78 protein-coding genes and 5 tRNA genes (1 of these 83 cut by a window edge) are annotated in these 89,422 nt (G+C 61.0%); 13 read left to right on the top strand and 70 right to left on the bottom strand.

Annotation, left to right across the window (positions count from 1 at the left end; genetic code table 11):
* On the top strand, positions 1 to 791 hold a 791-nt coding region (locus AC1ATL_RS03070), incomplete at its 5' end, for an IS3 family transposase (protein ID WP_476568324.1).
* Positions 792 to 1,152: 361 nt separating this feature from the next.
* Here AC1ATL_RS03070 and AC1ATL_RS03065 read toward each other — a convergent pair.
* The 11 genes from AC1ATL_RS03065 to AC1ATL_RS03015 all read right to left on the bottom strand — a co-directional run bounded on the left by AC1ATL_RS03065 (position 1,153) and on the right by AC1ATL_RS03015 (position 12,529).
* On the bottom strand, positions 1,153 to 2,463 hold the full coding sequence (locus AC1ATL_RS03065) for an O-acetylhomoserine aminocarboxypropyltransferase/cysteine synthase family protein (protein WP_476568322.1): 1,311 nt from the start codon (positions 2,461 to 2,463) through the stop codon (positions 1,153 to 1,155).
* Between the two features lie 66 nt (positions 2,464 to 2,529).
* Entirely contained in the window at positions 2,530 to 3,765 is a 1,236-nt protein-coding gene (locus AC1ATL_RS03060) for a trans-sulfuration enzyme family protein (protein ID WP_476568320.1), read from the bottom strand.
* Between the two features lie 316 nt (positions 3,766 to 4,081).
* Positions 4,082 to 5,257, bottom strand: a complete 1,176-nt coding sequence (locus tag AC1ATL_RS03055; RefSeq protein ID WP_476568318.1) for a pyridoxal phosphate-dependent aminotransferase — start codon at positions 5,255 to 5,257, stop codon at positions 4,082 to 4,084.
* 110 nt (positions 5,258 to 5,367) lie between these two features.
* On the bottom strand, positions 5,368 to 6,027 hold the full coding sequence (locus tag AC1ATL_RS03050; RefSeq protein WP_432624293.1) for a methionine ABC transporter permease: 660 nt from the start codon (positions 6,025 to 6,027) through the stop codon (positions 5,368 to 5,370).
* A 1-nt stretch (position 6,028) separates the two neighbouring features.
* Positions 6,029 to 7,099, bottom strand: coding sequence for a methionine ABC transporter ATP-binding protein (locus AC1ATL_RS03045; RefSeq protein ID WP_476568316.1), 1,071 nt, complete (start codon positions 7,097 to 7,099; stop codon positions 6,029 to 6,031).
* A 97-nt stretch (positions 7,100 to 7,196) separates the two neighbouring features.
* Positions 7,197 to 8,072 carry a MetQ/NlpA family ABC transporter substrate-binding protein gene (locus AC1ATL_RS03040; RefSeq protein ID WP_476568314.1) on the bottom strand — a complete coding sequence of 292 codons (876 nt, stop codon included), beginning with the start codon at positions 8,070 to 8,072 and terminating at the stop codon, positions 7,197 to 7,199.
* Between the two features lie 67 nt (positions 8,073 to 8,139).
* Positions 8,140 to 9,144 carry a ketopantoate reductase family protein gene (locus AC1ATL_RS03035; protein ID WP_476568312.1) on the bottom strand — a complete coding sequence of 335 codons (1,005 nt, stop codon included), beginning with the start codon at positions 9,142 to 9,144 and terminating at the stop codon, positions 8,140 to 8,142.
* Between the two features lie 258 nt (positions 9,145 to 9,402).
* Positions 9,403 to 10,311 (bottom strand): cysteine ABC transporter substrate-binding protein, encoded by a 909-nt coding sequence (locus AC1ATL_RS03030; RefSeq protein ID WP_476568310.1) that lies wholly within the window; start codon positions 10,309 to 10,311, stop codon positions 9,403 to 9,405.
* 44 nt (positions 10,312 to 10,355) lie between these two features.
* The gene (locus tag AC1ATL_RS03025) at positions 10,356 to 11,219 is read right to left on the bottom strand and encodes an amino acid ABC transporter ATP-binding protein (protein WP_476568308.1); all 864 of its coding nucleotides are present in this window, start codon (positions 11,217 to 11,219) and stop codon (positions 10,356 to 10,358) included.
* On the bottom strand, positions 11,212 to 11,886 hold the full coding sequence (locus tag AC1ATL_RS03020; RefSeq protein ID WP_432624288.1) for an amino acid ABC transporter permease: 675 nt from the start codon (positions 11,884 to 11,886) through the stop codon (positions 11,212 to 11,214). Before AC1ATL_RS03020 ends, AC1ATL_RS03025 begins: the two co-directional genes overlap by 8 nt.
* Positions 11,873 to 12,529: an amino acid ABC transporter permease gene (locus AC1ATL_RS03015; protein WP_476568369.1), complete on the bottom strand. Its 657-nt coding sequence runs from the start codon at positions 12,527 to 12,529 to the stop codon at positions 11,873 to 11,875. Before AC1ATL_RS03015 ends, AC1ATL_RS03020 begins: the two co-directional genes overlap by 14 nt.
* 264 nt (positions 12,530 to 12,793) lie before the next feature.
* Between AC1ATL_RS03015 and AC1ATL_RS03010 the strand changes: the two genes are divergently transcribed.
* The 4 genes from AC1ATL_RS03010 to AC1ATL_RS02995 all read left to right on the top strand — a co-directional run bounded on the left by AC1ATL_RS03010 (position 12,794) and on the right by AC1ATL_RS02995 (position 13,766).
* Positions 12,794 to 13,381: a GNAT family N-acetyltransferase gene (locus AC1ATL_RS03010; RefSeq protein WP_476568306.1), complete on the top strand. Its 588-nt coding sequence runs from the start codon at positions 12,794 to 12,796 to the stop codon at positions 13,379 to 13,381.
* Between the two features lie 86 nt (positions 13,382 to 13,467).
* A tRNA-Val gene (locus AC1ATL_RS03005) sits at positions 13,468 to 13,539 on the top strand.
* Positions 13,540 to 13,584: 45 nt separating this feature from the next.
* Positions 13,585 to 13,657, top strand: a tRNA-Val gene (locus AC1ATL_RS03000).
* A gap of 33 nt (positions 13,658 to 13,690) precedes the next feature.
* A tRNA-Gly gene (locus AC1ATL_RS02995) sits at positions 13,691 to 13,766 on the top strand.
* Positions 13,767 to 13,966: 200 nt separating this feature from the next.
* Here the strand turns inward: AC1ATL_RS02995 and AC1ATL_RS02990 are convergent.
* The 6 genes from AC1ATL_RS02990 to alr all read right to left on the bottom strand — a co-directional run bounded on the left by AC1ATL_RS02990 (position 13,967) and on the right by alr (position 22,579).
* Positions 13,967 to 15,961 (bottom strand): GTP-binding protein, encoded by a 1,995-nt coding sequence (locus AC1ATL_RS02990; RefSeq protein ID WP_476568304.1) that lies wholly within the window; start codon positions 15,959 to 15,961, stop codon positions 13,967 to 13,969.
* 73 nt (positions 15,962 to 16,034) lie between these two features.
* Positions 16,035 to 16,111 (bottom strand) — tRNA-Arg (locus AC1ATL_RS02985).
* Between the two features lie 167 nt (positions 16,112 to 16,278).
* Positions 16,279 to 17,472, bottom strand: coding sequence for an SLC13 family permease (locus tag AC1ATL_RS02980; protein WP_476568302.1), 1,194 nt, complete (start codon positions 17,470 to 17,472; stop codon positions 16,279 to 16,281).
* Positions 17,473 to 17,800: 328 nt separating this feature from the next.
* Positions 17,801 to 19,888, bottom strand: coding sequence for a DNA primase (gene dnaG, locus AC1ATL_RS02975; RefSeq protein ID WP_476568300.1), 2,088 nt, complete (start codon positions 19,886 to 19,888; stop codon positions 17,801 to 17,803).
* 28 nt (positions 19,889 to 19,916) lie between these two features.
* Positions 19,917 to 21,176, bottom strand: coding sequence for a deoxyguanosinetriphosphate triphosphohydrolase (locus AC1ATL_RS02970; RefSeq protein WP_476568298.1), 1,260 nt, complete (start codon positions 21,174 to 21,176; stop codon positions 19,917 to 19,919).
* Positions 21,177 to 21,220: 44 nt separating this feature from the next.
* Positions 21,221 to 22,579 (bottom strand): alanine racemase, encoded by a 1,359-nt coding sequence (gene alr, locus AC1ATL_RS02965; protein ID WP_476568296.1) that lies wholly within the window; start codon positions 22,577 to 22,579, stop codon positions 21,221 to 21,223.
* Between the two features lie 232 nt (positions 22,580 to 22,811).
* Between alr and AC1ATL_RS02960 the strand changes: the two genes are divergently transcribed.
* A complete protein-coding gene (locus AC1ATL_RS02960; protein WP_476568294.1) occupies positions 22,812 to 24,239 on the top strand; it encodes an amino acid permease in 1,428 nt (475 codons plus the stop codon).
* A 138-nt stretch (positions 24,240 to 24,377) separates the two neighbouring features.
* Here the strand turns inward: AC1ATL_RS02960 and AC1ATL_RS02955 are convergent, their stop codons facing one another.
* The 10 genes from AC1ATL_RS02955 to AC1ATL_RS02910 all read right to left on the bottom strand — a co-directional run bounded on the left by AC1ATL_RS02955 (position 24,378) and on the right by AC1ATL_RS02910 (position 35,505).
* Entirely contained in the window at positions 24,378 to 24,914 is a 537-nt protein-coding gene (locus AC1ATL_RS02955) for a GNAT family N-acetyltransferase (RefSeq protein WP_476568292.1), read from the bottom strand.
* Between the two features lie 119 nt (positions 24,915 to 25,033).
* Complete coding sequence (locus tag AC1ATL_RS02950; protein WP_217063398.1) at positions 25,034 to 25,519, bottom strand: S-ribosylhomocysteine lyase; 486 nt, start codon at positions 25,517 to 25,519, stop codon at positions 25,034 to 25,036.
* A 106-nt stretch (positions 25,520 to 25,625) separates the two neighbouring features.
* A complete protein-coding gene (gene recQ, locus AC1ATL_RS02945; protein ID WP_476568289.1) occupies positions 25,626 to 27,578 on the bottom strand; it encodes a DNA helicase RecQ in 1,953 nt (650 codons plus the stop codon).
* Between the two features lie 130 nt (positions 27,579 to 27,708).
* Positions 27,709 to 28,890 carry a cystathionine gamma-synthase gene (locus AC1ATL_RS02940; RefSeq protein ID WP_476568287.1) on the bottom strand — a complete coding sequence of 394 codons (1,182 nt, stop codon included), beginning with the start codon at positions 28,888 to 28,890 and terminating at the stop codon, positions 27,709 to 27,711.
* Between the two features lie 79 nt (positions 28,891 to 28,969).
* Positions 28,970 to 29,980, bottom strand: a complete 1,011-nt coding sequence (locus tag AC1ATL_RS02935) for a pyridoxal-phosphate dependent enzyme (RefSeq protein WP_476568285.1) — start codon at positions 29,978 to 29,980, stop codon at positions 28,970 to 28,972.
* Between the two features lie 448 nt (positions 29,981 to 30,428).
* Positions 30,429 to 31,202, bottom strand: coding sequence for an ATP-binding cassette domain-containing protein (locus AC1ATL_RS02930; RefSeq protein WP_476568283.1), 774 nt, complete (start codon positions 31,200 to 31,202; stop codon positions 30,429 to 30,431).
* Positions 31,203 to 31,204: 2 nt separating this feature from the next.
* On the bottom strand, positions 31,205 to 31,990 hold the full coding sequence (locus tag AC1ATL_RS02925) for an ABC transporter ATP-binding protein (RefSeq protein ID WP_476568281.1): 786 nt from the start codon (positions 31,988 to 31,990) through the stop codon (positions 31,205 to 31,207).
* Complete coding sequence (locus tag AC1ATL_RS02920; protein ID WP_476568279.1) at positions 31,987 to 32,844, bottom strand: ABC transporter permease; 858 nt, start codon at positions 32,842 to 32,844, stop codon at positions 31,987 to 31,989. Before AC1ATL_RS02920 ends, AC1ATL_RS02925 begins: the two co-directional genes overlap by 4 nt.
* Entirely contained in the window at positions 32,841 to 33,821 is a 981-nt protein-coding gene (locus AC1ATL_RS02915) for an ABC transporter permease (protein WP_476568277.1), read from the bottom strand. Before AC1ATL_RS02915 ends, AC1ATL_RS02920 begins: the two co-directional genes overlap by 4 nt.
* A gap of 46 nt (positions 33,822 to 33,867) precedes the next feature.
* Positions 33,868 to 35,505, bottom strand: coding sequence for an ABC transporter substrate-binding protein (locus AC1ATL_RS02910; protein ID WP_476568275.1), 1,638 nt, complete (start codon positions 35,503 to 35,505; stop codon positions 33,868 to 33,870).
* A 179-nt stretch (positions 35,506 to 35,684) separates the two neighbouring features.
* Between AC1ATL_RS02910 and coaBC the strand changes: the two genes are divergently transcribed.
* Together coaBC and AC1ATL_RS02900 are read left to right on the top strand one after the other, a co-directional pair.
* Entirely contained in the window at positions 35,685 to 36,956 is a 1,272-nt protein-coding gene (coaBC, locus tag AC1ATL_RS02905; protein WP_476568273.1) for a bifunctional phosphopantothenoylcysteine decarboxylase/phosphopantothenate--cysteine ligase CoaBC, read from the top strand.
* A gap of 58 nt (positions 36,957 to 37,014) precedes the next feature.
* A complete protein-coding gene (locus AC1ATL_RS02900; RefSeq protein WP_432623754.1) occupies positions 37,015 to 37,785 on the top strand; it encodes a type III pantothenate kinase in 771 nt (256 codons plus the stop codon).
* Positions 37,786 to 37,816: 31 nt separating this feature from the next.
* On the opposite strand, the gene AC1ATL_RS02895 is transcribed toward AC1ATL_RS02900, so the two are convergent.
* From AC1ATL_RS02895 to AC1ATL_RS02845, 11 genes are all read right to left on the bottom strand, one after another.
* Complete coding sequence (locus AC1ATL_RS02895; RefSeq protein ID WP_476568367.1) at positions 37,817 to 39,184, bottom strand: ABC transporter substrate-binding protein; 1,368 nt, start codon at positions 39,182 to 39,184, stop codon at positions 37,817 to 37,819.
* A gap of 241 nt (positions 39,185 to 39,425) precedes the next feature.
* Complete coding sequence (gene sstT / locus AC1ATL_RS02890) at positions 39,426 to 40,718, bottom strand: serine/threonine transporter SstT (RefSeq protein WP_476568271.1); 1,293 nt, start codon at positions 40,716 to 40,718, stop codon at positions 39,426 to 39,428.
* A gap of 129 nt (positions 40,719 to 40,847) precedes the next feature.
* Positions 40,848 to 43,310 carry a putative bifunctional diguanylate cyclase/phosphodiesterase gene (locus AC1ATL_RS02885; RefSeq protein WP_476568269.1) on the bottom strand — a complete coding sequence of 821 codons (2,463 nt, stop codon included), beginning with the start codon at positions 43,308 to 43,310 and terminating at the stop codon, positions 40,848 to 40,850.
* Between the two features lie 67 nt (positions 43,311 to 43,377).
* On the bottom strand, positions 43,378 to 44,115 hold the full coding sequence (locus AC1ATL_RS02880) for a pseudouridine synthase (protein ID WP_476568267.1): 738 nt from the start codon (positions 44,113 to 44,115) through the stop codon (positions 43,378 to 43,380).
* Positions 44,116 to 44,170: 55 nt separating this feature from the next.
* Entirely contained in the window at positions 44,171 to 46,063 is a 1,893-nt protein-coding gene (gene glmS, locus AC1ATL_RS02875) for a glutamine--fructose-6-phosphate transaminase (isomerizing) (protein WP_476568265.1), read from the bottom strand.
* 92 nt (positions 46,064 to 46,155) lie between these two features.
* On the bottom strand, positions 46,156 to 46,839 hold the full coding sequence (locus AC1ATL_RS02870; protein ID WP_476568263.1) for a hypothetical protein: 684 nt from the start codon (positions 46,837 to 46,839) through the stop codon (positions 46,156 to 46,158).
* 72 nt (positions 46,840 to 46,911) lie between these two features.
* A complete protein-coding gene (locus AC1ATL_RS02865) occupies positions 46,912 to 47,445 on the bottom strand; it encodes a hypothetical protein (RefSeq protein ID WP_476568261.1) in 534 nt (177 codons plus the stop codon).
* 10 nt (positions 47,446 to 47,455) lie between these two features.
* Entirely contained in the window at positions 47,456 to 47,752 is a 297-nt protein-coding gene (locus tag AC1ATL_RS02860) for a hypothetical protein (protein ID WP_055054579.1), read from the bottom strand.
* A gap of 119 nt (positions 47,753 to 47,871) precedes the next feature.
* A complete protein-coding gene (locus AC1ATL_RS02855; RefSeq protein WP_003808457.1) occupies positions 47,872 to 49,050 on the bottom strand; it encodes a hypothetical protein in 1,179 nt (392 codons plus the stop codon).
* Positions 49,047 to 49,745, bottom strand: coding sequence for an ATP-binding cassette domain-containing protein (locus tag AC1ATL_RS02850; RefSeq protein WP_003808456.1), 699 nt, complete (start codon positions 49,743 to 49,745; stop codon positions 49,047 to 49,049). Before AC1ATL_RS02850 ends, AC1ATL_RS02855 begins: the two co-directional genes overlap by 4 nt.
* Positions 49,742 to 50,890: a hypothetical protein gene (locus AC1ATL_RS02845; protein ID WP_368094132.1), complete on the bottom strand. Its 1,149-nt coding sequence runs from the start codon at positions 50,888 to 50,890 to the stop codon at positions 49,742 to 49,744. Before AC1ATL_RS02845 ends, AC1ATL_RS02850 begins: the two co-directional genes overlap by 4 nt.
* Positions 50,891 to 51,240: 350 nt before the next feature.
* Between AC1ATL_RS02845 and AC1ATL_RS02840 the strand changes: the two genes are divergently transcribed.
* Both AC1ATL_RS02840 and AC1ATL_RS02835 read left to right on the top strand, forming a co-directional pair.
* Entirely contained in the window at positions 51,241 to 51,942 is a 702-nt protein-coding gene (locus tag AC1ATL_RS02840) for a response regulator transcription factor (RefSeq protein ID WP_476568257.1), read from the top strand.
* A gap of 11 nt (positions 51,943 to 51,953) precedes the next feature.
* On the top strand, positions 51,954 to 53,231 hold the full coding sequence (locus AC1ATL_RS02835) for a sensor histidine kinase (RefSeq protein ID WP_476568255.1): 1,278 nt from the start codon (positions 51,954 to 51,956) through the stop codon (positions 53,229 to 53,231).
* A gap of 318 nt (positions 53,232 to 53,549) precedes the next feature.
* Here AC1ATL_RS02835 and AC1ATL_RS02830 read toward each other — a convergent pair whose 3' ends face one another.
* The 15 genes from AC1ATL_RS02830 to map all read right to left on the bottom strand — a co-directional run bounded on the left by AC1ATL_RS02830 (position 53,550) and on the right by map (position 68,279).
* Positions 53,550 to 54,344, bottom strand: a complete 795-nt coding sequence (locus AC1ATL_RS02830; RefSeq protein WP_432623772.1) for an amino acid ABC transporter ATP-binding protein — start codon at positions 54,342 to 54,344, stop codon at positions 53,550 to 53,552.
* 11 nt (positions 54,345 to 54,355) lie between these two features.
* Positions 54,356 to 55,339, bottom strand: coding sequence for an amino acid ABC transporter permease (locus AC1ATL_RS02825; protein ID WP_432623774.1), 984 nt, complete (start codon positions 55,337 to 55,339; stop codon positions 54,356 to 54,358).
* Positions 55,340 to 55,373: 34 nt separating this feature from the next.
* On the bottom strand, positions 55,374 to 56,303 hold the full coding sequence (locus tag AC1ATL_RS02820) for an ABC transporter substrate-binding protein (protein ID WP_476568252.1): 930 nt from the start codon (positions 56,301 to 56,303) through the stop codon (positions 55,374 to 55,376).
* A gap of 181 nt (positions 56,304 to 56,484) precedes the next feature.
* On the bottom strand, positions 56,485 to 57,420 hold the full coding sequence (locus tag AC1ATL_RS02815) for an ABC transporter substrate-binding protein (protein ID WP_476568250.1): 936 nt from the start codon (positions 57,418 to 57,420) through the stop codon (positions 56,485 to 56,487).
* A 115-nt stretch (positions 57,421 to 57,535) separates the two neighbouring features.
* Positions 57,536 to 58,480: an ABC transporter substrate-binding protein gene (locus AC1ATL_RS02810; RefSeq protein WP_476568248.1), complete on the bottom strand. Its 945-nt coding sequence runs from the start codon at positions 58,478 to 58,480 to the stop codon at positions 57,536 to 57,538.
* A 125-nt stretch (positions 58,481 to 58,605) separates the two neighbouring features.
* Positions 58,606 to 59,085, bottom strand: a complete 480-nt coding sequence (gene smpB / locus AC1ATL_RS02805) for an SsrA-binding protein SmpB (protein ID WP_432623782.1) — start codon at positions 59,083 to 59,085, stop codon at positions 58,606 to 58,608.
* Positions 59,086 to 59,239: 154 nt separating this feature from the next.
* Positions 59,240 to 60,673, bottom strand: a complete 1,434-nt coding sequence (locus AC1ATL_RS02800; RefSeq protein WP_432623784.1) for a CHAP domain-containing protein — start codon at positions 60,671 to 60,673, stop codon at positions 59,240 to 59,242.
* Positions 60,674 to 60,752: 79 nt separating this feature from the next.
* Positions 60,753 to 61,676 (bottom strand): permease-like cell division protein FtsX, encoded by a 924-nt coding sequence (ftsX, locus tag AC1ATL_RS02795; RefSeq protein ID WP_476568245.1) that lies wholly within the window; start codon positions 61,674 to 61,676, stop codon positions 60,753 to 60,755.
* The gene (ftsE, locus tag AC1ATL_RS02790) at positions 61,676 to 62,893 is read right to left on the bottom strand and encodes a cell division ATP-binding protein FtsE (protein ID WP_476568243.1); all 1,218 of its coding nucleotides are present in this window, start codon (positions 62,891 to 62,893) and stop codon (positions 61,676 to 61,678) included. Before ftsE ends, ftsX begins: the two co-directional genes overlap by 1 nt.
* Before the next feature lie 23 nt (positions 62,894 to 62,916).
* Positions 62,917 to 64,047: a peptide chain release factor 2 gene (gene prfB, locus AC1ATL_RS02785; protein ID WP_026646290.1), complete on the bottom strand. Its 1,131-nt coding sequence runs from the start codon at positions 64,045 to 64,047 to the stop codon at positions 62,917 to 62,919.
* A 186-nt stretch (positions 64,048 to 64,233) separates the two neighbouring features.
* Complete coding sequence (locus tag AC1ATL_RS02780; protein WP_432623791.1) at positions 64,234 to 64,365, bottom strand: hypothetical protein; 132 nt, start codon at positions 64,363 to 64,365, stop codon at positions 64,234 to 64,236.
* A gap of 55 nt (positions 64,366 to 64,420) precedes the next feature.
* On the bottom strand, positions 64,421 to 64,900 hold the full coding sequence (gene rlmH / locus AC1ATL_RS02775) for a 23S rRNA (pseudouridine(1915)-N(3))-methyltransferase RlmH (protein ID WP_432623793.1): 480 nt from the start codon (positions 64,898 to 64,900) through the stop codon (positions 64,421 to 64,423).
* The gene (gene dapD, locus AC1ATL_RS02770; RefSeq protein WP_476568240.1) at positions 64,897 to 65,889 is read right to left on the bottom strand and encodes a 2,3,4,5-tetrahydropyridine-2,6-dicarboxylate N-succinyltransferase; all 993 of its coding nucleotides are present in this window, start codon (positions 65,887 to 65,889) and stop codon (positions 64,897 to 64,899) included. Before dapD ends, rlmH begins: the two co-directional genes overlap by 4 nt.
* 144 nt (positions 65,890 to 66,033) lie before the next feature.
* Positions 66,034 to 67,326, bottom strand: coding sequence for a citrate synthase (locus tag AC1ATL_RS02765; protein ID WP_476568238.1), 1,293 nt, complete (start codon positions 67,324 to 67,326; stop codon positions 66,034 to 66,036).
* Positions 67,327 to 67,505: 179 nt separating this feature from the next.
* Positions 67,506 to 68,279: a type I methionyl aminopeptidase gene (gene map, locus AC1ATL_RS02760; RefSeq protein ID WP_026646286.1), complete on the bottom strand. Its 774-nt coding sequence runs from the start codon at positions 68,277 to 68,279 to the stop codon at positions 67,506 to 67,508.
* A 118-nt stretch (positions 68,280 to 68,397) separates the two neighbouring features.
* Here map and AC1ATL_RS02755 point away from each other — a divergent pair, with 118 nt between their 5' ends.
* The gene (locus tag AC1ATL_RS02755) at positions 68,398 to 70,488 is read left to right on the top strand and encodes a M13 family metallopeptidase (RefSeq protein WP_476568236.1); all 2,091 of its coding nucleotides are present in this window, start codon (positions 68,398 to 68,400) and stop codon (positions 70,486 to 70,488) included.
* 35 nt (positions 70,489 to 70,523) lie between these two features.
* Here AC1ATL_RS02755 and AC1ATL_RS02750 read toward each other — a convergent pair whose 3' ends face one another.
* Both AC1ATL_RS02750 and AC1ATL_RS02745 read right to left on the bottom strand, forming a co-directional pair.
* Entirely contained in the window at positions 70,524 to 71,099 is a 576-nt protein-coding gene (locus AC1ATL_RS02750) for a single-stranded DNA-binding protein (protein WP_476568234.1), read from the bottom strand.
* 385 nt (positions 71,100 to 71,484) lie between these two features.
* The gene (locus AC1ATL_RS02745) at positions 71,485 to 73,320 is read right to left on the bottom strand and encodes a proline--tRNA ligase (protein WP_476568232.1); all 1,836 of its coding nucleotides are present in this window, start codon (positions 73,318 to 73,320) and stop codon (positions 71,485 to 71,487) included.
* A gap of 198 nt (positions 73,321 to 73,518) precedes the next feature.
* On the opposite strand from AC1ATL_RS02745, the gene AC1ATL_RS02740 reads away from it, so the two are divergent.
* Positions 73,519 to 73,905, top strand: coding sequence for a hypothetical protein (locus AC1ATL_RS02740; RefSeq protein WP_476568230.1), 387 nt, complete (start codon positions 73,519 to 73,521; stop codon positions 73,903 to 73,905).
* Between the two features lie 80 nt (positions 73,906 to 73,985).
* Here the strand turns inward: AC1ATL_RS02740 and AC1ATL_RS02735 are convergent, their stop codons facing one another.
* The 15 genes from AC1ATL_RS02735 to AC1ATL_RS02665 form a co-directional block, all read right to left on the bottom strand.
* Positions 73,986 to 75,401 (bottom strand): PIF1 family DEAD/DEAH box helicase, encoded by a 1,416-nt coding sequence (locus tag AC1ATL_RS02735; protein ID WP_476568228.1) that lies wholly within the window; start codon positions 75,399 to 75,401, stop codon positions 73,986 to 73,988.
* 57 nt (positions 75,402 to 75,458) lie between these two features.
* Complete coding sequence (locus AC1ATL_RS02730; protein WP_476568226.1) at positions 75,459 to 76,355, bottom strand: Cof-type HAD-IIB family hydrolase; 897 nt, start codon at positions 76,353 to 76,355, stop codon at positions 75,459 to 75,461.
* 55 nt (positions 76,356 to 76,410) lie between these two features.
* Entirely contained in the window at positions 76,411 to 77,064 is a 654-nt protein-coding gene (orn, locus tag AC1ATL_RS02725; RefSeq protein WP_476568224.1) for an oligoribonuclease, read from the bottom strand.
* A gap of 178 nt (positions 77,065 to 77,242) precedes the next feature.
* Entirely contained in the window at positions 77,243 to 78,787 is a 1,545-nt protein-coding gene (gene guaB / locus AC1ATL_RS02720; RefSeq protein ID WP_288267708.1) for an IMP dehydrogenase, read from the bottom strand.
* Between the two features lie 137 nt (positions 78,788 to 78,924).
* Positions 78,925 to 80,103, bottom strand: a complete 1,179-nt coding sequence (locus AC1ATL_RS02715) for an MraY family glycosyltransferase (protein ID WP_476568222.1) — start codon at positions 80,101 to 80,103, stop codon at positions 78,925 to 78,927.
* Positions 80,100 to 80,762, bottom strand: a complete 663-nt coding sequence (locus AC1ATL_RS02710) for an L-threonylcarbamoyladenylate synthase (RefSeq protein ID WP_476568220.1) — start codon at positions 80,760 to 80,762, stop codon at positions 80,100 to 80,102. The genes AC1ATL_RS02715 and AC1ATL_RS02710 overlap by 4 nt, the downstream gene beginning before the upstream one ends.
* Before the next feature lie 176 nt (positions 80,763 to 80,938).
* Positions 80,939 to 81,643, bottom strand: coding sequence for an ABC transporter ATP-binding protein (locus AC1ATL_RS02705; protein ID WP_026646275.1), 705 nt, complete (start codon positions 81,641 to 81,643; stop codon positions 80,939 to 80,941).
* Positions 81,643 to 82,440 carry an ABC transporter ATP-binding protein gene (locus AC1ATL_RS02700; RefSeq protein ID WP_476568217.1) on the bottom strand — a complete coding sequence of 266 codons (798 nt, stop codon included), beginning with the start codon at positions 82,438 to 82,440 and terminating at the stop codon, positions 81,643 to 81,645. The genes AC1ATL_RS02705 and AC1ATL_RS02700 overlap by 1 nt, the downstream gene beginning before the upstream one ends.
* A complete protein-coding gene (locus AC1ATL_RS02695) occupies positions 82,437 to 83,555 on the bottom strand; it encodes a branched-chain amino acid ABC transporter permease (RefSeq protein WP_476568215.1) in 1,119 nt (372 codons plus the stop codon). The genes AC1ATL_RS02700 and AC1ATL_RS02695 overlap by 4 nt, the downstream gene beginning before the upstream one ends.
* 4 nt (positions 83,556 to 83,559) lie before the next feature.
* Positions 83,560 to 84,486, bottom strand: coding sequence for a branched-chain amino acid ABC transporter permease (locus AC1ATL_RS02690; protein WP_026646272.1), 927 nt, complete (start codon positions 84,484 to 84,486; stop codon positions 83,560 to 83,562).
* Between the two features lie 176 nt (positions 84,487 to 84,662).
* Positions 84,663 to 85,859 carry an ABC transporter substrate-binding protein gene (locus AC1ATL_RS02685; RefSeq protein ID WP_476568213.1) on the bottom strand — a complete coding sequence of 399 codons (1,197 nt, stop codon included), beginning with the start codon at positions 85,857 to 85,859 and terminating at the stop codon, positions 84,663 to 84,665.
* Between the two features lie 245 nt (positions 85,860 to 86,104).
* A complete protein-coding gene (prmC, locus tag AC1ATL_RS02680; RefSeq protein WP_085345831.1) occupies positions 86,105 to 87,025 on the bottom strand; it encodes a peptide chain release factor N(5)-glutamine methyltransferase in 921 nt (306 codons plus the stop codon).
* 9 nt (positions 87,026 to 87,034) lie between these two features.
* Positions 87,035 to 88,123: a peptide chain release factor 1 gene (gene prfA, locus AC1ATL_RS02675; RefSeq protein ID WP_476568210.1), complete on the bottom strand. Its 1,089-nt coding sequence runs from the start codon at positions 88,121 to 88,123 to the stop codon at positions 87,035 to 87,037.
* A 170-nt stretch (positions 88,124 to 88,293) separates the two neighbouring features.
* Entirely contained in the window at positions 88,294 to 88,506 is a 213-nt protein-coding gene (gene rpmE / locus AC1ATL_RS02670) for a 50S ribosomal protein L31 (RefSeq protein WP_476568208.1), read from the bottom strand.
* Positions 88,507 to 88,764: 258 nt separating this feature from the next.
* Positions 88,765 to 88,838 (bottom strand) — tRNA-Ile (locus tag AC1ATL_RS02665).
* A gap of 182 nt (positions 88,839 to 89,020) precedes the next feature.
* Between AC1ATL_RS02665 and AC1ATL_RS02660 the strand changes: the two genes are divergently transcribed.
* Positions 89,021 to 89,422, top strand: the beginning of a protein-coding gene (locus AC1ATL_RS02660; RefSeq protein WP_476568206.1) for a glycoside hydrolase family 94 protein. It continues 2,100 nt past the right edge of the window; 402 of the gene's 2,502 nt are visible here — the first part of the coding sequence; its start codon is at positions 89,021 to 89,023; its stop codon lies off the right edge, out of view.

Here is an 89,422-nt window from a genome sequence, read left to right as displayed (position 1 = left end):
TCGCGCGCAGCACCTACCATTACCAGCTCAACGCCATGAAACGTCCCGACAAGGATGCTTCCCTCCTGGAGCTCGTGCGCGAGGCGTTCGAGAACAGCGAGCGGCGCTACGGGTACAAGCGGATCCACCTGGAGCTGAAGGGCATGGGCGTCAGGGTGTCGGCGAAACGGATCATGAGGCTCATGACCGGAAACGGCCTGGTGCCCCTGTTCAAGAGCGCGAAGCGGTACAGCTCGTACAAGGGCGAGCTGACCAAGGCCCCGGCGAACCTGGTGGACAGGGATTTCCACGCCGAGCGGCCGAACATGCTGTGGGTCACGGATCTCACGGAGTTCTCGATCCCCGCGGGCAAGGCGTACCTGTCGCCCGTGATCGACTGCTACGACGGGCTTCCGGTCGCGTGGACGATCGGAACGAGCCCGAACGCGGCGTTGGCCAACGGCATGCTCGCCGACGCGTGCTCCACGCTCAAGGACGGCGAGAAGCCAATCATCCATTCCGACCGTGGATGCCACTACCGGTGGCCGGAATGGATCCGCATCTGCAAGGAACACGATCTGACGCGTTCGATGAGCGCGAAGGGATGCAGTCCGGACAACGCGGCCGCGGAGGGGTTCTTCGGCCGTCTCAAGCAGGAGTTCTTCCACAAGCGCAGCTTCGCCGGCGTCTCGATGGACGGGTTCATCAACATGCTGGACGAGTACATGGTCTGGTATCGGGACAGGCGGATCAAGACGGAGTTCGGCATGAGCATCATGGACCGTCGACGCGAGCTCGGTCTTGTGGCATGATTGGTGGTGATGGAATCAATGACGAGTCCAACAAAACGGCACCAGCCCCCATTTTAAAACCTATTGTTTATAGCTACATATTTTTCTTCGATTAAACACATGACGCATGCCCGAAGGCATTCGATTAATTGAAAACAAAATCATTTGTAGATTCAACATAAAAATCCCTTTCTTTACATGGCGCCATCTTATTTCTGTTGATATTTCACAGAATAAAGTAAGAATCAACACGACACGGCATGGTACTTATCAGACATAAGCGCACGTCTTTATAACAAGTATTTATACATACACGAAAAAGAAATAGGGCGCATGATTATGCGCCCTATTCACAAAATTAAATATCGTTTTATAACTATTTTTAATAAGCCCCTGCTATCGCCTGGTCGAGGTCGGAGATGAGGTCGTCCACGTTTTCGAGGCCGATGGACAGGCGGATGAGATTGTCGCCGACGCCGGCCGCGTCGTAATAGTCGGCAGGCACCTCACGATGCGTCACCTTCGTCGGATTGACGATCAATGAACGCGAATCGCCGATGTTCGGCACATAGGAGAACACCTTCGTCGAATCCAGAATGCGTTCCACGTTGCGTTCGTCACCCTCCACCGTGAACGACAGGATGGTGCCCACGCCTTCCGGAAGGTACTTGCGCGCCAGATCGGAGGTCGGCTGCCCGTCCAGGGACGCGTAGTTGACCGACGTGACATGCGGCAGATTCTTCAGATGCTCTGCGATGGTCAGCGCCGACGCCACCTCCTGTCTTTCACGCACGGCAAGCGTCTCCAATCCAATCAACTGCAGATATGCGTTGAACGGGCTCTGCACCGCGCCGAACGTGCGCAGGTACTTGATGCGGATGCGCTTGATGAACGCCTGATCACCGAAACGGCTGACGAAGCTTTCCCACTTGCCGGCACGCTGGTCGCTGATGACCAGTTCCTCGCCCGTCAGCCCCGGGAACTTGCCGTTGCTCCAGTCGAACCGTCCGGCATCCACGACCACGCCGCCGAGCGCGTTGCCATGTCCGGTGATGCCTTTGGTGGTCGAATGCACCACGATGTCGGCGCCGAATTCGATGGGACGCAGCAGGTACGGCGTCGGCACGGTGTTGTCGACGATCAATGGGATGCCGTGCCGGTGCGCCAAGCTCGCAAGCCCCTCGATGTCGGCGACGGCGGTGCTGGGATTCGCCACGGATTCGACGTATATCGCCTTCGTGTCGTCGGCGATCGCCGCTTCAACGGCGGCCAAATCGTTGATGTCGCTGACGAAATCGCCCTGGATGCCGAATTTCGGCAGAAAATCGCCAAGCGCGTCCACGGAAGCGCCATACAGGTTCACTGGGGCGATGATCCGTCCGCCGCCTTCGCCAACGCACATCAGCGCATAAGTGACCGCGGCCATGCCGGACGACAATGCGACCGCGCCGACGCCGCCCTCCAATGCGGCAAGCCGCCGTTCCAACGCATCGACGGTGGGATTCGCCACACGGGAGTATTCGAATCCGTCCAGCCGGCCGCCGGCCAGCGCGTCGCCACGCTGTGCGTTCTCCAAATCGAAGGCCGCCGATGCGTAGATCGGCACGCTCACCGCGTCGGCGTTCGCCTGACGATCGTATCCGGCGTGAATGGCCTTGGTCTCGAAACAGCCGTCCTCCGTTGCCGTGGTCATAGTATGTCCGCTCCTTGAACGTTATTGGGCGCGAAAGCGCGTTGGGAATCCGATGATCCGTAAAAATCAGGCGTATACGTGCTGCGCGAGCGCGAATAGGTCCTCGCCGGCGTGACGCTTGAGATAGTTCTCGTATGCGATGTCGAACGCCTGTCCCAGATCCTCGATGAGGTCCTGCTTGTCTTCGATGCCGACGGCGAGACGCACCAGCTCATCGGTGATGCCGACCTTCAGACGTTCCTCACGAGGCAGCTCGAAATGCGTCATGCGGCACGGCAGTTCGGCAAGGGATTCGACGGCGCCGAGGGATACGGCCAGACGGAAGATGTGCAGGTTGTTGAGCACGTCGCCCGGGTCGACGCCCGGCACCACTTCGAAGCTCAGCACGGCGCCACCGCCCTTGAGCCCGTTGGAAGCGAGCTCGTATTCATGTCCCGGCAGTCCCGGATAGTGCACGGACTTGACCAGCGGATGCAGCAGCAGATAGCTGGAGATCGCGCGGGCGTTCTCCTGCTGGCGGTCCATGCGCAGCGCAAGCGTCTGGATGCCACGGCGCACCGAATCGCATTCGTTCGGCGCGAGCACGCCGCCCAGACGGTTCTGTGCGAAGTAGACCCGCTTGCCCAGCTCGTCGTCCTTGACCACCACAAGTCCGGCGTTGACTTCGGAATGGCCCGCCAGATACTTGGTGGCGGAATGGATGACGATGTCGGCGCCCTGATCGAGCGGACGCTGCAGATACGGGGTGACGAACGTGTTGTCGACGATGGAGATCGCGCCGTATCGGTGGGCGATTTCGGAGATCCTCGTCACGCTGTTGACTTGCAGCAACGGATTGGTAAGCACTTCGAAATACACGGCCTTGGCCGGACAGCCATGCGCGTTCCCCTTGACGGAACGTCCGGAGACCACGTCATCAAGCGCCTCGTAATCGGCCGTGTCCACTTCATCGACGATGACGCCCCAACGTTCGAAGTATTCGTGGAACAGCGAATAGGTGCCGCCATAGATGTTCTTGCCGACGACGATGCGGTCGCCTGGTTGGAAAATCGACAGAACCGCGTGGATGGCCGCGAGTCCGGAACCGAAGGCGAAACCGCGGGTGCCGTGCTCGAGCTGCGCGATCTGCTTCTCCAGGAACTCACGGGTCGGATTGCCGCTGCGCGCATAGTCCCAACGGGGCATGGTCTCGACCGATTCGAAAGCATAGGTGGACGAGTTGTAGATCGGCGGATTCACGGCTCCGGTATTGTTGTCGTTGACCGGCAGTCCGTGGACGAGCTGAGTATTGAATCTGGTCATGGTGCGCACCCCCTCGGGTTGTGGTTCGTTGCCGCGTGCCGTTCACGCGATCGCCGGTTCCCTACTTAACCGCATTCCGCGCACCGACGCGCGCCACGCCTTATCGACGTTGCTTATGGAACGCACGAATCGCCATAGCGTTTAGTTATGGAAGGTTATCAATCGGCGGAAAATCGAGGAAACAGCGGAAATGAAGCATGGAATCGCAAGACGACGAGGTCACAAATGAAAATGCCGCTCCCCGCAAGAGGACGCATATCACTCCCCTTGCGGAAAACGGCATTCCTGAAACGGCATTCCCGGAAAATCGCACACCTTACAGCGCGGCGGCCACACGCCTTACGGCTTCGCGCAGCTTGTCCTCGGATTTGAGCAGGCTGAACCGCACGTAATCCACGCCGACCTTGCCGAAGCAAGTGCCGGGCAAAGCCGCCACGGACGCCCGTTCCAGCAGCAGGTCCGCGAATTGCTCACCCGTCGTCCCCTCCGGCGCATGCACCCATGCGTAGATGCCGCCGTCCGAATCGAACACGTCCAGTCCGGCGTCGCGCAGTCCTCCGGCCACGATCTTACGGCGAACGGCATAGCGTTCCGCCAGTTCACGCACGCAGCTCTGGTCGGATTCCAACGCGGCGGTGCCGGCGTCCTGCACATTGCCTGTGATCATGGAGCCCATCTGGTAGTGGTACTGCTTCACATGGCTCACAATATCGTCGTTGCCGGCGATGAATCCGGCACGCCAGCCGGCCATCGCATACATCTTCGACAGTGAGCACACCTCCACAGTCACATCGAATGCGCCGGGAAGCGACAGAATGCTGATCTGCTGGTCATGCACGCCAAGTCCGGCGTAGGCGAAGTCCTGCACGATGGCGAAATGGTGTTCGTGCGCAAGCTCGATGGCGCGTTCCAGGAATTCGCGCGGTGCCTGCGCGCCCGTCGGATTGTTCGGATAGTTGAGCACCAGCACCTTCACGCGCTCCCAAGTGTCCGCGGGAACCGCGTCCAAGTCAGGCAGGAAGCCGCGTTCCGGCAACGACGGCAGCAGAATCTCCTCCGCCCGGCTCATCACCGTCATGCAATGGTAGGAGGGATAGTACGGGTCCGCATAGGCCACGGCATCGCCCGGCGAGACGAGCACGGCGAACAACGCCGCCAAGCCGTCGACGGCGCCTTCCACGGCGAACAGCTGCGTCTTCCAATCCAGATCGACGCCGTACGTGTCGCGATACCAATGCTCGGCCGCCTGGAGGAAACTCGGTTTGCCGTCGAACGGCGAATAGCGCGCGTTCGCGGGGTCATCGACGGCACGCTTGGCCACGTCGCGGATGAAGTCCGCCGGGAACGCGTCGGGATTGCCTTTCGCCAGGTCGATCACGTCGGCGCCGCCTGCCACCGCGGCCGCCACCTTACGATCCATTTCGGCGAACACGTTCGGCGGAATCGATTGCGCGATGGTGGTGAACGCGACCGGAGAGACATATGAAGTCATGGGAAATACCTGCCTTATGCAAGAAAGACGCGCGCGATGGCCGACTTAGGGGAACAGTTTCGGCCCCACGCGCGCCGTCGGTTTACGTTATGACAGCGACGCCGGACGAATCAGTGCGTCACCTTGCGTGCGATGAAATCGCCGATCCATTGGATGATCTGCACGATGACGATGAGGATGATCACGATCGCCACCAGCACGCCGGTCTCATACCGGTTGTAGCCGTACTGGATGGCCATGTCGCCGATACCGCCGGCGCCGATGGTGCCGACCATCGCGGAATATCCGATCATCGAGATGATGGTGAGCACCACGCCGCGGATGAAGGATGGCAGCGCCTGCGGGAAAATCGCCTCGAAGATGATCTGTCTGGTCGTGGCGCCGGTGGAGATGGCCGCTTCGAGCAGACCGGAATCGACTTCGGAGAACGCGCTCTCCGCGATTCTGGCGAAGAACGGGACGGCGGCGATCGACAGGGATATCACACCGCCCGTCGGCGTGTACGGGTCGCCGAGCAGCAGCTGGGCTACCGGGATGAGCACGACCATGAGGATCAGGAACGGCAGTGAGCGGATGGCGTTAACAATGAAGCCGACGATGACGTTGACCGCGCGATTCGGCGTGAACAGGCGGTTTTCGGTCAAATACAGCAGCAACGCCACCAATGTGCCGAGCACCACGCCGATGATGGCGGAGACCACCACCATGTAGGCCGTGTCGAGCAGAGCCTTGCCAAGGTTCTGTTGAAGGATTTCAAGGGTTTCGTTCATGTCACGCCTCCTTGTTTTCGACGGATTCGGACGATTCGACGGCCGCCGCCAGTTTTGCACGATCCAGCTCGCGGTAGCTGAACACGTGCGTCCGCAGCTCGTTCAGCGCCTGCGGCAGACGTTCCTTCGCGCCGGAGACCAGCACGATGAGAATGCCGATGGCCTGCGAGCCGAAATATTCGACGTTCGCGTGGAGCACGTCGATACTCACGCCGTAGTCCTGCGCCACGCGGCTGATGAGCGGCTCCAAGGCGGCGTCGCCCTTGTATCGCAGTTCCACGATGGTGCCCGACGGCAGCGAGGGAACAAGCTGGGGCGGCACCTGGATGCCGAGGTAGCGTTCCACCAGCGCCTTGGTGGTGGGGTGCTTCGGCGCGCTGAACACGTCGAAGGTGTTGCCCTGTTCCACGACCACGCCGTTTTCCATGACGGCCACGCGGTCGAAGATCTGCTTGGCCACGTCCAGCTGGTGCGTGATGAACACGATGGTGATGCCCAGCTCCCGGTTGATGCGCTGCAGCAGGGCCAGAATGCCTTCCGTGGTTTCAAGGTCCAACGCGCTGGTGGCCTCGTCACACAGCAGAATCTCCGGCTTGTTGGCGAGCGCGCGTGCGATGGACACGCGCTGCTTCTGGCCTCCGGACAGGCTGGACGGATAGCTGTCGATCTTGTTCTCCAGTCCGACGAGCTTCAGCAGCTCGCGGATCCGGTCGGCCCATTGTGCCTTCGGATATCCACCCGCCTTCAACGCGAATTCGATGTTCTTGCCGACGGTGACGTTGGTGATCAGGTTGAATCCCTGGAAGATGAAGCCGATCTTCTTGCGCAGCTCGCGTAGCGCGACGCCTTTCAGACTGGTGATGTCGGCACCGTCGACGAACACTTTGCCGCCGGTCGGACGCTCCAGAAGGTTGATGGTGCGCACCAATGTCGATTTGCCGGCTCCGGAGAAGCCGACGATGCCGAAAATCTCGCCTTTTCCCACGCTGAGGCTCACATGCTTCACCGCTTCGACGGTGCGCTTGCCCTCATGGAAGGTTACCGATACGTCGTCCAGCTCGATGACGCTCATATTTCCTCGTTTCGTTTAGGTCGTTGTCCAAATCGAAGGCCCGCATGCGGCCTATACGGCTCATGCAGGCCCGATGTATGACACCGTGGGGCGTCGGTCACCAAGTCTTCGGCTTGCCGAAGTCCTTGAACTCGCTCTTGGCGATGGCGTCCTTGAACTTCTGGCTGGTCAGCAGCTTCTTGGCCGCCTTGGCGAAATCGGAATCGACGTCCTGGGTGCGGACCACGAACACCTCGATCACGCCGTCATCCTGCTTTTCCAGGGCGAGCGCGGAGCTCGGATCGAGCTTGGCGGCCCAGGAGTAGTTGCCCGGCACGAGAGCCACGTCGACGGTGTCCAAGGAGCGGGCCAGCTGGGCCGCGTCGATCGTCTTGATCTTGAGGTTCTTCGGGTTGGACGCGATGTCGTTGACCGTGGCCTTGGTGGCGTCGACCTCGCCCTTGAGCTTCACCAAACCCTGCTGCTGGAGCACGCCGAGCGAACGCGCCAGGTTGGAGCCGTCGTTCGCGATGGAGACGGTGGAGCCGTCCTTGATGTCCTTGATGGACTTGTACTTCTTGGAGTAGATGCCCAGGCCCAGGGTCGGGGTCTGTCCGATGGAGGTCAGGTCGAGGTGGTTGTCGGCGGTGAACTTCTTCAGATAGTTGCCATGCTGGAACAGGTTCGCCTGGATGGAGCCGGAGGCGAGGGCCTTGTTGGGCTGGACGTAGTCGTTGAACACCTTGGTCTTCACGTCGAAGCCATCGTCCTTCAGCAGCGGCGCGATGACCTTTTCGACCATGTCTCCGTAAGGTCCGGGGCACACGCCGACGGTGATCTCAGTGGTCTTGCCCTTCGTGGTGTTCAGGCTTTCCTTGGATGCGGAATCGTTGTTGGATCCGCAAGCGGCCACGGAGACGAGCGTGGTGGCGGCGAGCACGGCCGCGAGGACGCGTTTGATGCCGTTCGGCTTCTTGAGGATGGCGATGGTCATGGTTGTTTTCCTTCTCTTGTTGTGCTGTGTTTCGTTTTAAGTTTTTTGTTTTCCGGTTCCCGTACGGTCACTCGCCCGCGTCGGCCTTAGCCTGCGCGACGATGTCGGGATGGTGGATGGCGAAGGCATGTTCGGCCAGGTGCACTTCGCGCGTCAGGAACTCATGCAGCTTACACACGTAGCCGTGTTCGCGGCCGATTCTGGCGATGTATCCGTTGATGTAGTCGACTTCCGTGGGCCGTCCCTTGGTCAGGTCCTGGTACATGGACGGGTAGTGCAGCGGATGCGCCACGCCTGCGGTGTGCAGGATGGTCTCCACTTCGCTTTCTCGGGTGCCGAGCAGTTTGAACCCTGCCGCCTCGGCCGCGCCGTAAGCTTCGTCCACCAGCTGCTCGGTGAGCCAGCGCGCGTCGGGATGCGCGTGGAATTCGCCGAATCGGATCTGGTACATCGTGCACAGCGTGTTGAGCACGGAGTTGAACACAATCTTGGCCATGCACATGCCGATGAAGTTGTCCACGATGGTGGGGTTCAGGGTGGCCGCGGTGAAATCGTCGAACAGTTCCTGTTCGGAAGCCTTCACCTCGTCGGTCGGCTCGTCCGCGTAGGCGCACAGGTTCATGGCCTTGGCGTGCGCGCCACCGGTGAAGTTGAAATCGCCGGGACCGTACACATAGGCGCCGATCAACGCGGTGCCGCCGTAGATGTGATCCTTGGGGAAGTATTCGTTGAGTTTTTCGAAGTGCCCGTAGCCGTTCATCGCGGAGAACACAACCTGCTTGTCGTTGAACAGGTGGGCGCAGCGCTTGAGCACGCCGTCGAGCTGCATCTGCTTCACGAACACGATCCACGCGTCCGGCCGGCCGGTGTATTCCTCCGGATAGTAGATGTCGATCGGTACGAGATGGCGGTCCTCGCCGTCTTGTGAGACGTAGGCGCCGCCCTGCTCGCGGATCTTCTCGACGTTCGGTTTCCAGGTATCGATGAAATCGACGTCCTTGTGGGCGAACTCCTGCAGCAGCACGCCATACTGGATGCCCATTCCGCCGGCACCGATCACCGCATACTTCATAACAGTGCTTCCTTCTCCCTTGTGTTCCGCTTACTTCTTTCAAGCGATAATCACAAGATATCGGGAAAAATATCTTTCCACGTCGGCGTGGCTATATGCTCTTCTTATGAAAGGCACAAATCGCGATAATTCTTTTCTATATACGGTTATCACGACATGAAAAAGCCTTCCGTGGAGCAAACCACGGAAGGCTTTGGAAAGAGAATCCGACGGACGTCAACGAGCGGACGTGCCGTCGGATCGCCGGTCAGTCGGCGGTCAGAGCTTGCCGCCCTCGACCACGATGTCATCGGGATCGACGTCGTTGCCGTACACCGGTTCCAAGGTCTTCTCGTAATCCTTGTGGAAGAAGTTCTCCTTGCCGAGCTTGTCGATCTCGTCGTTGATCCAGTTGAGCAGCTCCTTGTTGCCCTTCTGCACGGCGGGGGCGATGGTGTCCTCGTCACCGAGCTTGGTGATGCCCACCTTGAAGCCCTTGTTGGACTTGGCCCAGGCCAGCACCTCAGTGTTGTCGGTGGAGAAGGCGTCGCCGCGGCCGTCGAGCAGCGCGTTGTAAGCGTCGGCGTACTGGTCGTACTTCTGCAGCTTCACGTCGGGCTGGTTCTTCTCGAAGTAGCTTTCGGCGGTGGTGCCCTTGGCGATGATCAGGGTCTTGCCCTTGAGCTGGCTCACGTCGGTGATCTCGGCGTTCTCCGGGGAGACGACACCGAGCGAGACCTTCATGTACGGCTTGGCGAAGTCGACCTTCTCCTTGCGCTCATCGGTCACGGTGAAGTTGGCTAGGGTGATGTCCACCTTGTTGGAGGTGAGCACGTCCACGCGGGCGGCCGGATCGACGGAGGTGTACTTGACCTTCACGCCCAGATCCTTGGCGAGGCGCTCGGCGAAGACGATGTCGTAGCCGGCGTTCTTGCCGCTCTTGTCGATGTAGCCGAACGGGGCCTTGTCGGAGAACACCGCCACCTTGAGCTCACCGGATTTCTTGATTTCGTCGAGGGTGCGCGCGGTCACCTTGGACGAGCTGTTGCCGGAAGCTCCGGAAGCTGAGGCGTCCTCGCTCGGCGTGGCGGCGGACGGGCCGCAGGCAGCCATGGAGGCGGCCATGATCAACGCGGCCGATGCGGCCACGATGCCCTTGATTGTCCTATTGATGATTGATGCGGTCATGGTTTCTCCTCTCTTCGGTGGATGACTGCATTCAAGATTTGCGTTTATCCGGCCAGTCCGTCGGATTTGGCGGAATCGGCCGTTCCGGCCGCCACGGATGGGCCACGATGCCGGTCGAATTCGAAGGTGCTCAGGAACCGCTTGGCACGGTCGGTCTTCGGATTGGAGAAGAACGCCTCGGCGTCGTCGGACTGCTCCACGATGCCGCCATCCTCCAACATGATCACCTGGTCGGCGATGGCCCGTGCGAACTGCATCTCATGGGTGACGATGAGCATGGTCTGGCCGGAGTCGGCGAGTTCCAGCATCACGTCGAGCACCTCGCGCACCATTTCCGGATCGAGAGCGGCGGTGACCTCGTCGAACAGCAGCACCTCCGGATGCAGGATCAGCGCACGGCAGATGGCCACGCGCTGGCGCTGGCCGCCGGACAGCTCATGCGGCCAGGAATCCTTGCGGTCGGCGAGTCCGACGCGTTCCAACAAGGCGATGGCCTCCTTCTCGACTTCCACCTTGTCCCGCTTCTGCACCAGCGTCGGCGCGAGCGTGATGTTGCCGAGCACGGTTCTGTTGGGGAACAGGTCATAGCTCTGGAACACCATGCCGACGCGCGTGCGCAACTCGCTGCTTCGCTTGCTACGTCCGGCCGATTCCGTTCCGGGCTTGCCGGTTTCGATGACCTCGCCGTTCAGCGCGATGGTGCCGCCCTGGATCGGCTCAAGCCCTGCGATGGTGCGCAGCAGGGTCGATTTGCCGGAGCCGGACGGTCCGACGATGACGAACACCTTGCCGTGGGGCACGTCGAAGGAGATGTCGTCAAGCACCGGCTTGTCCGCATTGGCGTATTTTTTGACCAGATGCCTGATCTCAAGACTCGTCCGCGCGGCCTGCTCAGTCCGCTCAGTCATGCTTCCACCTCTTTTCCAACCTGCGGGCCACGATGGACAGCGGCCAGCACACGATGAAGTACATGAAGAAAATAGCCCCGTAGATCCACAGGGTACCCGTCGGATATTGGAATCGATTCGCGTCGATGATCTGCTGGCCCACCTTGATGACCTCCACCACGCCAAGCAGCGCGGCCAGCGACGTAGTCTTCACGATACGCGTGGCGAGGTTCACCGAAGCCGGCAGAAGCCTGCGCAGCGCCTGCGGCAGAATCACTTTCGTGAACGTCTGCCAGCCGCTCAATCCCAAGACATACGACGATTCGTACTGCGCCTTCGGAATCGATTCGAGCGCGCCACGCACCAGATCACCCAATTCGGCGCCGCCCCACAACACGAAGACGAAGACGCACGCGCCGGTCGCATCCATATTCCAGTTCCATGCCTGCGCGAAACCGTAGAACGCGATGAACAGCAGCGCCAGCTGCGGCATGATGCGGATGAAGTCCAGATAGATCCTGGTCAACAGCCGAACGACGGGATTCCTCATCGTCATCAGCCAGCCGACGACCAGGCCGACGGGCACGGAAAGCGCCACGGACACGCCGGCGATCCACACCGTGACCCACAGTCCCTGCAACAGGCGCGGAATCACGCCCGGCTCGAGCAGAATCTCAGCGCCGCTCATAGTCGAACCTCCGTTCCAGCCAGGTGCCGAACAGCGAGATCGGCAGCAGAATCACCAAATACGCGACGATCAGCAGGAACAGCGACTCGTAGGTGTCGTAATACATGCCGATCAGGTCCTTGGCCATGTACATCACATCGGCGAGCGCGATGGCGGACACCACGGACGATTCCTTGATGAGGAAGATCACGTTGGCCACGATGCCCGGAATGGACGTACTGATGGCCTGTGGAATCACCACACGGCTCAGCGTCTGCCATTTGCTCAGTCCCAGCACATACGCGGATTCGCGCTGCACCTCGGGAATGGTCTCAAGGCCGCCACGCATCGCCTCGGCCATGTAAGAGCCGCCGAGGAAGCCGAGACCGACGATGGCGCACGTTTCGGAGGACCATGCGAGGCCCAGTTTCGGCAGACCGAAATACAGGAAATACAGCTGCACCAACAACGGCGTGTTACGGCTCAGCTCGATGTAGACGCGTGCGATCTGCCGCAAAACGGGAATGCGCGCGATCTCGATGCCGGCGCAGACCAAGCCGACCGCAATCGCCAGAATGATGCCGAAAACCGAAATGAACAGCGTCATTTCGGCACCGCCGACGAAAAACGGCGCGTAGTGCGAGACGAACGTCCAATCGAACACGCGCGCCTCCCCCTCTCTCCTCAACGGTCCTTTTCGTATTTGTTCGTATTTGTTTCGAAGAACGAGGCCCATGGTAGCGCCTTATCCGATACCAACAGGCCGCGTCCGCTATCGATTTTTCATATAGGCTTCCATAAGGTAGTCATGGAACCGAAGTCCCACGAGCCTTCCATGATGCCCCTACAGTATGGCATAACGACGGATTGCGCCTTCAGCTCATATCGGAATGTGAAGATTGGGTATACCTTGCGAGAAAGTATGCACATGCTCATTCGACATGCAACGATGGAGGATTTGGACGCGATCGAGGCCGTGGAGGCCGCATGCTTCCCACCCGCGGAGGCCGCGAGCAACGAGAGCCTCACCGCACGCGTAGCCACATATCCGGATCATTTCTGGCTTTTGATCAACACCGATGACGACGACACCCCATTCCCCGCGAACGTTGCGGACGGCACTTTGGTTGGCTTCGTCGATGGCATGGCCACGAACGAGCCGGATCTGGCCGATGGCATGTACGACAACGCCGACATGCATGACGAGCATGGCGATTGGCAGATGATCTTCGGCGTGGATGTGGCCCCCGTCTACCAGCACCGCGGATGCGCCAGCCACCTGCTGCGCCAAGTGATTCTCGACGCCGCGAAGGCCGGGCGAAAAGGTCTGGTGCTCACCTGCAAGGAACGTCTGGTCGGTTTTTACGCGCGTTTGGGATTCGTGGATGAAGGCCTGTCCGATTCGACGCATGGCAATGTGGTCTGGCACCAGATGCGGCTTGCGCTGGCACATGACGGCGAGGCCGATCACGACGCGAAGACCTTGGAGTTTCCGCAGGTGGAGCCCGCCGTCTGACGAGCGACGGGTGAATTCCTCGAAGCACCGCGACACGCCGACGATTTGCATTCCGCCGAAAATCCACGTAAGTTAGCACTCGCTTCGGGCGGTTGGCGCAGAGGTAGCGCACTTCCCTGACACGGAAGGGGTCACAAGTTCGAATCTTGTATCGCCCACGCGAAGCGGATGACAAAGCCGGGAAACCGGCGGAGACATCCCACGGGTGATTGGCGCAGCGGCTAGCGCACTTCCTTCACACGGAAGGGGTCATAGGTTCGATTCCTATATCACCCACTGGTTTCCTGCTTCTCACGGCAGGAATCCTTTGCGGACATAGCTTAGTTGGTAAAGCGCAACCTTGCCAAGGTTGAGACCGCGGGTCCGAGTCCCGTTGTCCGCTCCATCCTGAACCCCACCACTACGGTGGGGTTTTCGTTTATCCGGCGATGCCAGCCTTCATCGTCTTCATTTTCATCGCCTTCATCGCCGTTGAGTTGGTCCGACGGCGGCCCTGCCATCCGTCACCAAACCAACCATGTCATCAAAACCATGTCAACGGATTCGGCAAAACGCCACCCGGCACATTCCCATGCTTCCGTACGGTCACTGCTTCCCCATGCCGCTCCACGCGTAGTCCAGGTGCATGAATTCCGGCACCTTGTACCATTTGACCGGATATCCGGCCCCGTGCGCGCAGAAGACCGAATCGGGCGTGTTCTCCAAATCGGATTCCGGATCGTAGGCCGTACTCCCGATCACCTCGTCGGCGTTGTGGCAGGGCCGGTAGCCGGCGAACACGCAACTCAGGTGGCCGCGTCCATGCGTGTACGCGTTCACGTCCATCGCATAATCGCGCATCTCGCTCACCGGCGCGACGCCGTCCAGCACCATGTATTCGCCGTCTCCGACGGGCGGGTCGAACGTGCCGGACATGCGCTGGATGTCGGCCATCGCGTGCCCGACCATGTCCTGCGGCACTTCCAGACGGAAGCCGTACCATGGTTCAAGCAGACGGCAATCGCCCTTCCTCTTCGCCTCCATCAGGCCCTGGCGTATCGCGCGGTAGGTGGCCTGGCGGAAATCGCCGCCTTCCGTATGCTTCAGATGCGCGCGGCCCGTCAGCAAGGTGATCCTCATATCCGTGATCGGCGATCCGGTGAGCACGCCCAGATGCTCGCGTTCCTTGAAATGCTGCATGATGAGGCGTTGCCAGTTACGGTCGAGCACGTCCTCGCTGCATACGGTCGCATATTCCATGCCGGAGCCCTGCGGCAGCGGCTCCAGCAGCACGTGCGCCTCCGCATAGTGGCGCAACGGTTCGAAATGGCCGACGCCTTCGACCGGTGCGGCGATCGTCTCCTTGTACAGGATGCCGCCGGGACCGAACGTGACGTCCAAACCGAAACGGTCGTGCATGATCTGCTGGATAATCTCCAGCTGCACGGCGCCCATCAACTGCAGATGCACCTCCTCGAGGCGCGGCTGCCAGACGACATGCAGGAGCGGATCCTCATCCTCCAATTCGCGCAGGGCGACGAGGCATTTGTGGATATCGCACTCCCCCGGTTCCAACGTGTACGTAAGCACCGGCTGCAGCACCGGACTGCCGGCGTCCCGCTCCTTGCCGAGGCCCTCCCCGGGAAATGTCCGCGTAGGCCCCGTCACAGCGCATATGGCGCCCGCTGGAACCGTGTCGACCGTGGTGGATTTCGCACCGGAGTAGACACGCACCTGGTCGGCCTTTTCATGCCACCGTCCGTCGTCGTCGGTTGCCGATGCCGTGGAATCGCCGGCGGAACCCGCCGTGCCGCTCAGCATCATCTTGGCCTTCAGCTCGCCGCCGGTCACCTTGAGCCAAGTCAGACGGTTGCCTTGCGCGTCGTGCGAAACCTTGTATACGCGCGCGCCGAAATCGCCGGCATACCGCGGTTCCTGTGTGAAACGTTCGAAGCCGGCGATGAACCCTTCGATGCCGTCCATTTTCAATGCGGAGCCGAAATAGCATGGGAACAGCCTACGATCGGCGATCATGGCGCGGATGGTCTCATCCGGCACGGTTCCGGTGCCGAGATACGCGTCCATGGCGGTCTCATCCTGCATGGCGATGTCCTCCATATGGGCATCGGGATCGGTGAAATCGATGCAGCCGTCGGAGAAACGCTTCCCGAGTTGGGCAAGCAATTGTGATTTGTCGGCGCCGGGCGCGTCCATTTTGTTGACGAAGACGAATGTGGGCACCTGATACCGGCCAAGCAGCCGCCACAGCGTTTCGGTATGGCCTTGGATGCCGTCCGCGCCGGAAATGACGAGGATGGCATAGTCGAGCACGGCGAGCGTACGTTCCGTTTCGGCGGAGAAGTCGACGTGGCCGGGAGTGTCGAGCAGGGTGATGGTGAGGTCGGGCGTGGCGATGACCGCCGGTTCGGCGAAGATGGTGATGCCGCGCTGCCGTTCCATGGCATCCGTGTCGAGGAAGGCGTCACCATGGTCGACACGACCGAGTCTGCGCACCTGGCCCGTGCTGTAGAGCAGGGCCTCCGACAACGTGGTCTTGCCCGCGTCCACATGCGCCAGAATGCCCGCGACGATTCGCTTCATGGTCTCCCCTATCTTGCCGACCGATGGACAGGAAAGCCCTCGTGCCATGCGAACATGGTACGAGGGCTTGAGATGGTGACCCCGGCCGGGCTCGAACCGGCGACCTTGAGATTAGAAGTCACATGCTCTATCCAGCTGAGCTACAGGGCCAAACCAGATTAAGTATAGTCAGTTCATGCATGGTTGCCAACTCGACACGGCATCCATTCCACCAAACCGACGCTTACAACCCTCTCACAGTCGGTTTCGCGGCATCCATTCCACCAAACCGACGGTGAGAGGGCGCTAGGCGTCGGTTTGGCCGAAAGGACTGGGCTTTATTCGATGATCCAGCTCAGGCCGACGAGCACGATGAGGAACAGGACGTTCACCGCGGTGTAGACGGCCAGATAGCGGCCTTTCTTGTCCGGATACGCGCGCGTCACGTTCTTATAGCCGATCAACGATGCCATGGATGCGATCAGCGTGCCCAGACCGCCAAGATTGGTGCCGATGATCAGTTCGCGCCACTGGTCACAGAAGCCGGACAGCAGCAGCGTGGTCGGCACGTTGGAGATGAACTGGCTGGACACCACGGAGACCTCCAGCGGATGCGCCCCGACCAGGGAAGCGGCCAATTCGTAGAATTCCGGCACGCGCTTCATGTTGCCGATGAAGATGAAGAACATGCAGAACGTGAGTGGCAGACCCCAGTCGACGTTGCGGAACACGCGGCGGTCGCACAGCAGGAACGCCACGAACACGATGACGCACATCACCCACAGCGGAATGAAATCGTTCACGGCCAACAAGCAGACCACGAACAGCGCAAGGTACACGATGGTGCGCCAGCCGCCGTAGCCGGCGCCATAGCCGGTCACGCGAATCTCATCGGGCTGCGGCTGGTCGGAATGCGGGGCGAGCACGTTCTGCTCGATGCCGGAGCCGTCGATCGCGGAGAATTCGGAAACCGGTTTGCCGCCGAACACGACGCATGTGATGATCACCAGCAGCACCGCGGCCGCGAAGGAATACGGCGCCATGATGCCGATCATCTCCGTGGCCGGCATGCCTGTCAGCGCCTTCAGATACAGGTTGTGCGCGTTGCCGATCGGGGTGAGCATGCTGCCGACGTTCGCGGCGACCGTCATCAGCGTGCCGACCAGCACCGCATGCTCCTCCATATGCGCCATCGTGAGCACGGCAATCGCGAACGGCACGAACGTGACCAGAGCCACATCATTGGTGATGAGCATGCCGGAGAAGAACGGCAGCGCGATCAACGTGAGCACCAGACCACGCGCGGTCTTGACATGATGCAGCAACCGCGAACCGATGATGCGGAACACGCCGATACGCTGGAATCCGCATACCACCAGCATCAGGCAGACCAGCTGCGAAATGGTGCTGGCGTGAATGTAACCGGCGTACTCCTTATCCGGCGGCACGATGAAACATGAAATCAGTGCAAGTATTGTAGCGACTACGAGAATGGTCTCGTTCTTCAGGACCTTGACGACCAATCGCCGCATGCATTCCTCCGTCAATCCCGTTTGCAATCGCCTTGCACACCTTGCAAATCCAAGCGATTTTCATGCAAACGCCTAGACCACTTTACCCAAAAGTGCGCCTAGCACAGGTCCTCGGCGTGCTGCTTTTCCGACCATTCCAACGATTTTCAGCCGCTCTTGCTTACTGCCGCATGCCATTGCAAACCGGCAAAATTCATTTTGGACGGTGAAAATCTTCACAATTCCCTTTTTCGGTCATGAAGGATTCATCCAAAATTCGCCGTCCGTTCGCAACGAATTCACCGGCAGCACAGATCTTTTCCGCCCTATATCGCCCTATCTCAAACATTCAGGCCACGTTATTACCGAAGACGCGAGACTGCAGATCCTTGCGCAGCATTTCCAGTTTGGTGATCTGACCGAGCAGCTCGATCTTCTCGGCGCCGTCCGGCAGTTGCGCCATACGACGTTGCGACGCGCCGATCTTGCGCATGATGCCGGTGTCGAGCAATCGTACGATCAGCTCGGAGGCGTAGCGACGTTCGTCATCCGTTGGCCTGCGCAGTTGCGCGGACTGTTCCTGTGATTCGTTTGTGTCACGGCTGGCATCCGCCTCGCTCGGAGGCAATGGCAACGGCATGACGGCCAGTTCGTTGATGACGGATTCGAGCATCGGACCGCCCGCCTTCGTCAGATTGTGCATCCACAGTCCCTGCGGCACGTCCGGCGCCGGCAATCCGCCCGCCGCGGCGACCGCTTGGAACAACGTGCGGAACACCGGCGTCATGAAACTCGACAGGGTCAGGCTGGCGAACATCGTCGGATCGACGGCCAACGGCACTTGGATCAACGTGGCCATGAACTGCTGCTCACAGATGAACACGGCGTCGTCGATGCGATAGTAGGTCTGCTCGACCGCGTCGCGATGCTCCAAGGCCTTGCGCGCGGCGGGATTCGCATACGGGTTCGCGCCACGGTCCGCGTACGAAGGTTCCGCCGATTGCCTCGTGTTGCCGGGGAAACGACGTTTCGACGCGTACGCGTCCTCGTCGCGCACGTTGAGCTTGCGTCGTTGGAACGACACCTCCCGCTGCATGATGTCCAAGTCAACGCCGATACGACGCACCGCCTTGCGGGAGTAAAGGTCAAGCAGCGAACGGTCGCGAATCTGCGCGATCAACGGAGCGACGGCCTTGACCGCGCCCATCTGCCCGGTCGCGTACGTGGTGTCGAAACGGTCGATCGCGGAATCGATCACGAAATCGTACAACGGGCGCGCGTTGGCGATCAGCGCGCGCACCGCCTCGTTGCCACGCTTGATGCGCAGATCGCAGGGATCGAGATTGTCCTCGGCAACCGCGACGAAGGCCTGCGTGGAGAACGCCGCATCCAAGCCGAACGCATGAATCGCGGCCTTCTGACCGGCAGCGTCGCCATCGAATGTGAACACGACGCGCGAGCTCAGCGCCTGCCCATCCACCTTCAACGGACCGACCAGCTGCACGGCGCCCAACGAATCGTCCGCAATCAAACGGCGGATAATCTTCGCGTGCTCCGCGCCGAACGCCGTGCCGCACGTGGCGACCGCCGTGTCGATGCCGGCCAGATGCATGGCCATCACATCGGTATAGCCTTCGACGATCACCGCCTGACGCTTCTTCACGATCGCCGATTTGGCCAAATCGATGCCGTACAGCACTTGGGTCTTGCGATACAGCTGCGTGTCGGGCGTGTTGATGTATTTCGCGTTGATCGCGTCGTCCTCATACAGTTTGCGCGCGCCGAAACCAAGCGTGCGTCCGGTGGAGTCGCGTATCGGCCATGTCACACGGCCGCGGAAATAATCGTAGACACCATGCTGGCCCCGCCGCGCGAGACCGGCGTCAAGCATCTCCTGCTGCGTGAATCCTTTGCCCGCAAGGTACCGGATGAGGTTGTCCCACCCCTGGGGCGCATATCCGCAACCGAAACGTTGGCAGTCGGCCTGGCTGAAATTGCGCCCATCCAGCAGTTTGCGGGCGGCGAGCGCCTCCTTGGTCATCAACTGGGAAACGAAGAACTCCTGAGCCGCCTCATTGGCCTCGAGCAGGCGCGCGCGCTTTGATCCGGTGTGCGCGGGGGTGTTGTCGGCCTTGTCGTAGTGCAGCTCGATATGGTATTTGTCGGCGAGCAGCTCCACCGCATCTCGGAAATCGATGTTCTCCTGATGTTCGACATAGCCGAACACGTCGCCACCAAGTCCGCAGCCGAAGCAATGCCACACGCCGAGCGCGGGGCGCACGGAGAAACTCGGCGTCTTCTCGTCATGGAAGGGACACAGTCCCACGTACGTGCCGGTTCCGGAGGGCTTGAGCGTGACGGACGCGGATACGATATCGTACAGGTCGGCGGCGACGCGGACCTTTTCTATGTCTTCCTTCTTGATCATTCCCGGCATACGCTCCAGCCTACCAGCCCATTCGGCCTCAGCACAGCAGGGAATGAAGCGTCATCGCGGAGGCGTCGGTCAGACTGGACACCTGGTCGATGGCCACGCGCAGCCGCGCGCCATCGTCCGCGGCCCGACGCCAATCATCGAGGAACACGTTCTCCAATGCGGCGGACGGTCTGGGATTGTCCTTCATGAACATGTCAACCAGATCCTTGACGATACGGCGTTCCTCGACGTGCATCGGATTGAGTTCGCCGGGCGCCATGACGAAATGCACGGCGATGCCTTTGAGCGCCACGATCTCATAGCCCGTCTCTTCGGGAATCACCAGATCGCCATGGTAACGGGTCAGCGGATCAGTGCCATATGTGTCCCTCGTGGCATATTCCACGGAACCGGCGAACCGGCCGATCAAATCGCTGGTCATGTTCTTCATTCGCGCGAGCGCGCGCCGCGAGCCGTCGAAACCGTCGGGGAACGTGCCACGTCGGCGCATACGAGCGAACGCGTCCACCAGCTTGCCACCATCCCATTGCGGCCCGTACCATGCGCGCGCGTCCTCCGCTATCGCATCGATTGCCGCGTCGTCGCGCAGTGCGCCCGGATCGAGCGCGCCGGTGGCGATGGCGTCCTCCACGTCGTGCACGCTGTAGGCGATGTCATCGGCAAGGTCCATGACCTGGCATTCGACAGGTTGGCGTGTAGGGTCGGGCGTGCCGCGTTTGAGCCAGTCGAACACATCAGTATCGTCCGGATAGACGCAGAATTTGGTTCCTCGCTCCCCTTTTGGATGCGCGGCGGCCTCGTCGAGCGTCCATGGATATTTGACGGCCGCGTCGAGTGCGGCACGGGTCAGGTTCACACCTGCGGAACGACCGTCGGGGAACATGACCTTCGGCTCGAGTCGTGTGAGCAGCCGCAGGGTCTGCGCGTTGCCTTCGAAACCGCCGATGTCTTGGGCGATTTCGGCGAGCGCGCGTTCCCCGTTATGCCCGAACGGCGGATGTCCGAGATCGTGCGCGAGGCAGGCGCAGTCGACCACGTCAGGGTCGCAGCCGAGCGAAGAGCCGATCTGCCGTCCGATCTGCGCGACTTCCAGCGTGTGTGTGAGCCGGGTACGGGCGAAATCGTCCGTTCCCGCGACCAGGATCTGCGTTTTCGCGCCGAGCCTGCGCAACGCGGATGAGTGGATGAGCCGGGCGCGGTCACGTTGGAAGGCGGTACGCGAGCTTGATTTGGGTGATTCGGGCGCCCAACGTTCCTCGTCGGACGCGCAGTATCCCTCGCTCGTCATGGCGTACCGCCTTTCGGTCGCTCCGGCGATTCCCGCGCGGATTGCTACAGAATGCTCGTCGGGTTGAGTTTGGCAAGATCCTCGGCCGGCAGCACTTCCGCGGCATGCTCGTACAGGCGCGGGATGCGGTTGCGCAGGCAGGTGAAGATCTCATAGCTGATGGTGTCGGCGGCGCGGCCCCAATCGTCGGCGGTCGGCTCGGCGTAGTCCTCGCCGCGGCCGGGGCCGAACAGTTCCACTGTGTCTCCCTCGTGGACGCCGAGCGCTTCGGCGGAACCGTGCAGGTCGAGCATGAACTGGTCCATGCACACACGGCCGGACACACGGTACAGCCGTGGTCCTTCCGCGGTCATCACTCGCACCGGCCCTCCGGGCTTGACCACATGCTTGGCGCCTTCCATGTCGAAGCCGGAGGCGGAACGATGGATGCCATCGGCGTAGCCGAGCGGGACGATCGCGGTGGAGGTGTCGGTGGGCGTCAGATAGGTGCGGCCATAGGAGATGCCGTGCCCGGCCTCCACGGCCTTGACCGTGCCCAACTGGGCCTGCAGGGTCATGGACGGTTTCAGATCGTATGTGGATGGGGTGCCCATGGCCGGGTCCGCCTCGTATCCGTACAGGCCGATGCCAGGACGGGTCAGTTCGAAATGGATCTCCGGACGGGACAGCGTCGCCGCGGTGTTGGCGAGGTGACGGACCTCCGGTGCGATGCCGGCGGCCTCCATGCGCCTGGTGAAGTCCTTGAAACATTCGACCTGCCGGTCCGTGGCGGCCACGAATTCCGGCACGTCGGGAGCGTCCGCCACGGCAAGGTGGCTCCACTGTCCGACGATGTGCAGCACGCCCTCCTTGGCGAGCGGCACCAGTTTGGCGAGCGCTGTGTCGAACGATGCCGGTGTGAAGCCGTTGCGGCCGAAGCCGGAATCGACCTTCACGTGCACGCGCGCCGTCTTGCCGAGCCTGCGTGCGGCCGCCGCGACGCCGTCGATGCCGGCGAGCGAGCCGACGGAGATGTCGATGTCATTGGCGATCAGCTCGTCGAACGGCACTTCGGCGCCGCTGTATACCCATGTCAGGATATGGCAGCGGTCCGGACCGATGCCGGCCTTGCGCAGCAACAGCGCCTCATGCGATTGCGCGGTGCCGAGCCACGTGGCTCCGCCGGCCAGCGCGGCGAGTGCCGCCGGAATCAGGCCGTGGCCGTACGCGTCCGCCTTGACGACGCCCATGACGGCGGTGCCGGAATGCGGCCCGCCCACGACGTCGACCAGATGCCGCATATTGTCGCGCAGTGTGGCGAGGTCGACGATGGCCTGCGCCGGATACTGCCGACGGGCGGCCTGATAATTCGCTTTGCCTTGTTCGGATGAGAAATCCCATTCACGTGTTGCGCTCAAAGTCATGGCTCCTATTGTCGCGCCGCTATGTGACAGGAATGGAACATCCGGAGCGCATGGTGAGACGATTCACGATGTTTTCACGTCTTTTGTCCGGTCTCGGTTTTTACACTTTCCATGCATAAGGCGTGTCGTGCAACGGCAACCTTTCTGATTTCTGGCGTTGAGGCGTGCCAGAGTCCCGGAAATCCGTCCGGTCCAGCCCATTTTTCAAACAATCATAGGGAATCTGACGACCATGGATCTATTTCGCAAGAAGTCGGTGGACCAGCTTGTCTCCGAATCGACTCCACTGAAGCGAACACTGAAAACCTTCGATCTGACCATGTTGGGCATCGGCGCCATCATCGGCACCGGCATCTTCGTGCTCACCGGCAAGGGCGCGCTCACCGCGGGACCCGCATTGTGCGTGTCCTTCCTGCTGGCCGCCGTCTGCTGCGGCTTCGCGGGATTGTGCTACGCGGAGTTCGCCGCGATGGCCCCGGTGTCCGGTTCCGCCTATTCGTACGCGTATCTGGCGTTCGGCGAGCTGATCGCCTTCGTAATCGGCTGGGATCTGATCTTGGAATACGCGTTGCAGGCGGCCACCGTCTCGGCCGGCTGGTCGGGCTATTTCAACAAGCTGCTGGAAGGCTTCGGACTGCATCTGCCGGTTGAGTTGACCGCCGCATACGGCACCACGCCTGGCGTGACCACCTATTTCAATCTGCCGGGCTTCGTGATCGTGCTCGTCATCACATGGGTGCTGTCCATCGGCATCAACCAGACAAAGAAGACCAACGACATCATGGTGATGATCAAGCTGGCCATCATCGTGCTGTTCATCGTGTGCACCGTCTGGTACATCAACCCCGCCAACTGGAAACCGTTCTCCCCGTACGGCATCTACACGTTCCAGCCGGGCTCGACGCAACCGTACGGCATCGTGCCGGCCGCGTCAATCGTGTTCTTCAGCTTCATCGGCTTCGACGCCGTGTCCTCCTCCGCCGAGGAGACCATCAATCCGAACAAGACGCTGCCGCGCGGCATTCTGATCTCGCTGGCCGTGTCCACCGTGCTGTACATCGTCATGACGCTCATCATGACCGGCGTGGTGCCGTACAGGGAGTTCGCGAAGTTCATCGACGCCCCGGTCGCCGGCGTGATCATGGAGACCGGCCTGAACTGGCTGGCGTTCATCGTGAACCTCGGCGCGCTGATCGGCATGACCACCGTCATGCTGGTGCAACTGTACGGCCAGTCGCGCATCTGCTACGCCATGAGCCGCGACGGCCTGTTCCCGAAGTTCTTCGGCGATGTGCATCCGAAGTACCGCACGCCGTTCAAGGGAACGTGGTTCTTCGGCATCCTGACGGCGATCGCCGGCGGCTTCATCAACATCAACGTGCTGTTCGAGCTGGTGAACATCGGTACGCTGTCCGCGTTCATCATCGTGTCGGCCGGCATCCTGTGGATGCGCAAGACCCAGCCGGACGCCCATCGCGGATTCCGCGCGCCGGGAGTGCCGTTCACGCCGATCTGCGCGATCGTGTTCTGCCTGATTCTGATCCTCGGCCTCAATTGGGAGACCTGGGTGCGTTTCGCCGTATGGTTCGCGCTTGGCCTGGTGGTGTATTTCACGTACAGCCGCAAGCATTCGAAGCTCAACGAGCCCGGCCTGTTCTGACCTCGCCCCATCGAAACAATGGAGGCTGTCTCCCGCATACCCGCGGAGGACGGCCTCCATTCATACCATCACATGTTCATCCCACGTGTTTATCCATCACGCCATTCGAATCAGCGAGGACCGGAAGGCATGATCATCTCACCACTCGTGGCGCTGGTAGGCGATTCTCGTGGTGTCGGTGGGCCTGTCCAGCAGCTGGATCAGTCCGCAACGCGCGAATCCGTTCGATTCGAGCACATGCTGCATGGCCTTGTTGTTCGGATGGGTGTCGGCACGCACATTGCCGTAATGCTCGATGCACCAGTTGATGCAGTCCTTGGCCGCGCCCTTGACGAGTCCGGACGATGCGATGCGATGGATGGTCACATACGAGTCGTCGTCCAGCCACGCCCCGTCGATGTGCGCGTAGGTCGGATCGTCCCCCGTGCATAGGGCGAACTGGGCGAGGATGCGTTCCCTGCCGTCCACCTCGTCGACCAGCAGTATGGTGCGGCGCTGGCGGATGTCATCGCGCACCACTTCCTCACGCGGAAACGTGTTCCCCCACTGAGTGGGATTTCCGTTGGCCGCCATGAGTTCACGCGCATGCTGGTAGATTTTCAGCATGGCGGGCAGGTCCTCCATGGTGGCGCGACGGAACCGACGTTCGGAAGTGGTTTCGTTCAACCCGTTCACCTCAATTCGACTGTATGCCTCTCTCAGGCATTCCAGCCGTCAAAGCTACCACGTCCACCGCACAGCGGCGCGTGTTTCACGCAGTATGTTTCACGCAACATATTTCACGCAATGCGTTTTCACACAACGCGGCGTTCGAACGGATCGGAGCTGATACCCTTGGCAAGGATGTCCTTCGCCCACTCCTTGGCGGTGAACAGACTGTGGTCGCGATAATTGCCGCAGCTTTCAATCGTCGTCGCGGGCACATCGTCCCACGTTGCCTTGTACGCGATGAATTCCAACGATTCCTTCAGCGCCTTCGCCACATCCTCCGTGGAATGCTCGCCCCACGTCAGCAGATGGAATCCGGTGCGGCAGCCGAACGGGGAGCAGTCGATGTATCCGGGGATACGCTCGCGCAGCAGCACCGCGATGGTGTGTTCGATGGTGTGCAGGCCTCCAGTCGGAATGGCGTTCTCATTCGGCTGCACCAGACGCAGGTCATAATTCGAGATCACGTCGCCGTGGGGGCCGGTCTCCTTGTCGATGTAACGCACATACGGCGCCTTCACCTTGGTATGGTCCAGCTGGAAGCTTTCCACAACCGGCTTGTCTTCTGCCATGTTTATGTCCTTTCTTTGGCTTTCATTGGCTTTCGTCCATGTTCCACTGTCCACGTTTCGGCCGTATCAGTCAACCGCCACGCCATACGTGTCGGCTATGACGCGCTCAATCATCGCCGCCGGTGGCCGCGCGGATCACATCCATGAACCGTTCGCCGTACTGTTCGAGCTTACGCTCGCCCACGCCATCGACTTCCAGGAATTCCTCATCGGTGCCCGGTTTGAGCCGCGCCATGCCGCGCAGCGCCTTATCGGAGAACACAATGTACGGAGGCTTGCCAAGCTCTCGGGCGATGTCCAGACGCAACGCGCGCAATCGCTGGAACAACGCCTCGTCCTCATCGTCCGGCACGTACGATCCGACGGCTGCCGGAGTGGCGGAAACCCGTTGCTTCGCCGCGGCCGACCGCTTGACCCGCTTGATCTCGTAATGAAATTCCGGCGCGACCGTCTCCGCGGCACGAGGTCCGAAGCGGACAATCGGCATGCGCCCCTCGGTGATCGTCAGGAATCCGTCGGTGGCCATCTGGCTCAGCACGTCGCGAACGCGTGCCTCCGGCACCTCGTCGAGCACACCGAACGACGGTAGGCTTTCGGGATTGAGATAGCCCAGATCCTGGGCTCTTGATCCGCGCAGCACCTTGACGATCTTGCCGCTGCCGACGCGCTGGTTCACATCGTGCACGCAACGGCTGATGGCACGTGCCACATCGGTGACGTCGATCGTTTCGAACGCATGCCCGCAATTGGCGCAACCTCCCACGCAAGTGCCGTCGTCTTTCGAGACGGCTCCCGCGTTTTCGCCGAAATACCTGGTCATGTACGCGTGCAGGCAGTCCGTGGTGCGGCAATAGCCGACCATGGCGTCAAGCAGACGTCGTTTCGAGGCGCGCACGGCCTCCTGCTCCTCGGGCGTCAGCCGATCGTTCTCGTAATCCATGTCGAGCAGACGACGACGCGTGACGACGTCCGATTCGTTCCACAGCAACGTGCAGCGGCTCGGCTCGCCGTCTCGTCCGGCGCGGCCCGCCTCCTGGTAGTACGCTTCGATGGATTCGGGCATGTTGTGGTGGATGACGAAGCGCACGTTGGACTTGTCGATGCCCATGCCAAACGCGTTGGTGGCCACGACGACGGGCACGCGGTCGGTGACGAAATCGCGTTGCGCCTGCTCGCGTGTTTCGGCGCTCATGCCGCCGTGGTAGGCGACGGCGACGGTGCCGCCTGGGACGTTCCCTCCTTCAGCGGCGGCCCGCCGTTCACGAACGGCGATGTTGATCGATTCGGCGAGCGCCTCCGTCTCCTTGCGCGTCGCGCAGTATACGATGCCGGATTCGTCCGGATGGGCCGCGATGTATGACGCCACCCAGGATGCCTTGTCCTTGCGCGGCATGTTGATAACGTCGAAATAGAGGTTCGGCCGATCGAATCCGGTGACGGTTATGGCCGGATCGGCAAGACCGAGAATCGATACGATGTCGCGCCGCACACGTTCGGTGGCGGTCGCCGTGAACGCCGCGACGGTCGGCCTGTTGGGAAGATGGGCGATGAATTCGCCGATGCCGAGGTACGAGGAACGGAAGTCCTGTCCCCATTGGGAGACGCAATGCGCCTCATCGACGGCGACGAGGGAGATTCGCACACGGTTGGCGAAGTTGCGGAAGCGGTCGGTTTCCAAGCGTTCCGGGGCTATGTACAGCAGTTTGATCTGGCCGGACGCCGTCTGTGCGAACACCGTGTCCTGTTCGTCCGGCGTCTGCGTGGTGTTGATGAACGCGGCCGGAAGACCCACATCGTTCAGGGCGTCGACCTGGTCCCTCATAAGCGAGATCAGTGGCGAGATGACGACGGTCACGCCCGGCAGCATCGCGGCCGGAATCTGGTAGCAGATGGATTTGCCGGCGCCGGTAGGCATGACGCCAAGTACGTCGCGTCCGGAGAGGATGGCCGAAACGATGCCGGATTGTCCGGGACGGAACGAATCGTAGCCGAAATAGCGTTTCAGCGCATCCAGCGCATGTGGGTCAACAGGTTCGACGGATTGAACAGCTTGCGTCATGCCTCCCAAGTGTAGCAATGCCGGAATGCGGCGATAAGGTTTCGCTGATGTCACGCGACGCCGACGAAGACGGGGCGGCCGGCATGGGTATTCCCCGTGCCGGCCGCCCCGCGATTTTCCAACGGGTGGATCAGATCTGACGGAACGCCTGCTCCAGGTCGGCGATGAGGTCGTCCGCATCCTCCAGACCGACGGACAGACGAATCAGGTTGGCGGGAACCTCAAGCGTGGTGCCGGCCACAGAGGCATGGGTCATGGCGCCCGGATGCTCGATCAGGGATTCCACGCCGCCCAGGGATTCCGCCAAGGTGAACACCTCGGTGGCGCCGGCGAACTTCTTGGCCGCTTCGAAGCCGGCGGCGATCTGGATGGAGATCATGCCGCCGAAGCCGCCGTGCATCTGACGTGCCGCGATCTCGTGGCCCGGATGAGATTCGAGGCCCGGGTACCACACGCGCTCCACTTCGGGGCGGGTTTCCAGCCACTGCGCGATCTTCAGCGCGTTGCGGCTGTGCTGCTTGACGCGCAGGTCGAGGGTCTTGAGTCCGCGGATGTCCAGCCAGGAGTCGAACGGCGAAGGCACGGCACCGGCCGCGTTCTGCAGGAAGGCCACGGCGTCGCGGGTCTCCTTGTCATTCAGGACCACCGCGCCGCCGACCACGTCGGAATGGCCGCCGATGTACTTGGTGGTGGAGTAGACCACCACGTCGGCGCCGTCATCCAGCGGATGCTGCAATACCGGCGATGCGAAGGTGTTGTCCACCACGACCTTGGTGCCGTGCGCGTGGGCAACTGCGGAGGTGGCGGCGATGTCGGTGATGTTGAGCAGCGGATTGGACGGGGTCTCGACCCAGATGTAGCGGTACTGCTTCTTCGCGAGTGCGGCGGACACGGCGGCCGTGTCGGTGATGTCGACCACGTCGAGGCCGATGCCCCACGGCACGAACACTTTGGAGAGCAAGCGGTAGGTGCCTCCGTACACGTCGTTGCCGAGCAGGATGTTGTCGCCGGGCTTCAAGGTGGAGCGCAGCAGCACGTCGATGGCGGCGAGGCCCGAGGAGAAGCTCAGCGCGTATTTCGCGTCTTCCACGCTGGCGAGCTGCTCGTCGAAGGAATTGCGGGTCGGGTTGATGGAACGGCTGTAGTCGTAGCCGTGACGCAGTCCGCCGACGCCGTCCTGCTTGAAGGTGGAGGTCATGTAGATCGGCGTGACCACGGCTCCGGTGGTCGGATCGGGTTCCTGGCCTGCGTGGATGGCGCGGGTGGCGCGGGCGGAGGCGTTGAGGGCTTCGGTGTTGGTCGAGATGGTCATGATGGGAACTCCTTGGAAATAGCGAATGGTTTGGGTTGTTCGGATGATGGGCATTGGATTATGGGTTGTCGGATGATGTCTACAGATACTGTTCGGCAAGGCTCGGCTTGGTGGTACGTTCCACGACGTCGGCGAACCCGTTGGCGCGCATCCAATCGTCGTTGAAGATCTTCTCCATGTAGCCACGGCCGGAATCCGGCAACAGCACCACGACAAGCTGATCCTCGTCGAGATCGTGCTCGCGGGCGTATTTGATGGCCGAGACCACAGCCATGCCGGAGGAGCCGCCTACGAGCAGGCCCTCCTCATTGGCGAGGCGGCGGGTCATTTCGAAGGCTTCGGCGTCCGTGACCTGCACGATCTCGTCGGGCAGGTCACGATCGAAGGCCTTCGGATAGAAGTCCTCGCCGACGCCTTCGATCTTGTACTGGTGTACGTCGTTCGGATCAGAGTAGATGGAGCCTTCCGGATCGGCTCCGATGACCTGCACCGCGCCGTCGGAGACGTCCTTCAGATAATGTCCGGTGCCGGAAATGGTGCCGCCGGTGCCGATGCCGGCCACGAAATGCGTGACCTTGTGGTCGGTGGCCTCCCAGATCTCCGGACCGGTGGTGCGGTAGTGGCTTTCCGGACCGTTCGGATTGTCGTACTGGTTGGGACGGTAACCGCCGGGAATCGCCTTGGCGAGGCGGTCTGCGACCTGATAGTAGGAGCGCGGATCGTCCGGACCTGCGTCGGTGGGGGTCACGACCACTTCGGCGCCGTACGCGCGCAGGACGGCGCGCTTGGCTTCGGAGACCTTGTCCGGCAGGGTGAAGATGGTGCGGTAGCCGCGCTGCAGGGCCACGAGGGCGAGTCCCACGCCGGTGTTGCCGGAGGTCGGTTCCACGATCACGCCGCCCGGCTTCAGCTCGCCGCTTTTCTCGGCGGCGTCGATGATGCGTTCGGCGATGCGGTCCTTGGACGAGCCGCCCGGATTGAGGTATTCGACCTTCACCGCGATGGTGGCCTTGATGCCGTCGGTCACGTGGTTGAGTTTGACGAGCGGGGTGTTGCCGATGAGTTCGGAGAGGGAGTTGTGAATGGTCATGGCGTTTCCTTTGCGCGACGTTTGCTTCGTGGAATTTTCGATTGGTTTTCGATTTCTTGTTTTCGAGAAGCTCGCGTCCGTCGCGTGCAATTGCTGAAACGGGACCTGCGTATCGGAATGTATGTCCATTCGTCATCGCATATGCCGGCTTCATCCGACATGCCGTTTTGAATGGTGTTTTGGCGATTCGCATACGGACTGCCTCAATCGCAGCCGTGCTATGAAAAGTCCTATCTCAAGTTATGCGTCGATGAACCGCGCGCCCCTCGGGGCGGGTGGTCAGCGACAACAACAACATGAGAAATTGAACATGGCTCACACCATAGCACACCCATTGACACCGGCGTGTCGACCGCGTTCGCATGATGGACATGTCATGGTCCGCGCAAGATCGGAAACGGCCGGCGTCATCGTATGGCCGACGCACATATGCCGCCCATCCACACGGCTACATCGTGGCGGCCTGCAGCAGTCGCTTCGTGTATTCGTCGCACGGGTGCGCCAGTATCCGATCGGTCGGACCGGATTCGACCGCATGTCCGTCGTGCAGGACCAGTATGCGGTCCGCGAGGTGCTGCACCACGCCCAGATCGTGGGACACCATGATGATCGCCATGTCGGGTTCAGCCTTGCGGATGGCTTTGAAGGATTCGAGGATTCTGACCCTTGCGGCCACGTCGATGGCGCTCATCGGCTCATCGGCGAGCAGCACCTTGGGCCGGTCCACGATGGCGCGGGCGATCGCCGCGCGCTGCGCCTGCCCGCCGGACAGGTCGATGGGAAAACGACCGGCGAACGTTTCCGGTTCGAGGCTCACCATGGCCAACGCTTCGGCCACACGATCCGCGATACGCTCCTGCGACCAATCCGGATGACGCAAACGAAGAGGCTCGCCCACGGAACGGCCGACGCGCCACCTCGGATCCAGCGAATCGTACGGATTCTGGAACACCAGTCCGGATTGCGCGCGCAGATCATGCGCCACTTCGCCGTGAAGCTGCTTCCCGCAATATTCGACGATGCCACCATCGGCACGCTCAAGTCCCAACAGCACGCGGGTCAGCGTGGTTTTGCCCGACCCGGATCCGCCGATCACCGCGAGGCACTCCCCCGCACGCAACCGCACATCCACATCGAACAGCACCTGACGACGATGCCGTCCCGTGCCATACCATTTGGCCAGGTCCCGGCCTTCCAGCATCGTCCGTTCGTCATCGCCCATGATCAGGCTCCTTCGTTTCCGGCGTGCAACGACAAGGCGCGCGCCGCCTCCACCAGCCGTCGGCCCTCATCGGTCCTGGGTTCCGTCAGCACGTCCGCGGTCGCGCCGGATTCGGCGATCCGGCCACGGTCCAGCACATAGCAACGCGTTGTGGCATGGCTCAGAACGGCGAAATCGTGGGTGATGAACAGCATGGAGGCATTCGCATCATCCACCAAGGATATGAGCAGGTCCACAATCTGCCGTTGCGTGATCGAATCCAAAGCGGTGGTCGGCTCATCCGCGATGATCAGCCTCGGAGACGTGACCAGCGCCGTGGCGATGCCGACGCGCTGCCGCTGCCCACCCGACAGTTCATGCGGATATTTGCACAGCACATCCTCGCCCAAGCCGACCTTTTCCAGCATGCGTGTGACGCGTTCCAATCGTTCGGCGAGCGTCAGATCGTAATGCAGGTACAGCGGAAGCCCGACCTGCTGTGCCACCGTCATCACCGGATTCAACGCCGCGGATGGATCCTGGAACACCATGCCCACGTATCGTCCACGCAGGTCGGCGATCACACTGTCGGACGCGCCCACGATCTGCTTGCCGCCCAATTCCACGCTGCCTTCCACACGTGCGGTGGAGGGGAGCAATCCCATCATCGCTTTGGCGATCATCGACTTGCCGGAACCGGATGAGCCGACCAGGCCGACGCGTTCGCCGTCGGCGATGTCGAGGTCGACGCCGTGGACGATCGGCTTGCCGTTGATGACGATGTTCAGGTCACGGATGGAAACGCTCATGAGATCTCCCTCAACGCGGGGTTGGCCAACGGGTCGAGCGCGTCGCGCAGTGCGTCACCGAACAGGTTCAGCGCGATCACGACCAGCGTCACCACCAGTCCGGGCCACAGAACGGCCGTCGGATGGATACTGATGAATCGGACGGAGGTGGACAGCGAATGCCCCCAGCTGGGAACGCCGGCTCCGACGCCCACGCCAAGGTAGGTGAGTCCCGCTTCGGCCAGCATCGAGGTGCCGGCGCTCATGGACAGCTGCACGCACAACACCGGCAATGTGTTCGGCACGATGTGCGAGAAGAACACGCGGATGGGGCTTGCCCCCGACCACAATGCCGATTCGACGTATGCGGAACGCGCGGCGAGCATGGCGGAAGGGCGTAGGATGCGGGCCAGGTTCAGCCCGTACGCGCAGCCGCAGGCGGCCACGACCACCGCGGCGGACGCGCCGAACGGCACAGTGAGGATCAATGCGATCAGCACCGTCGGAATGGAGATCAGCGCGTCGACCACGACCACCGACGTGGACGCGAGTGCGCCGGAACGTGACACCATCGCCGCCACCAGCGCAAGTCCGATCGCGGCGGCGACGATGACGGCGAGCAGTGCGATCAGAAGATTCGTGCGGGAGCCGGCCATCAGCCAGCTCAGCACGTCGGCTCCGGTGCCGTCGGTGCCCAGCGGATGCGCCGCGGACGGCGAGGCCCACACGTTGAAGCCGTCGGTGTCGAGCAGCGGATACGGCGTCCAGACAAGGGATATGGCTGCAGTCAGAAGCCACAGTCCGATGACGATCAGCGAGTATTTGCCTCCCGCCTTGGACCAGATGGACGATATGACGATTTTCGCCGAATTCATGCGATTGCCTTTCCCGAGGCCGCGCCGGTGGTTTTCAATCGTGGATCCAGCGCGCGGTGCGCCACGTCGACCACGAGTCCCAGCAGCAGGAAGAACGCGGCGAGCAGGAACAGTTCGCTTTGCACCGCGATGAGGTCGCGGTTGCCGACATCGGTGACCAGCATGGCACCAAGACCCGGCAGGGCGAACAGGTTCTCCACCACCATCACGCCGGTGATCATCTGCGCGAAGGTCAGACCGATCACGGACACCAGTTGCGGGGTGGCCAGACGCAGGGCCACGCGCAGCACCGCCTGCGTGCGGGTCATGCCGCAGGCCATGGCCATGTCCACCGCCTGCGAGGAGGCCATATCCCCCACCGCCGCGCGCGTGTAGCGCATGATGGATGCTCCGGCCGTGATGCCGGTGGTGAGCGCGGGCAACGTCAGCGAGGCGAGCGCGCGTAGCGGCGACGACCAACCGTCATCCGGGAAGCCCTGCGCGGGAAGCAATCCCAGCAGGCCCGATCCACGGGAGAACAGCAGTATCAGCAGCAAACCGCCCCACAACGCGGGGATGGCGCCGGCCACGATCGCGATGCCATGAAGCAGGCCGCGCAGACGGGGATTGCGCGCCAGCACGGCGGCGCAGCCGAGCGGAAGCCCTATCGCGAGCGCGATCAGAAGGCTCAGCACGATCAGCGGAAAAGTCACGGACATGCGCGTCACGACCTGCCCCGCCACCGATCTGCCGCCGACCGCGGACACGCCGAGATCGCCATGCAGCAGACCCAGCATCCAATCGCCGTATTGCGCGACAAGCGGCTTGTCCAACCCGAGTTCGGCGCGCAGCGACGCGATGCGTTCGGGGGTCGCGTTGGTGCCGGCGATCACCGCGGCCACGTCCCCCGGAAGCACGCGAAGCATCACGAACACCAACGCGGACAGGCCCATCAGGGCCGCCACGAACAGCATCAGCCGTTTCCCTACGAATCGCATGATCGTCCACGCAACCTTTACTTGAACTTGCCTGACCCGCTTGGTCCTACTTGGTCTCGGAGATCTGCCACAGCGGTAGCACCGTCTGGCTCAGCTTGCTTGGGAAGCCTTGCACGTGCCTGTTGCAGGCCACCGTCACGCGGTAGCCGAACAGCCAGTCCGCCGGCGAATCCTCGCTGACGGCTTTGGCCGCCTGCTTGAGGTAATCGGCGCTTTGCTTCCCGTCGGTGGCTTTGAGCGCCTTGGAGTACAGTTCCTGCGCCTGCTTGCCGTCGTAGTGGAAGTAGTAGTCCGGTGTGGTCCACTTGTAGAAGTCGTGGCTTTCGGCGTGGTCCACCAGCGAGAGCTCATAGTCGCCGTTGGTATGCACATCCTGCAGCCAGGTGGAGAATTCCACGTAGTCGATCTTCAGGTCGATGCCGATTTTGGCGAGCTGGCTTTTGAGCTGGTCGCCAAGCTCGGTGCCGTACGTGTTGGCGTAGGTGAGGGTGAGCTTCAGCGGATTGTCGGTGGAGTATCCGGCTGCGCTCATGAGTTGCTTGGCCTTGTCCACGTTGTACGGATACAGGCCGGTCAGGTCCTCGTAGCCCGGGTCTACGGACGGAATCGGGCCTCCGAGCGCGTAATCGACGTTTCCGCGGGAGGCGATGATCTCCTTGTGGTTGATGCCGTAGCGGATGGCCTGGCGGACGCGCTTGTCCTTGAGCTTGCTGTTCGCACAGTTGAACGCGAGCACGAATTTGTCGCTTCCGTCGGCCGCGGACACCCGATACGTATTCGTATCAAGCGATTTGGCGAGTGTGGCGTTCACCGGGGAGAGTACGTCGACGTCGCCGCTTTTGAGCGCGTTGGCGGCCGCGTTGTCATCGTTGATGAATTTGAGCACCACATGTTCGGTGGCCGGCTTGTGCGCCGACCCCCAGTATTTCGCATTGGCCTTGAGCACCATCTTGCTGGCCGGGTCGAAGGACTCCACGGTGTACGGGCCGGAACCGACCGCCTCGGTCTTCGCGTCGTATTTGGCGTTTCTGTCGAACACCAGTCCCGGACGCCCGGTCAGATACCACAGGAAGTTGGAGTCGGGGGCGGAAAGCGTGAGTCTGACGGTATCGGAATCCACGGCTTCGGCCTTGTCGAGGCTTTCCACCTGGTTGGCGTTGTAGTACTGCTTCTCCTTAAGCTGGTTGATGGACCATGCCACGTCGTCGGCGTCGAGCTTGTCGCCATTGGAGAAGCGCACGTTCTTGTTGAGGTGGAACGTGTAGGTTTTTCCGTCCTTGGAGATGTCCCAGGATTTCGCGATGCCCGGACGCACGTTGTTATCGGAGTCGCGGGACAACAGGCCTTCATATACGTTGCCGATCAGCACCTGTTCGATGGCGGAGCCGGATTGGTGGCGGATGTCAAGGCTGGCTGGCGCGAGTTTGAGACCTATGGAGATGGTATCGGCTTTCGACCCATCGGCACCGTCCGCACCGGTTTTTCCACGCGATACCGCAATGGCCACGATGATGGCGATGACGGCGATGACCGCCACGAGCACGTAAACCCATTTCCTCGGACCTGTCGGTTTCGGCGTTTTGGCGCGCGCATTCAGCGTGGCGTCGGTGCTGGCCGCGTCGTTTTGTCCGTTCTTCCGTTCGGTTGCGTCGGCTTCGCCGTACGCACCTGAAGATGCTGACATGATTGCTCCTATATTCCGTTATGCTTGTTCGGCTGACCGCCCGTAGGGTCGATCGCCGATGTCCGATTCTACCGTCCGCCATGCCCGTGGCGTTCCGCGCGGGGCATGACCATGGTTATATACTGAACGCGGAGCCGGTGCCATGCGGACGACCGGCATGATCGACAAGGCGGTTTTTCATGGCGCATATTCTTCTGGGGGTCACCGGCAGCATCGCCGCATTCAAGGCCTGTCACCTGGCTTCCGATTGGAGCAAGCAGGGTCATGAGGTGCGCGTGGTGATGACCGCCGCGGCGCAGGAGTTCGTCACTCCCCTGACGTTCAGCTCACTGACGCACACGCCGACGCGCACGTCCATGTTCGCCGGCGGACTTGATTCCGGCGATGTTGCCGACATTCCGACGAGTCCTCTGCGGATTGGCCATATCGCCGACGCGAAGTGGGCGGACATCGTGGTCGTCGCGCCGGCGAGCGCCGACATCATCGCGAAAATCGCCTGCGGCATCGCCGACGACCAGCTCACCAGCACCGTGCTCGCCTACGACGAGGGACCGAAGATTCTGTGCCCCGCCATGAACGTGCATATGTATGCGAACGCGGCGACGCAACGCAACATCGCGACCTGCAAGGAACTTGGCTGGACCGTCGTCGAGCCGGAAAGCGGCATGCTGGCCTGCGGCGACGCCGGCAAAGGGCGTATGGAGGAGCCGGCCGGCATCGAAGCGGCCGCGGACGAGCTGCTGCTCGCGAATCGTCCGGATGAGGAGCTGCCGCTCAAGGGGCTCAACGTGCTGGTCACCGCGGGTCCCACGCAGGAGCCGCTTGACCCGGTGCGTTTCCTGACCAACCATTCCACCGGCAAGATGGGGTATGCGCTGGCCGAAACGGCGCGCGACCTGGGAGCGCGGGTGACGCTCGTGTCCGGGCCCGTGGCGCTTGAAAAACCGTACGGCGTGGACACAATCGCCGTCGCCACCGCACGGGACATGTTCGACGCGGTGCGAGGCCGGTTCGACAAGGCTGACATCACCGTCATGGCCGCTGCGGTGGGCGATTTCCGCCCGGTCGAACAAGCTGCGGACAAAATCAAGAAGAACGGACGGACGAGCATCGAACTCGAGCTCACGTCGAATCCGGATATCCTGGCATGGGCGGGCGAGCACAAACATGCCGGCCAGATTCTGTGCGGCTTCGCCATGGAGACGCGCGACCTTGAAGCGAACGCCGCGAAGAAGCTCGCCGCCAAGCATTGCGACATGCTGGTGGCCAACAATCTACGTACCCCCGGTGCCGGCTTCGCGGCCGATACGAACGTGGTGACGGTGCTGACGCCCGGCACGGACGCGGAATCGCCCGTTATCGAGCATTGGGACAAGATGGGCAAGGACTCGCTGGCACAACGTCTGCTCGGCCGGCTTGCCGCCATGCGTGCCGAAGACGGACGCCGATGATCGTCCGAAAAAATAACAATCGATGGAACATACGCGAAACGCGAAGGAGAAACGCAGCATGCTTCTGATGGCCGTGGACATCGGCAACACCAATGTCGTGATCGGATTCCTTGATGGGGACCGCATCGCGGGAACGTACCGCATCACCACCAAGGCGAACCACACCTCCGACGAATACGGGCTGATGATCACGCAGTTCCTGGGATTGAGCGGCTACGGACCACACGACGTCGATGACGTGATCATCTCGTCCGTGGTGCCGAAGGTCATGCATTCGTTCCGCGCGAGCATTGTGAAGTTCCTCGGCATCGATCCGATGATCGTGGGACCGGGGGTCAAAACAGGGCTCAATATCCGCATGGACAATCCGCAGAGCATGGGCGCGGACTGTATCGCCGACTGCGCCGGCGCGTACTACGAATACGGCGGGCCCATTCTGGTCGCCGATTTCGGTACAGCCACCACGTTCAACTACGTCACCGGGGACGCGGCTGTGATTTCGGGACTGATCACCACCGGCATCCGCACCGCGGCGGCCGCGTTGTGGGAGGGAACTGCGCAGCTACCGGAAGTGGAGATCACCCGTCCGAAGTCGATTCTCGCCAAATCGACGAAACCTGCCATGCAGGCGGGCCTGTATTACAACTTCCTCGGCGGCATCGAACGGACGATCGCGCAGTTCCATCAGGAGATCGACGAGGACTTCCGTGTGGTGGCGACGGGCGGCTTGAGCCGCGTGTTTGCCAATGACACGGACATGATCGACATCTACGACCCTGATCTGATCTTCAAAGGCATGCGGCACATCTACGAACGCAACGTCCGCTAGATTCGACGAACGTCATCCACTAACATCGCCGTTACTGGATGACGAAGCCCTGATTGGCCCCATACTCCTCCAGGTCCTTCTGCCATCGTGAGATGCCGCCTTTGAGCTTGATACGGTCGGACGATTCCGTGTTCTTCAGCGCGTCTCCGATGCTGGAGGTGTCGGACACCTGCCCACCGGCTGCGATGATGTCGAGCCTGTCCTGCTCCTTGCGCAGCATGCTCGACCACTTGTAGGCCTTCCCCACCGTGGAGCGGAAATCGCCTCGCGCATACACTTCAAACGGCAGATACTGGTATCCGGTCGACACGTTCTCCGCGGCACGAGAAAGCACGCGGTTGTATTCCTGGCCGCCGAAATACGGTATTTCGATGCCACGGTCGTCGGTCACCGTGGTCCTGCTGAGGAATTTCGGATCGGACAGCGTGTCGTTGTCGGCGGGGAAAGCGCCGCCGTCCACACGGGTTTTGATGCCTTTGGCGTTGTGGCATGCGTATTCGATGAAGCGGTACGACGCCTCGGGCTTGCGGGAGCGTTGCAGCACGGCGAGTGCCGAGCCGCCGTTCTCCGACGTGACGGCCTTGCCGTCGGGCGTCGGCATCTGGGACACACGCCACAGGCCGGCGGCGCCAGGGATATCGGACATGAGCAACGACGGCAGCCAAGCACCCGAGAACAGCGAGGCGACCTTGCCCTGTCCCACGGCCGACTTCCAAGAATCCGACCATGTGGCGAGGTTCGTCGCCACCAGCCCCTCGTCGATCATCTTCTGCCAGAATTCGGTGAATTCGCGGGTGCCTTCATCCTCGGTGAGTTTGATCGTCACGTTCTTGCCGTCGTTGGACGTGGAGAACGGGCGGCCTCCGGCGAGCCAGATCATCGTGTCGTAGAAACTCGCATCTCCCGAATCGGCGGTGATGTATACACCGATCTTCTTGAGTTTCTTCGCCGCCTCATAGTATTCGTCCCACGTGCGGATCTTGGACGCGTCCACGCCGACCTGTTCGAACACGCTGTCGTTATAGAAGAACGCCATCGGACCGGAGTCCATGGGCAATCCGTACACGCGGCCGTTCAACTGCACCGAGGACCATGTGCCGGGCGTGTAGAAATCCGAATATCCCGCCGTCTTGCCGGTGATGGCCACCAACTGGCTGCTGACCGCGTATTGGCGCAGCGCGTAGTATTCAAGCTGCACCACATCGGGGATGCCATAGCCGTCCTGGATGGCGTTGTTGAGTTTGTCGTAGCCGCTGGTGTTCTTCCAGATGACACGAATGTCGGGATTCGCCTTTTCGAAGCCGGCTATGACCTGCTTCATACTCGGCTCCCACGACCATACGGTGATGGTCGTGCGTGTGTCCTCGTCGGCTCCGCATGCGGCCGCACCCATCGTCATGACGCAGGCGCAGCAGATGGCGACAAGCCGCCTCACCAATTTCAGTCCCACGCCCGCGATCCTCCGTATCCTTTTTCCATTGCGATCGATACCAACTCCAGATTATACGGAAAGTCTGCGTACAGTCTCCGGCAAACAACCGCTTCTATAGGAAACGGACACGAAACGATGCTGTTCCGCGTCCGTTTTTCCATACACGATCGTCCGTCATGCCGATGGCATGCAGGACCGATGAGCCGAATCAGGCTTCAATACCGAGCTTGGCACGTTCCTTCTTGGAATACATGAAGGCCGGCAGCTGACGACCCCGCTTAATCCAGGAATGATATTCGGCGGTGGCCGCGAACTCCACGTCGGAGGCGGAGTTCAGGCAGGTCTCCACGGAATCCTGGACGACGCCGATGATGAAGCCGACGCCCACCACCTGCATGGCGATGTCGTTGTTGATGCCGAACAGCGAGCAGGCCATCGGAATGAGCAGCAGCGAACCACCCGCCACGCCGGAGGCACCGCACGCGCCGAGCGCGGAGACCACGGACAGCAGGATGGCGGCCGGCAGACTGATCTGGATGCCGAGCGTGTTGGCCGCGGCCATGGCCATGACGGTGATGGTGATGGCTGCACCGTTCATGTTGATGGTGGCGCCCAGCGGGATGGACACGGAATACATATCCTTATCCAGGCCGAGCTTCTCGCACAGCTGCATGTTCACAGGGATGTTGGCGGCCGACGAACGGGTGAAGAATGCGGTCAGGCCGGATTCCTTGAAGCAACGGTAGACCAGCGGATACGGGTTGCGGCGCAGGAACAGGAAGATGACCAGCGGTCCGAACACAAGCGCCATGAGCAGCATGGTGCCGACGAGCAGGAGCAGCAGGCTGCCGTACTTGGTGAAGGTCGAAAGGCCGTTGTCAGCCACATTGGTGAACACCAGGCCCATGATGCCGAACGGGGCGAGGTTGATGACCCAGCGGATCACTTGGGAGACGCTGTCGGCCACGTTGGCCATGAACGCCTTGGAGCTTTCGGTGGCGATGGACTTCATGGCCAGACCGAACAAGCAGGCCCACATCAGGATGCAGATGTAGTTGCCGTCGATGATGGCCTGAATCGGGTTGGCCACGATGTTGGTCAGCATGGTCTGGATCACTTCGGAAAGCCCCTTGGGCACCACATCGGCCTTGGCGGCCTTGCCCAGGGACAGGGTCTGCGGGAAGGCGCGGGATGTCAGCACGGCCACGACCGCGGACAGGAACGTGGTGAACAGGTACAGGAACAGCACAGTGCCGAAGCGACGGTCAAGCCTGGAGCTGCCCTGCGCGAGGGCGCTGGCCACCAGCACGAACACCAGAATCGGGGCCACGGCCTTCAATGCGGACACGAACAGGGTGCCGAATTCTCCGATCCAGCTGGCAGAAGGCCAGACCAGTGCGAAAACCGTTCCGATGATCAGACCGAGGATGATACGCAGGATCAAACCCGTGCCGTTGTATTTGTTGACCGCCTTCTTGATCAGCGACGTTATGCCTTTCATTGTCCTTCTCTCTGCAAGGGGCTCGTAATCAAGCCCTTGGTCTCTCGAACACGCATATCGTAGCGGGTGCGTGTTTCGAACCCGCTAATCAGTCCATATCGGCATAACTCGTACGTGCTCCCCCGCGGTTCAGGCGGCCTTGTACGCTATCCGCAGGAACGAATCAGTGAAGCGATCCACGGGAACGGGCCTGCTGTACAGATACCCCTGCACCTGATCCGCCCCTATGGCGCGGACGAAATCCAACTGGCTTCTGTCCTCGACGCCTTCGACGACCACCGTGACGTTCATGCGATGGGCCGAGTCCACCAGATCCTTCAGCACGGTTTCACGGCGGTCCCTGACCCTGCCTTCCAAGCCGAGCACCAGCTCGCGAGCGATCTTCAATCGGTCTATCTCGTTCGACGAGAAGGCATACAGATCGGAATATTCCGTGCCGAAATCGTCGAGCGCGATGGTGAAACCCTCCGCGCGCAACTTGGAAATGGCTTTGTTCTCCTTCTCGAGGTCGGCGATGGGCATGGTCTCAAGAATCTCGAATGCGATATCGCCATGATCCACGCCGTACCCATCGATGATGGACACCGCCTGTTCCACGAAATCGTCATGCTCGAAATCAGCCCGGGAGAAATTCACCGAAATCTGCGGGAAACGCAGCCCCTCATTCTTCCATCCGACTATCGCCTGGCATACCAAGGAAAGCATATGCTCGTCGAGCATCATGCACAGGCCGCTACGTTCCAAATCGGGAACGAACGTACCCGGACTGACCACGGTGCCGTCGGACCGAATCCAACGGGTCAACGCCTCGGCGCCGGAAAGCCGACCGGTTCGCACGTCGCACTTGGGCTGGATATACAGTTTGAATTCATCATGTTCGATCGCCGAACAGAGCAGATGAGTGTCGAAACGTTCATGGTCCGTGTTCTTCGTGGAACCATTCTGGTACACGTCCATATGTTGCCGACCTTTTTCATTCATGGCGGGAAGCGTCATTTCGGAATTATCCGATGTGTACATACCTTTTCCGGAGGGACCTGACACCAATAGTTCGTCATAAACATGGTAGCAGTCCTTGCCGATATTCTTCGCCGCGTACAGAGCCTTGTCCGCACGCTCGTACAACTGCATGTACGTGGCTTTCGGGAAGGAGCGCGCGACACCCACACTGATGGACAGGTCCTGCCGCTGCTTATAGCTCATCAGACATGAGCGGGAATTCGCCATGAGCCGTTCGAGTTTGGCATGGAGCTCGCCGTCGGTCAGATCGCCCTCGCAGAACACGATGAACTCGTCCCCGCCCATGCGCGTGACCACGTCCGAGGAACGGAACGAGGAATGAAGCACACTGGCGAAGGACTTCAGCACTTGGTCTCCCCGTGCGTGCCCCAGCTCATCGTTCACCCGTTTGAAGTTGTCCATGTCCATGATCATGAACACGCCTTCGCCGCCGTCGGACAGATACTCGCTGATGGCCTGGCGGGCGGCGCGGATGTTGAGCAGACCGGTCAGGGTGTCCGTGTCCGCCAGCTTGTGCAGATCGGCCATGCGTTTGACCATGGCCTCCCTTGCCACGATCTCCTCGTTCACGTTCTTGATGGTGCCGAAGTACATGCCGGAGCTGTGCATGCGTTGGAACCGCACATATTGGCCGTTCTCAAGGCGGATGACCCGCTCGTCGATGTCATGGCTGAGCGCCGAGCAGATGAACGACCGGAGCCTGTCCGATGGATGCTTTCCGGATTCGCAGTAGATGTCGAGCTTGTCCATGTCCGGGATAAGCGTCCGCAGGTTCTTGGAATACAGGATCACATCCGTGGAGGGGATGTACTGGTAGAACGCGAAATCCGCCCCGGAAATGCTGTCCAGCAGATCGAATCGGGTCTTTTCCTCCCGATAGAAGGTTTTCAGTTCGTTCAGACAGTCGAAGATCTGCTGCACTTCCTCTGTCTGGGCCTGCCTGTGATGAACCGTCGTGTCGCCGTTGAGATAGGCGTTGATGTCGCGCTCGACCACCACCAGATCGTTCAGCACGAGCTGTTCGGATGCCCGTCGGACCGCCCATTCTAGGAGGCAGAGCACGAATATGATGATCACGAGGTTCGCCACGACGCTTCCCAGCGAATTCATCAGCAGTTTATGGATCGGTACCAGAACCACCACCATATATCCGGATGAGCGTTTGACGGACGCCAACACCGGCTTGCCATGCATCAGCGTGAGCCTCGCCTTGCCTAGATGTTTCCTCGCCCATTGCAGGCGCGCCGCATCGTCATGGGTATCGTCGCTCACATCCCCGTTCGATGCCAGGACCTTCCCAGTGGAGGCATCAAGCACCTGCCCTCTCCACCCGGGGTTGGCGGCGAGTTCCGGAAAGGACCTCCCCATGTCCGTTCCAAGCACACGAATCGCGTTGGTCGCATACTGTTCGGTCGCGTCCACAGCCCAATTCATCGAGAAACCAACGGTGATGGCTGTGGCCGCCACACACATCAACGCCCCGAAAAGGTATGAAACACGCCTGTATCGGGCAACGAAAGCCTGTTCCAGCGTCTTACGGGACCGTCCGCCCGCGCGCACTGAGTCACCCATGGTCACCGCTTCCCTTCCATAGCCTGGATCGCGGCGCCACGCGTCGCGCCTTAGCAACATCACACCATCATACGGCCCCATGCGTCCTGACGCCCAAGGGCACTTGGGAGACGAAGTGCCGCCGCACGCCGCTTATCGGATCGACGAATTCCAACGACCTGGCGACCAGTTCCAGCGGCCGGGAGAAGTCATCGTACGCCCGTTGCACCACGTCGGGGTAGAAATCATCGCCGAGAATCGGCAGGCCAAGCGAATCCATATGGACGCGAAGCTGATGCGTCTTGCCGGTTTTCGGATGCAACGTGTAGTTCACGAACGGTTTTCCATCGATGCGCCGCACGTCGTTCCCGCGCTCGATCAGCGTCTCCGCGTTCGGCGTATCGGCGCTTTCGTACGCCTGCAATCGGCCGCGGTCCTTGTTGATGCGCGACCTGCGCACCATCGGAAACGGTCGATGCCGGTCGATCAGTTCGACTGTTCCGTAGCGGGGACGCTGCGGCGGTGCGAGTGGTGCCAAGCATTCGTAGGTCTTGACCGTCCTGTGATTCTGGAAGAGCATCTGGTATGCACCCCGCACGGCCGGATCGCGCACGAACACGACGATGCCCGCGGTCGGACGGTCCAGCCGGTGCGCGGGCACGATGTCCGGCTCGCCGCATCGTTCGCGCAGACGGATCAGCGCCGTTTCCCGATACCACATGCCACGTGGGGTCGTGGCCAGGAAATGCGGCTTGTCGATGACAAGGATGTGCTCATCCTCATACAGGATCTCGTATTCGAAGGGAATATGAGGCTCCTCGGTCACGTATCTGTGCCTGCGCCCGGCATTCGATCCGTTTCTCGGCCCCTTGCCCAGTCCGTTATTCAACGGTGACTGACTTGGCAAGATTGCGCGGCTTGTCCACGTCGTAGTTCTTGAGCTTGGCCATGTCCATGGCGAACAGCTGCAGTGGTACCACGTCCACCAGCGGGCTCATCAGCGTCGGGCAGGCGGGACGCCAGAACACCACGTCGGCGTAACGCTCCACATCCGGATCGTTCTCCTCGGCCACGGCGATGATGTAGGCGCCACGGGCCTTGACCTCCTCGATGCCGGAGATGACCTTGGCGTGCAGCACATTGCGTCCGCGCGCCGGCGGCACGATGAACACGACCGGCTCGCCCTCATCGACCAACGCGATCGGACCATGCTTGAGCTCTCCCGCTGCGAAGCCCTCGGTGAAGGTGTAGGCAATCTCCTTGAGCTTCAGCGCACCTTCCATGGCGACCGGATACCCCACATGACGTCCGAGGAACAGGAAGGACTTCGCGTCCACCATCTGCTTGGCGGCCTCCTGCACGGTCTTGGTCTGGGTGTCGAGAACCCACTGGATCTTGCGAGGCATGTCCTTCAGGGAGTCCAGGGTCTGGGCGATCTCATCCCTGTACATGGCGCCTTTGACCTGCGCCAGATACAGACCGAGCACGTAGGCGGCGGTGATCTGCGCCACGAACGCCTTGGTGGACGCGACCGCCACTTCCGGACCGGCATGGGTGTAGAGCACCGCGTCGGATTCACGCGGAATGGATGCGCCCTGCGTGTTGCAGATGGCCAACACCTTGGACCCCTGTTCACGCGCGTGGCGCAACGCCATCAGCGTGTCCATGGTCTCGCCGGACTGCGAAATGGCCACCACCAACGTTCGGGGGGTGAGGATCGGGTCACGGTAGCGGAATTCGTGGGCGAGTTCCACTTCTACCGGAATGCGCACCCAATGCTCGATGGCGTATTTGGCCACCATGCCCGCGTACGCGGCCGTGCCGCAGGCGATGACGATGATCTTGTCGATGGCTTTGAAATCATGCTCGTCGATGCGCACCTCATCGAGGTTGATGTTGCCGTTCTCGTCGAGACGCCCCAGCAGAGTGCGCTGCACGGCAGCCGGATCTTCATGGATCTCCTTGTCCATGAAGGAGTCCCAACCGCCCTTTTCAGCGGCGGACGCATCCCAGTCCACGGTGTAGGTCTTCGGATCGGGCACGATGTTGCCCATGAAGTCGGAGACGACGACCTTGTCTGCGGACACCATCACGGCCTGGTCCTGGTCGATTTCCATGGCGCGCTTGGTGTAGGCCACGAACGCGGCCACGTCGGAGCCGAGGAAGTTCTCGCCTTCGCCAAGACCGACCACCAGCGGCGAATCGTGACGGGCGCCGACCACGATGTCCGGCTGGCGCACATCGGTGGCGAGGATGGTGAACGCGCCTTCCAGCATGCGTGCGAGACGGCGGACGGCCTTGAACAGGTCAGGCTTGCCGGTCTCTTCGATGATCTTGTCGCTGATCTTGCCCAGCAGCTTCGCCGCGACCTCCGTATCGGTTTCGGAAACGAAATGGTAGCCTTCCGTCTGCAGGTCGAGACGCAGCTGGGACGCGTTTTCGATGATGCCGTTGTGGATGATGGCGACCTTGCCGTCACGCGACGTGTGCGGATGCGCGTTGGTGTCGTTCGGCACGCCGTTCGTAGCCCAACGCGTATGGCCGATGCCCACGGTGGCGTCCGGCATCGGATCACGTTCGATGTCCTGCACCAGGTTGGCCAGACGTCCGGCCTTCTTGCGGACGGCCACACGCTCCATGCCAGGCGCCGTCAGCGCCACGCCGGCCGAATCATATCCGCGGTATTCCAATCGCTGAAGCCCTTGGAGACACACCTCCAAAGGCTTGCCGCACGCGGTCCGAACATTTCCTGCATATCCTACGATTCCACACATAGCTCACCAGTGTATCGGACGGATATGTCACCTGCTCACGGCAAAAACCACTTTCACACAACCCGCCAGCGGGAGAACGGTGGTGCAAGACTTCAGGCTTCTGTTTGGCACGCAATGTACTGTTTCGCCTTTGCAGCATCGTACCCGGGTACTGATTCATCGAAATACTTGCCGAATACGTCCTTGTCCTTGTTCTCGTCGCTGACGATCGCCTTGTAGTCATCCACCGTCATGGATTGTTCGGCGAGTCCGTATTGCTTCAGGCACTTGAGCAACGGCACCACGGGATCCTCGTTGTTGGGGTTGCTACTCATGTCGCCGCGCAGCATATTCATATCCGTGAAATCATTGTCCGCATCGCATTGCTTGACAATGGCATCACCGTCGGCCTCGCTCATTCCCGACGGATACGAGGTTGACATGCCGCCTTGTGAATCGACGGTGACTTCGACATTTTGCTGTTGCGCACAATCGCTGAAATGCTGGCTGAGTTCAAGGAACTCCTGGTCGGTGATCTTGCTGTCCTTGAGTATCTTCTTAGTCAAGGATTGGTGTGCGTTATCGTAGGTGCGTTTGATTTGCTGCGCGTATGGCCCGGTAAACACCGTGCCATCCTGGGCCGTGGCGCTGCTTGATGCGCCGGTAGCGGTACCGGCAGATGAATCGATATGCGTCGCTCCCCCACAACCGGACAGCAACATCAGGCAGCATGCCGCCACGCACACGAAGGTCGTCACACCGGTGTGACGATGCCGCGCGATATTCGAAGTTCCCATGTACTCTTCTCCTTGCGAATCCTTGTCTCTTCCATTCAGCCGGCCCGCGGCAGTAGGTGCGTGCCACGCTAGTTACGACACACACCCACTACCGACGCCGGGGTGCCAGTTCGACAGATGGGTGTCATCTGGGTGCTCATGCCGGTACACATACTGCGACAGGTCACTGAGCTTGTACCCGTCGTAGCGTTCCATGCATTCCTTTGCGACCCTGTTGTCCTTCTGCGCGTTCGCCCCCGTGTACGGGACCGGTGTCAGCGCACCGTCGGTCAGATAGAAGGTAGGGAAATCATCTTCGCTTTGAGCCTGTGCGCAGATACAATCCATGACTTTACTTTCCAACGCTGCGATGTCCTTCTCGCTGATTTTGCCGTCTTTGATGAGGTTGCGGGCGAAACCAGTCTGAAGATTGTCGTACGTGTCCGCGAACCTGCGGGCGTAGGCGCCCGTGAACTCAGTCCCGTCCTCGGCTTTCGCGGTGGTTTGCGACGGGCTCGGAACCGCGTCCTGACGTTCCGTACCGCACGCGACGCATGCCAGACATGCAACAATGATGCCGAAAATCGACACTATGCAGCGAACACGGACGACAATATCAGTCAGCATCGGTTGCCAATCACTTGTACACACGCCAATTCGCCGTGTAGAACTTCAGCGGTTGCCCGTGCGCGTTTGCGTATGACTTTTGATATGTTGGAGCCCACTTGCCGTAAGCTTTCTTCAGTGTTCCATCGTTTAATGAGTACGTCAGCACATGCTGCGAATACACCCCCTGTGCTGTAGCCATGGAATATGTCCAGTACACTACCCCGCGATTCCATACATCTTTTGCGTTCGCAGTACCTGCAAGCCCGGTAGCGAGCAACAACGACGCGGTAACCGCCGCCAATGCCGTTTTAGCCTTTTTCTTCATTGTGGATACTCTCTTGTATCTAGGTGACGCCCCGTTGACGTCATGCTCGCATTGTTTCGTGCTTCAGCAGACAATGCAAATCCTTGTCGTTAAAATTGCTACAAGGCCCAGCTTGTTGGTTATCGGTTCTTGAAATACCGGAACAAGTCACGTTCACGGGTGATCAGCATCGCCATCGAGGCTCCGGCCAGTACGCCGACGAGTGCTGCCGCCGGAATCCGGGAGAGAATGCCGACAAGCGTCGTAGACGAGATGATGATGCCTGTTTCCATATGTGTCAGCGCCCACACGATCAACGGTGCCGTCACGATTATCGCCGAACAGCACCACATCAATGTTTCAAGCAGCATTTGCAGCCAGAGCGCGATTTTCGGCTCCCCGCAATGCATGGCTGACGCCAGTTCGAGCCGCCGGGCACGCACCGCGGCATATCCTGCGAACAACGCGGAGACGAACATCACAACGGGAGCGAGCGCGCTTTGCCTCTCCCGGAATGTCTTGACGGCATCGAGCTGCGTGCCTTGTGTGCTGTTGAGCTGGCTGATCGTAGGTTGCTGCGAGGCGTCCGATGACCACGAGGATACCGTGGATTGGAGCAATGACTGCATGGCGTCAGGCACCGGCCAGGCTTTGACCAGGCATTGGTCGAAATCGTCCGCAGCTGCGGGAACTTGGCTAAGCGCCACATAGTCGTAGCTGGTTGATCTGCCGTCATCCGGGTATTGGAACACCCCGGCGACGCGCACCCTGCCGCCAGCACGCAATGCGAGCCGGTTCCCCGCCCGAGCGTGCACAGACCGCGCGGCTTGCGAAGACAACCAGATGCCGTCGTAGTCCCGTGCAGTCAACGTCGCCCCACTGGACCGTGTCGAGGAGGCGAAGACGCCAAGCGCCCCCGTGGTGGCATCGAGCGAGGGGATGCCCGCAGATGGCAGGACGGCGGATGTGACCTTGTCGTTCCTCGACCGTAACGCGCCGGATGCGAGCACCCCGTCCACACTGGACAACCGTTCGCATGCTTCACCGCTAATCCTGCCTTTGAACTCGATGACGTACGTCGACGCGCCCGATGCGATATACCGGTCAACCTGCTGCGCTATTGACCGAATGCTGAACAGGTCGGCAGCAGACAACCCGCCGACCAACGCGGCGAGAATCAACATAAGCATGAACGCATGCGAGGTTCCGGACACGATATCCCGCCATGCTTCGTCCACGACACCACGCAGACGCATACGCCCTGTCTCAGCCGTATCCCGGTCAATGGCAGGCGCAACGGTATCTTGTTCCCGGCTCACTGGTAGTCCCTCAAATCGATGATGTCCGTGCACGCGTCGCGGGTGCGCGGATCATGTGTGGCGACCACGACAATCGCCCCTGATATCGACAACCCGTGCAAGGTTCGGTTCACGCTCGCCGCAGTCGCCAAATCAAGTTGTGCTGTCGGCTCATCCACAAGAAGCAGTCCCGCGTGGGAGGCGACCGCGCGCGCAAGCATCAGCCGCTGAGCTTCGCCACCGGACAGGTCACGGAACTGTTTGGCGGCAAGATGGTCAAGCCCGAACACGCGTAACAGTGACAAAGCGTGCTCTTCGGCTTCGTTCCTGCGGTCCCCGCGAGAAATATAGGGCAGTGCCACATGGTCGATGACTTTCCTACGCGCTACTCCATGAGGATTCTGCAATACCCAGCACACCCGACCGCATGAGACGCGTATGACCTTGCCCTGCGCTGGCTGCTGCCAGCCTGCGACAATGGACAATAGCGTGGATTTGCCCGAACCAGAAGGACCAACCAACGCATAGACGCGCCGGGGATACAGCGTCATGGTGATATGTCTGAACAGCCAGTCGTCCCCGTCGAAACTGTGCCCGACATCGTCAAGCTGGACATGGGCAGACCGCTCATCACAGGAATCGTCCTGAACCGTACTGGTTCCCGCCAATCCTGCAACCGCGGGTCGTATGGACTCGAGCTGGTCTTGCACGCTCATCGGCACGCCTTGCCCGTGCTGGCGGGAACATTGACGGAAGTCAAGGATGCGCCGGATTCCACGCTGACCATCGATTTGCCAAGCTGGGAGGCGACCACATGGACGGCGACCGGCTTGCCGCGCGAAACCACGCATGCCGAATCCGCAGAGACGTCATACATCGCCGCCGGCGGCACCGAGACCACGTTCAGCGTTTTGGCGAGCTTCCAGCGGTACGTAACGTTGATGGTGTTCGAAGCAGTGTCTTGTCCCGTGTCGCTCTGAGATCCTGCGGTATCGGAGGCCTGCCCGGAGGCTGACGGCTGTTGAGCGGCACGGTATTCGTTGCTCGCACCGATGGCGGAGAGCAGGGAGGCGTCGGTGCTGTCCGCTGTCCGATCGGTGATGGTGAACGTCGCTCCATTGACTTCCATGACCCGATCACCTCGCAACATCGAGGAGTCATTGCGCCGGAACGTCGCACGAACCGGTTGGCTGGTAGTCGTCAGCACATCGGCTCCCTGCTCGACATGCCCGCCATATCGGGCCTGGCACTCCTTGACAGTCACCTTCTGTTGGGGCAACCATGCAAACAACGACGTATCGATGCTCCACTGGCGCTCCTGCGTGGCGCTCTGCGTCCCAGCGTGTGCGGCAAGTGCATTGAAGGCTTTCACTGTATCCCACGTCATCACGTCCGAATCCGGGGCCGTATATCCGAGCCGTCTGAGCTCCGCATTGAGCGCCGCGATATCGCCGCCCTTCATGCCACTGGTCATCGTCCGATACGGTGGTGTCCTCAGATACAGCGCGAGTTGGGGTTGTCCGTCAACGGCAATGAACGCGGAGCCTGATTCGATGCTGCTCCCGGACGCGCACTGTCTCAACTCCGTAACTACTCCCCCAACCGGAGCGGCTACAGAACCGGATTCGCTGCGTTCCACCGTGACGGTGACGGAACGCTCGTCATCATATGGTTCCGATTGCACGACGAGCGTGCCCGCGCGCGTAGTCGACTCGAACGCGGCAGGTTCGGGCTCACGGGTGAGCAGGAATCCGCCGCACACGCCGGCCGCCAGCATGACGAGCGCGAGCAGCACGGCCACGGAGACTGACACCGTGTTGCGGCCAGCGTTCCGGTTTCCACCGGTTTTTTGGTGATGCATCCGCATTCTGTGCTCCTTCGTGCAGAATCGAAACGTTGTCATTATCGGCGGGGAGGAATCCGCAGTCAAATCCTTGTCGTGCAAATACCTACACGGTCGCGATACTGGCACTCACGACAAACATGGCTTTGCGGTACGATTACCCGTTTTTCGTTGATTTTCCGCCGATACGGCACCTCATCTCCCAAGCAAATCATGATTGCGCATCTCACATTTTGGCGCTTTTTTGGAATATCCTACGGAATGGTTTCCGTGAAACCCATCGTTTGACGCCAATCCGGCGGCGCCGACACAGAGCTATGCTGGTGTATGAATACCGTATTCGAACAAGCACAGAGCCAGGCACCATCATGAGCCAACAGCAGACACCATCCGCGACCGGCAGCGACCAGACGACGGGCACCGTGCAGGTCGTGCTCGTCGACAACGACATCCTGGCGCTGAAGATGCTGCGCGAGATCATGTCCGCGTGGCCGCGCGTCGCCATCACCTGGACCGAACATAACAGCTCGGACGCCTTCGACCACTACCGACAATGCGAATCCGGCATCCGCGATCTGCCGGACCTGTTCATCACCGACATCTCGATGCACGGCCTGTCGGGCGTCGATATGAGCCGAGCCATCCGCTACACCAACGGCACGATGCCGATACTCGGCATCACTTCATACGAGCCGACCCAGTTCTACCATGATGCCGCCGACGCCGGCATGCAGGCGGTTATCGGCAAGAACGAGCTGTCGGCCCTCAAAAGCATCATCATGGAGGTCGCGGACACCGGCGCTCTCGCCGTCCGACCGCCCTTCGAGGTACCGGGGCGGGCGCATCTGCGCATCCGGCAGGAAGGCCTGCCGTACATCCTCTCGCTGAGTCAGCAGGAAAAGCAGGTGCTCACCATGTGTTCGCACGGATATAGCAACGCCGATATCGCGCAGGTGCTCGACGTTAGCCCGTCGACCATCAACACCTACATCACACGCGCGTCGCGCAAGATGGGCGTGGCCAGCAAACGGGAGGCAGTGGCGTTATGGACGAAAACCATCGGACTGTAGGCGGCTCGCCAATGGCGAACATCAAGACCATGATCGCGCCCCGGGCCACGCAGCGGCTGCATCACCATAAGATGCATATCGCCCTATGCCTGGTGGCCACGATACTCATGGCCGCAGTACTGACGTTCCTTCCCGCAACGACACCCACACAGTGGATCATCTGCATCATCGCCTGCTGCTGCCCGCTGGGCATCGCCTTCGCACCGGTACCGATGTCCGTCATCTCATTCGCCGTGGTACTGCTACTGATGTTCACCCCCGGGATATCGCTATCGGATGCCGGCTCCATCATTCACATGCTCACACCGCTGGCCATAGGCACGCTCGCGTATTCGACACCCACCCAATGGTCGATCTGGGGTCTTGTCACTTCGATCGTCACCTTGCTGCTGGCTTTCGACCCCCGCGAAGCGCTCTCGCAGGGGGACGCGCTCTCCTTCTTCGTGCTGCTCGCCTCGTACATCGTCACGTATGCGATGTGCGCGTCCATCCGCACCATCGCCATCGACGATCGGCAACGGCACCGCGACGCCGAGCTGGAGCTGTTGCAAACACAGCAGGCACATCAGCGGGAAGTCACCAGATTCGCGCAAATGACCCATGACGCGGTCACGGCAAGCCTGTCGAGTATATTCCTGCTCGCGCAACAGCATATTGACACGTTGGACACGGCCGGCAAGACGGCGGATGCGTCAGACGAGGATTGGCGGACCGTCCGGCAGCTCAGCGAGAGCGCCCTTGCCAGTATCCGCTCGGTCATCAGGACCATGAACGCCTCGGACGAACGCCCTGAGGATCATCTGGATGGCGCTTTACACAACCTTCCGCTACCGCAGCGCATCGGCATCGCGATCGAGCAGGGGCAGCATCTGCTGGCCCCGCACCATATGCATGTCGATGTGCATACGTCAGGGCAGATATCATCTCCCGCCTGCACACGGTCAGGCGACGAGGCGGTGACCCTCATCGGGGAGATCTTCACGAATCTGCTGCGGCACGCGTCCCCTGACAGCGCGCCCATGCTCACCATCAGCTACGATGACGACAACATGTCGCTCATGCAGACGAACGCGCTGACGCACAAGAACACGCGCAGACACGGCACAGGCCGGCAATCGCCTGAAGCCTCGCAAGGCCCGGCCGCGAGCGGTGACGCCCTGCCGCGATCACAGAGCGGACTGCTCCTCCACCGTGGCGTCATCGAGTCGCTGGGCGGCGAACTGCGCTTCAACAGCGAGGACGAGACGTGGACGCTCTACGCGCGTATCCCCCTGCACCCCAACGTCTAACCCCAAAGCCTAGGCACAGTAGGCTGCTCGGGCACAGCAAGGCCGCTGCGCCCGAGCGTCGTTCAAAATGCTCCTGTCAGGCGACGCACCATGGAAGCCACTTGGGGCATGTCCCCAACAAGACGCTGATACTTGCGGGAGCCGGCGTCGCAAGCGCATCATCATACCGGGCACCGGTGATTCCCGTGGACAGCCCGCAGACACCGACGGCGATGGCAAGGCACATCGCCAATGCCGCACGACTGTCATGGTTGCGGATTGCAACCCCACGAACGATTCGCATCATCAACACCACCTGTTCGTTCATCTTGACACGTGTCACAGCACGTGCTGCAGGAAGTCCTTGAAGCGCGGCTCGCTCGGATGATCGATGATCTCCGGTCCGCCCTGTTCCACGACCACGCCACCGTCCATGAAGACGATCTGGTCCGCCACCTCACGTGCGAAACCGATCTCATGGGTGACGACCACCATGGTCATACCCTCCTTGGCAAGGTCGAGCATGACGTTGAGCACCTCGCCCACCAACTCCGGATCAAGCGCGGATGTCGGCTCGTCAAACAGCATGATCTCCGGCTTCATGGCAAGCGCTCGGGCGATGGCCACACGCTGCTGCTGACCGCCGGAAAGCTGCGACGGATAGTAGTCGAGCCGCTCCCCCATACCGACGCGGTTCAGCTCCTCGACCGCGATTTTGCGGGCTTCCTTCTTATCCATGTGCTTGACATGGACCGGAGCCTCCATGACGTTCTCGAGCGCCGTCATATGCGGAAACAGGTTGAAACGCTGGAACACCATGCCCAGCTTGGACCGCTGCGCGGCAACTTCCTTGTCGTTGAGGGTCTGCAGCACACGCTCTCCGCCCTTGTCGACGTACTTGTAGCCGATCATCTCGCCGTCGACGTCGATCTCTCCGCCGGTCAGGGTCTCTAGCTGGTTGATCAGACGCAGGAACGTGGATTTTCCGGAGCCGGAGGGTCCGAGGATAACGGTGACGGTTCCGGGCATGACGGTCATGTCGATGCCTTTGAGCACATGCAGGTCGCCGAAGGCTTTGTGCACCTGGACCGCTTTGACCGCGGGGACGATTTCGTTGGTTGTGGTTTCGCTCATGATCTTTCCCCTCACGCGGTCATTCCCGCGAACGTGGCTTCGTTCTGCTTGTCGACATCGTCCTTGTGTTCGCCGGAGGTCTTGCCCGGCAGTGGAGTCCGCTTGCCGCGGGATCCGGCGGGACGGGCGTCGAAGCCCTTGCCGAAGTGCTTCTCAAGCTTCGACTGGATGACCATCAGGATGGAGGTGATCACCAGATACCAGATGCAGGCCACGATCAGCAGCGGAATCGGCTTGTACAGACGGGTCGCGATCGCCGTGGTGGCGAACTGCAGTTCCAGCGTGAACGGCACCGCATTGACCAGCGACGTGGTCTTGAGCATGCCGATGAACTCATTGCCGGTCGGAGGGATGATGATGCGCATGGCCTGGGGCAGCACGATACGGCGCATGATCAGGGTGCGCTTCATGCCCAAGGCCTTGGCGGCCTCCGTCTGGCCCGGATCGACGGCTTCGAGTCCCGCTCGCACGATTTCCGCCAGATAGGCGGCCTCGTTCAGCGCCAAGCCCAGCCAGGCCGCGTTGAACGCCGTGATGACCGACTGGGAATCGATGCTCCAGAATTCGATCGACGTGAACGGGATGCCAATGCCAATGCGCGGCACCAGCACGGCGAACAGGCCCCAGAACACCAGCTGCGTGTACACAGGGGTTCCGCGGAAGAACCAGATGTAGAACCAGCTCACGCCTCGCAGCACCGGATTGATGGACTTGCGCATCACCGCCAGAAGCACTGCCAGAACGATGGCGATGGCCATCGAGATGACGGTCAGGAGCAGCGTGTACTTGATGCCTTCCAGCACGTTCTCGTTGAACAGGTACTTCCAGACCAGGTTCCATTCGAAACGCGGGTTGGTGATCAGCGCCTGCACCAGCATCGCGGCGAAAAGCGCGACGATGACGGCCGCCACGATTGGTCCCGTGCGCCTGACAGGCAGGGCTTTGATGCGATTGGGGATATCGAGGCCGTCGCCATCGATGTTGTTTTTCGCCATAATGCTGTCTTCCTTATATTTACTGTCGATTGTGTCAGTCGAGCTTGGTCGGATTGATCTCGGCCTTGTCGAGCGCGCCGGACTCGACGCCCCAGTGCTTGAGGATCTTCATATAGGTGCCGTCGTCCATGAGCTTCTGCACGGCCTTCTGCACCGCCTCCTCGAGCTGCGTGTCACCCTTCTTGAGAGCGATGCCCTGCTTGGCCACGCCTTCGACCTCGCCCAATGCCTCAAGCTGGCCATCGGTCTGGGAGATCGCGTAGCCGGCGACCGGGGAATCGGCGTAGAACACGTCCGCCTTGCCGGTCGCCACCGCGGTGGCCGCTTCCGCCTGACGCTTGTAGGACATCACCTCGGCCTTGTTGTCGGCCTTGCATCCCTTGGCGATCTTGTTGGCCTCGTCCTCCTGGACGGTGCCGGTCTGCACCGCGATCTTGGCGCCGCACATGTCGGACGTGTCGAGCTTCTTCGGATTGCCCTTCTGCACGGCCCACGTGGAGCCTGCACGGTAGTAGCTCACGAAATCGACGGACTGCATGCGCTCCTCGGTGATGGTCATGGCGGTGATGCCCATGTCGTACTTGGAGCCAATGGACGGGATGATCGTGTCGAACATGGAGGAGACGATCTTCGGCTTCAGGCCCAGCGTCTGGGCGATGGCCTTGGTCATATCCACATCGTAGCCAACCGGCGTCTTGCCGTCCTCGGCGTAGAATTCGGCCGGAGCGTAGGACAGTTCCATGCCGGCGGACAGCTCGCCATCCTTGACGGTCTTCGCCGACGCCGCCAGCTTGGCCAGCGCGTCATCCTTCTTGATGGTGCTCACATCGTAGCCGACGGTGGTGTTGGCCGTCTTCGTATCCTTTTTGGTGTCACCGGCGTCCGTGGTGCCGCATGCTGCGACGGAGAACATCATGGCCGCGCTCAACGCGAGCGCCGCGACGGACTTGAATTTCAACGACATGTCGTATTCCTTTTCCTTAGCTCTTCTCATCCACTGAACAATAGTCGTCCATAGTCCAACAAATGTCCAGTATTCCAAAGGCTCACGATAAAACCGCAATGATACGCCGACGTTAATCGGCAAAAACGTGGGGCACCGGCCGTACGCCGATGCCCCACATCCGTCAAAGCCGATGGGCCGTTCAGCCCAAATCCTTCGGATTGATCTCAGCCTTGTCCACAGCGCCGGACTCGACGCCCCAGTGCTTGAGGATCTTCATGTAGGTGCCGTCATCCATGAGCTTCTGCATGGCCGCCTGCACCGCCTTGGCCGTTGCCGAATCGCCCTTCTCGATGGCCACGGCCTCCTTGGTCACGCCGACGTCCTCGCCAAGGGCCTCAAGCTCGTCGCCCGTCTGGGAGATCGCGTAACCGGCGACCGGGGAATCGGCGTAGAACACGTCCGCCTTGCCGGTCGCGACGTTGGTGGTCACATCGGTCTGCAGCTTGTTCGACAGGACCTGGATTCCGGGTTTGCCGTCGGCCTTGCACTGCTTGACGGCCTTGTTGACCTCTTCCTCCTGCGTGGTGCCGGTCTGCACCGCGATTTTGAGGCCGCACGGGTCGGAGGTGTCCACCTTGTTCGGGTTGCCCTTCTTGACCACCCAAGTGGAGCCCGCCTTGAACATGCTGACGAAATCGACGGCCTTCATACGATCAGGGGTGATGGTGAACGACGAGACGCCGATATCGTACTTCGTGCCGATCGACGGGATGATCGAATCGAAATTCGATGTCTCGGGTTCGGCCTTGAGACCGAAGATGTTCGCGAGCGCCTTGACGATGTCCACGTCGAAGCCGACCGGCGTCTTACCGTCCTCCGCCAGGAATTCGGCCGGCGCGTACGACGTGTCCATGCCGACCGTGAGCTTGCCGTCCTTGGTGACGGAGGACGGCAGCATCTTGGCGATTTCCTCATCCTTCTTCACACCGGACACGTCGTATCCGGCGACGGATGACGAATCCGTCTTGCCGTCGTTCGCGGAATCCGTCTTGTCGGAGGTTCCGCAGGCGCCCATCGTCACGACCATCGCCGCGCTCAGTGCGAGCGCCGCCCAACCTTTCATGTTCCTCGTCATGGCAAGTCCTCTCTTCAACCCAGCCAAAACAACCAGCCAAACTGGCCACGCCAGATAACCTAAGAGCGAAATGCTACGAACGTATTAACAAACGACGGTTTTCAAGAAAAGAAGGTCACTCGTTGTCGCCGGGGGTGTTAATCTCCGGCTTGTCGATGGCGCCGTCCTCGACACCCCAATACTTGAGGATCTTCATATAGGTGCCGTCGTCGATGAGCTTCTGCAGAGCCTTCTGCAGGGCCTCGTCCATCTGCTTGTCGCCCTTCTTGACGACGATGCCTTCCGGAGCGATGCCTTCAGCCTTGCCGAGCATCTCGAGCTCGCCGTCGGTCTGGGAGATCGCATAGCCGGCGACCGGGGAATCGGCGTAGAACACGTCCGCCTTGCCGGTAGCGACATTGGTGGTCACATCGGTCTGCAACTTGCTGGAAATGACGTCAAGCGCCGGCTTGCCATCGGCCTTGCACTGCTTGGCCATCTTGTTGGCCGCGGTCTCCTGCATGGTGGCGGTCTGCACGGCCACCTTCTTGCCGCACAGATTGGAAGTGTCCACCTTCTGCGGATTGCCCTTCTTCACGGCCCAGGCGGAGCCGGCGTCGAAGTGGCTGACAAAATCGACGGCCTCAAGGCGTTCCTTGGTGACGGTGAACGATGAAATGCCGATATCGTACTTGGAGCCGACGGATGGGATGATCGAATCGAAATTCGCCGTCTCCGGATCCGCCTCAAGACCGAAGACGCCCGCCAGAGCCTTGGCGATGTCCACATCGAAGCCGACCGGCGTCTTGCCGTCGGACGCCAGGAACTCGGCCGGAGCGTACGACGTGTCCATGCCGATCGTCAACTTGCCGTCCTTGGACACGTAATCCGGCACGAGCTTGGCGATTGCGTCGTCCTTCTTCACGCCGGAGACGTCATATCCGGTCATTTCGCTGGATTTCGCGCCGGATTGCGACGAAGTGCCGTCCGCGTCGCTGGTTCCGCACGCCGCGCCGGTGACGAGCATGGCCGCTCCCAGCATGAATGCGACGGCCGATTTCAAGGTTTTCTCTGCCTGCATGTTCTCTTCTCCTATGGATTCTTCAGTGCGTATGACCGAACTCGTATCCTAGCCTAAAGAGGGCATGTTACAAAAAATTTCTTGTATCGGCGTTCTTTCAGCATGTGAAATCGGAAATTTTCCGATTAACGCACTTGCTTGTTGGCATATCGCATGGCACGCAACGCCTCACGCTTGTCCTGCTCCTCACGCAGCGACTGTCTCTTGTCGAATTCCTTCTTGCCACGGGCCAACGCGATCTCCACCTTCACACGACCATCCTTGAAGTAGAGGCTCAGCGGAATGATGGTGAATCCCTTGGCCTGGCTCTGCCGGGCCAGTTTGTCGATCTGCGCGGCATGCAACAGCAGCTTGCGCTTGCGCTTTGGAGCATGGTTATTCCACGTGCCATTCAGATATTCGGGGATATTCGCCCCCTCAAGCCACATCTCCCCACGACGGTCGATGGTGATGAACGACTCGGCCAACGACGCCCGTCCCTCACGAAGCGATTTCACTTCGGTACCGGTCAGCACGAGACCGGCCTCATATTTGTCCTCGATGGCATAGTCGTGACGCGCCTTCCTATTCTGCGCGATCGGCTTGGTTCCCTGTTCCTTTGCCATATCGGACCTCCTTTCCGGTTCCGCGGTTCACTATGCCTCACTGTATGAACCGTATACGAATGTCTGCAACGCGGCTTTCCCGACAATATCATGAAGGCGCGCCGCCCGATCATACGGACGACGCGCCTTCATACGCCCCATGACGTGGCCTGGATCAGTGCACGTACCAGAACTGGGAGGCGTTGGTCAATGTGCGGTACGACACCACATAGGGGCCGACCACATTCATCTCGGAGATGGTGATGGTGCTTCCGCTCACCGATTCGACGACGGCGACGTGTCCATAGAAGCCGTCCGCACCGGCCTGTCCGGGCAGGAATGACAGGGCCGCACCGACCTGCGGGTTGTGGTCCACGCGCAGGCCATATGACGGCGCGGTCAGATACCACTGGCCGCCATTGCCTAGATAGGAAGGCGTACCAATGCCCATCTGCTTACGACGGTTGTAGGCCCACCACGTGCACTGTCCGCCGGCGTAGGCGTTGCCGTAATCGCCGTTCGAGGTTCCCTGGCCGGTATTGTTGCTGGGCGTGGGTGTCGGCGTCGGGGTCGGAGTAGGCGTCGGCGTGCTGCCGCCGCTATTCGTGTTCGAATTGGTGTTTCCACCAGTGTTCGAATTGGTATTCCCACCCGTATTTGGCCTGCTGCCGCCGCTGGTATTCGGTCTGGTCTGTCCCTGGCTTCCACCGCTCGTCTGATTCGCGGCGGCCGCCTGTTCCGCGGCATACTGGCGATTGAAGGAATCGACCTGCGATTGCAACAGCACGGTCTGCGCGGCCTGCTGAGCCACGGTTCCCTTCAATTCCGACTGCTGGCTTTCCAAGCTTGCGCGACGCGTCTCGCCTTCCGCACGCAATTGGTCGAGCGCATCACGCTGCGATTGCGCATCGGCGGCGGCCTGCTGAGCCGAAGCGGCTTTCTCATCGGCCGTGGACTTCAGCTTGGCGATCTGCTTTTCAATCGCCGCAAGACGCTCGCCACGGTTCATGGACATGTTCAGCGTGTTCGCGGCATCCGTGGCCGCATTGGATTCCGTCCGTGACAAGGCATCGCGCGATTGCATGGAATTGATGAACTCCTGAGTGCTGGTGGCACCCGTCACCACACTCATCACCGTCGAGGCATCGGAACCATGAAGGTCCTCACGCGCCATCTGCGCCACAGCGGCGTGCGCGTCATCATAGTCCTTGCCGGTCTGTTCGATCTGAGCCTCGAGATTGGCCTTGTCCTTCTGGGCGGCCTCAAGACGGGAAGCTGCCGCTTCCGCCTCGTTCTGTGCCGAGGCGGCATCTGCGTTGGCCTGTTCCACAGCGGCCTGTGCCGCCGGAATCTTGGTGTTCGTCAGCTCGTCGAGCTCCACAATCTTGTCCGCCAAATCGGATTTCACACCGGCCAGTTGGGAACGAAGCTGGGCCTCGCGTTGGGCGCTTGCGGCCTTCTTGTTCTGAGCGTTCAGCAATTTGCTATAGGTATTCGCCGCTTCGGCCCGCTCAACCATGGGCGAGAACGGAGCGACTGCCATGGTGGCGCACATCGCACCTGTGGCAAGCATGGCTGCGACCGTCCTGCCGACTTTCGCGTTATTCATACCGTCATGTCCTTCCACTGTATCTCACACCTTATCATCATCACTTGTACGGAATCATCCGTTCCACCGCAGCCGCGCATCACGTACGCAGGTATTTGCGCAGGGAGACCATCGAGGCGATGATCGACAGAAGCACGGCCCCAAAAATAAGAATCGGGGAAACGTACAGCACCGACATCTGGTTGACGAAGGGAATCCATTTGATGGAATTCGCCAGTCCGTCCGTGATGAAGACCTTCACCAACGCCGACAGAGTAACGCACGACAACAGCGAGCCGACCAGCGAGGCGACCACGCCTTCCAGGATGAACGGCAGCCGAATCGTCCAATTCGACGCGCCGACCAATCGCATGATCTCCGTCTCGGTCTTGCGGGAGGCGGCCGACATGCGGATGGTGGTGCCCGTCAGCAGAATGGCCACGATGACCATCACCATTGCCAGCGACGCGGTGGCGACAGTGGCCTTGTTCAGCACGGCGAACACCGGTTCGAAGATTTGGCGCTGGTCGCTGACGGTGTCGACGCCGTCCTTGCCGGACAGCACTTCGGAGACCACCTGGTACTTCTCCGGGTTTTTCAGCTTCAGCCACAGCGAATCCTGCATGTCGTCCGCGGTCAGCGTACGCCCTTGATATTCGCCGTTGGGGTACTGCTTGAGGAACGTGTCCTTATAGAACTTCTGCTTGCTTACGAAAGTAATCTTCGAAACGTCATTGGACAGCTCGTTGCGGATGGTCTTCTGCAAATCATTGATTTGCTGCGTGGTGGCCGCGGTTCCCGATGAGCAGTTCACCGACTGGCTTGCGCCGTCGGGGCACATCCACACCACGACCTCGACTTTGGAATACCAGTCCCCCTTGGCTCTAGTGATCTGGGCCTGGGTCAGCACCGAGGCCCCGATGAACAGGAAGGAGATGAAGGTGACCAGCATCACCGAAAGCAGCATCGGCACGTTCCGTTTGAGGCTGTTCCAGGTTTCGGAAAGAATGAAACGCAGGCGCATCAGTCATCCACCTCGTCTTCCTTGCTGTTGTCGTCATGCCCGGTCGGAGGAACGGGCGACGCGGGCGGGGCCGGAGGAACCGGAGGTGTGGGAGGTGCTGGCGGTTCGGAAGCCGTCTCGGTGGCACCGACCGCGTCGGCTTCGGAGGCATCGGTCCCAGCCGGCCTCTTGAAACGGGCGTCCCCATCCTCATGTTCGGCCATCTCATCAAGCTTGAGGCCCTTGCCCCAGGTCAGCGTGGTCTCCACCGAGGCGAAGGCCTCGCCATAACGTCCGGTACGTCCGGAATGCACGGAATTCGCGAGACGCGCGATGCCCGCATCGCCCTTGCCGTCGGTCAGCGCCGCCGCAACCATATCGGCCGCGTTCACCGCGGTCTCGGCACGCGTCGAGCCTTCCACATCGACGATTCCGTCGGTGTCGTCAGTGGCTTCGATGGAATCGCGCTGACGGAACTTCGCGTTGCGGTCGGTGACACCCAACGCCTGCTGCGATTTCGACTCGACCTCGGCGTCCGGGAAGTACAGCGCGGAATCGTAGGAGCCCTGCTGCTCATCACGGACGATTTTGCCGGCGTGCAGCTCCACCACACGCTTGCGCATGGAGTTGACGATCTCCTCGTTGTGCGTGGCCATGACGATGGTGGTGCCGGTACGGTTGATGGCGTCCAGCACCTCCATGATGCCGAGCGACGTGGTCGGGTCCAGGTTACCGGTGGGTTCGTCGGCAAGCAGGATCTGGGGATGGTTCACATACGCCCTTGCGATGGCCACACGCTGGGCCTCGCCGCCGGAAAGCTCGTGGGGATAATTGTCCTCCTTGCCGGTCAGCCCCACGGTCTGCAGGACCTTGGGCACCAGCGATTTGATGGTGGAACGGTTCGTGCCGATCACCTCGAGGGCGAAGGCGACGTTCTCCCACACCGTTTTGTTGTTGAGCAGCTTGTAATCCTGGAAGATGAAGCCGATCTGTCGACGATAGTGCGGCACCTGCCGCACCGACAGGCGTCGCAGGTCGTTGCCGGCGACGCGGATCTCGCCGTCCGTGGCCTCCTCCTCACGCAGCAGCAGGCTCAGCAAAGTGGTCTTGCCGGAACCAGACGCGCCCACGAGGAAAACGAAATCACCCCGATCGATATCGAGATTGATGTCATCCAACGCGGGACGCGTGCCCTTCGGATAGACTTTGCTCACATGTTCAAGCGAGATCAGCGCCATCGTGTTCTTCCTCCGCCCGTCGCTTAGGCTTCCTGCTCCTCGGCCGCCGCACGACGCTGCTCATGACGCCAACGGATGCCAGCTTCGATGAACTCGTCGATATCGCCGTCGAAGACCGCCTGGGTCTGCGAGGTCTCATATCCGGTACGCAAATCCTTGACCATCTGGTACGGGTGCAGCACATAGGAGCGCATCTGGTCGCCCCAGCTGGCCTTGATGTCTCCGGCGAGCTCCTTCTTCTTCTTGGCCTCCTCCTCGTGGCGCAGCACCAGCAGTCGCGACTGCAGCACGGCCATGGCGGCGGCACGGTTCTGGATCTGCGAGCGCTCGTCCTGCATGGTCACCACGATGCCGGTCGGGATATGGGTGATGCGAACCGCGGAATACGTGGTGTTCACACCCTGACCGCCAGGACCGGAGGAGCAGTAGGTGTCGACGCGGATTTCGGAATCGGGCACGTCGATGTGGTCGGTGGCCTCGACCAACGGCACCACTTCCACGGCGGCGAAGCTGGTCTGACGGCGTCCTTGGTTATCGAATGGAGAGATGCGCACCAGACGATGGGTGCCGCCCTCCACGCTCAGTCGTCCATATGCGTACGGAGCGTCCACTTGGAAAGTGGCGGACTTGATGCCCGCCTCCTCCGCGTAGGAGGTATCCATGACCTTGGCCTTGTATCCGTTGCGTTCGGCCCAACGCAGATACATGCGCAGCAGCATCTGCGCGAAATCGGCCGCATCCACGCCGCCCGCTCCGGAACGAATCGTCACCACCGCGGAACGCTCGTCGTACTCGCCGTCGAGCAGCGTCTGGATCTCCATGTCGTCGAGGTCCTTCTGGATGCTTTCGACTTCGGACTTGGCCTCCGCAAGAGTGTCGGCGTCCTCTTCCTCCTGGCCGAGCTCGACCAGGGTCTCCACGTCCTCGATGCGCTGGCTTGCGGAGGCCAGACGCTTGAGCTGCGACTGCACGGCGGACAGCTTGCTGGTCACCTTTTGGGCGTTCTCCGGGTTGTCCCACAATCCCGGCTCCGCGGCCTTCACCTCGAGCTCCTTGGCTTCGGCGGTCAGCCGGTCGACGTCAAGCGCCTTGGAAATGGACTCGTATTTGGCGCGCGCCTCGCCAATCGCTTCGGAATAATCAAATTCTGCCATCGTTCACACCATACATTTCTTGTTGCGTTCTTGCTTTATTCTGCCATGGAGCCATACACGGCCCCGATGCGGTCCATAGGATTTTTTCCACGTGCCCACATACCCGTCCCATCGTGCCGGACCGCGAACCTGTCCGCGCACACTTGGAAACAGGGACCCGTTTCGGATCGCACCAGGTCGGGAACGTCAAAGACCCGCGTAAATGGCGGGAATGACCAGACACAGCAACATCGCCGCGGCGATGACGATGCACACCGTGCGCACCATGGTGCGCCGACGGCGTTCCCGTTGCTCGCGTTCGTCCCTGTAGTCACTCATACGCGCCACTATACCCGGTTATCCCTACTTTGCCGTTCGCCCGGAGGCTCCGGAATCATTTATGGTAGGGCTCCCCCGCGTTGATCTTGTAGGCGCGGTAGATCTGCTCAAGCAGAATCACGCGCATCAGCTGATGGGGGAATGTCATTTTGGAGAAGCTCAGCAGATAGTCGGCGCGTTTGAGAATCGACGGATCCAATCCCAACGAGCCGCCGATGATGAATTGGATATGGCTGGTGCCATGGAGTCCAAGACCGTCGATCTTCGCTGCGAGCTGCTCGCTGGTCAGTTGGGTTCCCTCGATGGCGAGGGCGATGACGAACGCATCGGAACGGATATGTTTGGCGATGCGTTCGCCCTCCTTGGCCTTGATCTGCCGCTCAAGCCCGTCGCTGGCATGCTCCGGCGTCTTTTCGTCGGCCACCTCGACGATGTCGAGCTTGCAATACCGGCCCAGTCGTTTCGAGTATTCCGCGATGGCGTCGCGCAAATACCTTTCCTTGACCTTGCCGACGGTGATCAGTGTGATTCTCAATTTTTGTGGAGCTTCTCGTTGAGCTCGATGCCGGTCTTGCGATAGCGCGCCTCGATACGGCCGGACACGGAATTGCGGATGAACAGGATGTTGTCCTTGCCGGAAAGCTCGGCGCCCTTGACGGTTTCGAGCGGCTCGCCGGCCGCGACCTTGGCCTTGTCGTAGATGGTGACCTTGGTTCCGGCAGTGACGTACAGACCGGCTTCGACCACGCAGTTGTCGCCCAGGGAGATGCCGATGCCGGCGTTCGCACCGAGCAGGGAATGCTCGCCGATGGAGTTCTTCAGCTTGCCGCCGCCGGACAGGGTGCCCATGATGGACGCGCCACCGCCGATGTCGGAGCCGTTGCCGACCACAACGCCTTGCGAGACACGGCCTTCGACCATGGAGACGCCAAGGGTGCCGGCGTTGAAGTTCACGAAACCGGCATGCATGACGGTGGTGCCTTCGGACAGGTGCGCACCCAGACGCACGCGATCGGCGTCGCCGATGCGCACGCCGGACGGCACGACGTAATCGACCATACGCGGGAATTTGTCGATGGACAGCACGCTCACGTCGACGTGCGGAGCCAACGCGGCACCCGCCTGACGCGTGGTGGCCATCACGTCAAGTTTGCGCAAAGCGAAATCCTCGACCGCGAACGGACCGTAATTGGTCCACACCACATTGTTCAGCTTGGCGAAGATGCCATCAAGGTTCAAAGTATTCGGCTTGGCCAGACGCATGCTCAGCAGGTGCAGACGCAGGTAGGCGTCCGCCGCGTCCTCGATCGGCTCGTCCAGCTTGGATACGGTGAAGACCGGCACACGGCGCACTCCACGTGCATCGGCCTCGGCATGCGCGATGGCGCCGAAATTATGGTTCGGACGCGCGGATTCGGCTGGCGCCTGTCCCAGCTTGAGTTCCGGATACCAGACGTCCAGGGTGTTGCCGGCGGCATCGATGCTCGCCAGACCCCAGCCCCACGCGGTACGCTGATCAGTCATGTGTACGCTCCTTTGAGGATGCCGGAACCATGGGAGGTTCCGTTCGTTGGATTCTTCGGTTCCTTGAAACACTGTAGCGGCAAGTCGCGGCAGACGCGGACGCAGGTCCGAAGGCCGGTTCCGCGCACACGCCGGAACCTGCGGTCAGCGCTGGTCCATCGGCACGTAATCGCGCTTCGTGTAGCCGGTGTAGACCTGGCGCGGACGACCGATCTTGGTGTTCGGATCGGCGAGCATCTCACGGTACTGCGCAATCCAGCCGGGGATGCGTCCAAGCGCGAACAGCGTGGTGAACATGGCCGGGTCGAAACCGATGGCGCGGTAGATCAGTCCGGTGTAGAAGTCGACGTTCGGATACAGGTGGCGGGAGACGAAGTAATCGTCGTTCAATGCGATCTGCTCCAGCTCAGTGGCCACGTCGAACAGCGCGCGCTCGTCGGCCGGTAGCTTCAATGTATCGGAGCGGGCCATGATCTTTTCCAAATAGCTCTTGGCGATGGCCGCACGCGGATCGTACGACTTGTAGACGCGGTGCCCCAGTCCGGAAATGCGCTGGCCGTTGGCCTTGGCATCCTCCACGAACTCCCTGACGGTCTTGCCCGAATCGCGAATCGCCTTGAGCTGGCGGAGCACGGCTTCGTTCGCGCCGCCGTGCAGCGGGCCGGACAGCGCATTGATGCCGGCCGCGATTGCGGAATACAGGTTGGCGTGTGCGGAACCGGCGATGCGCACCACGGAGGTGGAGCAGTTCTGTTCATGGTCGGCGTGGATGATGAGCAGTCGGCCGAGCGCGTGCACGTACAGCGGGTCGGATTCGAACGGCTCATATGGTACGGCGAAGCACATGCGCAGGAAATCATCGACGTAGCCGCGCGAGTAATCCGGGTACAGCATCGGCTCATCGCGGCGGCGGCGGAAGATGTAGCTCACGATGGTACGGGCCTTGGCCATGATGATGGTCGCCGCCTCGTCAAGCTGGTCGGAGTCGTTGATGTCCGTGGTGTCCGGATAGAAGGTGGCGAGCGCGTTGACGGCGGAGGCCATCACGCTCATCGGATGCGCGGTGCGCGGGAAGGAGCCCATGAAGGTGCGGAAGTCCTCCCCCACCATCGTGCGGTGGTTGATATCGGAGATGAAACGGTCGTACTGCTCCTTGCTGGGCAGTTCGCCGTGGCGCAGCAGCCACGCCACTTCCAGGAAGTCGGACTGCTCGCATAGCTGTTCGATCGGATAGCCTCGGTAGCGCAGGATGGAGTTCTTGCCGTCGATGTACGTGATTTTCGATTCGCACTGCGCGGTGGTCAGGAAGCCCGGATCGAGCGTGACCCAACCATCGTTGCGCAGCGTGGACACCACGATGCCGTCCGCGCCCGCCGTGGCCTCGACCACCGGCAGGGTGAAGTCCTTGGATTCCACACTCAGATTGGCTGTGGCCATATGTTCACTCCTTACCGATTAAAAAAGTATCGTCAACTATATGGCATACGCGTTTCGGCATGCTTCCATCGTCTCAAAAGCGAACGTTCCCGCATCGTTTCCGAAGCTGTGCAACGGTCAGAACGATGAAAGGGCCGTGCGTGTGATCGCACGGCCCTTGACGGGTATGTCGCTACGGACTAGTCGCGGACGGTGAGAATTTCCGGACCATTCTCGGTGATGGCGATGGTGTGCTCGCTGTGCGCGCCACGGGAGCCATCCTCGCTCTTCAGGGTCCAGCCGTCCTTCGGATCCTGGTAGATCTCGTCGGTGGTCTTGAGGAACCACGGTTCGATGGCGATGACCAGGCCCGGACGCAGCTTGTAGCCGTGATGCGCCCTGCCGTCGTTCGGCACGTGCGGATCGCCGTGCATGATGCGGCCCACGCCGTGGCCGCCGAATTCCAGGTTGATCGGATAGCCGTATTCGCGTGCGACGTCGCCGACGGCGCAGGACACGTCGCCCAGACGATTGCCGGGCTGCGCTGCGGCGATGCCGGCTTCCAGCGCCTCTTCGGTGCACTTGATCAGACGCAGGTCGTCGGGATGCTGCGTGCCGACGCAGAAGCTGATGGCGGAATCCGCGACCCAGCCATCGACGTTGATCGCCAGATCGAGGCTAATCAAGTCGCCGTCCTTCAGGTTGTAATCGTACGGAACGCCGTGCAGCACGGCATCGTTCACTGACGTGCAGATGTAGTGGGCGAACGGGCCGGTGCCGAAATCGGGCGCATAGTCGACGTAGCAGGATGTGGCACCCTTGCGGTCCACGATACGCTTGTGGACGAATTCATCGATTTCCAGCAGATTGGTGCCGACTTTGGTGAAATCCTTCAGGTCGCGCAGGATGCCGCCGACGAAACGGCCCGCGGGCTTCATCGCTTCAATCTCTTTGGGAGTTTTCAGTTCAATCATGCCCTCAACCCTACTTCGCGGGCCATACAGCGCGAAGCCGCATTCCTCCTGCCGGATTTCGTCCAGACGATTGGCCGGAACGCTCCGTCTTGTCACCAAAGATGGATAGTGTGAAGCCATGAGCACTACTACGAATTCTTTGGTTTCAGGCATCGATCCGGCATCGTTCTCCGCCGTGACCGGTCCTGCGCAGGATCTGTTCCGTTACGTCAACGGTCCGTGGATCGACATGTACCGCCTTCCCGACGACCGTTCCCGCTACGGGTCCTTCGACAAGCTCGCCGAGGACGCGGAGAGCCAGATCCGCGACATCCTCGAGGAGGATGGCTGCCCGGCCGTCAAGTCGCGCGCGCTGTACAAGAGCTTCCTCGACGTCGACGCCATCGACGCCGCCGGACTTTCCGCCATCGAAGACCAGCTGGCCGCCATCGACGCGGCCGGAGACAAGACGGCGCTCACCCGCGCGCTTGGCGCGATGAATCCGGCCGGCGGCCCCGACCTGCTCGGTATCGCCGTCTACGGTGACCCGGGAGCGCCCGAGACCAACGTCATCCACATCGAACAGGACGGTTTGGGACTGCCGGATGAGGCATACTACCGCGAGGACCACTACGCGCCGATCCGCGAGGCGTATGTCGGTATGGTCTCCAAGCAGCTGAGGAACGCGCGTCTCGCCGCCGACGCGGACGACGCCGACGCTCAGGCCAAGCGTTTCCTCGACGTCGAGACGCGCATCGCGTCGAACCATTGGGACAACGTGGCCACCCGCGATTCGGTGAAGACCTACAATCCGACCGATTACGCCGATCTGCAGGCGACGCTCGCCGATTTCGACCTCGGCGCATGGATCGAGGCATGGCAGACCGCCTACGATGCGACCACGGCCGCCGCCGCGCAGCCTTTGGACCTCCGCGGCTCGTTCGAGCACACGATCGTCCATGAGCCGAGCTTCCTTACCGGAATCAACGCATTCTGGAAGGAGACCCCGCTGGACGACCTCAAGCTGTGGGCCCGCGTGCATGTGATCATCGGCTCCGCCGTGGAGCTTCCCCACGAATTCGACGAAACGAATTTCGATTTCTATGGCAGGACGCTGTCCGGCCAGAAGGAGCAGCGCGTCCGCTGGAAGCGCGGCGTCTCGCTGGTCAACGGCGTCTGCGGCGAGGACGTAGGCCGCGAATACGTGAAGCGGCACTTCCCCGAAACGTCCAAGCGGCGCATGGAACAGTTGGTCGGCAATCTCATCGACGCCTACCGCGTGTCCATCTCCAGCTCCGCCTGGCTTGGCGAGGAGACCAAGAAGAAGGCTTTGGAGAAGCTCTCCAAGTTCGTGCCGAAGATCGGATACACCAACCATTGGCGCGACTACTCCGCACTGGACGTGCGCGAGGACGCCGGATTCGCGGAGAACATGCGTGCCGCGAACCTGTACGAGACTGGTTACCAGCTGGCCAAGGTCGGCAAGGCCGTGGACAAGGACGAATGGCTGATGAACCCGCAGACGGTGAACGCGTACTACGAGCCGACCATGAACGTGATCGTGTTCCCGGCCGCCATCCTGCAGCCGCCGTTCTTCGACCCGGACGCGGAGGACGCCGCGAACTACGGCGGCATCGGCGCCGTGATCGGCCATGAGATCGGCCACGGTTTCGACGACCAGGGCGCGCAATACGACGGCGACGGCAAGCTCAACGACTGGTGGACCGAAGAGGATAAGGCCAATTTCAAGGCGCTCACCCAGAAGCTCATCGACCAGTACAACGAGTTTGTGCCGACGCAGCTTGCCGAGAAGTACGCCGACGACCCATCCAAGGCCCCGCACGTCAACGGCGCGCTGACCATCGGTGAGAACATCGGCGACCTGAGCGGCGTGAACATCGCGTTGAAGGCTTATGCGTTCGCGCTGGACGAGGCTGCAGGCCGTAGCAAGGACGGTTCGATGGAGGCCATCGAGGCCTCGCTCGCCGAAGCCCCCGAGATCGACGGCTTCACCGGTCTGCAGCGTTTCTTCCTGAGTTACGCCTCGATCTGGCGCACCAAGAACCGCGACGAGCTGGCCGAGCAGTATCTGCAGATCGACCCCCACTCCCCCGCCGAATGCCGCACGAATGGCATCGCCCGTAATGTGGACCTGTTCCACAAGGCGTTCGATGTGAAGCCGGGCGACGGCATGTGGCTCGAACCGGAACAGCAGGTGCGCATTTGGTGACGGAGCACGCAAGCGGTTCCATCGCCGGATAATCGTCAGAATCCATCGCCGTCGAACTCCTCCTGTGGGACTTCGGCGGCGTTTTCATCCATGCCGACGGGCCGCTCGTCCCACGTTTCGGCCGGATCGGCATTCCGCTCATCCAGCACCTCGACCGGAGCCGCCTCCTGCGGCCGGTCGTTCCGCACGTACGGATCGTGTGTGGAAGTCCGCTCCACGCGCGCGTCCTGCCCATCGTTCTGCTTGGCGAACCTACGCAGCGTGGACACCCCGTAATTGAGGTCATGTCCCGCCGCATTCGCCTCCATGACGAGCTTCGACTGGTGTTTGCCGTTCTGATCCACCCAGTTTTCCGAAGCCAGGACACCGGATACGATGACCGGTTCGCCTTTTTTGAACGATTGGCAGATGCTTTCGGAAAGTCCACGGTAGGCTTTCACCGTGATCCATGTGGTGGGCAGGTCCTTCCACTGCTGCGTCCGGCCATCGAAATAGCGTCTGGTGCTGGCCAGACGGAACGAACTGGCATGCGGCATGCCTTCCCGATTGAACTGGGTGGGGTTTCCGCCCACATATCCCGTGACGGTGAGGAGCCCTTGCTGCTGTGCCATGACCGGCCTTTCTACTCGATGGAAATGGTCCGCGGAAAGCGCCGAAGCCGGCGCGGAAGCGGCACACAGTCGGAGGTGGGTGTTGAGAGAGGAGCTCTGCGCGCCCTCCCCGCGTCCTTGCGTTTCCGCGGTAGTCACCACTATCTTCGACACACACGCATGCCCGCAAGCCCAAACGGCGAATGTGGATAACCTAAGGCGTTCCGGGCGAGTCGTGGATAGCAGGTGGATAATTCCGACTTTTCCACACCCATCCACAATTCATATGCGAGCAGGGCTTTTGCGATGTTCCCCATAAAAAAACGGAAGACCACGCATTACGCATGGTCTTCCGTAGTCGAATGACGCCGTATCGGTCCGACGTCACATGCTCGCCGACATACCGCTACTTGAGCAGCGCCGCCACCCGGTCGGCGATGGACTGCGCGGCGTCCGCGACCGGCACCGCCTCGGCGTTCTCGCCATTGCGGTCGCGCACCTCGATGGTGCCGTTGTTGACGGTATCGCGTCCGGCGACGGCGATGATCGGCACGCCGATGAGCTCGGCATCCTTGAATTTGACGCCCGGAGAGACCTTCTTCCTGTCGTCGAAGATGACCTCGATGCCCTTGTCCTCAAGCTCGGCGATCAGTCGTTCGGCGGCTTCGAACGCGGCGGCGTCCTTGCCCGTGGCCACCACATGCACCTGCGCGGGGGCGATGACTGCCGGCCATGCCAGGCCCTTCTCGTCGTGATGCGTCTCGGCGATGCAGGCCATCACACGGGAGACGCCGATGCCGTAGGAGCCCATCCACACCGGAACCGCCTTGCCGTTCTGGTCGAGCACCTTCAGGCCGAGCGCGTTGGAGTACTTCAGGCCAAGCTGGAACACCTGGCCGATCTCCACGCCACGTTCGAAGCTCAGAGGGCCGGAGCCGTCCGGGCTCATATCGCCGTGGCGGACCTGCACGGCCTCGACGGTGCCGTCGGCCTCGAAGTCGCGGCCGTACACCAAGTCGTAATAGTCCACCTCATGCTCGTCGGCGCCGGTGAACCATGCGGAGCCACGGGCGATGTGCGCGTCCACGAGGTAGCGCAACGCGTCGCCGGTCTCGTCGGCGTTCTCGGCCTTCTTGCCGCCACGGGCCTGCGGGCCGAGCGCCATCGGGCCGATATAGCCCTTGACCAGCTCGGGGTGCTTCTTCAAGTCCTCTTCGGTGGCTTCCTCGATCTCGGCGGGAGCGAACTGCGCCTCAAGGCGCTTCATGTCCACCACACGGTCGCCGGGCACGCCCACGACCACGAGTTCGCGCCACGGCTCGTCGTGGTTCTTGTCCTCGGCGTGCTTGACCGCGATGACGACGTTCTTCAGGATGTCGCTGGCCTGCCATGCGCGGCCGTCGCTGCGCGGATGGTTGGCGTTGGCGAACTCGACCATCTTGTCGATGGTCTCGGCGTTCGGCGTCGGACGCTTCTCGGCGGCCGGGGTGTCAGAATAATCGATCGCCGCCGGTTCCGGAGTGGTCAGGGCCTCGACGTTCCACGCCTTGCCGGACGGGGACTGCGCGAAGGTATCCTCGCCGATCTCCATCGGGGCGAGAAACTCCTCGGATTCGAAGCCGCCCATCGGACCGGCCATGGCGTGCACCGGCACATAGTCGAGGTCGAGACGCTTGAAGATGCGCTCGTACGCACCACGCTCGTCCATGTAGGCCTTGACGAGGCCCTCTTTGTCGAGGGTGAAGGAATAGGCGTCCTTCATGATGAATTCTCGGCCGCGGATGAGGCCCGCGCGAGGACGGAACTCGTCACGGTACTTGGTCTGGATCTGGTACAGGGTCACCGGCAGGTCCTTGTACGAGGAGTACAGGTCCTTGACCAGCAGGGTGAACATCTCCTCGTGGGTCGGCGCCAGCAGGTAGTCGGCCTCGTGGCGGTCCTTCAGACGGAAGATGTTGTCGCCGTACTCCTCCCAACGGTGGGTGGCCTCGTACGGCTCACGCGGCAGCAAACCGGAGAAGTGGACTTCCTGGGCATTGATCGAAGCCATCTCCTCACGGATGATGTTCTCGATCTTGTTCAGGACATTGAGGCCCAGCGGAAGCCAGGTCCAGATGCCCGGAGCGGCCTTGCGCAGATAGCAGGCGCGCTGCAGCAGCTGGTCCGACACGACGTCGGCATCGGCGGGATTCTCGCGCAGCGTGCGCAGGAACATGGTAGACATACGAAGTGCTTTGGTCATACGCCCAAAGTTACTCAGGCAAGGAGACGTAACGGCGTGGAACGGCCGCGCAAACAGACGAAAACTAGACGAAAACTATTTATTTATAAGTTTATAAACAAGTCTTACACGGCGTTTATAATCACCCCCTACGAAGACTCCGTCAGGCGGATCCCGAACACATCGCACGCGCCGCACGGAACGCTGGAGAGGAAAGACATGCGTCATATCACCGCGCATATTTCGATTTGGAACAAACTTGGCTGGATCGGCATCATCTGCTATCTCGTGTTCGCCATGGCAACGCCGGAAGTGCTTACCGGCGCGAACAAGTGGGTGGGCTTGAGCATGGCGTTGCTGTGCGCGGCATTGATCTCGCTGCCTTGGCGCAAACCGCTCAACGTGGCCGCCATGACCGGTCTGATGGCGTGGATCGTCATCACGCGCGCGGTTCCGGGGTTCGAAGCGCTGCAGCGCAATCCCGTATGGCTGCTCGTGGGCCTGGCCTGCGCGATCGCAAGCTGCTGGGACACGGATCCGGCCAGCGAAGAGGAAGAGAACGAGCTCGACCCGGATCTCGCGCGTTCATTGCAGGCGATGGGCTGACGCCGGTCACCCGACGATCGACATATGGGGCGTCAGTCCGATGCGACCTGACGGTTGGCATCGAACTGACGCCCCATTCGTCAAAACAGCGCGTCCTGCGCGAACCCGTCATCGTCTCCATCAACGGGCTTTGACATACGGTCACGGAAAGCGGAAACACCTTCGCGGGCCAATACGCCGGCGGCCAACGCCGATTCCGACCGCAATCGCCCATCCAATCGAACCGCGTCCGGCGACACCAGGAACATACGCTCGTTGACTCCTTGCAGATACAGGCCATCGAGGCTTTCCACACGAGACAACGCCACATACCCCATGCCAGGTGCGAACGTGCGCCGCAGATCCATCACGGCACGGTCCAACGTCATGCCCTGCGATTTGTGGATGGTGATGGCCCATGCGCAACGCAGCGGCACCTGTTTGACCGTCGCCAGCACGGTGTCGCCGTCCTGCATTTCCCAGGAAGCCGGCTTCATGGTGACGATGTTGCCGTTTTCGAATTCGACGATGGGCCAGCCGCCTTTCGATTGGTCCGCAAAGCCACGCACGGTTCCCAGCGATCCGTTGACGAACTGGCGGTCGGGGTCGTTGCGCACCGCCATCACCGCAGCTCCCGTCTTGAGCAGCAGCCGTTCCGGAGCGAGCATATTGCGTTTCATCCGTTCCACCATGGCGGCCGCGCCGGAGGATTCGGCGAGATACTCGTGCGGTCCCTCCTTGATTTCGAACAGACGCAGATCGTTGAGCGCGTCCGCCTGCCTGTTGACGGGAAACAGATTCACCGCCTGCTGCCCCGGCTCCGGCAGCACGCCGAGTCTGGTCAGCAGGATGTCACGGTCAGCGTCGTCCACGGCGCCATCACGGATGTCGGTCAGCACGTTCAGCAGTTTGCCGTCATCCTGACGATGCTGTTCGGTCAGATAGCAGATGACGGGGTCGAGTTCCCGCCATACCAGCGATTCGGTGACGAAGCCCTCCGGATTGAGACCGGCCTTGGCGTACCGCTCCCGACTGGCCAGGAATTCGGGTCCCGGAGCAATCAGGTCGTTGTTGCGCCCAGATACGGAGACGGGAGGCAATTGGAAGAAATCACCGGAAAGCACCACTTGCAGACCGCCGAACGGACGTTCATCGCGACGGATGATGCGGCAGACCTGGTCAACCATGTCGAACAACCATGCGTGCAGCATGGAGACCTCGTCGATGATGAGGATGTCAGCCTCACGCAACTTGCGTTTGCGACGTGTGCGGACGGTTTTGATCAGGCTGTCGGTCAGCGCGGTGGCCAGTCCTACACCACTCCAGGAATGGATGGTGGTGCCGTTGATGTGCGTGGCCGCGATGCCCGTGGACGCGGTGACGGACACGGAGGCGCCATCGGCACGTGCCTGACGTATGAATTCGTTGAGCACATACGTCTTGCCCGCACCGGGCGCGCCCGTCAGAAACACGTTCACGCCGGAACCCAGAATCGCAAGCGCCTCGCTTTGCCTCATACCGTGTCCCCTTTCCCTTATCCACACCCATGCGGACGCGATCGCACCGGCGACAGGTCAGACGATCAGCCTGTCCAGAACCTTGAGCACGCCATGATCGACGTTCGATGGAGCGATGTAACGTGCGGCGGATTTCAGGTCGGGATGCGCGTTGCCCATGGCGAACGACCAATCGCCGGTGCCAAGCATCAACGCGTCATTCAAATAATCGCCGAATACGGCGGTCTGCGCGGACGTGACGCCAAGCGCACGCTGCAATGCCTTCACACCCTGCATTTTGTCGGTTTCGGCGTTCATAATGTCGACCCACAGTTTGCCGGAGACGACCACCTGATAGTCCGTACGCAGATGCGTGAGATGCTCGTCGGTGAAACGTTCGGCATCGTCAAGGTCGAGCACCGCGAGTTTCAATATTATTTCGGCGTCGCCGCCCGGCTTGTAGGCAGACGGTTCCTGGGCGACGTCCAGCACCGCGTGCAGATCATCCACAATGCGCAGCGCCGCGTAATACTTGCTCACCTCGTCGATGAACGGTTTGTCGGTACGTTGCACGTAGGCCGACTTGAGACCGCAGACCACCAAGCCCACATTACTGCCGGACGCCGCGGCAGCATCGATCAGGTCGATGACGTGCCGTGTGACGTCCAGGTCGATGCCGTGCACCTCCACGACCTTGCCATCAAGCGCCACCACATTGCCGTTCTCGGCGATGTAGGAAAGCTCTTCCCCGCCAAGCAGTTGCGCGGCCTTGTCCGCGAACATGCCACGCAACGTGGCATACTGGCGTCCGGAAGCAGGGACGAATTCGACGCCGCGGCTCTTGAGACGGGCAAGCGTCGGCCAGAATCCGTCCGGAATCTCACTCCGTCCGTCAAGCAGGGTGCCGTCCATGTCGGCGACCACAAGACGGATGTCCTGCGGCTGGCTGATGGTGGTCCAATCGGCTGCGGTCATGCCGCTCCCTTCGTGCAATCGTCCGATTTCCACGGACATCGTATTCGATGAAGAATCAGTCCTTGTTGAGCAGGCTGGTGCGCTGGATGTCCGCAGCGATAGCCTTCGCCTCGGCCTCGTCCGGTCCCGGCACCGGGGCCATGAACGCCTTGCGGTAATAGCGCAGCTCGTCAAGCGATTCGATGATGTCGGCGAGCGCGCGGTGGCCGCCGTTCTTCGGCGGACGGTTGAGGTACACGGCCGGATACCAGCGGCGCGCAAGCTCCTTGAAGGTGCTCACGTCGATGGTGCGGTAATGCAGGTTCTCCATGAGGTCCGGCATGTAATGGTCGAGGAACTTCTTGTCGGAGCCGATGGTGTTGCCCGCGAGCAGGGGCTTGACGCCATCCGGGGTGAACCGCTTGACGTATTCGATGACCTTGGTCTGCGCCTCGTCGAGGCTCAGACCGTTCTCCCACTCGTTGATCAGTCCGGAACGGGTGTGCATGGCGCGCACGAAATCGTTCATATGGTCGACGGCCTTCTGGCTGGGCTTGATTACGTAGTCGACACCTTCGTCGAGCACGTTCAGGTCGAAGTCGGTCGGCACCACGGACACTTCGACGAGCTCGTCGCCGCCGAAGATGTCCAATCCGGTCATCTCGCAATCGATCCAGATCAGGCGCGAGCCTGCGGACGTGTATGTTTCGCCATCATGTGCATCTACCATCGTTGCCTCGTTTCGGTTTGGGTTCCTCGCCCCACGTTCTTTTGCGCGGGCCGAACATACGAAGATACCGCGAGGTAGGTACGTGATTCCCGGCAGGTGGCGCGAAAAACGGGAAGTCCCGTTCCACAGCTCCTGCCATGGGACGGGACTTCACTCGATCGGACCGTCGTCCGAACACTCACTGGCGGCCGGAGTAGTTCGGCGCTTCGGCGGTCATGACGATGTCGTGCGGGTGGGATTCACGCAGACCAGCATCGGTGATGCGGATGAACTTGCCACGTTCCGGCATTTCGGCGATGTTGTGGGCGCCGATGTAGAACATGGACTGGTGCAGGCCGCCGATCATCTGGTAGAGCACGGCGTTGAGCGCGCCGCGGTACGGCACTTCGCCTTCGACGCCTTCCGGAACGACCTTGTCGTTGGACGTGACGTCGGCCTGGAAGTAGCGGTCCTTGGAGTAGGACTTCTTGCCGCGCGGAGCCATGGCTCCAAGGGAGCCCATGCCACGGTACAGCTTGTACTGCTTGCCGTGCAGAAGCACCTTCTCGCCCGGAGCCTCCTCGCAGCCGGCAAGCACGCCGCCGAGCATCACGGAGGATGCGCCGGCGACCAGAGCCTTGGCGATGTCTCCGGAGTAGTGGATGCCACCGTCGGCGATGCACGGCACGCCCGCCGCGCGGCAGGCCTGAGCCGCCTCGTACACGGCGGTGAGCTGCGGGACGCCGACGCCGGCGACCACGCGGGTGGTGCAGATGGAGCCCGGTCCGACACCGACCTTGACAGCGTCAACACCGGCGTCGATCATGGCCTGCGCACCCTGACGGGTGGCGACGTTACCGCCGATGATGTCCACTCCGTCGAACGCGGAGTCGGACTTAAGGCGACGGATCATATCGAGGGCGAGCTTGGCCTCGCCATTGGCGGTGTCGACCACGAGCACGTCGACACCGGCCTCCATCAGAGCGGAGGCACGGTTGTAGGCGTCGCCGAGGAAGCCGATGCCGGCGGCGACACGCAGACGGCCCTGCTCGTCCTTGGTGGCGTCCGGATACTGTTCGGTCTTGACGAAGTCCTTGACGGTGATCAGGCCGGTCAGGTGGCCTTCGGCGTCGACCAACGGCAGCTTCTCGACCTTGTGCTTGGCCAGCAGGTCGTGGGCGTCCTCCTTGGAGATGTTGGACGGGCCGGTGATGAGGTTCTCGCGGGTCATCACTTCGGAGACCTTCAGACGGTCGTAATCCTCGGAAGCGATGAAACGCATGTCGCGGTTGGTGATGATGCCGACGAGCTTGTTGTCCTTGTCCACGACCGGCAGTCCGGAGATGTGGAAGCGACCGCACAGCTTGTCGAGATCGGCCAGGGTCACGTCCGGGCTCACGGTGAGCGGATCGTTGATCATGCCGGATTCGGAACGCTTGACGATGTCGACCTGTGCGGCCTGGTCATCGATGGAGAGGTTGCGGTGCAGCACGCCGATGCCGCCGTTACGAGCCATGGCGATGGCCATGTCGGACTCGGTGACGGTGTCCATGGCCGCGGAGATGGCCGGGACCTTCATCGTGATGTTGCGGGTGAGATGAGTGGTGGTGTCCACTTCGGACGGAATGACATCCGTCTCGTTCGGCAGCAGCAGCACATCGTCATATGCGAGGCCAAGCTGGGCGAAAATAGGAGGAAGTGGGGCGAACGTGGAATCTGCATTCATATCAGGAATTGTAGCCATAGACCCACTATATGAACGTGGGCTGACTTACTGCGACACGGCGCGAAAAGCCGAAATTATCAATCGTAATAAAAGCTGCTTATATCGTTTGGCAAAGCGTTTCATCAGTTTTTCTTGCGATTGCGCCGGACGGACAATCAGCGTCCACCGCGCGTTTTGTCGCCGCGCGCGCGTCCGACCGACGCGTGTTGCGCATCGGTTCCGGAGATTGCGTTTTCCTCACGGATTTCGGGAATGCGGTGTTTCAGATACGGGTACATCGTGGCGACCGTCAGCAGCGCCGCCGCAATGAGGAAGCCAATCAGCACATACTGCGCTTTGAAGAACAGAATCATGATCGAGCCGAATGCGATCAGCGACGCCCACCCCCAGAGAATCAGCACCGCGCCCTGCACGGTGTGTCCGATGCGTAGCATGCGGTGGTGCAGGTGCATGCGGTCCGGATGCATCGGCGACTGTCCTTTGCTCAGACGCCGCACAATCGCCAGACACATGTCGAGGATCGGCAGGAACAGCACCAGCATCGGCAGCAAAATCGGCATGAATACCGGCAGGTAGATACTGGCATGGATGGAAGCCGGGTCGAGACGGCCCGTCATGACGATCGACGCGCAGGTGATCAGATAGCCGAGCAGCATGGAGCCGGAATCGCCCATGAACAGTTTCGCGGGATGCCAGTTGTGCAGCAGGAAGCCAACGCACATGCCCACCATGGCTATGTCGATCAGCGTGGCCATGGATGCATACGATGGCGAATTTCGCGCGATGATATACGAATAGATGGCGAAGGCGATGCCGCCGATCGCCACGATGCCCGATGCGAGGCCATCCAAGCCGTCCACGAAATTGACGGCGTTGATGGACGCGACGATCAGGAACGCCGTGATGGCCATGGACAGGCTCGGTGACGCGGTGACAAGCGAGCCCAACGGCAACGAGATGATCTGCAGTCCGCCCCATGCCACGAAAACGGAGATGAGCAGCTGACCGGCGAGCTTGAGCATCCAGTCAAGATCCCACAGGTCATCGGCCATGCCGAGCAGGCTGATCATGATGGCTCCGGCGAGAATCACCCACGCCTGATGCGATTGGGTGAACAACCCTTCGATGAACGGGATGTGCGAAGCGAACAGCATGGCCACGGTGAAGCCGATAAGCATGCCCAATCCACCCATACGCGGTGTCGGAACGGTATGCACGTCACGCGCGCGCACTTCTCCGACGGCGCCGATCTCGATGGCGATATGCCGGATCAGCGGGGTGAGCAGGTAGGTTACGCCGCCTGCGATCGCGGCAATGAACAGGTAGATTCTCATACGCCCAATGCACCGCCGTTCAATGTCAAAGCCTTGCGGATGACCGGCTCGCGGATCACTCCCTCCCGAAGAATCACAATGCCGTCACGCTCATGCGGATCGGCTCCGACCACCGTGGACGCCACATGACCGGGCGTCGCGCCTCCGTCCAGATACAGGTCCACCGCGTCGCCGAGCGCCTCCTTGGCCTCCTGGACCGTCTGCGCGCTTTCCTCGCCGGAACGGTTGGCGCTGGTCGCGGCCAATGGTCCCGTGGCGCGCAGGACACGCAACGCGACCGCGGAATTGGGGATGCGCACGCCCTGTGTGGACCTGCCGCTCACCGGATCGCGCCGCACGGTGGCGAGCGAGCAATCATCCTCCGCTTCGGCTATCGGCGAAAAAGCGCCCGGCATGAACATGGCAGCCAGTCGATTCAACGGCACGGGCAATGTCAGATGCAGCTTCTCCATGCTTTCAATCGATGGCAGCAGCACCTGCAACGACTTGTATTTCGGGCGCTTCTTGGCTTCGAAGACCTTGCGAATCGCCTCGATATTACGCGGATCGCAGGCAACGCCGTACACGGTGTCCGTGGGAATGACCACCAATCCGCCATCATGGATGATTTCAACGGCCCGGGCAAGGGATTCGTCGTTTATCGTGCAAATCTCGCTCATGACACCTCCCTTTCAGCCAATCAACTCACCTATTGTACGGCATGGCCCATGGCGCCCCTCGTGCCGCGGAAACGCCCATCCCCGGTACAGGGCAAACGAAACGGGCATGATACCTGATGTATCATGCCCGTTTCCATGTCGAAACTCCCCCGATGCCAAGCGGCCCAAGGCAATGGCTACGCGCCCAGATACGCCTTGCGCACCTGTTCGTTGTTGAGCAGCTCCTTGGCGTCGCCTTCCATGGTGATGCGGCCGGTTTCCAGCACATACGCACGGTCGGCGATTGACAGCGCCATCTTGGCGTTCTGCTCGACCAGCAGCACCGTGATACCCTGCTCGTGCAGCTTACGGATGATGGAGAAGATCTCCTTGACGAGCTTCGGCGACAGGCCCATGGACGGTTCGTCCATGAGGATCGTCTTCGGATGGCTCATGAGAGCGCGGCCCATGGCGAGCATCTGCTGCTCGCCGCCGGACAGCGTGCCGGCCTTCTGGTTGCGGCGTTCCTTCAGACGCGGGAACAGGCCGTAGACCATGTCGAGGTCCTTCTTGATGTCGGACTGGTCCTTCAGGCTGAACGCGCCCATCTCGAGGTTCTCCTCGACGCCCATGCGCGTGAAGACGTGACGGCCCTCCGGAATGTGCGCCATGCCAAGGGTCACGATCTTGTTGCTGTGCGTCTTGAGCAGGTCGACGCCGTTGTACATGACGGAACCGGACTTCGCCGGCACCAGACCGGTGATAGTGTGCAGCGTGGTGGTCTTGCCGGCGCCGTTCGCGCCGATCAGGGACACGATCTCGCCGTCGTTCACGGTGAAGCTGATGTCCTTGACGGCTTCGATGGCACCGTACGAAACGGAAAGGTTCTTGACTTCCAGCATCAGGCCTCCTCCTCGCTTTCGTCATCGTCATCATCGGAACCCAGATATGCGGAGATGACCTGCGGATTGTTGGCGATCTCCTCCGGCGTGCCAGATGCGATGGTGCGTCCGTAATCAAGCACCTGGATGCGCTGGCAGACGTTCATCACCAGGCTCATGTCATGTTCGATCAACAGGATGGCGATGCCGAAACGGTCGCGGATGGTGTTGATGCAGTTGAGCAGGTCCTCGGTTTCCGTAGGATTCATGCCGGCGGCCGGCTCATCGAGCAGCAACAGCTTCATGCCAGTGGCAAGAGCACGGGCGATTTCCAGCTTGCGCTGCGCACCGTACGGCAGGTTCGCGGCCTCGGTTTCCGCCAAGCCCTCAAGCCCGAAGATCTTGAGCAGATCGATGGCCTTGGCATGCATCTCGCGTTCCTGCTTCCAGAATTTCGGAGTGCGGAAGATCGCGCCACCCATATGGTAGCTGAACGATTCGTTGAACGCGACCAGCACGTTCTCCTCGACGGTCATCTGTCCGAACAGGCGGATGTTCTGGAAGGTTCTGGCGATTCCAGCGCGTACCACCTGATACGTCTTCTTGCCGTTCATGCGTTCGCCGTCCAGGAAGAACTCGCCTTCCGTGGGCTGGTACACGCCGGTCAGCAGGTTGAACACGGTGGTCTTGCCGGCGCCGTTCGGTCCGATCAGACCGATGAGCTCGCCGGAGTTGATGGTCATGTTGAAGTCGGATACGGCCTTCAGGCCTCCGAAGGTGATGCCGAGATGCTCGGCCCTGAGGATTGGCTCGCTCATGCCTTCGCCTCCTTGGTCTTGGTGGCCTTTTCGGCGCTCTTGCCGGCCTTCACGGCCTTCTCGGACTTGCCGTCGGTCCCGTCCTGCTTGGACTTGCCGTGCTCCTTGACCTTCACCGGATAGAACAGCTTGTTGATGACCTTGGTCAGGGAGAACTCCCAGTTGCCGAAGATGCCCTGCGGACGGAAGATCATGATGAGCACCAGAGCCACCGAATACACCAGCATGCGGTAGCTGGAGAATGCACGGAGCAGTTCCGGAAGAATCGTCAGGCCGATGGCGGAGACGATGGAACCGGTCAGGGAGCCCATACCACCAAACACGACCATGATCACGTAGTTGATCGACTGCAGCCAGCCGGCCATGGCCGGGTTGAGCGAGCCGATATACTGCGCGAAGATGCCGCCTGCGATGCCCGCGAAGAACGCGGAGATGGCGAAGACGAGCACCTTCATGTAGGTGATGTTGATGCCGGATGCGCTTGCCGCGATCTCATCGTCGCGGATGGCCTTGACGGCACGTCCGTAACGGGAGCGGGCGAACATGAACAGCAACACCACGGTGACGACGGTAATCCAGAACACGACGTACAGGTTGGCGAGTCGGTCGATGCCGATCAGCGCCTGTCCCGCGGCTCCCTTGTCAAGGCCCATGCCGCCGGCGACCTTCAGGTTCTGGATGATCACACGGATGATCTCGCCGAAGCCGAGCGTGATGATCGCCAGATAATCGCCATGCAGACGCAGGGCGGGGATGCCGACCAGCACGCCGAAGACGCAGGCGACCACACCGCCGACGAGGGTAGTGAACAGGAATCGCAGGGTCGGATCCATTGCAACGCCGTTGGCGACGAGCAGCTTGCTCATCAGAGCAGCGCTGTACGCACCGATTGCCTCGAAGCCGCAGCAGCCCAGCGTGAGCTGTCCAAGCACGCCGATGGTGAGGTTCAGCGAGGTGGTCATGATGATGGCGATGCAGCAGGTCATCATGATGCCCTTGATGTAGGCGTTGACCAGACCGGATTCACACACGCCCATCAGGATGCCGAACAGCGCGACCACGCCGATCGCGCAGATCAGATAGGACTGTTTGATGGAAAGCATTGATTTCTTCATAGGGTCACACCTTCTCGGTTTCCGGTTCGCCCATCAGGCCGGACGGCTTGACCAGGAGCACGATGATGAGGATGCCGAACACGATGGCGTCGGAGAACGCGGACGTGATGATACCGCCGGTGATGGTGCCGATGTACGCCTTGGTCAGGCTTTCGACCACGCCGATCACCAGACCGCCGACCATAGCGCCCGGGATGGAGCCGATGCCACCGAGCACGGCCGCGACGAAGGCCTTCAGGCCCAGCATCGCGCCCATCATCGGGGACACCTGCGGATAGGAGACGCAGTACATCAGCGATGCGACCGCCGCGAGGCCCGAACCGATGGCAAACGTGAGCGTGATGGTGGAGTTCACGTTGATGCCCATCAGAATCGAGGCTTCCTTGTCTTCGGAGACGGCGCGCATGGCCTTGCCCTGCTTGGTGTAGGTGACGAACAGCTGCAGCGCGACCATGATGATCACGCCAAGCACGATGGTGATGATGGTGGCGCCATCAATCTTCAGCTTGCCGATCGACAACGTCGGAATCTGGATGATGGTGGGGACGGTCTGGTAGTCGGCGCCGAAGATGGCCTGGGAGCCGTTCTCCAGCAGCAGGCTCATTGCGATTGCGGTGATGAGGGCCGTCATGCTGTTGCCCTTCTCACGCACCGGCTTGTATGCGGCCCTCTCCACGATGACGCCTACCGCCACGCACATGAGGATCGCGGGAATGACGGCCACCCATGCGGGCAGGCCGAAGGCGACAATCGCCGGAATGGTAAGCATCAGCACGTAGGAGCCGACCATGATGAAATCGCCGTGCGCGAAGTTGATCAGACGGATGATGCCGTAGACCATGGTGTAGCCGAGTGCCACGAGCGAGTACACGCTGCCGATTTTCAGACCATTGAAGATCTGGCTGATGAACATGATGATCTGATTGCCCATCACTCCTCCTTTCAAAGTTTGGTTGGCATCGGGCGGCTTGGCCCGATGAATCATGAATGATTATGAATGAATGTGGATGAATCCGCCTTGATACGCGAAAGGGAGAGAACCGGTTTCCCGATTCCCTCCTCTTACGTGTTCAGGCTTTCAAAATCCTGTCTCCAAGCGGTTGGAAATCACTTGGACGGCTGGATGGTGGTCTTGTACTCCGGCTTGCCGTCCTTGAGCTCAAGCACGACGACGGACTTCTTCGGGGAGCCCTTCTTGTCGAGCGTGAAGTTGCCGGTCACGCCTTCGAAGCTCATGCCGGCGATGGCGTTGCGCACGCCTTCGCGGGTGGCGTTCTTGCCGGACTTCTCGATGGCCTGCTTCATCATGTACACGGAGTCGTAGCCCAGTGCGGTGAAGGTGTTCGGATCGGCGTTCTTGTTGGCCTTCTTGTAGGACTTGATGAAGTCCTGCACCTTGGCGTTGGAGGTGTCGTCCGGAGAGTAGTGGGTGGTGTAGAGCACCTTGTTGTACAGCGACTTGTCGTCGGTCATCTTCAGGCCGTCGTAGCCGTCAGGACCCATCACATAGCCCTTGTAGCCGACGGAGCGGGCCTGCGGGATGATGTACGGGCCAGCGACGGAGTAGTAGTACGGAGCGTACAGGAACTCGGCGCCAGCGGCCTGGATCTTCTGCAGCTGGGAGGAGTACTCGGTGTCGTCGGCGCTGGAGGAGTTCTCTTCGGCCACGACGTCAAGGCCGGCCTTCTTGGCGGCAGCGGCGAAGGCCTTGCCCACGCCGGAGGAGTACGGATCGCCGGTGCCGTACAGCACGGCGACCTTCTTGACCTTCAGGGTCTCGGCTGCGAACTTGGCAGCGATCTCACCCTGGTAGGAGTCCTTGAAGCAGGTGCGGAACATGTAGCCACCGGTCTCGATGGAGTCGGAGGTGGCGGCCGGTGCGATGGCCGGCAGCTTGGACTGGTCGGCCAGCGGAGCCACGGCCGCGGTGGTGGAGGAGATGGTCGGGCCGACCACGCCGAGCACGCTGTTGTCGCCGGCGAGCTTGTTGAAGGCGTTGGAGGCTTCGGTGGCGTCGCCCTTGTCGTCCATGGACTCGAGCTTGACCTTCTTGCCGTTGATGCCGCCCTTGGCGTTGATCTCATCCACAGCCAGCTTGAAGCCGGCGACCTCGGCCTCGCCGTATGCGGCGGCGGTGCCGGAGTTGGTGGTGACGGAGCCCAGCGTGATGGTGTCGCTGTTGGCCGCGCTACCGTTGGAGCTGCTGGAATCGTCCATGCTGCCGCCGGAGCAGGCAGCGAGGGACATCGACATTGCGCCTGCCGCGATCAGGGCGACGCACTTGGCGGAGAACTTCGCGTTCATTCCGTTCTTCCTCTTTTCTTGAAAACGCTGCACATTCCTTTCAACACGCACCTTGGAAAAAATCATGTTCATCTCAAACCCCGTGCGCGGAACCACGGCGACCACTCATGACGGACGCCCGTTCTCTCTCTGTGCATTCCGATTGTTCTTTATAGCCTGACGGACGGCGGCCTGCATAAAATGTTCTTATAGTGAGACTCAACTTCTGGTTATATCCCCGTCAGCATGGCGCAAAAGAATATAAGTTACTGTGCCGGCTGTTTTTCCGCCGTCAGATAACGTGGCCGTCCGGTGTAGTCGTTATGCACGGTAACGTCGACGAAGCCGCAGGTTCGTGCGAAGGCGGCAAGCCGCTCCCCCTGCGTGATGTCGTGCTCCATCACCATAAGTCCACCCGCACGAAGCAGTTTCGCCGCGCGTGCGATGATGCGTTCCGGAATGAGCGTGCCATCCGCCGAACCGCCGTATAGCGCCAGATCGGGATCATAATCGCGCACTTCCGGCTGTTCGGGAATGTCGGCAAGCGGCACGTACGGCGGATTGGTGAGCACGATGTCGATGGTGCCGTCAAGTTGGCTTAGCGTCGGCATTTGCGTGGCGTCGGCGATGTCCAGATGATAATTGCCGGCGATTGCGGAATACCGTTTCGCGGTCTCGTCGAGGTTGCGCCGCGTCCACTCGGCGGTCGTAGCGCTTTTCTCGACGGCCCACACCTCGCTGCCCGGCACTTCCGAAGCGAAGGCGAGGCCGATCGCACCGCTGCCGGCGCACAGATCGACCACTTTGGCGCGGTACATGCCGTTTCTGGTGGCCCAGTCGACGCCTTCCTGCACGACCAGTTCGGTTTCCGGACGTGGAATGAACACGCCTGGACCGACTTTCAAATCAAGGTAGCGAAACGGCGCGTGGCCGGTGATGTGCTGCAACGGCTCGCGTTTGACACGACGGGCCAGCATGGTCTGGAAACGTTCCATCGCCGGTTCCGCGTCTTCTTTTTCGGCCAGACGTTCGACGCCATCGCCCATGAGCATGGCTTTGTCCACGTGCTGCAGGTCCGTGCGGAACGCTTCGGCGAGCAGCAGTTTGGCGTCGTGCTGCGGAGTGTCGACGCCCGCCGCACGTAGTTCGTCCGCGGCGGAACGCACCGTTTCGAATACCGTCGCCACCCAATCGCCTTACTTCTGGTTGGCGAGACGATCGGCTTCGTCCGCCTGGATGTCGCTGTCGATCACGGCCTGCAGATCGCCGTCAAGCACGGCGTCGAGGTTGTACGCCTTGTAGTTCGTGCGATGGTCGACGATGCGGTTCTCCGGGAAGTTGTACGTGCGGATACGTTCCGAACGGTCCAGCGAGCGCACCTGGGAATGGCGCATATCGGCGGCCTCGGCGGCCTCCTGCTCGTGTTTCATGGCCAGCAGGCGGCTCTTCAGAACGCGCAGTGCCGCCGCGCGGTTTTGGATCTGGCTCTTCTCGTCCTGCATGTTCACGGTGATGCCGGTGGGGATGTGCGTCATGCGGACCGCGGAATACGTGGTGTTCACGGACTGTCCGCCGGGACCGGAGCTCATGAAGATGTCGATTTTGAGGTCTTTCGGATCGATTTCGATTTCATCGTCGTCCTCGTCGGCTTCCGGGAAGACGATCACGCCGGCGGCGGAAGTCTGGATACGTCCCTGCGATTCGGTGACGGGGATGCGCTGCACGCGGTGCACGCCGCCTTCGTACTTGAGGGAAGCCCACACGCCGTCCTCCGGCGCCGGAGTGCCTTTGGCGCGGATGGCCAGCTGCACGTCCTTGACGCCACCCAGCTCGGTGGTGTTCTCGCTTTGCACGGTGACCGACCAGCCGCGCTTTTCCGCGTATCGCATGTACATACGCAGCAGGTCGCCGGCGAACAGCGCCGCTTCCTCACCACCGGTGCCGGCCTTGATCTCCATGATCGTGTCACGCGCGTCATCGGGGTCACGCGGAATCAGCGCGGTGCGCAGCTTCTCCTCGACCGCCGGCAGCTCGCCTTCAAGGCGCTTGGCCTCCTCGGCGAAGTCGGAATCCTCGGAAGCCATTTCGCGCGCCGCGTCCAAATCGTCCTTCACCTGCCTGTAGGCGGTGTATGCGGAGACGATGGCTTCCAATTCCGCATGCCGGCGGCCCAGCTTGCGCATCTTGTCCGGGTCGGAAGCGACGTCCGGCTCGGCCATCCGTTGTTCGATATTGTGGTATTCCTCAAGCGCGGTGACCGCCGCGGGGAACTGTTCGTCTGCCAATGTAAGCCTTTTCTTCGTGTCTGCGCTTCAGCGGAACACTCATCGCTGAACCTTACTCAACCTGTCCATCATATAAGGTGGCGGGGAAGTGCGATCCGTGGCGGACGAATCGCCGATAAAAAAACGCCGGCCCGACCGGACCGACGTTTTCATTGCCTAAGCAATAAGACTCACTTGGCCTTCTTGCCGTAACGCTTCTCGAAGCGAGCCACACGGCCACCGGTGTCGAGGATCTTCTGCTTGCCGGTGTAGAACGGGTGGCAGTTGGAGCACACGTCGACGGTCATGTGATCGCCGTTGTGGGTGGAACGGGTGACGAAGGTGTTGCCGCAAGAGCAGGTGACCTGCACTGCGTGGTAATCAGGATGGATACCCTGCTTCATAGTTTGTCTCCTAGAGATTCGGGGGACCCGGGTCGCCGCACCCCGATGGCATGGCGTGAACCGGATAACCTTTGGGAGTATAGGAGATGGCCGGGACACCGGTTTCTCCCCATCGCGCGTGGCGAAACCGGCCAACCCGCCGCCGAACCGCGCGGGAAAGCCGAAAAAACGAGAAAACGCGGCGCACGCACGACGGCATGGTTTCACATGGGAAGATGCGCATGAAAAAGGACCCGCCGTTCCGGCAGGTCCCGCATGTGCCCTCGCTGGGACTTGAACCCAGGACAAACACCTTATAAGGGTGCTGCTCTAACCGACTGAGCTACGAGGGCAACAGGGACAGTGTATCCCAACCTCGGAATATTGGCGGAGGCCGTCTCCGTTTTTCGCACAACACGCGCGCAAATCGCTATTTATAAGTTTATAAATAACATGCTGACCTATTAGTTACATCAATGAACGATACATCGCAAACACGTTCCGTTCACACCATTTCACCGATGAAAGGACATCCATGCGCTACGGCCATTTCGACGACGCGGCAAAGGAATATGTGATTGAGACCCCGGCCACCCCGCTGCCGTGGATCAACTACCTCGGCAACGAGGACTTCTTCTCCCTGATCTCCAACACCGGCGGCGGCTACTCCTTCTACAAGGACGCCAAGCTGCGCCGCATCACCCGTTATCGTTACAACAACGTTCCGGCCGACAATGGCTCCCGCTGCTACTACCTGAGCCTGATGGATTCCGACGCGGCCGACGCCAAGCCGGTCGAGACCTGGTCCCCCACCTTCCTGCCATGCAAGACCCCGCTCGACTCCTACAAGTGCCGCCAGGGCATCGGCTACACCGTGTTCGAAGCCGCCAAGAACGGCATCGAATCCAAGCTCACCGCGTTCGTGCCGCTGCACACC

The sequence above is a fragment of the Bifidobacterium sp. LH_743 genome, from assembly GCF_056355775.1.
The sequence above is the reverse complement of the archived record's forward strand: the minus strand, read 5'-3'. Positions and strand labels throughout refer to the sequence as shown.

Excerpts from the sequence above, each read along its gene's own strand:
- AC1ATL_RS03065 (WP_476568322.1), bottom strand. The coding sequence starts at position 2,463 with ATGACCACGGCAACGGAGGACGGCTGTTTCGAGACCAAGGCCATTCAC.
- AC1ATL_RS03060 (WP_476568320.1), bottom strand. The coding sequence starts at position 3,765 with ATGACCAGATTCAATACTCAGCTCGTCCACGGACTGCCGGTCAACGAC.
- AC1ATL_RS03055 (WP_476568318.1), bottom strand. The coding sequence starts at position 5,257 with ATGACTTCATATGTCTCTCCGGTCGCGTTCACCACCATCGCGCAATCG.
- AC1ATL_RS03050 (WP_432624293.1), bottom strand. The coding sequence starts at position 6,027 with ATGAACGAAACCCTTGAAATCCTTCAACAGAACCTTGGCAAGGCTCTG.
- AC1ATL_RS03045 (WP_476568316.1), bottom strand. The coding sequence starts at position 7,099 with ATGAGCGTCATCGAGCTGGACGACGTATCGGTAACCTTCCATGAGGGC.
- AC1ATL_RS03040 (WP_476568314.1), bottom strand. The coding sequence starts at position 8,072 with ATGACCATCGCCATCCTCAAGAAGCCGAACGGCATCAAACGCGTCCTC.
- AC1ATL_RS03035 (WP_476568312.1), bottom strand. The coding sequence starts at position 9,144 with ATGAAGTATGCGGTGATCGGTGCCGGCGGAATGGGCATCCAGTATGGC.
- AC1ATL_RS03030 (WP_476568310.1), bottom strand. The coding sequence starts at position 10,311 with ATGACCGCATCAATCATCAATAGGACAATCAAGGGCATCGTGGCCGCA.
- AC1ATL_RS03025 (WP_476568308.1), bottom strand. The coding sequence starts at position 11,219 with ATGACTGAGCGGACTGAGCAGGCCGCGCGGACGAGTCTTGAGATCAGG.
- AC1ATL_RS03020 (WP_432624288.1), bottom strand. The coding sequence starts at position 11,886 with ATGAGCGGCGCTGAGATTCTGCTCGAGCCGGGCGTGATTCCGCGCCTG.
- AC1ATL_RS03010 (WP_476568306.1), top strand. The coding sequence starts at position 12,794 with ATGCTCATTCGACATGCAACGATGGAGGATTTGGACGCGATCGAGGCC.
- AC1ATL_RS02990 (WP_476568304.1), bottom strand. The coding sequence starts at position 15,961 with ATGAAGCGAATCGTCGCGGGCATTCTGGCGCATGTGGACGCGGGCAAG.
- AC1ATL_RS02980 (WP_476568302.1), bottom strand. The coding sequence starts at position 17,472 with ATGCGGCGATTGGTCGTCAAGGTCCTGAAGAACGAGACCATTCTCGTA.
- dnaG (WP_476568300.1), bottom strand. The coding sequence starts at position 19,888 with ATGCCGGGAATGATCAAGAAGGAAGACATAGAAAAGGTCCGCGTCGCC.
- AC1ATL_RS02970 (WP_476568298.1), bottom strand. The coding sequence starts at position 21,176 with ATGACGAGCGAGGGATACTGCGCGTCCGACGAGGAACGTTGGGCGCCC.
- alr (WP_476568296.1), bottom strand. The coding sequence starts at position 22,579 with ATGACTTTGAGCGCAACACGTGAATGGGATTTCTCATCCGAACAAGGC.
- AC1ATL_RS02960 (WP_476568294.1), top strand. The coding sequence starts at position 22,812 with ATGGATCTATTTCGCAAGAAGTCGGTGGACCAGCTTGTCTCCGAATCG.
- AC1ATL_RS02950 (WP_217063398.1), bottom strand. The coding sequence starts at position 25,519 with ATGGCAGAAGACAAGCCGGTTGTGGAAAGCTTCCAGCTGGACCATACC.
- recQ (WP_476568289.1), bottom strand. The coding sequence starts at position 27,578 with ATGACGCAAGCTGTTCAATCCGTCGAACCTGTTGACCCACATGCGCTG.
- AC1ATL_RS02940 (WP_476568287.1), bottom strand. The coding sequence starts at position 28,890 with ATGACCATCTCGACCAACACCGAAGCCCTCAACGCCTCCGCCCGCGCC.
- AC1ATL_RS02935 (WP_476568285.1), bottom strand. The coding sequence starts at position 29,980 with ATGACCATTCACAACTCCCTCTCCGAACTCATCGGCAACACCCCGCTC.
- AC1ATL_RS02930 (WP_476568283.1), bottom strand. The coding sequence starts at position 31,202 with ATGGGCGATGACGAACGGACGATGCTGGAAGGCCGGGACCTGGCCAAA.
- AC1ATL_RS02925 (WP_476568281.1), bottom strand. The coding sequence starts at position 31,990 with ATGAGCGTTTCCATCCGTGACCTGAACATCGTCATCAACGGCAAGCCG.
- AC1ATL_RS02920 (WP_476568279.1), bottom strand. The coding sequence starts at position 32,844 with ATGAATTCGGCGAAAATCGTCATATCGTCCATCTGGTCCAAGGCGGGA.
- AC1ATL_RS02915 (WP_476568277.1), bottom strand. The coding sequence starts at position 33,821 with ATGCGATTCGTAGGGAAACGGCTGATGCTGTTCGTGGCGGCCCTGATG.
- AC1ATL_RS02910 (WP_476568275.1), bottom strand. The coding sequence starts at position 35,505 with ATGTCAGCATCTTCAGGTGCGTACGGCGAAGCCGACGCAACCGAACGG.
- coaBC (WP_476568273.1), top strand. The coding sequence starts at position 35,685 with ATGGCGCATATTCTTCTGGGGGTCACCGGCAGCATCGCCGCATTCAAG.
- AC1ATL_RS02900 (WP_432623754.1), top strand. The coding sequence starts at position 37,015 with ATGCTTCTGATGGCCGTGGACATCGGCAACACCAATGTCGTGATCGGA.
- AC1ATL_RS02895 (WP_476568367.1), bottom strand. The coding sequence starts at position 39,184 with ATGACGATGGGTGCGGCCGCATGCGGAGCCGACGAGGACACACGCACG.
- sstT (WP_476568271.1), bottom strand. The coding sequence starts at position 40,718 with ATGAAAGGCATAACGTCGCTGATCAAGAAGGCGGTCAACAAATACAAC.
- AC1ATL_RS02885 (WP_476568269.1), bottom strand. The coding sequence starts at position 43,310 with ATGGGTGACTCAGTGCGCGCGGGCGGACGGTCCCGTAAGACGCTGGAA.
- glmS (WP_476568265.1), bottom strand. The coding sequence starts at position 46,063 with ATGTGTGGAATCGTAGGATATGCAGGAAATGTTCGGACCGCGTGCGGC.
- AC1ATL_RS02870 (WP_476568263.1), bottom strand. The coding sequence starts at position 46,839 with ATGGGAACTTCGAATATCGCGCGGCATCGTCACACCGGTGTGACGACC.
- AC1ATL_RS02865 (WP_476568261.1), bottom strand. The coding sequence starts at position 47,445 with ATGCTGACTGATATTGTCGTCCGTGTTCGCTGCATAGTGTCGATTTTC.
- AC1ATL_RS02860 (WP_055054579.1), bottom strand. The coding sequence starts at position 47,752 with ATGAAGAAAAAGGCTAAAACGGCATTGGCGGCGGTTACCGCGTCGTTG.
- AC1ATL_RS02850 (WP_003808456.1), bottom strand. The coding sequence starts at position 49,745 with ATGAGCGTGCAAGACCAGCTCGAGTCCATACGACCCGCGGTTGCAGGA.
- AC1ATL_RS02845 (WP_368094132.1), bottom strand. The coding sequence starts at position 50,890 with ATGCATCACCAAAAAACCGGTGGAAACCGGAACGCTGGCCGCAACACG.
- AC1ATL_RS02840 (WP_476568257.1), top strand. The coding sequence starts at position 51,241 with ATGAGCCAACAGCAGACACCATCCGCGACCGGCAGCGACCAGACGACG.
- AC1ATL_RS02835 (WP_476568255.1), top strand. The coding sequence starts at position 51,954 with ATGGCGAACATCAAGACCATGATCGCGCCCCGGGCCACGCAGCGGCTG.
- AC1ATL_RS02830 (WP_432623772.1), bottom strand. The coding sequence starts at position 54,344 with ATGAGCGAAACCACAACCAACGAAATCGTCCCCGCGGTCAAAGCGGTC.
- AC1ATL_RS02825 (WP_432623774.1), bottom strand. The coding sequence starts at position 55,339 with ATGGCGAAAAACAACATCGATGGCGACGGCCTCGATATCCCCAATCGC.
- AC1ATL_RS02820 (WP_476568252.1), bottom strand. The coding sequence starts at position 56,303 with ATGTCGTTGAAATTCAAGTCCGTCGCGGCGCTCGCGTTGAGCGCGGCC.
- AC1ATL_RS02815 (WP_476568250.1), bottom strand. The coding sequence starts at position 57,420 with ATGACGAGGAACATGAAAGGTTGGGCGGCGCTCGCACTGAGCGCGGCG.
- AC1ATL_RS02810 (WP_476568248.1), bottom strand. The coding sequence starts at position 58,480 with ATGCAGGCAGAGAAAACCTTGAAATCGGCCGTCGCATTCATGCTGGGA.
- smpB (WP_432623782.1), bottom strand. The coding sequence starts at position 59,085 with ATGGCAAAGGAACAGGGAACCAAGCCGATCGCGCAGAATAGGAAGGCG.
- AC1ATL_RS02800 (WP_432623784.1), bottom strand. The coding sequence starts at position 60,673 with ATGAATAACGCGAAAGTCGGCAGGACGGTCGCAGCCATGCTTGCCACA.
- ftsX (WP_476568245.1), bottom strand. The coding sequence starts at position 61,676 with ATGCGCCTGCGTTTCATTCTTTCCGAAACCTGGAACAGCCTCAAACGG.
- ftsE (WP_476568243.1), bottom strand. The coding sequence starts at position 62,893 with ATGGCGCTGATCTCGCTTGAACATGTGAGCAAAGTCTATCCGAAGGGC.
- prfB (WP_026646290.1), bottom strand. The coding sequence starts at position 64,047 with ATGGCAGAATTTGATTATTCCGAAGCGATTGGCGAGGCGCGCGCCAAA.
- AC1ATL_RS02780 (WP_432623791.1), bottom strand. The coding sequence starts at position 64,365 with ATGAGTGACTACAGGGACGAACGCGAGCAACGGGAACGCCGTCGGCGC.
- dapD (WP_476568240.1), bottom strand. The coding sequence starts at position 65,889 with ATGACTGATCAGCGTACCGCGTGGGGCTGGGGTCTGGCGAGCATCGAT.
- AC1ATL_RS02765 (WP_476568238.1), bottom strand. The coding sequence starts at position 67,326 with ATGGCCACAGCCAATCTGAGTGTGGAATCCAAGGACTTCACCCTGCCG.
- map (WP_026646286.1), bottom strand. The coding sequence starts at position 68,279 with ATGATTGAACTGAAAACTCCCAAAGAGATTGAAGCGATGAAGCCCGCG.
- AC1ATL_RS02755 (WP_476568236.1), top strand. The coding sequence starts at position 68,398 with ATGAGCACTACTACGAATTCTTTGGTTTCAGGCATCGATCCGGCATCG.
- AC1ATL_RS02750 (WP_476568234.1), bottom strand. The coding sequence starts at position 71,099 with ATGGCACAGCAGCAAGGGCTCCTCACCGTCACGGGATATGTGGGCGGA.
- AC1ATL_RS02745 (WP_476568232.1), bottom strand. The coding sequence starts at position 73,320 with ATGACCAAAGCACTTCGTATGTCTACCATGTTCCTGCGCACGCTGCGC.
- AC1ATL_RS02740 (WP_476568230.1), top strand. The coding sequence starts at position 73,519 with ATGCGTCATATCACCGCGCATATTTCGATTTGGAACAAACTTGGCTGG.
- AC1ATL_RS02735 (WP_476568228.1), bottom strand. The coding sequence starts at position 75,401 with ATGAGGCAAAGCGAGGCGCTTGCGATTCTGGGTTCCGGCGTGAACGTG.
- AC1ATL_RS02730 (WP_476568226.1), bottom strand. The coding sequence starts at position 76,355 with ATGACCGCAGCCGATTGGACCACCATCAGCCAGCCGCAGGACATCCGT.
- orn (WP_476568224.1), bottom strand. The coding sequence starts at position 77,064 with ATGGTAGATGCACATGATGGCGAAACATACACGTCCGCAGGCTCGCGC.
- guaB (WP_288267708.1), bottom strand. The coding sequence starts at position 78,787 with ATGGCTACAATTCCTGATATGAATGCAGATTCCACGTTCGCCCCACTT.
- AC1ATL_RS02715 (WP_476568222.1), bottom strand. The coding sequence starts at position 80,103 with ATGAGAATCTACCTGTTCATTGCCGCGATCGCAGGCGGCGTAACCTAC.
- AC1ATL_RS02710 (WP_476568220.1), bottom strand. The coding sequence starts at position 80,762 with ATGAGCGAGATTTGCACGATAAACGACGAATCCCTTGCCCGGGCCGTT.
- AC1ATL_RS02705 (WP_026646275.1), bottom strand. The coding sequence starts at position 81,643 with ATGCTGGAAGTCAAGAACCTTTCCGTTTCGTACGGTGCCATCGAAGCC.
- AC1ATL_RS02700 (WP_476568217.1), bottom strand. The coding sequence starts at position 82,440 with ATGAGCGAGCCAATCCTCAGGGCCGAGCATCTCGGCATCACCTTCGGA.
- AC1ATL_RS02695 (WP_476568215.1), bottom strand. The coding sequence starts at position 83,555 with ATGAAGAAATCAATGCTTTCCATCAAACAGTCCTATCTGATCTGCGCG.
- AC1ATL_RS02690 (WP_026646272.1), bottom strand. The coding sequence starts at position 84,486 with ATGGGCAATCAGATCATCATGTTCATCAGCCAGATCTTCAATGGTCTG.
- AC1ATL_RS02685 (WP_476568213.1), bottom strand. The coding sequence starts at position 85,859 with ATGAACGCGAAGTTCTCCGCCAAGTGCGTCGCCCTGATCGCGGCAGGC.
- rpmE (WP_476568208.1), bottom strand. The coding sequence starts at position 88,506 with ATGAAGCAGGGTATCCATCCTGATTACCACGCAGTGCAGGTCACCTGC.